This is a genomic window from Eggerthella sinensis, from assembly GCF_003339815.1.
GTDB classification, from domain to species: domain Bacteria; phylum Actinomycetota; class Coriobacteriia; order Coriobacteriales; family Eggerthellaceae; genus Eggerthella; species Eggerthella sinensis.
The window spans coordinates 1-115,343 of sequence record NZ_PPTT01000007.1 but is presented as its reverse complement, the minus strand read 5'-3'; the positions used below and the strand labels follow the sequence as shown (position 1 = coordinate 115,343).

Sequence of the window (115,343 nt, the reverse complement as noted above, 5' to 3'; positions counted from 1 at the left end):
CGCGGCCGTGCAGGCCGTCGAAGGCGCCCGCCTCCTGCTCGCACGGGATGGGCACGTCGCCGGTTTGCGCGGCGTTCACGCCGTTCATCACCGTTTCCTGCAGCTTGCTCTTGTCGACGATCCAGCCGTACACGCCGCCCGATACGGTGACGTTCTTGCCGTCGTCGCGCGTGAACGTGCGGCGCGCCTGGTACGTGTTGCATTCGGACGCGATGTCCTGCACCCACGCGGCCACGAGGTCGCTGTCGATGGCCACCGACGCATCGTCCTGCAGGCGCATCCAGTCGGCAATCTGGTCGGCGTTCACCTCGGCCACCACCGTATCGGCCAGCTTGAGGTTGAAGTCGGCCTTGAGCAGCGCGTTCGCATCGCTCGCAGCCTTCGTCAGGCGCTCGTCACTCGAGAACAGGGTGGGCTGCTGCAGCGCGTCCTCGGTGATGACGGCCGTTGCGCTCAGCTCGGCCACGGCGGCGTTCACCGTTTCCACCACCTTGTCCGCGTCGAGCGTCTGACCGGTGGTTTCCTCGCGCACCACGAACTGATGCGCGCCGCCGTCGTAGTCGAGGCCGGCGTTGCGCGGCGGGGTGGCGTTCGCGTTGAAGGCCTCGACGGCCGCGCGCACGGCATCGTCCAGCTTGCCGTTCGAAGTTGCCAGTTTGTCGGTTTCGTCGTGGGCGGCGAACAGCTCGACCGGCCACGCCCACGGGTTCATGTCGGCGTGCATGGCGTCGGTGATGCGCTCGCTGTTGATGCCGGTGCCCATGTCGGACGACGTCAGCTTGAGCGAGAAGTCCTGGCCGGACACGTCGAGCGTGTAGTTCTTCGCCACGTCGGTGAGCAGGTCCTGCACCTCAGCGGAGGTTTTGAGCGACACGTCCTTGCCCATGATGGTGGTGTTCGGCATGAAGCGGTCCATGAAGGTGAACGCGCCCGCGAGGTACACGATGACGAGCAGGGCCGCCACCGCGCCGCCGAAGATGAGACCCACCTTCTTGTTGAGCTGCGGCTTTCCGGGCTTGCGTGCGTCGCCGGAGCCATGGCGCGCGCTCCGCGCCGCCGGCACGAACGAGGCGAACTCGTCGGACGGCGCGGCGAACTCGTTGGCGTCGTCGAAAGGATCGGCCCCGCGCTCGCCGTGTTCGCCCTGCGTGTCGTGCGTGCCCTGCGTGTCGTGGGTTGGCGTCATAGCGTCTCCTCGTCTCTCCCCTGGCGCGTTTCACTCCAACTTACCGAGTTTGGGGACCCTTTTCAATGGTTTCGCCCGAGATACACGACGAACGGCCTACCCCCCCCCAGCGGCAAAATGCACGCGCGCGTCAGCGCGGCGCGTCTTCGGGAGCTTGCGGCGCGGCGGGCTTGTCCAGCTCGTCGAGCATGCTGCGCGCCTCCTTGAACTGCTTCGCCAGCTCCTCCATGGGGTTGACGCGCTCCTCTTGCGCGCGCACCGAATCCTCGGTGATGGCAAGCGCGCAGGCAACGGCGTCGGTGTGCGTGTACGACAGCGACAGCGGCAGCTCGCGCACGCCCTGCTCGGCCGCGATCTCCTTCGCGCGCCCGTGCAGCACCACGAAGGGACGGCCCTTCGCGTTGCGGCGCACCTCCACGTCGTGGTTCGCGATGCCGCGCGAGAATCCGGTGCCGAGCGCCTTGAGCACGGCTTCCTTCGCCGCGAAGCGCGTGGCGTAATGAACGTCCGGCATGGCCGTGGCGTCGCAGTAGGCGCGCTCCTCCTCGGAGAACACCTTCTCGCGGAAGCTCGGCGTGCGCTCGAGGATACGGCGCATGCGCGCGATTTCCACGATGTCCACGCCCAGGCCTACGGCGCCCTCGACGCCTTCGAAGGCCGAGGACGCGGCTTCGGCAGCGCTTGAGGTTGCGGCCCGCTCGGCCGCCGCTTCCCTACTCAACGGTGACCGACTTCGCCAGGTTGCGGGGCTGGTCCACGTCGCAGCCGCGCTCGACCGCGATGGCGCGGGCGAACAGCTGCAGCGGCACGCTTGCCGTGATGGCGCTGAACGCGTCGCGCACCTTCGGGATGTAGATGACGTGGTCGGCGTGGTGCTTGATGTCGTTGTCGCCCTCGGTGGCGATGGCCACCACCATGGCGCCGCGCGCCTTCGCCTCCTGCAGGTTCGACACGAGCTTGTCGTACACGGGGCTCTTCGTGGCCACCGCGATGACGGGGAAACCCTCGTCGATGAGCGCGATGGGGCCGTGCTTCATCTCGCCGGCCGGGTAGGCCTCGGCGTGCAGGTAGCTGATCTCCTTGAGCTTGAGCGCGCCCTCGTACGAGATGGCGGCGCCCATGCCGCGTCCGACGAACAGCGCGCTCGAGGCGTCCTTGCATGCGCGCGCCGCCTCATCGATGGCGGTCGAGTCGGCCAGGATGCGCTCCACCTGCTCGGCCGTGTCGGCCAGCTCGTGGAACAACAGGCGCACCTGGTTCGTCTTGAGCTTGCCCTTCACCTGGGCAAGCAGCATGGCCAGCAGCGTGAGGCTCACCACCTGGCCCAGGAACGATTTGGTGGACGCCACCGCAATTTCCTTGTTCGCCTTCGTGTAGATCACGCCGTCGCTCTCGCGCGCCACCGGAGAGCCCACCACGTTCGTGATGCCGAACACCTTCGCGCCCTTCACGCGCGCGTCGCGGATGGCGGCCAGCGTGTCGGCCGTCTCGCCCGACTGCGACACGGCCACCACCAGCGTCGACGGCGTGATGATGGGGTTGCGGTAGCGGAATTCGCTCGCTACCTCCACCTCGGTGGGGATGCGCGCCCAGCCTTCGATGAGGTTCTTCGCGATGAGGCCGGCGTGGTAGCTCGTGCCGCACGCGATGACGTACACGCGGTCGATGAGGTTGAGCTCCTCGAGCGTGAGGTCCAGCTCGTCGATGGACAGCGCGCCGTTCACGAGGCGGCCGGCCAGCGTGTCGCGGATGACGCGCGGCTGCTCGTGGATCTCCTTGAGCATGAAGTCGGGATAGCCGCCCTTCTCAGCCACGTCGAGGTCCCAATCGACGTGCGTCACCTCGGGCTCGTACGCTTCGCCGCGCACGTTGTAGAACGTCGCCGCGTCCGGCGTGAGCTTCGCCATGTCGCCGTCGGCCAGCACCACCACGTCGCGCGTGTCGTCGATCATGGCGATGATGTCGGAGGCCACGTAGGCGCCGTCGTCCGCAAGGCCCACCACGAGCGGCGAGTCCTTGCGCGTGACCACGAGCGTGCCGGGAGCTTCTTCGCTGATCACCGCGATGGCGTACGCGCCGATGAGGCGCTCGGCCGCGTCGCGCACAGCCTGCAGCAGGTCGTGGCTCTCGGCGAGATTCTCCTCCACGAGGTGCGCGATGACCTCGGTGTCGGTCCGGCTCGTGAACGTGTGGCCGCGGCCCTCCAGCTCTTCGCGCAGCTCGGCGAAGTTCTCGATGATGCCGTTGTGCACGACGGCCACGCGGCCGTCGCAGGAGGTATGGGGATGCGCGTTCGCCTCGCTCGGGCGGCCGTGCGTGGCCCAGCGCGTGTGGCCGATGCCGCAGGTGCCGGTGAGGTCGAGGGGCTCGACGAGCCGCGCGAGGCCGCTCACCTTCCCCTTGCAGTGCACGACTTCAAGCTTGCCGTCCTGCTCGACGGCGATGCCCGCCGAGTCGTATCCGCGGTACTCGAGCCGCGACAGGCCTTCGATGAGGATGTTCTGCACGGGACGCGACCCCGTATAGCCAACGATTCCACACATGCGAGCTGCTCCTAACGCGCGGGGCTTGCCGCGGAATGCGTCGCGTGCGCGAGTGCGCCACGCGACGCGCAACGCGGAAGCGGTGTTTGACGTGCGCTATTCTAATGGATAAGCCCCGGGCGGGCGTTCGCGTGCCGTACGAAGTCGCAAATTCGCTCAATAAATGCATCTTTCCCGTCACTCGGGCGGGCGGCTCCGCGCGAGCGCGACGGAGCCGGGGTGCCGGTGAGCGGCCCCTCGTCGCCCATGTAGAACAGCGTCGTGGTCAGCACCATGCCGATGAGCGCCACCGCCTCGAACGCGGGGTCGATCTCGGGGCGGATGATGCCCTCCTGCTGCCCGCGGGCAAGCTGCCCTTCCAGCACGTCGAGCAGGCGCCCCTCGTAGTTGCGCATGGAATCCGACCACACGCGCCCCTCGCGCCACAGCTCGGACACGAAGAAGCGCCCGAACGCCTTGTTCTCGAAGATGCGCGTGGCGAACAGCTCGATCATGCCGGTGAGCGCGTCGGGCGCGTTGGAGGCTTCTTCGGCGCAGCGCTCGAAGCCCTCGATGAGCTCGCCGAGGCCGGCTTCGAGGATGCTCTCGGCCATGGCCGCCTTGCTTTTGAAGTGGTAGTACGCCACGCCCTTCGACACGCCCGCCGCCTCAACGATCTCGTCCACCGTCGCCGCCGAGTACCCCTTCTCGCCGATGACCGTCAACGCCGCGTCGAGCAGCTGCCGCCGCGTCGCGTCGGCCTTGTCGCTGCGCCTTTTTCCCGTCATGGAATCACCCCCGCGGCCCGGCGGGAAGCGCCGGGCCGTACGTTGTCGTTATCCCCCAGTGTACCAGCTTGCGCTAGCCCAGTTGCAGCACCGGATGCAAGTCCTCCATGCGCACCGTGCGGCGCCGCCACGCCACGAGGCACGTGAGCGCGAAGCACACCGCGCCGATGGCGAACAGCACGAAGCAGTCGAAGCCCACGATGCTGTAATCCAAGCCCGTCATGATCTGGCGCATGCCCTGCACCACGTACGTCATGGGCATGAACGGGTTGATGGCCTGGAAGAAGTCGGGCGTCGTCTGGATGGGGAACGTGCCGGCGCAGGCCGTGAGCTGCAGCATGAGCAGGATGATGGCCACGAACTTGCCGGGGAACCCGAACGCCGCCATGAGCATCTGCATGATGGCCGCGAACACGAGCGCCGTGAGGTAGCCCATCGCGTAGAACGCGGGTACGTTGTCGATTTGCAGCTGCAGGCCGAACTGCAGCACCACCATGAGCAGCGTCGCCTGGATGAGCGAGAAGAACGCCACCGGCAGGTAGTTGGCGAACGCCACCATGGCGGGGTTGCCGCCCGACATGATGAGGCGGTTGTTGAGCGGCTTGAACACGAAGCCCGCCACGAGGCCGCCCACCCACAGGCCGAGCGCCATGAAGTACGGGGCGAAGCCGGTGCCGTAGTTCTTCACCGTGGTGTAATACTCGTTCACCAGCTCGATGGGGTCGCTCATGACCTCGGATTTGCCCGAGATGTTCGTCGTCTGCTCGGCCGCCGTCTTCGCGCCGTCGGACAGCGCCGTGGCCAGCGTGCCCGAGCCGTCAACCGCGTCGGCGAGGCCCGAGGTGAGCGTGGCGCTGCCGTCCTCAAGCTGCGTCGCCCCGTCGGCGATCTGCGCGGAGCCGTCCTTGGCCGAGCGCGCGCCCGTGGCCAGCTGCCCCGCGCCGTCCTTGGCGGACTGCGCGCCGCTCACCAGCTGCGTCGCGCCGTCGTTGAGCTGGTTCGCCCCGGAAACGGCCGAAGAAGCCCCGTCGTCCACCTGGGATGCGCCGGAAGCCAGGTCGTTGGCCCCCGAAACAAGCGTCGACATATTGGCGTTCACCTCGCTAGCACCGGAGCTGAGCTGCGAGATGGCCGCGCGAAGCTGCGGCGATTGCTGCACGAGCGGAAGCAGCTGCGAAGACAGGTTGTCGTAGCCGGCGGCAAGGTTGTTGAGGCCGCCGAAAAGCGTCTTGTTCGAGTCGTCCGTCGAGGTGCCGATGCCGCCCGCGAGCAGGTTCGCACCGCCGTACAGCGTTTCGGCCGTCGAGTCGCTCGGCGTGCCGATGCCGGCCTGCACCTGCTGCGCGCCCGCAACCAGGTCGCCCGCGCCCGTTTCGAGTTGCGCCGCGCCAGCGGACAGCTGGCCCGCGGCTCCTTGGGCGGCGCCGATGAGTTGCGCGGCCGATGCCGTGTCGCCGCCCGCGAGAGCCGCCTGGGCACTGTTCAGCAAGCCGTACAGCGTTTGGTTCGCCGCAGTCTGATCAGACGTGCCGATGCCGCTCTTCAAAGCGGTCGCACCCGCCTGCGCGTTGCCCGCGCCCGCCTCCAACGCGCTCACGCCGCCGGATACCTGGTCCAGGCCGCCCTTGAGCGCGCCCGCGCCCGCGGCGAGCTGGCCCGCCGCATCCTGGAGGCTCGCGATGCCGCCGGAAATCTGCTGCGACCCCGCCTCGGCTTCCGCCACCTTCGCTTCGTCTGGCAGGCCGCTTGTTGCTTGGGCGAGCTGGCTTGCGCCGGCGGCCACCTGGCTCGTGCCTTCGTTCTGCAGCTTCGTCGCGCCGCTCGACACGGTGCTCGCCCCGCCGGCTACCTGGCTCGTGCCGTCTTTCAGCTGGTTCGCGCCGGACACGAGGGACTGGGTGCCGTCCTTGAGCGTGAACGTGCCGCCGGCCAGGGTTCCCAGACCGGAATCGAGGGCCGAGGCGCCGCTCGCGAGTGTGCCCAAGCCGGTGTCGAGCGTGAGCGCGCCGTCCTTGAGCGTGCCCAGGTTCGACGTGATGGTTTTGCTGCCGTCCTGCGCCGTGGTCAGGCCGTCCTCGAGGTCGCCCGCGCCGTCGGCGGCGGTCTGGATGTCCTTGCCCGAGTCGGCCACGCGGCTGAGCACCGTCGTCCAATACTCGGTGGCCACGGTGTCGCTCACGCGCGTGCGCACCTCTTTCCACACCGTCTCGCCGATTTGCGACGCCAGCATGTTCTCGCTCTGGTTGTACTCGATCTTGAGCTGCGCCTTCTCGGGTGCGCTGCCGTCGACCGACGCCACGCTCTCCGAGAAGTCGGCGGGAATCGTGCACGTCATGAAGTATTCGCCGTTCTCGAGGCCCTTCTGCGCCTCGTCGGCCGACACGAAGTGCCATTGCAGCCCGTCGGTGGTGCCCTTGAGCTCGTCCACCACGTCGTCGCCGAGGTTGCGATTCTCGGTGGAGATGACCGCGCCCTTGTCCTCGTTCACCACCGCAACCGGCACGGTGTTGAGACGCGCGTACGGGTCCTGGAACGCCGCCAGGTACAGGGCGCCGTACAGCAGCGGCATGATGGCGATGGCCGCGATGACCACCCACATCACCTTCGACGCCGTGATGTTCTTCCATTCGAGGCCGGCGAACCTCAGTCCCTTGAACGACATGGGCTACTCACCTTCCTTCGACAGGTACACCGTGGCGTCGGCCATGGCGGCCAGGTCGCGCTCCACCACGCCCACCACGATGGCCGCGTTGCGCGTGCGCGCCGCGTCCAGCAGCAGCTGCACGAGCCCTTCGGATTGCGACATGGTGAGCTGGCTCTCCACGTCGTCCACCACCACGGCGTCCGGCTCGCCCACGAACGCGAGCGCAATGCCCAGCTGCACGAGCTTCTCCGACGTGAGGTCCTTCACGCGCACGTTCGCCACGTCCTCCAGCTCCCACGCGCGCAGGTAGCCCGTCACCGACTCGCGCCGCGGCTTGCGGCCGTACAGCTCGAACTCGGCGCCCAAGGCGTACAGCACGGTCAGGCTCTCCTGCAGGTCGTTCAGGCCGCTGAACAGGGCCAGACCCACATGGCGCTCCACCTTCGAGCGCTGGCGCGGCAGCTCGAAGCCGCCCACCGTGAGCGTGCCCGTCGTGGGCTTCATGCGGCCGGCAAGCGTGAGCAAAAGCGCCGTCTTGCCGCTGCCGTTGCGCCCGCGCACGGCCACGAGCTCGCCCTTGTGCACGTCAACGTCCACATCGCGATAGGCGAAGCCGGCGAACGTCTTCAATCCCAAGCCGCGCGCGCTGATGTAGGGGCTGCCCGCGAACGCGGCGCCCTCGCGCAGATACGTGCCCGACTCGGGACGCGCCTGCGCTTCCTGCGACGCGGGACGCTCCTGCGTCTCCCGTTGGTCCATCATCACGTCCTTCTCTCCGGTCGTCAGTCCCTATTTTTGACTGACTAGTCAGTTTTCAGTCGTGAGTATAGCACCCTGAGCAAACGACGCAAGTAGTCATCGGCGATCTGCGCACGATCTGCCTCGATTCCGCGCAACGGCAGACGACGCCAAGAAGCGAACGAATGTTTCACGTGAAACATTCGGGAAAACCGGCGACGAGGGAGCACGGGCAGCGCCGTTGTTTTATACTGCGGATATGAACGACTACGCATCGCTTGACGAATTGCTTGACGCCGCGGGCGATCACAGCATCCATATCGAATGCAGCCGCGACGTGTCCGCCACCCTGCTCAAGGCGGTGCGGGCGCGTGCGCGCAACCGCCGCTGCGCCTTTCTGGTGGAAACCGACCGCGGCTACGATCGCGAAACCGTGCGCTCGTACCTCGCCCTGTTCGCGCGCATCGCGGGCGGCTCCATCACGCCCGACGAGGCCATCGCCCACTTCGGGCTGAAAGACGTCGCGCGCACCAAGATGATCGAGCTCACCCACGAACAGCTCATGCTGGCCAACTTCGCCCGCCTCAGCCTGTTCGAACCCGAGGTGTGCTTCTGCGAGCGCCCCATCGCCGACCTCGGCCCCGAGGCGCGCCATCTCGTGCTCACCTGGATCGCCGAGCGCACCGAAGCGGGCTGCACGTTCTACACCACGCTCGAGCCGCTGCGCGAGGCGCTGCTGCTGCCCGGCACCGCATTCTGGGTGGAGGACGGGCGCTTCATCGCCGCCGAGCGCGACGACGATGACGACGCCTCCGATGCCGACGAGCCGACGTTCTCCGGCGACGAGGTGCGCGTGTGCAAGATTCCCGCGAAGGCCGACACGGCCACGCTGCTGTTCGACCCGCGCGAAATCGACTTCATCGAGAGCATGAACAAGGCGAACTACGTCTCGGCGCGCGGCACGCTCTACCCCACCCCGCTCACTATGGACGAGCTGGAAAACCAGCTCGTGCGGTTCGGCTTCTTCCGCTGCCACCGCTCCTACATCGTGAACGTGCAGAAGGTGGCGAAGGTGGAGCGCTACACGCGCAACAGCTTCAACCTCACGCTGAGCGACGCCGTGCACTCCTCCATCCCGCTTGCGAAGGGACGCGCCGAGGAGATGCGCGAGCGCTACAACTGGTAACCCCGGCGCGTCCGGCCCCTCCCCGATCTCACCCCACGCGAAAGGAACGACCATGCAGGCAAAGATGGTTCACGAATGCATCCACGTGCTCGACCTCGAGAAGTCGCTCGCGTTCTACGAGCGCGCGCTCGGCCTCGAGGTGCAGCGGCGCATGGGGCCCGACGACGGCTCGTGGGAGAACGTCTTCATCGGCAACGACGCCGCGCCCTTCCAGCTCGAGCTCACGTGGAACGCCGGGCGCACCGAGCCCTACGACAACGGCGGGCGCGACACGCACCTCGCCTTCGAAGTGGACGATCTCGACGCCGCGCGCGCCCTGCACGAGGAGATAGGATGCGTCTGCTTCGTGAACGAGCGCATGGGCATCTACTTCATCGAAGACCCCGACGGCTGCTGGCTGGAAATCCTCCCGTCGCGCTAGCATTCCCGAACGCGCGGGGATGCTCCTGTCGTCCCCTCCTGTGCTCCCCTCGTCGCCCTCGACACTCGACCCGTCGCGTTTCCCTTGTTCAGAGGCCTGTCGCATGAAAAACTGCATCTCGTCGAAACCGCGGAGCGCCGCAGACGCGCCCCGCCGCCGAACACGAGAGAGCAGAACAGGAGCACTTCCCATGAACGAGAAAACCATTCGCGAACACGCCGCATCGCTCGGCTACGATCTCAAGCCCAACGGCTGCATCGTCGTGAAGCGCGCGCCCGAGACGGTGCCGCTCGCGCTCATCGAGTTCGCAACCCAGGACATCCGCTGGCAGGTGCTGTGCCTGTGCGAGCACGAGATCGTGCTGCTGACGCTCAGCCCGTACACGCTCGGCCTCAAGCGCGGCTCCTTCCGCGTCATCTCCTACGACGACGTGCGCGCCGCATCGGTGGAGTCCGCCGACCAGGGCATGAACCGCCGCATCGTCATCACGCTCGACGACGAGGAGCTGGTGTTGAACGCGCAGCGCGAGGAGACGAGCGCCCTGCGCACGAGCGGCATGTTCGGCGCATGGCACGCCGAGAACCTGCCGACGGTCACGAAGCTCATCGGGTCGCTCGGCACCCCGGCCGAGGAGGGGAGTCGATGATGACCACGCCCCTGCTGTCCATGGACGACGTGTCCCTCAGCTTCAAGTCGAAGAACGTGCTGAACCATCTGTCGTTCGCCATCGAAAGCGGCTCGTGCTTCGGCTTCTTAGGCCCCTCGGGCGCCGGCAAGACCACCACCATCAAGCTGCTCACGCGCCAACTGGTGAAGGACGCGGGCCGCATCGCGCTGTTCGGGCGTCCCATCGAGCACGCCACGCCGAACGACTACAACCGCATCGGCATCCTCTCGGACACGAGCGCGCTGTACGAGCGCATGACCATCGAGGACAACCTGCGCTTCTACGCGAAGGTGCGCGGCGTGACGGGCAACAACATCCCCACCCTGCTCGAGCGCATGAACCTCGCCGACGACCGCAAGACGCTCATCAAGAACTGCTCGAAGGGCATGCGGCAGCGCGCGGCGTTGCTCGCCACGCTCGTGCACGGCCCCGAGCTGCTGTTCCTCGACGAGCCCACGAGCGGCCTCGACCCCGCGGCGCGCGCCGAAGTGCACCGCATGCTGCGCGAGATGAACGACGCCGGCACCACCGTGTTCCTGACCACGCACGACATGTCCGAGGCCGAGATATTGTGCGACCGCGTGGGCATTTTGGATCAGGGACACCTCATCGCCTGCGACGCGCCAGAATCGCTTAAACTGAGGTTCGCCCGCAACGAGGTGGTCATGCGCATGGCCGACGGGCGCATCGTGCGCACCACGAAGGATGCCACCGGCGCCACCGTCATCGCCGAGGCGCTTACGACGGGCGCATGCCAGTCCGTCCACTCAGTCGAACCGAACCTCGAGGAAGTGTTCCTCGACCTCACCGGAAGGGAGTTCTAACATGGAGGCCACCATGCGCAAAACCGGCGCGCTTTTGACGAAAGACCTGCGGGACCTCGTGAAGAACCCGTCCACGCTCGTCTGCTGCCTCATGCCCGTCGCGTTCATCGCCTTCTTCACCTACATGATGAGCGACAACGTGAACGGCAATCCCGAGGCGCAAGCCGAATTTCTCTCGTTCATACTGTCGTTCGGCTTTTGCATGAGCACCGGTATGGCCTCCATGATGACGGCCACCTCGGCCATCGCCGAGGAGCGCGAGAAGCACACGCTGCGCACCCTCATGCTGGCGAACGTGAGCTCCGGCGAAATCCTCCTTTCGCGCGGCATCGTGTCCATCGTCGCCATCGCCGTCATCAACCTCCTGTGCTACCTCGTGGTGGGCGGGCCGATGGAAAGCCTCGCCATGGCCATGATCATCGGCACGGCGGGCTCCATCCCCTTCGTGCTCATCGGGCTGCTCGTGGGCCTCGTGGCGCGCGACCAGATGACGGCCGGCGTGTACAGCGTGCCCATCCTGATCGTCGCGCTCGCTCCCGCGTTCGGCATGTACAGCGAGGGGCTTGCGCAGGTGGTGCGCTTCTTCCCCATCGGCGGCATGTACGAGCTGGTGAACCTGTTGCTGGCAGGCGATCTGTATACAACCGAGGCCATCGTGCCCATCGTGGTCACCCTCGCGTGGATCGCGGTGACCGCCGTCGCGTTTGTCCTGCTGTTCAAGCGCCTCACGCGCGACAACTAAGCACACGCTTCCCACCTGCGTTCTCAGCGGCGCCCGGAGTCCGGGCGCCGCTTGCGTTTGATGCGCGCTGGATGCGGGGGCGCGACACGCTGGAATTCCGCTGGAAACGGGGGCGCGGTGCGCTGGAAGCGCGTTCGATGCGCGCGAGAAACGAGCAAGGACGAGCAGGTTGCACGCTGGATGCACGCCATCGATGCGCTGGATGGGCTCGGTATCATGGAAGCACGGCACACGCAGCGACGCCGCCGTCGACCAGCACAGCGCGGCCACGGTCGGCATCGCGCGCCAGCCTTCGCCGGCAGCAGGGGCAAGCACCCAAACTCGGTCCCCTGCCGCCGGCACACAACGAAGAACGCGTCATGGTCTGCTTTACAAAATTAGCAATAGTATTTATAATAATCAGAGTTGGAGTAATCGTCATGGTCAAACGAAGAGAGGTCATAAGGTTTCTCAAGAATCATGGCTTCGTGAACGAAGGGGGCACGATGATTCACGTATATGAATTCGAGATATTCGAAGATGAAGGTTGGCTTCTCGTTTCACCTTTCGACCTCGAAGGATCAACGTCAGGAAAAACACCGCAAGAGGCGGCCGAAATGGCCGTCGACTGGCTCAAGCTCACGGTTGAGCATTGCGCCATGCACGACATCGCTCTGCCCAAGCCCACCTTCGGCAACGAGCCGCGCTACGGCGGGCGTGTCATGCTCGTGGCCGTCGACGCGGGCATCCATACCGTCCCGCGGATGTCGGCGGCCGAAGCGGCGCGCACGCTCGGGGTGTCGCCGTCACGCGTGAGCCATATGATTCGCGACGGCCTGCTCGAAGCGTTCAAGGACGGCCCGCGCACCTGGGTGACCGCCTACAGCGTGGAGGCGCGCCTGCGCGACCGGCGCGGGGCCGGCCGACCCCGCCGCAGCGGCGAGGCCGGCGCAAAACCAGAACCGCAGGCGCTCGAGGCATGACGCCGCGGCCTGCTCATCAGGCGCCAATGGTGGATTGAAGGTGTCAACTTACAGAGAAACCATGAGTACCCCCCCCCCATCCACGTTTCGGTTTCGTGGTATCATCTTCGCCGACGAGTTGATTGCGCAGTTCGAGAGGCCACCGGGCTTGAAACCGAAGATGTTCGCCACGATAGCGGTTTGGATCATTTGCGTGAGTGCCCTCGCGTTCGCATTGGTGCAGATGCAATCGTATGCGGCGGTCATCAACAACGCGGGCGTCATCCGGGGCGGCACGCAGCAATCGGTCAAGCTCGCCCTCGCCGATCAGCCGAACGATACTATCGTCGCGCGCGTCAACGGTCTGCTCGACAAGCTGCAGAGCGAAGAGAACGCGCGATTCATCAAAGACCCCGCCTCGCAGGACTTCCTCGACGATATCGGAATCGTCGAGGGCACCTGGAAGCTCATCAACCAGGAGTTCGTCGACCTCGCGAACGGCACGGGCTCGAAGGAGCACCTGCTCGCCCTCAGCGAAGACCACTTCAAGCAGGCCGACGCCATGGTGCTGTCGGCGCAGCGCCGCGCCGAACGCGACCTCATGTGGACCATCGTCGGCTGTCTCATCCTCGTCGTCGCCGTGACCTCCACCATGGCCATCCGCGAGCATCGCTACCAACGCGCACGCCAGGCGGCCATGGAAACCGACCCGCTCACCGGCGGCTACAACCTCACCGGATTCGAGCGCCACGCGCACGACCTCGTGCAGATGACGAAACCGCGCACCTATCTCATCGCCTACAGCAACGTCGAGAATTTCCGCGTCATCAACGAGTCGTTCGGGCGACCTGCCGGCGACGAGGCCATCCGCACCATCAACACGCTCATGGAGCGCGCCTGCAAGCGGGGCGAGCTCGTGGGCCACGCGAACGCCGACCACTTCGCATTGCTGCTGCGCAACACCGAGGGACGCGCCGAGCAGATGGCAGCGCAGATGCAGGCGTGCCTGAAAGCCGACGACGACCTTCCGTTCTCCGACCGCATCACCTGCGGCTACGGCATCTACGAGCTATCGGAACGCGCCGAAGACATCGCGGTGGCGGTCAGCAACGCCGGCGCCGTGCTCAAAGAGGGCGTCGGCACCGACCTGCTCGCGCGGTACAACGACGCGTTCCGCTCCAAGCTCGCGTTCGAGCAGAGCGTCGTACGGCATATGGCCGACGCCATCGAGCGCGAGGAGTTCGTCCCGTACCTGCAATCGCAAACCTCGCTCATCGACGGCACCATCGTGGGCGCCGAGCTGCTGTGCCGATGGGACTCGCCCGAGCTGGGCTTCCTCTCCCCCGATCGCTTCATCCCTCAATTCGAGCGCAACGGCTTCATCAACGAGCTGGACTTCTACATGCTCGAACAGGCCTGCCGTCGCTATCAGGACCTCGACGTCGAAGGACAGAAGCCCATCCACCTCGCCGTGAACATCTCGCGCGTGTCCATGCTGCAAAACGATTTCGAGGAGCGCTTCGTGAGCCTCGTCGAACGCTACGGCATGCCGCCCGAGCGCCTGCACGTCGAAGTGACCGAAGGCGTGTTCTCCGTCGACGAAGATACCGTGCTCAACATCCTCGAAGATTTGCAGCAGCGCGGCTTCCCCATCGCCATGGACGACTTCGGCACGGGCTACTCCTCGCTGTCGTTGCTGCGGAAAATGCCCATCGACGTGCTGAAAATCGACCGCGGGTTCCTGTCTGCCAGCGAGGACGACGAGCGCTCGCGCCAGGTCCTCGAAAGCGTCATCAACCTGGCAAAGAGCCTCGGCATCTCCACCGTATGCGAAGGCCTCGAGACGCAGGAGCAGGTCATGCTCCTGCACAACCTGGGCTGCGAGATCGCGCAGGGCTTCTTCTTCGCGCGCCCCATCCCCTTCGACGAGCTCGTCGAGCAGCTGCACGCCCGGTAACCCGCATTAACGGAAAGGGGCCGCGCATCGCACGGCCCCTTTCCTTCTCTCTCACCGCCCTCCGACGGGCGGCATCTGCACCGCGCTAGTTCCCCGCAGCGCGCGCAGCTTGGTAGGCTTCAACCAGCTTCTTCGTCACGTCCATGGGAGCCTGCTCGTAGCCTTCGAGCTCGAGCGAATACGAGCCCGAACCGCGCGTGATGGCGCGCAGGTCCTTCGTGTACGTGACCACCTCGGCGTACGGCACGCGCACCATGATGACGGTTTCGCCCGCGTCGTTGGAGTCGGTGCCCACGATGCGGCCGCGACGCGTGGAGATGTCACCCATCACGGCGCCGGCGTACTCTTCGCCCACCGTCACATCGAGGTTCGCCATGGGCTCGAGCAGGATGGGATCGGCCTTCTCGCACGCGGCGCGGAAGCCGATGCGCGCCGCCGTCTTGAACGCCATTTCGTTCGAGTCGACGGCGTGGTAGCTGCCGTCGTACACGGCGCACTTGATGTCCTCCATGGGGTATCCCGCCAAGAAGCCCTCGCGCATGGCGTCCTGCACGCCCTTATCGATGGCCGGCAGGTAGCCGCGCGGAATCTTGCCGCCCACGATTTCGTCGAGGAACTCGTAGCCGCCGCCCGGATTCGGCTCGATGCGCAGCCAGCAATCGCCGAACTGCCCGGCGCCACCCGTCTGCTTCTTGTGGCGGCCCTGCGCCTCGGCGGTTTTGCGGATGGTCTCGCGATACGGGATGCGCACGTCGATGAGCTTGGCCTCGACGCCCGTCTGCTCCTTCAAGCGCGCGAGCAGCGTCTCGATCTGCGCCTCGCCCATAGCCGTGATGATGGTCTGGTGCGTCTCCTCGCTGCGGCTCACGCGCAGCGTGGGATCGTTCTCCACGGCACGCGCCAAGAACGTGCCCAGCTTGTCCTCGTCCTTCTTGTTCACGGCCTCGATGGCAACGGGGTACTGCGGCAGCGGCAGCGGCAACGGGTCGATGGCAACCTCGCCCGTCTTCGAAATGGTGTCGCCCGCGCGCGTGTCGGTGAGTTTCGGCACGACGATGATGTCGCCGGCCTTCGCGCTCTTCACGTCGACGGATTCCTTGCCCATCATCACGTACAGGTGGCCGAGGCGATCCTTCTTGCCCGTGCGGGCGTTGATCAACTCCATACCCGGCTCGAGCACGCCCGAGATGACCTTGAGGAAGCTCAGGCGGCCGACGAACGGGTCGGACACCGTCTTGAAGATGAACGCCGCCGGTTCGCCCGTCTCGTCGACCACCGTCTCTTCGCCGTTGGCAAGGCGGAAGCGGCCGTGATGGCGCGGATGCGGGAAGTAGGTGGCGATGTCTTCCATGACGCCCTGGATGCCCTGCTCGATGATCGTGGAGCCCACGAACACGGGGATGAACAACTCCTGCGCGATGGCCTTGTCCAGCAGATGCTCAAGCTCGTCCTGCGTGAGCTGTTCTTCGCCGTCGAGGTACTTCATCATGAGCTCGTCGTCGGCTTCGGCCACGAGGTCGCACAGCTTGTCGCGCGCGGCCTGGGCGGCGTCGGCGTACGCGGGCGGGATATCCTCCACGCGCTCGGCGTCGCTGCCCTGGTCGAAGTAGCGGGCCTTCATACGGATGATGTCGATGACGCCCTGGAAGTCTTTGTCGACGCCGATGGGAATGGTCACCGGGCCCAGACGCGATCCGAAGCGCGCGTGCAGCAGCGCCATGGCGGTGTCGAAGTCGGCGTTCTCGCGATCGATGTGGTTGATGAATACGGCGCGCGACAGGCGCATGCTCTCGGCCTCGCGCCACAGCTTGGTGGTCATGACCTGCGGGCCCGCCACGGCGTCCACCACGAACAGCGCCATCTCGGCCGCCTGCATGGTGGCCAGCGTGTCGCCGATGAAGTCGGGGTGACCGGATGTGTCAAGCAGGTTGATCTTGTAGTCTTTGTACGGGATGGGAGCGATGGAGGTGCCGATCGTGAATTTGCGCCGGATTTCCTCTTCGTCGTAATCGAGGTAGGATTTCCCGTCGTGCGTCGTGCCCATGCGGGGCGTTCGGCCGGAGACGTGCAGCATCGCCTCGGCGAGCGATGTCTTGCCGGCGCCGTCTTGGCCGACCAGCACAATGTTTCGCACGTGTTCGGTAGCAGGAGCTGCCATGTTGACCACCAACTTTCCTGTTGCGTGGCCCACGCCGTTGCTGTGGAGCATCAGGCGCGAACCACAGTCGAGCCTTACCAACACACTCATAAAAGCAAACAGAAACCTCGTGCCTCCCAGTGTATCGCAAATGGTCAGCGGGAGCATCCACAACAGGGAATTCAGACCGTCGATATCGAGGCGGCGCGGTCCATGTTACTCGGCCTTTGGAGAAGACGCGGACAACACGTTACCGAACGGTGACGAACCCGTCGCCGAGAGCGGGCGCCAGGGGCGCGGGGACATCGTTGCCCGTATAATCGGGGAAACCGTGCGGCGACGAGCCGCCACCACCTGAGCGAGGAGACCATGAACGACCACAGCCCCATCATCGACGTCAACCCCGTTGCGAGCACGAGCGACGCCGCGCACACCGCGCAGCCGTCGGGCGCCGACAGCTTCCGCGCGCCGTCGTTCGGCAAGAACGTCGAGCCCGCTGCCGCCGGTGCTCGTGCCAACACCGGCACCGGCACCGTGGTCAACGCCACCATCATCGGCGAGGGCCGCTCCGCCGAGAAGAAGCCGAGCCGCCTCGGCGGCGTCGTGCAGACGGCCGTCGGCGGCGCCATCATGCTCGTGGGCGTGCCCATGCTCATCCTGCCCGGCCCCGGCCTGCTCGCCATCGGCGGCGGCGCCGTGGTTGCCACCCGCGGCATCAAAAAGGTGCTCGGCAAGTAGGAGCGACGCGCGCCACCCCCACCCCCGCAAAACACGACGGGCCCATCATCGATGGGCCCGTCGCCGTTGAAGTGGCTTCGCGCTAGAACGACAGCGTTTGAGCCGCTTCGGCGTCTTCCTGGAAGTAGCCGAACATCGAGCCATAGTGGTAGTTCGTCAGGCCGCGCAGCTCGTCGTCCGAGGCCGCGTAGTACGAATCCATCTGCACGAGGTCGCCCGTGAGATAATCGTACTTCTCGTAGCGGATGGCAGAGTGGTAGCCGGTGCCCGTCTCGCCCGTCTCCGGGTCGGTCCACTCGTCGGCCAGGAGCGTCACGTTATCGTCCGGAATGAGCTCGAACATGCCGTACAGGCCGGAGGGATCCCATCCGTAGGGCGCGAGCTTGATGGTGACCGTGCTGTTCTCCACCGTCCAGTCGGCCACGGTGTAGCCGCCGTACTCGCTCGTGGGCAGCTGCGCGCCGATCTGCGAGACGTCCGCCTGCTGCTCGTTCTGCGCGTTCAGCGCCTTGCGCGCCTCGACGGTGGCCTCGTCGTTGCCGGGCACGTTGCCGGCCTTCGCCGCGTCGGTTTCCAGCATGGGCGTGAACGTGACGCTGGTCGCATCGCTCGCCAAACCCGCAAGCTCGACCACAACCGGCCCATCGGGGTTGTAGCCCCCGCCGTCGCCCGGGTTCACGAAGCGCAGCACGTTGCCCTGGTCGTCCGTCATCTTCACCATGGTGGGCGACAGCACGTTGTCGGGGATGCTCGACGACATGCCGTCGTCGCCCATCACCCACTCGTTCTTCGTCACGAGCACCGTGCCCAGCTCGGAGGCCGTCAGGCGCGCGACATGAAGCGCCTTCTGCCCGTCGCTCGTATCGAACACGATATCCTGCGCGCCCAGATCGCGCGGCTGCGCAACCGTGCTCAAATCGAGGCCGACGTCGAAGGTGAGCCCCTCGCCGCCCTCGTCGGGAAGGACGCTCGAGTACGCGTTCGTCAGCTTCACGATCACCTGGTCGGGAAGCACGGCCTCCGGCACGATGCGCTCCATGCACTTGAGCGCGCCGTCCTCGAGGTAAGCGTCGAGCTTGCTCACCGTGCCGGTGCCAAGCGACTGCCCGTCCGTCGTCAACAGCTCGTAGCGGAACATCGGGGCGATGTTCTGCAAGCGCACCCACTCGTTCTCGTTCGACCCCTCGTAGATGGACTGGGCGTCCAAATCGAAGCCGCCGTCCTTCTCCATGGTGAAGTAGAGGTTCGCCACGTTGCGGTCGCTCGACACGGAATCGAGCGTGACGCGCACGCCGTCCACCTCCACCGTCTGCCCCACCTCGGCGCTCAAGCTCGACACGCCGTCCTGCATGCTGTTGAACACGGACAGGTTGCGCCCGCTCTCGAAGAACCCGGCGCCGCCGGGCCCCATCTGCAGCAGCGAGGTGGCGGCGTAGGCCGCGCCGCTCAGCAGCACCACCATGACGGCGGCCACGGCCACCACCATGCCGCGCCGTGCGACGCGCGCCCGTCCGGGTGCGGCATGCTGTGCCGCGCCCGCGGCGCGCTGCTGCGGCGCCGGTGCGCCGGGCGCCGCCGGGCGATCCTGGGGAATGGACCCCAGGGATGCGTACACGTTGTTCAGCCTGGCCTGCGCGCCCGCGGGCAGCGGACCGGCGTCCAGCTCGTCGCGCACTGCGCGCCGCAGCTCGTCTTCGTTGTCGAACGTTTCATGGCTCATCGCGCCACCTCCGCTTTCTCATGCGATCCTGGGTTGCCGTAGATGATTTTGAACCGATCCCGCGCCCGTGCGAGCCGCGTGCGCACCGCGCCCTCCGAGAGGTTCATGATGAGGGAGACATGCCGCACGGGGAAATCGTTCACGTAGAACAGCACGAGCACGAGGCGATCGTCGGCCGACAGCTTGCCGAGGGCGGCGCGCACGTCAAGCGCCTCATCGCGGTCGGGCGCCCGCCGCACCCCGGCTCCCGCCAGCATGGCCTCGGCCGCCGGTTCCCACGACACGCCCGAGCCGTCCACGTCCGCGTCGAAGAACCCCATGGCGCAGGGCGTTTCGCGCTGCCGCCGACGGCGATAGTCGTAGCAGGTGCGCAGCAGGATGCGCATGAACCACGTGCCCACGGCGCACCGTCCGCCGAACCGCGGCATGGCGCGCCACGCCTTCACGGTTGTTTCCTGCAGCACGTCGGCGGCATCGTCGACGTTGCCGAGCACCGCCATGGCCGCACGCCATAACGCCTGCTTGCTATGCTCGAACAGCGTGACGAACGCCTCGCTGTCTCCGTTTCGCGCTCGTTGTATGAGATCGTCCACGCACGAACCCCTTCCCGGTCGGTTGCTTATTAGACGAACCGGGAAGGGAAAAGGTTACAGGGTTTTTGAAAAAACAGAGGGAAGCCGCACCGCCGTGCCGGGCGGCTAGCGCTTCTCGCCCGTCTCGCTGTCGATGCCCGCGGCGGTGAGCAGCTGCTCGAGCGTGTACTCGTCGAAGCCCTCGTAGCGGTAGAACGTGCGGTAGAAGTCGATGGTTTCGGTGCGCATGTTGATGTCGCCCGCATATGCGGGGTACAGCACCTTGAGCAGCCACAGGCAGCCGAGGATGCGCGCGGCCGACGGCGGGCGGCCGAACCACGAGAACGGCGACTGGGGAATGCGGTAGATCTCCCCCGCCTTCACGCACGGCACGTTGTTCCAGTGCGCGTCGGCCTTGATGGCGCCGTGGATGTCCGAGCTTTCCGAGTCGCTCATGTTGAACTCGGCCACGAGCACCGCATCGGGATTCCACGTGATGATCTGCTCGAGGTTGACGCTGGGCATGCCCATGCCCTGTCCCTCGGTTCCGGGCATGTCGGCCACGTTGCCCGTGTTGACGAGTTCGAGCGCATCGCTCACGTGCATGCTGCCCACCGGGTCGGTGGTCAGGCCGTCGTTACCCTGAGCGAGGAAGATGGACTTGCGCTCGTTCTCGGGAATGCTCGCGGCAACGCGCTCGATAAGCGACAGCTTCTGCGCGCAGAACGAGGCCAGCTCCTCGCCGCGCTCGTCGCAGCCGATGAGCGACCCCACGTAGCGGAACATCTCGGGCGCATGGCGCACGTCGTAGTCGACGACCACCACCGGCAGCCCCGTCTGATCGCGGATGTCGTCGGCCATCGCGGCGCCCACCTCGTCGGCCGTCCAGTAGCACAGCAGCACGTCGGGGTCCTGCGCGGCAATCTCCTCGGCGTTCGGCACCGACCCCGCGCCCATCCACACGCCGAGCGACGGCAGCGCGAAGTACTCGTCGGGGATGTACTTCTTGTTGTCGCCCGCCGGACGGAAGTTCCAGCCGGCAAGCTTCTCGGGGGCGAGCGCGAACAGGTCCACCGTGCCGATGGGGTTCGTGCAGAACACGCGGTCGATGAGCTCGGGCACCATGACGCTGCGCTCGGCCATGTCGGTCACCGTGCGCAGGTTGCCCTGCGCGAACCCGTTTCCGGCGCAGCCCGCAAGCGTCCCTCCCGTTGCGACGCAGGCGGCCGCGCACGCTGCGAAGCGCGCGAAGTCCCTGCGGGTCATGGTTCGTTCGATGCGCATGTCACGCCATCCTTTCGCCATCGAGAAACGGCACGCACGCCCACCCCGATTGTCCCCGGGAGCCCTCGATGAGCCCCACTCCCACATCCACGCCGTAGAGCGCCGCCAGCACCTCGGGCGTCAGCACGGCGCGCGCCGCCCCGCTGCGCACGCCCCCGCGACGATGCATGCAGGCCACGTCGTCGTCCAACAGAAACGCATGGTTCGGGTCGTGCGAGGTGATCACCACGGCCAGCCCCTTGTCCACCAGCTCGCGCACGCGGCGCAGCACGACCACCTGATTGCCCAGATCGAGGTTCGCGCAGGGCTCGTCCATCACCAGCAGGCGCGGCTGCTGCGCGAGTGCCCGCGCCACGAGCACCATCTGCCGCTCGCCGCCCGAAAGCGTCGTGCAATCGCGGTCGGCGAGCGCGCCCAGGCCCAGCTCGTCGATGACCGCGCACGCAATGCGCTCGTCGTCGCGGCTCGGCGCCGTGAACCCGCCGAGCGTCGGCGTGCGGCCCATGAGCACCATCTCGCGCACGGTGAATCCGAAGGCCGCGTCGTGGCTTTGCGGCACGTAGGCCACCGACTGCGCGTAGCGCTTGCGCGTCCAGTCGCGCACGTCCTCGCCCTCCACGAGCACCGCGCCCGCCAGGCGCGGCAGGAACCCCAGCATCGTCTTGAACAGCGTGGTCTTGCCCACCCCGTTCGGCCCGAGCAGCACGATGGCGCGCCCCGGCTCAAGCGAGAACGACACGTTCTCCACCACCGCATGGCCCTGATACCCGCAGCTCAGAGCACGCACTTCAAGCGCGTTCACGACGACCTCCTCTGACGGCAGATAAGGTACACGAACAGCGGCGCGCCCAGGATGGCCGTGAGGATGGACAGCGGTATCTCGGTGGTGTAGATGCTGCGGCACACGTCGTCGACGAGCATGAGGAACGCCCCGCCCAGCAGCATGGACGCCGGCACGAGCGCGCGATGGTCCGACCCCACGAGGAAGCGCGCGAGGTGCGGCACGATGAGCCCCACCCAACCCACCATGCCCGCCACCGCCACCGACGCGGACGTGAGCAGCGTGGCGAACCCGATGACGGCAAGCCGCGTACGCTTCACATCCACGCCGAGCGAGCGCGCCTCGTCGTCGCCGAGAGCCATGACGTTGATGCGCCACCGCAGCACCATGATGCCCACCGTGCCCACGACGAACGCGGCGGCCAGGCCGAACAGATCGCCCTCCCGCACATTCGACAAGCCTCCCATGAGCCAAAACGTGATTTCGGGTAGCTGGGAGTTCGGGTCGGCGAGAAACTTCACGGCCGACGTGAACGCCTGGAAGAGGTTGCCCACCACGAGCCCCGACAGCACGAGCACGAGCACGCCGCCCATGCGCCGCCCGATGACGCTCGACAGCGCATAGCTCACGAACACGGCCAGCACGCCCATGGCGAACGCGGCGATCTCGATCCCGAAGCTGCCGAACGACAGCAGGATGCCGGCCGCCGCACCGAAGCAGGCGCCGGCCGAGGCGCCCAGCAGGTCGGGCGACACCATGGGGTTCTTGAAGATGCCCTGGAAGGCGCAGCCGGCGCCCGAGAGCGCGGCGCCCACGATGAGGGCCGCCAGCACGCGCGGCAAGCGGATGGTGAAGAACACGTTGGCATCGGCGCCCTGCAGCGCGTCAACGCCCGTGAAGGGAGCAGCGACAAGGGCGAACAGCTGGCCGAAGTCCATGTCGTAGCGTCCGAGCGTGAGCGAGAACGCCAGCACGGCAGCCACGACGACGGTCAGCGCCACCAGCACGAGCGCCTTGCGGCGGCGCGCGGCGCCGGCCCCGACGGCCGCGCTCGGAGCGGCGGCGCTCAAGCCCTCGTCGGATGCGGCGGTCGATACGGCCATCAGCCCTCCTCCCCCGTGCCGAGCGAGGCATCGTACGCGCCGCCCTCGACGCCCACGCCCTCGACGATGACGGGGTCGAGGGTCTGCCCGTCGCGCACGTCGGCGGCCGTGATGGTGAGCTCGTCGCCGCTTGCCCGGGCCGACAGGCCAAGGCCCGCCGCCTCGTTGACCACCTTCGCCAAGTCGGCCGCGCAGGCCGCGGCGTCGGCGTCGGCGAACGTGTGGTTGTGCTTGAGCAGCACGGTGCTGCCCCCGTCGGGCGAGAACCACGTGATGGCGCGCACGAGCGCCGGCGACGTCACGCGCACGGTGGTCTGAGCCGCCACGCCCCCGTCCGACGAGCCCGCACGCGCCTCCATCGTCTCGAGGGCGAGGCCGCTCGGCAGCGTGCCCGTCACGGGCGCGTCGAGCACGGCGCACGAGCCCGTCGCACCGGTGACCGAGGGCAGCGCCCCGTCTTCGCGCGCCGCGGCGATGGAGAACGCGCATTGGTACAGGGCGAAGAACGAGCCCGTCGCGCCGCCGGCAGACGCCGTCGACGACGGATGCAGCACGAACGTCACCGCCTGCGCGCTCGGGCGCACGTCGAGCGCCACGGCACCGCCCTCGAGCTCCTTGCCGTTCAGGAGCACCTCGAAGTCGTCGGCCACCGCGCCCGCCGCCGAGATGGGCTGGTCGAACGTCAGCTTGATCTCCACGCTCTGCGATGCTTCGGACTGCGCGCCCGCCGCCGTCAGCTGTACGTCGCTCAGGCGCGGCGACGCGTCGTCCACGCGCGCCTGCGCGCAGCCCGCGCACGCGAGCGCGCCCGCGATCAGCGCGCACGCCGCCGCGGCCCGCAGTGCGGCGCGTGCGCGTCCGAGCGCGCCGCGCGCCCGGACGCTTCCCCGTTTCGTCTCGTCCCTCATCACTCCCCCTTTGCGGCGCCGTCCGCACCGTCAACCGTATGCTTCTGCTCCTGATTCCTCTTCCGCTTCCGCACGAGCGCCCGCACGCCGAACCCTGCGGCAACCGCCACGGCAACCGCTGCCGCCGCGCTGCCCATCAGCGCCGCATCCGTCAGCGTCGGACCGCCCACGCGCATGGTGACCTGCGCGACGGCGTCGTCGAAGTGCCGCAGCGACGCCGTGCACGTGAGCGTGGCCGTCCCCGGCCCGACGGGCACGAGCCACATCCGGCCCGCCGCCTCCACCACGCGCACGACGCCCTCGTCCGACGAAGCGTACGTCGCAGTGGGCGCCAGCGTCTCAAGGCCGTTGCACGAGCACCCGCCCCACGCGTCGGCCGAGCCGCACAAGCACGGCTCGATGCCGCACATCCAGTCCATGCCGCAGTCGATGCCCGCCTCGATGGCTGCCGGATCGCAGGTTGCCTCGAGCGCCACCGGGCAGAAGCGCGGCACGGTGAGCTCATCGGCGCCGTCGACGACAGCCTCCGACGCGATGCCGAACGCGGCCGCCCCCACCGACACGATGCACACCGGCTCAACCTCGCGGTCGGCGAGCGATGCCGCGGCATGCGCCGACGCGGGCAGAAGCGCGAGCGCGCACACCGCTGCGAGCACCGCGGCACGCACCCGGAGGTTACGCGAACACGCCATCGATATCCTCCACCCTGTTGCCGCCCTCCGACAGAAAGATCTCCTCGAGCGACGATCCCGGATACTGCTCGTGCACCGCCGCCACGCTGTCGTCGAACGTGAGGCGGCAGCCCTTGATCATACCGAGATGGTCGGCCGCATCTTCCAGCTCGCGCAGGTTGTGCGAGCTCAGGATGACCGACGCGCCTTTCTCGTGCGCGTACGTTTTCAACAACCGCTTCAGCAGGTTGCGCTTGCCGAGGTCCAGCCCGTCGAAGCTCTCGTCGAGCAGCATCGTCTTCACCCCGGTGGCGAACCCCAAGAGGATGCCCAGCTGACGCTGCATGCCCTTCGAGAACCCGGCCACCTTCGCCGTAGGGTCGAGGTTGAACAACGCCAGCATGCGCTCGTACACGTCGTCGGACCACTGCGGGTAGTAGCCGCGGTAGAACGAGCGCATGGTTTCGGGCGTGGCCTGCGGCAGGAAGTACGGCTCGTCGGCCACGATGAACAGCGAATCGTGGCTCACCCGGTCGTCGTGCATGGGCGTGCCGTCGATGTGCACGGTGCCCGCGTCGGGCTTGTACACGCCCGCGATGATTTTCAGCAGCGTCGTCTTGCCCGCGCCGTTGTAGCCCACCAGGCCGTACACCATGCCGTCTTCGACGCGAAGCGTGATGTCTTCGAGCGCCGTAAAGGAGCCGAAGCGCTTCGATATGCCTGCAACTTCAATCATGGACAGCCTCCTTTACAGATACGACGGCGCGAGCTCGGCCGGCAGGTAGAAGTACACGTACGCCTCGATGCCGCGCAGCTTCGCCTGCACGAGGTAGCCGCCCGTCATGTAGCAGCCCGTGCGCAGGTTCGGCACGATGTCCGCGATCTTGTCCTGCTCGTCCACCACCTTGAGCGCGCCGAAGTCCTGCGTGATCCAGTACTGCCCCGCCGTCGAAGAGCGATACGCCATGAAGTAACGGCTCACCGGCTGCGTCACCTTGTTGATGGACGCGTACGGGTCGTCCAGTTGGAACGTCAGCTGCTCGATGACGCGGGAGTCGAGCGCGGTGCCGAGCGCTTCCACGAGGCCCTTGCCTTCGAGCCAGGCCATCGTGCGCGTCCAGTCGTCGGTCACGTACGACACCGCGTTGCTGAACGAGTAGCCGAAGGAGGCCACGTCGAGTTCGGGCGACAGCGTGAACATGAGCGCGACGCGCGTCGGCTTCGAGGGCAGGTAGCGCTCGTTGGCGTTCAGGTCGGCGAGGTCGGCCGCAAGCGCTTGCAGCAAGGCGGCGCGTTCCTCGTCGGTGCATTCCACGGCCATGATGCGGTTGAGCGCGCCGTCGCCCACGTAGATCGAACCGGCGCGGTAGGCGTTGTACGACGGCGACTCGCTCAGCGCGGCGCGCTCGTCGTCGGACAGCCCCGACGTCTCGCCCGTCACCACGGCGTTCTCCAGCTCGTGCGTGTGCGCGTCGTTGTCGAGCGCCAGCATGGCCGACAGCTCGCCGATGGACGCCTGACGGTAGTAGCGCACCACCTCGCCGCCGTCCTTCATCCGATAGCGCAGCACCACGTCGTAGGGAACCACCGAGCTTTGGAAGTCGGTGTAGTTCGTCTCGCGCACCGCACGGGCCAAGCCGATGAGCTGGTCGTGCAGCGAACGCACGATGTCGATGGACGACTCCTGCGCGTAGCTGCGGTACGACGTGTAGTAATAGGATGCGCCGCCCGCCACGCCCGAGAAGCCCTGCGTGAGGTAGCTCGGCGAGCCGTTGTACGACACTTCCACGCTTTCCACCTGGTCGGTTTCGGGGATGTAGCTCGCATAGCCAAACGCGCCCGTAGCCACGGCGCCCACGACGGCCGCCATCACCACGAGCTCGCCGCCCACGCAGCCGAGCGTCGTGCGGCGCGGCGTGCGGCCGCGCAAGGGGCCGAACAGCAGCACGAGCGACACGAGCACGAACAGCGCCGCGCCCACCACGAGCGCCACGTTCACGTCCACCGATCCCAGCAGCGCCACGGCCGCCGAGAACGCCGCCAACCCGAACACCGCGACGGCGAAGAGCGAGAACACGGGCGACTTTCCCGCCATCTCGGCCTGCTCGCCGCGGCGGCGGCACAGCGCGAGCAACCCGAACGCCGACAGCGCCAGATAGGCCGCGAACCAGCCCACCACGAGACGCCACGAGCCGAGCTCGGGGAAGTACACGGGGTGCAGCGCCATGAAGAACTGATGCTGCCCGCCGGCATCCGCGAAGAACAGCAGCGGGTTGAGCCACGAGAGGTCGCTGAGGAACGACGGCGCCACCTCGACGGCCTGGCCGTACAGCAGCGCACCGGCCGCGTTGCCCACCAGCAGGTAGTCGGCCAGCATGCCCACGCCCCATAGCACCACGCTCACGCCCGCCAGCAGCGCCACGGCGAACGAGCACGTCTCGAACAGCGTGCCCGCGCAGATGACCGCAATGCCCGCCAGCGAGAACGACACGAGCGCGACCGTCACGTAACCGCAGGTCACGAAGAAGAACTCGTGCACTTCGCCCTCGTACAGGCCAAGCGCCAGGTAGTTGAGCACGAGCGAGATGGCGAACGGCACGGCGATGCCCGCCACGATGCACAGCGCACCGGCCGCGTAGCGCGAGAAGAACAGCTTCATGCGCGAGAGTCCCACCGAGAAGAACGCCGTGGTGGCGCGCTTCACCAGCAGGAAGCGGAACAGCACGATGGCCAGCACCGCGCCGAACAGCACGCAGGCCGCGTTGACCACGGGCGCGAGGTCCTGCGCGAAGAACTGGTATTTCAGCTGCTCGTGCGTGTAGTTCACGTTGAACACCGAGATATCGTTCACCACCGAGGTGGACACGGGCACGAGCACGACGAACAGCGCGAGACCCGCCAGCAGCACCGGCAACGCCTGACGCAGCGAGAACAGCAGATCGTGCGCGAACGGGCGGCGGTGGCCCGCACGGCGGCGACGGCCGCGACGCGTGCGTGCGTACTGCTCGGACGTGAGCTTCGCGCGCCAGGTGAGCGGGAACTCCCGCTTCAGCTCCTCGCCGCGGGCCTTCCACTGCCGACGTTCGGCCAGCTTGCGGCGCGCGATGCGCACGACGAGGCGCACGAGGAAGAACAGCCCGGCGAAGACGCCCGCCACCAGCAGCAAGGCCGCCACGATGAGCAGCGCGTCCACGATGCCGAACGGCGCCACCTCCACGTTGAAGGCGTAGCTGGCGCTTTGGTAGTGGATGAGGTCGGCCGCAATGGTGATGGTGGCCGTACCCGGCGATACCGGCAAAATCCATGTCTGGCCGAACGCTTCCACCACGGTGGCCACGTTCGCATCGCTCGTGGAGATGGACACCGTGGGCACGGTCTCCTCGAAGCCGCCGCAGGCGCAGTGGCCCCAGGCGTCGGGCTTGCCGCACGTGCAGGGGTCGTAGCCGCACACCTCGTCCATGTGACATTGGATGCCCGTGCTGATGGACTGCGGCGTGGTGGCCACGGACAGCAGGTTCGGGAAGAGGGCGCCCACGCTCTCGGTGGGCAGCGCGCCCTCGCCTTCGGCAGCGCGGCTCTCGCCGGTGAGGCGCAGCAGGTGCGGCATGAGGCCGAGGGGTTCGGCGTTCTCGTCGACGGCGGCGGTCGCCGTCGACTCGGCGGAGGCGGCCGGGTCGTCCGAGCCGCCCATGTTCATGCCGGCAGCCCACGCCGCGACGGGCGCGCCGCACGCGAGCGCCGCGGCCAGCACAAGGGCCGCGGCGGCACGCGCGAGGCTACTCCGCCTGGTCGGCATCGCCCTCACCAACCTCGGCGGCGGGGGTCTCGGGGGCGGGAGCGTCTTCGGCAGGGGCGTCCTCGGCAGGGGCATCTTCAGCTGCCGCCGACTCCTCGGCAGGGGCATCTTCGGCTGCCGCCGGCTCCTCCTCGGCTGCCGCCTCCCCTTCGGCACGCTTCTTCCTGCGCACGACGAGCACCACGACCGCACCCACCACGGCCACCGCCACGACGGCCGCAGCCGCCGGCACGAGCCAGGAGCCCACGCCCGCATCGGAGCCGATCGTCTCGGCATCTGCGCCGGTCGTTGATTGCTTCACGGCACCCGGCGTGTTCGTCTCCTGCAGCTGGTAGCTCGACAGATCGTCGGTGGACAGCGCCCACGTGGAGCAATGCGTCAGCTTGAACGAGGCGTACCCCGCCTCCACCGTCGTCTCGGCTTCGGCCTCGCCGAAGGCGACGGCCTCAGGGTCGAAGCAGTACAGCTTGAGCGTCGTGCCGTCCTCGAAGGCGGCATCCACGTTCACGTAGATCGACGCCTCGCCCGGCAGGTCGCCCGAGTGCGCGAAGTCCAGCACGAGGCCGTCCTTCGCCTGCTTCATGATGTTCGCCACGTTGCCCGTGCCCAGCTTCGACACCTCGATGGTGGGGTCGAACGGCTTGTCGGCCGCGTCCTCCGACAGGTCGTCGCCCACGAACGTCCACGAGTAGTCGGGGCGCTCAGACGACGAGCCCGACCAGAAGATCACCTGGTCGGACGTGCCGATGATCTTCGCGAGCGTCGCGGGCGCGTCGAGGTGGCTGTTGCACTCGGACAGGATGACCTTGCCGCCATCGGTCTCCATCTCCTTCTCGTTCACCTCGTCGTCGCGCGATTCCACCGCTTCGGCCGCCTCGGGAACGCCCGAGCTGCTCGGCGCCGCAGACGGCAAGGGGGCCGCTGCCTCGCCCGACGAGCCGCCCGACGGCGCCTCGGTCGCCGCCCCGCCGCCCGACGAGCCGCCGCTCGAGCCGCCCGAGGACCCGCCCGACGAGCCGCCGCCCGACGGCGGCTCCACCGCCGCCGGCGCGCTCACGTCAACCTGGATGTAGGCGGCCCCGTCGCTATACTGACGCAGCGAAGCGCCCACCGTGATGGTGGCCGACCCCGCGCCGTTCGCGGAGATGACCAGCGTCGAACCGCTCATGTAGGCCGATGCCACGCCCGCGTTGCTCGACGAGGCGTAGGTTTGCGGGTAGTACGTGGAGTAGCCTTTGCCGTTGCACGTGCACTGGCCGTTCGCGTCGAAGCACGAGTACCCGGCGGCTATCGACTCCTTCGTATCGCACACCTGCGGGCACTTCGCCATGCCGCATCCCTGCGTCTGGTCGGACGCCGAGGGGTTCACCGACACGCTCACGTTCGTGGACGACCCCGCCTGCAGGCTCACGTACGTCGAACCCACCGACACGCCCACCGTGCCGAAGTTGAAGTACGCGGCCGCCTGCGAAAGCGGTATGAAGCTTGCGACGAGCGCCACCACCAGGGCCAGCGCCAGCATCGCGACAGGCGCGCTCCACGCCCGCATCGTCGTAGCCGCCGCGCCCGCTTCGCGTCCGCGGCCCCCGTCACGCAATCTCTTCCCCATCCCTACTCGTCCTTTCCATCCGACGCGTCGGCGGTCTCAGCCTTCTTCTTGCGACGCATCATCACCACCACGACAACCGCCGCAGCCACCGCAGCTGCGGCCACCACGCCGCCCGCAACGTACACGAAGGGAGGAACCGCGTTCGCATTCGCGGTATCGCAGCACGAGGGCATCGTCTCCGCCGCGGCCGCCGGAGCGGGGTCGCAGCAGCTGCCGCCCTGCTGCATGGACGGCGTGCCGCCCGTGACCACCGTTTTCGCCTCGGTGGTCAGATCGCGCGACGACACCACGTACGTCTTGCCCTGCTGCGCGGTGAACACGGCGTAGCCGCCCGACACCGACGCGGGGGCCTCTTCCTTCACGAACGCCTTCGCCGCATCGTCGTACGAGAACAGCGCCACGGCGTCTCCGTCGTTCAGCGCGCCTTCGGCCAAGGCGTACACCGTTGCCGGCGCGAACAGGTCGCCCTTCTGCGCGAAGTCGACCACCACGAAGTTCGACACGCCGGTAAGCGGCTGGTTCAGCGTCCCCTGCGCCTCCGTGGTCACGTCCAGACGCACGTCGAACGACGACGCGGGCGGCGCGTCGTACGTCGTGCCGTTGAACGTGAGCGAGTAGGCGGGGTGGTAGTACGTGTCGCCCTGCCAGAAGATAACGTCGCCGTCGACGCCGGCCATCTGCGCGAGGCGACCGGTCACGTCGCAGGCGTCGCCGATGCGCACGTTGTGCACGGGACGGCCCATGACGGTCTTCTCCACCACGTCGGCCTTGTCCGCCTGCTGCGCAGCCGCCGTCTCGGGCACGTCGACGAATTCCGCAGAGCCTGCCGCAGCGCCGTCAGCCTTGCCCGACACCGTCACCTTGAGCGTCGCTTCGGCATCCGTGAACTGGCGCAGCGAGGCGCGCACCGTGATGGTGGCCTCGCCCTCGGACTTGCCGTACACGGTGAGCGCGCCGCCAACGCATGTGGCCACCGCCACGCTCGCGTTGCTCGATGCGGCAACGGCCGTGGGATAGTAGGTGGTGTAGTCGGAGCCCGAGCACTGGCACTGCCCGTTCTCGTCCGCGCACGACGCCGAGCATCCCTGCGGGCACTTCGGCATGCCGCAGCCTTCCGTCTGATCATCCGATGCCGGCGTGATGGAAACGGTTGCGCTCGCCGTCGCCCCCGCCTGCACCTCGACCGCCGTGGTTCCCAAAGCAACCGACACGCTTCCACGGTTGTAGTACGCGAACGCCTGCGTCGGCAGCATGCAAAGCGCCAACGCGAGCGCGAGCAGCACCCCGAACAGGGCGCCGCTCGCCGTGGAGCCCGCCTTCATGACAGCTGGTTTTGAAACCACGTGAATCCCCCTTGGTAGATAGTCCATCAACTCCAAGGAGGCGGGGCCGTTGAACGCCCCGCCTCCGTCATACTCGGTCGTGCCCAGGCACGCTCACCGTTTAACGCTGAGCGTTCTTCCTGCGCATCATGATCAGGCACGCCGCCGCAAGCAGAATGCCCGCGCCCGCGAGACCGGCGATGGGAGCAACCGGAATGCCGTCGCCCGTCTTCGTCAACGTCTTCGCGGCGGTAGGCGTTGCCGCCGCCTGCGTCGTGTCGTCGTTCACCATCACGACGAACTCGGAGAAGTTCTTGACGCCCGTGATGGTGAGCATGCCGTCGACCACCTTCTGGCCGTCGGCGCTGCGCTGCTCGGTCACCGTGCCATCGGCATTCTTATGCAGATGGATGACGGTGCCCGGCTTGCCGTTGTACTGAGCGCCCACCGGGAAGGAGATGCTCAGGCCGTCGGCCCCCAGATCGGTGATCACCGCGCCGTTCGCATCCTGCAACGTCACGTCGAACACCTTGGTGAGCAGATTGTTCGCGGGAGCGTAGGTCTTCTTGAGCTCCTTGTAGCGATCGCTCGTGGTGGCAAGCTCGCTCACCTTCAGCTGAGCGTCCTTCGCGGCACCGTCCGTGCCGAGCACCGTGCCGGATGCCGTCACGCCCGTGGCAGCATCGGTCTTGGTACCCGCCGTGGGCTGCTCGGGCTCAGGATCGGTTCCACCCTGCGAACCGTTCTCGATCCACTTCGCGTACAGCGTCACGTTCGTGTCGCCGTCCTCGGCAACGTCGGCCGAAACAGGGCTCGAGAAATCGAACTCGTGACCGGCGGTGCACGCCTCGTCGGTGTACCAACCGCCGAAGGTGTATCCCTCGCGCGTCGGGTTCTCGGGCTGCGATACGGTGTTCGTGCGCTGCACGCCCGCCTCGTGCGTATCCTTCACGATGTCGATGCCCATCGCCCAATACACCGAGTTCATGGTGGTGTTCTCATCTTCCGGCAGAATGGTCATGAGGTTGCCGTTCACGTTCTGCGATGCAACGCTCGTGCCGTCGCCCGTATCGAAGGACACCGTCATGGGGTCGCCCACCATGCGCAGGCCGAAGATGAAGCGGTACATGTTCTCCTTGCCCACGAGCTTGTCAATGTTCACGCTCGAAGCGGTAGGAGCGGAGGTGATCGAGGCGATGTTCTCGCTGTCGAGCATGGTCTCCTGATACCCCGTCGAAAGCATGGCATCGATCGTGGTGCCCGCCTTCACCGTGGCTTCAGCGGCCGCACGCCTGAACGCCGTGTTCTCGGGGGCGTCGGAGGCCTCCTGGGAAGCGGCATCGATGAACGCCTGCTTCACCGCGGCATCGGTGTACACGGAATCGAGGAAGTAGCGCTCGCAGAACAGCTCCTCGTAATCCCACACCTTGTTCCAACGGCTGTAGTAGTCCGGCGGCGTACCGTCAGTCACGCGGAACTTCACGGAGTCGCCCGCGCCCACCTCGGTGCTCAGCTGCGAGACGAGGCTGGAAAGGGATACGCCGTAGCCGGAGAACGTACGCACGCCGGTATGGCCGCACGAAGAGCTGCCGTTCTGGAACACGAGCCCGTCCTGCATGGCCTGCGCATCGAACGTCTTGGCTTCGAGCACCTTCCCGTTCTCGTCGAGCACGCGCAAAACGAACGAACCGTCGGCAACATGCTGCGTGTAGGCTTCGATCGTCTTCTGCACATCGGCGTAGCCCTCAGCCGAGACCGTCACCTGATAGGTGCGGATCAGCTTGTTCGGGTTCGTCGCGTCAACCTTCACGGAGCCGTCGGAAGCATCCGTCGTGAAAACGGGCTTCTCGGACGTGCGCGTGAAGTCGATGGAGTAATAGGTGCTGCCCCGCCATTCGTAGGAGTCGTACGCGTACTGGCTCTTGTCGAGCGATTCGGGAGTACCCGCAACCCCGTCCTTGACCACGGCCACCTTCACGCCGGTAATCTTATCGCCCCATCCCTCCGGAACGCTCTCGAGGTCGAGCGACACCGTTGACGAGCTCGAGGAAGCGCGAAGGCTGATCGAGTCATCCGAAATGGTCGGACCGGCCGGCAGCGTGTCGGCCACCGGAGCCGCAGCGGAACGGACGTCGCCCTCGTTGGTCGCCTCGGGCTCGGGCGTTGTCGCAACCTCTTCCGCCTCGGGCGCGACAGCCGTTTCGTCAACGACGCCGTCGGTTGCCTCGTTGTCCACCGGCACCGTGATCTCGCTGTCGGTTCCTTCGGCGAATGCCTTGGCGGAGGGTGAGAACGTCGGCAGCATGAGGCCGCAGCACAGCAGCACCGCTACTGCAATGCGGAACGCTGACGCCTTGAAATCCCTATGAATGAGATGAGCACCCCCCCCCTCGGCAAATCGTGGCCTGCTTTGCAATGATTCATCCCGTGCTCCTTTCCTATCGACTAATCGGCATGGGAGCGCACGCCGCAAACGCGCCCTCGGGAAGAATAATAGTTGGAAGAGTATAGTTCGTGCCCTGTACTTTAGGTACAGGTTTTGAATTATTCGGGCAAAAGGATAATATTGTCGCTCATGCAATGAACGCACGTGTGGAAGGGGAGCTATACTGTGCCCGTGCGTACGACGATACTGACATTCCTCGGGTTTTCCGGTCTGCTCGCTTGGCTTCAAACCAGCGAGCAGTTGTGTCTTGCCCGCGATGCGACCGTGCACAACGGCAGCTTCGCCGCCGGGGCAACCTTCGTCGTGGCGCTGCTGCTGTACGGGTTGTTCAACCGCCTCGTCGCGTTCGAGCCGCACGCGCGCTTCATCGCCGGGACGTCCGTTGCCGCGGCCGCGTTCGGCATCGGGTACGCCTTCGGCGGCAGCGACGGCGTGCGCCTGCTGTGCTTCTGCCTGCAAACGGCGTGCTGCGCCGTGCTCGTCGTGTCGTGGGGCGAGCGCCTCACGCTCTTCGCCTACCGCACGCTCGTCCCCCTCGCGTGCGCCGCCGGCGCGTGCGCGAGCCTCGTGCTCCTGACGTGTCTGTTCGCGCCCGCACCGGTCGTCCTGCTCGTGCAGGCGGCGCTGCCGGCGTGCGCGGGGCTCTGCCTGCTCGCCTCCGCACAGCACGATGCGGCCGACGTGCGCACCGCGAACAGCGGGCCGCTCACATTCGGGCCCATCGAGATGGCAGCGCTGCGCGCCACGCCGTGGATGCTCATCACGGTGATCAGCGCGTGCACGTTCGCGGCGGGACTCTTCGGAGGGCTCGCCACGAACCCCTACCTCGCCAACTCGCATGTGGTGACGTCGAACATGCTCGTCACCACGCTCGGCGGGCTCGCGCTTGCGGGCGGAAGCGGCTGGGCGTTCTTCCGGTGGCGCTCGGCGCACGATGACGAAGATGCAACCGCCCCGTCCGCCGACAACGCCGAGACGCACCGGGCGGCGCAGTTCTTGCACGTGAGCTCAAGCGCCGCGTTCATCCTGCTGATCGCCGGACTGCTGCTGTTCTCGACGAAGCTGCCGGGCACCATGACTACGGCGCTCGGACTCGTGCTCGGCGCGAAGAACTGCCTCGTCGTGCTCTGCTGGATTCTGTTCTCCCGCGCCATCGCGGATGCGAAGCTGCCGTTCGTCCCCTGCTTCGCCCTGTTGGTATTGGGAAGCGGCACGCTGTACGCGGCGTTTCTGGGAGCGTGGGTGAACAAGAGCCTGGCCATCGGATTCGATGCGCTCACCAGCACGGCGACGGTGCTCATCGCGCTCATCGCCGTGCTCGTCATTCTGTACATGGCCGCCCGCGTGCGACAGATGAGCGCCCTGCAACGAATGCAGGCGGAAGCCGCCCCCGCCGAACCGCTGACGCTCGAGGACATCCGCAACGCCCTCAAGGCGCATCAGCAGCACATGATGGAGCCCTACGGCCTCACCGAACGCGAACAGCAGATCGTGACGATGATCATCGACGGCCAGACGATGGGCGGCATTGCGGAAGAGCTGTTCATCACCGAGCGCACCGTGAAGTTCCACAGCAAGAACGCCTACGACAAGCTCGGCGTGCACAGCAAGAAAGAGCTCATGCAGATGTTCGCGGACCTATAGGACCTCGAATTCCTCGCCGATGATGGCGGCTTTTGCGGCGGCGAGCGTCTCGGGGGCACCGTCGTACGTCAGCTCCACCGTGTCGGCCTCGTGGTCGGCGGTCACCGATTCCACGCCGTCGAGCGCGCCCACGGCCTTCTCCACACGGGCCGTGCACTTCGGGCAGTGCATGCCCGTCACCTTCAGCGTCTCCTGGATCATGCTTCGTTCCTTCCTCTCGTGGTCATATCGTATATCGAACATATGTTTCACGTGAAACATCGCTATGCGCGGCGCATGCGCACGCTCATGTCGAGGGGCTTCGCGGCGAAGGGCGCCGTCGTGGCCAGGCCGTCCACGCCCGTCGCAGCGTACGCGCCCGCGTTCTGCGGGTTCACGCCGCCGGCAGCGATGAGCGTGAGGTGCGGGTCGATCTCCCGCAGCTTGCGCACGAGCGGCGCCAGCTCGTCGACCGGTACCTTGTCCACCTGAATGCCGTCCACCCCGGCGCGCGCGAGCACGCGGGCGCGCTCGGCATCGGCTTCCACGAACAGCTTCTTCTCGATGCAGCGCGCCTTGACGGCGGGCAGCTGCTCGACGAACGCGTCGAAGCCGCCGAAGAACGTGAGGTGATGGTCGAACACGAGCACCGTCTCGGACAGCCCCAACCGGTGCGGGAACGCGCCTCCGGCCATGACGGCCTCGGTGAGCAGGTCCTTCGCGCCGGGCATGCTCTTGCGCGTGGTCAGCACCTCGCAGCGCGGGTTCACCGCATGCGCGGCGTCCACCATCGCGCGCGTTTTCGTGGCCACGGCCGACAGGTGGTCGAACACGTTGAGACACACCTTCCAAGCTGCATGCAGATCGCCCGAGCGGCCTGCCACGCGGAAGAACGTCTCCCCCGCCTCCACGCGCTCGCCGTCGCAACGCGCCTCCACCACGTCGCAGCCCAGCTTGCCCATGATGCGCGCCGCCACGGCGGTGCCGGCCAGCACGCAGCCCTCGCGCGTGAAGTAGTCCATCTGCCCCGGCTCGTCGCCGATGCCCAGCACCGCGCACGTCAAGTCGACGTACGGGACGTCTTCGCCAATGAACTCGTCGATACGCGCATCGGATATCCTCAGCATGCCGCTCCCTCTTCCCTGTTCCGCTGTCCCGCCGGAGGCCAGCCCCTCATTATTGCCATCCAAGAATAGACCGAAACGCACGAAGAGGGAAGCTGTACTTTCGGTACAGCCTCCCTCTTCGTCAGGATACCGGAGCTGCTACAGCTCGCCGATGATGCGCTTGGTGCGGGCGTCCACCTCGGCTTTGGCGCGCTCGACGTCGAGCGTCGGGTAGGAGCCGTCGCGGTACACCACGCGCCCGTCGCACATGGTGAGGCACACGTCCGCGCCGTGACCCGCGTACACGACGTTCACCAGCGGGTTCGTCATGGGCGCCCACGAGGGGCCCGACGTGTCCACCACGCACAGGTCGGCCTTCGCGCCCACGGCCACGTACCCGCAGTCTGCGCGGCCCTGCGACAGCGCGCCCATGCGGGTGGCCGCGGCCAGCGCCTGCTTCGGCGTGACCACGGCGGGGTCGTGCGTGGCGCCCTTGTACAGCAGCGCCAGCAGGTAGAGGTCCTGCATCATGTCGTGGTTGTTGTTCGACGCCATACCGTCGGTGCCCAGACACACGTTCACGCCGCGCTCGAGCATCTTGGGGATGGGCGCGAAGCCGCTGCCCAGCTTCATGTTGGACGCGGGGTTCGCGGCCACGAACACGCCGCGACGGACCAGCACGTCGATGTCCTCGTCGTCCACCCACACGCAGTGCGCCGCCGTCACGGGCACGTCGAGCACGCCGAGGCTCTCGAAGTAGCGGATGGGCGTGAGGCCGTCGTGGCGCTGCTTGCATTCCTCGTGCTCGAGCGCGGTCTCGGAGGCATGGAGCTGGATGCGCAGGCCGTTCGCCTTCGCGTAGGCGGCCATGTCGGCCACGGCGCGCGGGTTCGACGTGTACTCGGCGTGGATGTTGCAGTCCACGACGATGCGCCCGTCGGCAGCGCCGTGCAGCTCGCTCACCAGGCGATCATCCTGCGCGCGCAGCGGTAGCTCGTCCAGCCCCACGTCACCGAACGCGATGAGCGTGTCGCTCACGTTCATCTTGAGGCCCGCGTCGATGGCCGCGCGGGCGCCCTCCTGCATGTGGTAGTACATATCGGAGAAGCTCACCACGCCGTAGCGCGCCATCTCGGCGCACGACAGCAGCGTGCCCCAGTAGCAATCCTCGGGCGTGATCTTCGCCTCGAAAGGAAATACCCGGTCGTTGAGCCACGACTGCAGCGGCAGGTTCTCGGCGTACCCGCGCAGCAGCGTCATGGGCGCATGCGCGTGCGCGTTGTAGAACGCGGGCATGAGCAGTTTGCCGCGCCCGTCGTACACCTCGCCGTACGCCGCGGCGTCCGCGCCCTCCGGCGCCGCGTCGCCGAGGTAGGCGATGCGGCCATCGGACACGCCCACCCATTGATGGGTGCGGTAGTCAAGATTTTCGTCAAGCAGGTCGATATCCGCGAACAGCATGCGCATCTCCATCCCCTCCGCACGCTTGTCCGCCTGCGGATCGATTCCTTCTAGCCAAGTATAAAGCTTATGCTATCATCCCGATAAGACGAGTGGCGCGTCCGCCGCGGGGCGGACGCTGAAAACCCAGAAAGAAGGAATCATGGCAGAAGAATGCACGCACGAGTGCAGCAGCTGCGGCGAGTCCGGCTGCGGTGACCGCACCGCGCAGGGCCCGACCACCATCGACACCAACTCGCGTTCGAACATCAAGCACGTCATCGGCGTGGTGTCGGGCAAGGGCGGCGTGGGCAAGTCCCTCGTGACCAGCCTGCTGGCCAGCGAGATGCAGAAGCGCGGCAAGAAGGTGGCCATCCTCGACGCCGACGTCACCGGCCCGTCCATCCCCAAGACGTTCGGCATCACGAACCCGCTGACCGCCGACGCCGACGGCATCCTACCCGCGCAGACGCAAAGCGGCATCAAGGTGATGTCCACCAACCTCATGCTGCCGAAGGACGACATCCCCGTGGCCTGGCGCGGGCCCGTGGTGTCCAACGCCATCAAGCAGTTCTACAGCGAGACGAACTGGGGCGAGATCGACTACATGTTCGTCGACATGCCTCCGGGAACCTCCGACGTGCTGCTCACCGTGTTCCAGTCGCTGCCCATCGACGGCATCGTCACCGTGTCGGCGCCGCAGGAGCTCGTGGCCATGATCGTGGGCAAGGCCGTGAACCTCGCGCACGACATGGACGTCGCGCTTCTGGGCCTCGTGGAGAACATGGCCTACTTCAAGTGCGAGGACTGCGGCAAAGAGCATCACATCTTCGGCGAGCCCCAGGGCGCGGCCGTGGCCGAGCGCTACCGCATCCCCGCCTACGCCACGCTGCCCATCGACCCGAGCTTCGCGCGCCTGTGCGACGCCGGCAAGGTGGAGGACTACGACGTGGCCGGCGCGCTCGACCCCATCGTAGCGCAGATCGAAGCCGTGGACGACAAGCAGGCCGAATAGGCCGCCCGGCACCGCACATGCAAAGGCCCCCGATGCGTCGGGGGCCTTTTTGCGTGACGGAAGCGCGCCCCCACGTTTTGCGCGGCGGATTGCGTTTCCCCTGGTCGGAGATTTCGCCGCCGCGCAAAACGTGGGGGTGCGGGTTCGCAGATGTACCATAGCCGCCGTCATTTGGCCATATGTTACGGATGGACGTCGAAATACCCCGTCAGGCCGCGCACTTGCCAGGCGCATACGGCCAGCGCGATCACGAACAGGCCGCTCACGAGCGACGTGAGGTCGAGCGATCCCGTGGACACGCTGCTGGCAAGCGCCCAGGCCGTCAGCATGGCGTCGATGAACGTGATCCAGAAGAACAGCGTGATCTTGCACGGGTTCTTCGCGCCGCGGATGCCCAACAGCCCGATGACCAGGTTGAGGCACGCCCCCACCATGGCCATGGCGCCCACGACGGGCTCGGCCAGCACGGACGGCTCGACGCCCAGCACCGAGCGGCCGAACAGGTAGCCGCCCCACAGCGCCGCGCCCAGCAGCAGCTCGGCGATGGCCCACACCACCACGAACAGGCACAGACGACGCAGCCACACCTGCCATGTCGTCATCGGCGCTCCAACGGCGCACACCTCCGGCGTCTCCTCGTGGCTGTTCGTTCCATCGGACATGGTGGTCACCTCGCTTGCAAGCATCGACGCGCGGCACGCGCAGAATACAAAACGAGCCGGATCAAATGATCCGGCTCGAAAACATGTGGTGGAGCCTAGGGGGATCGAACCCCTGACCTCATGGCTGCCAGCCATGCGCTCTCCCAGCTGAGCTAAGGCCCCGAAAAAGTGCGAGACTTAGTATACCCGAAGCGGGAACACGGTCAAGCACTTTTTTGAAAAAAGTTATGCAGACGCTCAAGGTCGCACTCGACAGCCGGGCGAATCTCGACCCTTTTACTTGCCATCGCGCCACGTCACCGCACGAATAAGCACGGCATCGCGCATCGGATTCCCCTCCTGCGACCACCAAGAATATGGTAAGGTTGTACGCAGCTTGCGGCATGCAACTTTACGAGACGAATCCGTCGATCGGAGCGACCCATAGCACCGACAGAAACACCCAGCGCATCGCACCGTCGATCGCTCGCATCTGCTTGGGGATGCCTCATCGCGCTCGCATGCGCGCTGTTGCTGCTGAGCTTCGCCGCGCCGACTCCCGCATTCGCCGACGAATCCGCACCCTCCGAGAAGCGCGTCGTGCGCGTGGCGAGCTACGCCGACGGCGACTACATGTCCATCGACAAGAACGGCGAGCACACCGGCTACGAGGTTGACTACTTCAACGAGATCGCCCGCTACGCGAATTGGACGTACGAGTACGTCGACTATACCAGCTGGGCCGATGCCCAAGCGGCCCTCGAAGCCGGCGAGGTCGACGTCCTCTCCTTCGTCTACCGCACCGCCGAGCGCGAAGAGCGCATGCTGTTCTCGCAGGCCTCGCTCTGCGAGATATACACCACCATCAGCGTGCGCCCCGACGACACGCGGTTCGCCTTCGAAGACTTCGAGGCGTTTTCGGGCATGCGCGTGGGCATGGTTGCAGGCGGCGAAGACGCGGAGGCGTACCTCCGCTACAGCGAGGAAAACCATTTCGAAACCGAGAACGTGCTGTACGACACCACCGAGGACATGCTCGAGGCGCTTGCGAACGGCGAGCTCGACGCGGTGGCGAACACGCACCTCGGACGCAACTCGCAGTTCCGCACCATCGCCCAATTCTCGCCGCAGCCCCTGTACGTGGTCCTGCCGCTCGACCGCACGGAAATCGCCGCGGAGCTCGACGACGCCATGAACCGGCTCAAGCTGCGCGATCCCGAATTCCCCAGCCTGCTGTACGACCGCTACTTCGGCATCAACACCGATCAAGACCCCGTGTTCACCGAAGACGAGTACGCCTACCTCGCAACGGCCCCCACCCTGCGCGTGGTGTACGACTCCTTCCGCGCGCCCATCTCGAGCACCGATCCCGAAACCGGCGCCTTCTCCGGCGCGGTGGCATCGCTGTTCGAAGACATCACGCGCATCACCGGGCTGCAGTTCGAGTTCATCCCGGCCGACAGCCACGATGAGGCCGTCCGCTATGCCGAAAACGGTTACGCCGACATCATCTACGGCGTCGACCGCGATGCCGACCAGGAGTCGAGCGGCGAGCTGGTCACCACCGGGCCGTACCTGCGCGATCCCATGGCGCTCGTGGTGGGGTCGAATCCGTCGGGCGACCGCATCGCCCTCGCGCGCGGCCTCGTGTCGCTGAGCGATCTGGAACGCACGTCGCATGCAGAGGGCACCGTCACCTACTACGACACGCCGAAAGCCTGTCTCGACGCCCTCGTCAGTGGCGAGGCCGACGTGGCCTACCTTGACACGCACGTGGCGAACTACCTGCTCACCGAGTCGCAGTACACGTCGCTCAACGCCACAGTGGTCACGAATTTCTCGAACGACATGAGCATCGGCGTGTCGAGCAGCGTCGACCCGCGCCTCGCGAGCATCCTCGACCGTTGCGTGCAGTACACGGCCGACAGCAAGATAACCACCTGGCTGTCGCAAAGCGGCCTGAGCGTGCACTCCGCGAGCCCCGTCGACATCCTGCGGCAGTACCCCATCCAGATCATCGCCGGCGTCGTCATCCTGTTTGGCTGCATCCTGGCCGTCGCGCTGTACGTGGGCCGCGTGAAGCTGCGGGCCGCACGACGCATCGAGAAGTTCTCGTTCACCGACCCGCTCACCGGCGGCTGGAGCCTCGCGCGCTTCCGCTCCGAAGTGGGCGAGCAGCTGGCAAGCGCGCCGGACGGCGCGTACGCGGCCGTGTACCTGGACGTCAAGCGCTTCAAGAGCTTCAACGCCGCGTTCGGCTACGCCACCGGCGACCGGGTGCTGCTGGCGCTCAACGAGGTCATGGCGGGCATGGGGGCGAAGGACGAACGCTACGCGCACGTCATCGCCGACGAGTTCGTGCTGCTCATCCGCTGGGAAGGGTGGGACGTGTTCCTCGAGCGGTTCGAAGAGCTCGACCGCCGCTTCAACAACACCGACGTGCTGGTGGAGCTGTCGCATCGCCTCATGCTGCAGGCCGGCGTGTGCGTCATCGAACGCAGCGACGAGACGCCGCGCATCGACGCGCAGTCCATCATCGAGTTCGTGGACAGCGCCCGCTACGCCCGCGACAGCATCGGCGAGACCTCGCGCAGCGTCGCCGCGCAGTACTCGGCCGGCATGAAGGACCGCGACATCGCCGAGCGCGCACTCGTGGCCGTGGCGCACGACGCCCTCGATCGCGGCGAGTTCGTGGCGTTCTACCAGCCGAAGGTGGAAATCGCCACCAATCGCCTCATCGGCTTCGAGGCCCTCGCCCGCTGGCAATCGCCCGAGCGCGGACTCGTGCCGCCCGACGAGTTCATCCCGCTGTTCGAGCGCACCGGCCTCGTCATGGACCTCGATCTGCAAATCTTCCGCATGGCGTGCGCACGCATTCGCGAGCAGCTCGATGCCGGCGCCGACGCGCTGGTCATCGCGTGCAACTTCTCGCGCCTGCACCTCCAAAACGACGCGTTCCCCGAAACGCTGAAGGCTATCGTGGACGAGTACCGCGTGCCCATCGAGCTGCTGGAGCTCGAGCTGACGGAGAACATCGTCATGGAAGATCTCGAGCGCGCCGAGCGTTTGTGCCATCGCCTGAAGGATCTCGGTTTCCGCATCGCCATCGACGACTTCGGCAGCGGCTACTCGTCGCTTGGCACGCTGCAGAACCTGCCTATCGACGTGCTCAAGCTCGACCGCAGCTTCCTCATGAGCAGCGAGAGCGGCGAGCGCTGCAAGGCCATCCTCGACGGCGTGGTGTCCATCGCCGACCGGCTCGACGTGGATGTGGTGGTGGAGGGCGTGGAAACGCGCGATCAGGCATCCATGCTCGTGCGCATGGACAACCGCATCATCGCGCAGGGCTTCCTCTACTCGCGCCCCGTCCCGCGCGACGCGTCCGACCAGCAGTTCAACGCCGGCTCGCTCAAGCCGCACGAAGCATCCTGACGCCGTTTATCCGACGCCGGCTTGCAGTCTCGCAAAAGAGAAAGGGCGGTCGTTCGCACGACCGCCCTTGTTTTGTTGGCTACGCTTTCTCGGATGCGTAGAAGACCGCTTGATCGAAGACGTCGGCGATGGCCTTGCCGTCGATGAAGGGAAGCGTCAAGAACTCGCTCACCGTCGGCACCAGCTCGCTCGCGTCCACGTAGTGGCCCTTGTCGTTGAGCTTCGCCGTGTCCTGCGCGCGCCAGTAGCGATCGTTGACGTCGGTCAGGTAGTACGTTTCGCTGCCGATCTCCATGTACACGGAGTGCTTCGCGTGCAGATAGGTCGGCAGCTCGTCGAAGGATACGTCGAGCGCCTCCGCTGCTTTCGTTCCCATAACGGCCCCTTTCATCCGAAAAACACCTTGGCGTTATCATAGCAAGAAGTATCAGCGGATGCATCGGAAATAGCAGATTCGCTCAGCTCGTTTTGCCGACGGCGAGCGCGCTCAGGCGCTCGATATGCGCAGGGCCGGTGCCGCAGCAACCGCCCACCATGGTGGCCCCGGCCGCCATGAGCGGCTCCATGGCGCGGGCGAAGGCGTCGGGCCCCAGCTCGTACACGAGGCCGTCGGCCCCCTCGCGCGGCAACCCGGCGTTGGGCTGCACGAGCAGCGGACAGGCCACCCGACGCGCGGCGGCCCGCACTGCGTCCGCCATGAGATCGGGGCCGAACGAGCAGTTGAACCCCACCGCATGGGCGCCCAGCGAAGCGAGCGCCACCGCCGCCATCTCGGGCGGCGTGCCGAGGTACGTGCGCCCGTCTGCGGCCAGCGTCATGGTGACCAGCACGGGAAGGTCGCAGCGCTCGCGTGCGGCACGCAGGGCCGCCTGCGCCTCGCCCAGGTCGAGCATCGTCTCGATGAGCACGAGATCGCAACCGGCGGCGCGCACGGCGTCCACCTGCTCGGCGAACAGGTCGTACGCTTCCTCGTAGGCGAGCGGGCCCGCGGGATCGAAGAGCGCGCCAAGGGGGCCGATGTCGCCGGCGACGTAGCGGGCGCCCGCCTCGCGCGCGCAGGAGACGGCCGCGCGGTACACGTCGGCCACCGACGCGCGGCCTTCGAGGGCGCGCCGGTTCGCGCCGAAGGTGTTCGTGGTGGCCACGTCGGCGCCAGCGGCGACGTAGGCCGCATGGATTGCGGTGACGGCGGCAGGATGCGTGAGGTTGAGCAGTTCGAACGGCGCGTCGTCCCGCGCGAAGCCGCGCGCCATGAGCTGCGTGCCCATCGCGCCGTCGAACACGAGCGCGTCCTCGCCGCGCAAAGCACGCGCCAGATGCTCGTCGGTCACGATGCCCGGTATGTCGATGTCTTCAGCCATGCCGCCATTATACGCACCAAGCGGCCCGACGGGGCGCTCTGCCCTGCCAAGCCGCTTGGTTTCCGCCATACGGGAACGCGTGCGCGGAGTGCGCTAGCTGCGCACGAGCTTCCGTATCGAGCCGAGGGGCGCGAAGGTGACGATGGCGCCCACGACGCACAGCAGGAACACGATGGCCGCCGTGAACTCGGACGCCGCAGCCACGTTCACGCCGACGCCGACGAGCGCCCACAAGAACACGAGCTGGAACGCCATGTCGTCGTACACCTTCTTCATGACGTAGCCGAACGCCAGCACGCCCGCGGTGAGCAGGATGGTGAACAGCCCGTTGAAGAACGGGATGCCGCCGTCCAGCATGCGCGTGGCAAGGATGGTCAGGTTCGACAGCGTGGCGACGGTGACCCAGGCCGTGTAGATGGAGATGGGCACCCAGCCGGAGGGCGTCTTCGCCGTGCGGCGCACGTTGAGGTACAGCGCGCCCAGCACGAACCACATGGCCAGGATGACGATGAACGACACGCCGATCATCTCGAAGTGCCATAGCGCCAGCCACAGCACGTTCGTGACGCAGCTTGCGATGAACAGGACGGACGCGAACGAGAAGCGATCGGGACGCGTGGGAGCCGCGCGCGTGTAGGCCACGAGCCACACGATGAGCGCGATGTAGATGAGCGTCCAGATGGCGAACACGTAGCCGGCCGGCGTGAACCACGTGAACACGCCGTAAGCGACCGATGCCGACGTGTTCCCGCCCACCTGGCCGCCCTCTATGATGGCATTGCCGAGCAGCGTGACGGCGTAGACGATCCACATGGTGACCGTTTCGGCGGTCAGGTAACCGCCGCGTTCGAGCTTGCGGCCGGTGCGCGTGTTGCGGGCACGCTGCACGACGCCCGGCGCCGATGCGGCACGATACGCATGATTGGGCATGATGCACCTCGCTTTCTAAGGGGACGATGATACCGTTCCTTTTCGTAGGGTGCAGATCAGTGTACCGCCGTCATGCGGCGAGGCCGTTACGGCCGATTAGCAGTCCTTCATCGCTTTAGCGCAGATCAGATGCGCATCAGTCAACGTTGATGCGCATGCGCAGAAAATCGCCGGCCTCCACCGACTCGTCCGTTTCGAACGTGTAGCGCTCAGCCGAGCGGTTCGCCACCGCCGCGGGCACGCGGTCGGGCTGCACGCCGTCGTCGTCGGGAGCGGGGAGCCACGCGAGGTTGCGCACCGGCACGCGCCCGATGCGGGGCCGCGGCGACAGCGCTTCGAGCACGTCGCCTTCGCAGAAGCGGTTGTAGCAGCGGGCCACGATGCGGAAGGCGCCCTCGCCCGCCGGCTCGCACGACTCCACCGTGGCCGCATGCAGGCATTCCGTGGTGTAGCCGTCCACGTCGGGCGACTGCTGCGCGTCGCCGAAGTAGAAGCCGGTGTTGTAGGGACGATGCGAGACGGCCAGCAGCTCGTCGGCCACCTCGCGGGCCGGCATGCCGTCGAGCACGAGCCGATAGGCCCGCACCACCGAGGCCACGTAGAACGCCTTCTTGTTGCGGCCCTCGATCTTGAACGAGTCGATACCGGCCGCAGCCAGCTCGTCGAGGTGCGCCAGCAGGTTGAGGTCCTGCGCGTTCATGACGTAGGAGCCGCGCACGTCCTCCTCAACCGGGAAGAACTCGCCGGGACGCTGCTCCTCCACCAGCGCGTAGCTCCAGCGGCACGGCTGCGTGCAGTGGCCCTTGTTGCCGGAGCGGCCCGTGAGCGCCGCGCTGATCAGGCAGCGGCCCGACACAGCCATGCACATGGCACCGTGCACGAAGGCCTCGAGCTCCAGCTCGCGCGGGATGTCGGCGCGCATGCGGGCGATGTCCTCCACGCTCATCTCCCGCGCGCACACGATGCGGCTCGCCCCCAGCTCGTGCCACACGCGCGCGGCCTCGGCGTTGCACACGCTCGCCTGCGTGCTCACGTGCAGCTCCACCTGCGGCGCGTGCCGCTGCGCAAGGCGCAGCGCGCCCAGGTCGCTCACGATGAACGCGTCCGCGCCGGCCGCGGCAAGGGATTCCAGGTAGGCGGGAAGCGTTTGCAGGTCGTCGGCACCCATGAGCGCGTTGAGCGTCACGTACACCCGCGCGCCGGCCGCATGGGCGTGCGCCACCGCTGCGGGCACCTCGTCGAGTGCGAAGTTCGCGGCGCGCTGCCGCAGCCCGAAGCGGTCGGCCGCCAGGTACACGGCGTCCGCGCCGAAGCGCACCGCCGCCTCCAGCTGCGCCCGCCCGCCGGCCGGCGCAAGAAGCTCAGGAGTTGTCGTCAGTGAAGTTTGCATGCGCCGTATTGTAACGCACGAGCCCGCCCTCGCCAGCGACAAGCCCCACCCGTCTTGGCGCGAGTCTGCCCATCCTTGGCGCGAGTCCGCCCTTCCCCTGGCGCGGGGTGGGACATGCGGGCGATTGCGCGCGTGCCGCGCCGGTTCGCGATGGACGCGGCATGCGATCGGCGCGACGCAAGACGCCCGACCCCAAAGCAACACGCCGCGCCAAAAGGGGACGACCGGCGTCGAACACCCGTCTTGGCAAGAGCTCGCCCATCCTTGGCGCGAGTCTGCCTTTCCCCTGGCGCGGGGCGGGACATGCGGGCGATTGCGCGCGTGCCGCGCCGATTCGCGACGGGCGCGGCATGCGATCGGCGCGGCGCAAGACGCCCAACCCCAAAGCAATACGCCGCGCCAAAAAAAGGCTCAATCGCACCCGAAAAGAGCTACCCCTCGTAGCTTACGCGGGCTCCTTGCGGGGTGTCCTCGATGGTGAAGCCGAGGCCGGTCAGGCCGTCGCGGACGGCGTCGGCTTTGCCCCAGTCCTTCGCGGCGCGCGCGTCGGCGCGGGCTGCCAGCAACGCGTCCACAGCCTCGACGGCGTCAGAGCCCTCGTAGCCGGCGATCTCGGCCGCCAGCGACACGACCTCAACCGGATACGCCGTGACGGCGCACGCATCGGCTGCGGCCTCCACGTTGATGCCGAACACGCCCATGAGCTCCACGATGGCGGTGCGCGCCTCGCGCACGGCCGGCACGTCGGTGATGGAGATGGTCTTGTCGGCCGTCTGCCCGTTCACCTCGGCTACGAAGTCGAACACTTCGCCAAGCGCCTTGCACGTGTTGAAGTCGTCGTCCATGGCCAGGATGAAGGCCACCTTCGTCTCCTTCGCGCGCTTCATGAGCTCGCGCGTGTCGAGCGGCGACGGGATGTCCTGGGCGTTCTCCACCAGCCAGTCGAGGTTCTTCACCGTGTTCTCGATGCGGCAGAGCGCCGCGCCGGCCTCGGCCAGACGCTCGTCGGAAAAGTCGAGCGGCGAGCGGTAGTGCGTCTGCAGCATGAGGAAGCGCAGCACCTCGGGGCGCACGACGGCCAGCACGTCGCGCAGCAGCTTGAAGTTGCCCAGCGACTTGCTCATCTTCTCGGCGTTGATCTGCAACATGCCGCCGTGAATCCAGTAGTTCGCGAACGTGCAGCCGCACGCGGCCTCGCTTTGCGCGCGCTCGTTCTCGTGATGCGGGAACACGAGGTCGGCGCCACCGCCGTGGATATCGAACGGCAGGCCCAGGTACTTGCGCGACATGGCCGAGCACTCGATGTGCCAGCCGGGACGACCCATGCCCCAAGGCGACTCCCAGGCGGGCTCGCCGGGCTTCGCGGCCTTCCATAGCGCGAAGTCGAGCGGGTCGCGCTTGCGGTCGCTCACGCCTTTGTCGTCGGCGCGCAGCTCGCGGTGGCCGCTCTCCATCTCGTCCACGTTGCGACCCGACAGCTCGCCGTACGCGGGGAACGAGCGCACGCTGAAGTACACGTCGCCGTCCACGTCGTAGGCGTTCCCGCCGTCGATGAGCTCCTGGATGAGCTCGATCATCGCGGGAATCTCCTCGGTGGCCTTCGGGCGGATGTCGGGGTCGAGCACGCCGGCGGCGCGCATGTCGGCGATGAACGCCTCGGTGTATTCGGCGGCCACCTCGGCGGCGCTGCGGCCTTCCTCGAGCGACTTGCCGATGATCTTATCGTCCACGTCGGTGACGTTCTGCACGAACGTCACGTCGAAGCCGCGCCACATGAGGTAGCGGCGGATCACGTCGAAGCTGATGAACGTGCGCGCGTTGCCGATGTGGATGTAGTTGTACACGGTCGGGCCGCACACGTACATGCCCACCTTGCCGCGCTCGCGCGTCTCGAAGTCCACTTTCTCGCGCGTCTTCGTGTTGTAAAGCCTGATCATAGAAGTATCCTCGCATCCTGCCTGTTCAAACGTCGCCTCCACGCGGCGCGCGTCGGCCCTAGATTCTAGCACAGCATCAAACGCGCGAACGCGCGTGCCCCCGCCCGCCGATCAGCGGCGGAACAGTAGACAGACGGCGGTCGCAGAGATGCCCTCCTCGCGGCCCTCGAATCCCAAATGCTCGGTGGTGGTTGCCTTCACGCCCACGTTCTCCACCGCGATGCCCATGGCGGCGGCCAGGTTCTCGCGCATGGCCTCGCGAAACGGCGAAAGCTTCGGCGCCTGCGCGGCAACGACGGAGTCCACGTCGAGGATGTCGTAGCCCTCGGCGCGCACCTTGTCGGCCACGGCGGCCAGCAGCTTGAGCGAGTCGGCGTCCTTGAACGCGGGGTCGGTGTCGGGGAACAGCTTGCCGATGTCGCCGCCGCGGATGCCGCCCAACAGCGCGTCGGAGATGGCATGCGCCAGCACGTCGGCGTCCGAATGGCCCAAGAGCCCCCGCGTGTGCGGGATGTCCACGCCGCCCAAGATGAGCTTGCGCCCCTCGGCGAACGCGTGCACGTCGTAGCCCTGCCCGATGCGCAAGGACGCAGGATTGAACGGCTGATGCTCGGGATCCTTCGACTCCGCGCTGCGCGCTCCGCTCAGGATGACAGGTTCCGCCATTACTCCTCGACCCCCTTCATGTACATCGTGCGCACGGCGGCGGCCAGCATGAGGTAGTCCTCCGGCACGGTCAGCTTGATGTTGTCGCGCTTGCCCTCCACCACGAGCACGCGGCCGCCCAACCGCTCGATGAGCGACGAGTCGTCGGTGCCCATGAAGCCGTCGGACAGCGCGGAGGCGTGCGCGCGGCGGTAGATGCCGGCGCGGAACACCTGCGGCGTCTGCGCGTTCCAGAACACGCGACGGTCGGGCGTGCCCACGATCACGCCGTTCTCCACCACCTTGAGCGTGTCGACGGCCGGATGCGCCACCACGGCGCCGTCGCAGTCGATGTTGCCCTTGAGCGTGGCGATGGTGTGCGCGATGAGGTCGGGCGAGATGAGCGGGCGGGCGCCGTCGTGCAGGATGACGTACTCGTAGTCGTCCGGCACGTATTCCAGGCCCGAGAACGCGGATTCCTGACGGCTCGGCCCCGCCGGCGCCACCACGATGGGCGTCACGAACGGGAACGGGTCGATGGCGCGCTTGAGATACTCGCTGCAGCGGTCCTCGGGGCACACGATGACGATGAGCCCGATATCGCCCACGGCGTCGAACGCCTCGGCCGACCAGGTGAGGATGGGCTTGCCGGCGATCTCGACCAGCTGCTTGCCGCCCTCTTTGCCGAAGCGGTCGCCCGTGCCTCCGGCCAGGATGATGGCCGCCGTCTGCGGGTTCTTGTCCACCGCGCCCTTGAGGCCTCCCATCGCCTGCGTCAGCGCGTCGAAGTCCAGATCGTTCAGCGCAAGCTCGGGCGCGCCGAGCACCGCGGACGAGAACACCGGGTCGATTGTCTGCGTCATAGGGTCTTCCTCTCCGCCATGGGTTGTTAGTCCCGCTCGCCCGGCTGGCGCACGGTGATCTCCTGCGCCTTCAGCGACACGCGCGAATTGGGGGGAACCGACGAGGTGACGAACGTGGAACCGGCGATGACCGACCCCGCCCCCACCACCGTTTCCCCGCCGAGCACCGAGGCGTTGGAGTAGATGGTCACGTCGTCTTCGATGGTGGGATGGCGCCGCACCCCGGCAAGGCGCTGCCCGCCGCGCGTGGACAGCGCGCCCAGCGTCACGCCCTGGTACAGCTTCACGTGATCGCCGATGACGGTGGTCTCGCCGATCACCACGCCCGTGCCGTGGTCGATGAAGAAGTACTCGCCGATCTCGGCACCGGCGCCGATGTCGATGCCCGTGCCGCTGTGCGCCAGCTCGGTCATGATGCGCGGGATGATGGGCACGTTCTGCTGGTACAGCACGTGGGCGATGCGGTAGACGTAGATGGCGTACAGGCCCGGGTACGAGAAGATGACCTCCTCCTTCGACCCCGCGGCCGGATCGCCGTCGTAGAGCGCCTGCACGTCGGTGAGCAGCACCCGCTGGATGCTGGGCAGCTCGTCGAAGAACACCGTGCACACCTCGGAGGCGCGCTCGCAGATATGCTCGGGCGTGGTGCCGCCGCACAGGTGGCGCGCCGGATCGACCACCGCGTCGTCGCGGTCGTCGGACGTGTACGTGAGGGCGAGCACGATCTGCTCGCGCAGCACGCGCTCGATCTGGATGAGCGTCTCGCCGATGAAATACTCCGGGCTGGTGGACGGCGTGAGCATCTCCTCGCCGAAGTAGCCCGGGAACAGCACCCGACGCAAGTCTTTGAGCACGCCCTTCACGGCCATGCGGCTGGGAAACCGCCGTCCGGGCTTCGTGAAGAATATCTCGTCGGCTTCGTAGTTCTTCTCGATGGCTTTCACGATGCGATCGAGGTTGTCTCCGAACATGGAACCTCCTGAAATCGGGTCGTTCGCTGCGCTTCCCCCGATACCGATTCGGTAGGCTTGCGATGTTCCTAGTATACGACAAATGCGGGCGCAGGACACAAGAAACCCCTGCTCCTCGGGCTTCGGATTCCAACCCAAGGAACAGGGGCACACGGAACGGCGCTGCTAGTCGGCCGCGCCGCCCGACATCGAGCCGCCGGTGTTCACGCCGGCATGGCCCAGGTCGTAGTTCGTCAGCAGCAACTCGGCTTCGCGAGCGATGCTGTCGCGCTTGCGAGGCGCGGGAATCGAGCCCGAACCCGTGGTGAACACAAGCTCGCCGTCCACCGCATCCACCTCGATGATGGAGCCACTCGTCCACTTGCCTTCGAGGATTTCCTCAGACAGCGGGTCCTCCAGCAAACGCTGGATGGCGCGGCGCAGCGGGCGGGCGCCGTACGCGGCGTCGGTGCCTTCCTTGGCGATGAGCTTGCACGCCCCCTCGGTGAGGTTGATGGACATGTTCTGCTCGATCAAGCGCTCGCGCAGGTCGGCCACCATGAGCTTGACGATTTTGGAGATCTGGTCGTCGTTCAAGGACTTGAACACGATCATCTCGTCGATGCGGTTCAGGAACTCAGGCCTGAACAGCTTCTTCATCTCGGCCATGACGCGGCTCTTGATCTCCTTGTCGGACAGCCCCGCGTGCTCCTCGGTGGAGAAGCCCAGCGTGGTGGGCTGGGCGATTTCGCGCGCGCCCACGTTCGAGGTCATGATGATGACCGCGTTGCGGAAGTCCACCGTGCGACCCTGCGCGTCCGTCAAGCGACCCTCTTCCAAAATCTGGAGCAGGATGTTGAACACGTCGGGGTGCGCTTTCTCGATCTCGTCGAACAGCACCACCGAGTAGGGGCGCTGGCGCACGGCCTTCGTCAGCTGGCCGCCCTCGTCGAAGCCCACGTAGCCCGGAGGCGAACCCACGAGACGGCTCACGCTGTGCTTCTCCATGTACTCGGACATGTCGAAGGACAACAGCGCGTCCTCGGAGTTGAACAGGAACTCGGCCAACGCCTTCGACAGCTCCGTCTTGCCCACGCCCGAGGGGCCCAGGAAGATGAACGAGCCGGCGGGGCGCTTCGGGTCCTTGAGGCCGGAACGCGAGCGGCGGATGGCCTTCGACAGCGCCGTGACGGCCTCTTCCTGGCCGATGACACGCTCGTGCAGCGCGCTTTCCATGCGCAGCAGCTTCTCGGTCTCGGCTTCGGTGAGGTTCGACACGGGCACGCCCGTGCTCATGGACACCACGTCGGCGATGTCCTCCACGGTAACCTGATGGACGGACTTCTGCGCGTCCTCTTCCCACTTCTTCTCGGCTTCGACGCGCTTGGCCTTGAGCTCGGACTCCTGGTCGCGCAGCTGGGCGGCGCGCTCGAAGTCCTGGGCGGCAATGGCCGAATCCTTCTCGCCGCGGATCGTGCGCAGCTCTTCATCGAGCTCGCGCAGCTCCTTGGGCAGCGTCATGTTCCGGATGCGCATGCGCGCGCCCGCCTCGTCCAGCACGTCGATGGCCTTGTCGGGCAGGAAGCGGTCCTGAATGTAGCGGCTGGACAGCGACACGGCGGCTTGCAGCGCCTCGTCGGTGAAGTGCACCTGGTGGTGCGCCTCGTAGCGGTCGCGCAGACCCTCCATGATGCGCAGCGCCTGCTCCTCGTTCGGCTCGCCCACGGTGATGGGCTGGAAGCGACGCTCGAGCGCGGAGTCCTTCTCGAAGTGCTTGCGGTACTCGTCGATGGTGGTGGCGCCCACCACCTGGATCTCGCCGCGGGACAGCGGCGGCTTCAGGATGGCGGCCGCGTCGATGGAGCCCTCGGCCGAGCCCGCGCCGATGAGCGTGTGGATCTCGTCGATGAACAGGATGATGTCGCCCGCGTCCATCACTTCCTTGATGCACTTCTTCAGGCGTTCCTCGAACTCGCCGCGGTACTTGGAACCGGCCACGAGCGCGCTCACGTCGAGCGTGAACAGGCGCTTGCCGCGCAGGATGTCGGGCACCTGGTTCGACACGATGAGCTGGGCCAGGCCTTCGGCCACGGCGGTTTTGCCCACGCCCGGCTCGCCGATGAGCAGCGGGTTGTTCTTCTGGCGGCGGCTGAGCACCTGCATGACGCGCTCGATTTCGCCCGCGCGGCCGATGACCGGGTCGAGCTTGCCGTCGCGCGCCTTCTGCGTGAGGTCGGTGCCGAACTCCTTGAGCACGCTGTCCGACGACCCGGCGTTCGGGTCGAAGGGGTTGCGCCCGGCGTAGACGGGGCTCTGCCCCACCAGGTCGTTGAGCGCGCTGCGCACGTCGTCGCCCGACACGCCGAGGCGCGTGAGCACCTCGAGCGCGGTGCCGTCGCCCTCGCGCACGATGCCGAGCAGCAGGTGCTCGGTGGAGATGTAGGATTGTCCCATCTGCATGGCCTCGCGCAGGCTGTTCTCCAGCACGCGCTTGACGCGCGGCGTGAAGGACAGGTGGCCCGACACGTCCGTGTCCTCGTCGATGGTGACCACCTGGCGGATGGCCTGCACGACGGCGTCGTACTTCACGTTGAGGCGCTCGAGCGCCTGGGCGGCCAAGCCGTCCTTCTCTTGGATGAGGCCGAGCAGGATGTGCTCGGTGCCCACGTAGGGTTGATGGAGGGAGCGCGCTTCGTCCTGAGCCAGGACGAGCACTTTGCGCGCCTTGTCCGTAAACTTCTCAAATGACATGTAAGCCTCGTTTCTTGAGGATGCTTCCGTGTATCGCGTACTATGTTAGCACTCTCCTTGAAAGAGTGCTAACGCGACGCATCCCGCACACGCCTGCTCCATAACTTGCGGCGATGCGGCGACCCGTTCATCCTACCACGACCTCTCCCGCTGCTCGTCCAAGCCTCGGGACGCTTCCGAACGTGATCGCATCCGACAAGGATTCGTAACGTGCGACGCCGCGGGGGTCCGCTCCGTCCCGCATGCACGAGGGCCGCCCGCGTTGTGCGGACGGCCCTCGGGAAGCATGACGGTGCAGGGAGCGGTTAGTACAGCTTCGCTCCGGCGGGGATGCGGTCGTCAACCATGAGCAGGTTGAGGCGTTCCTCGCCCTCCTCCTCGTGAATGGCCGACAGCAGCATGCCGCACGAATCGACGCCCATCATCTTGCGCGGCGGCAGGTTGGTGATGGCGATGAGCGTGCGACCCACCAGCTCCTCCGGCTCGTAGTACGCGTGGATGCCGGACAGGATGACGCGATCGGCGTCCGTGCCGTCGTCGAGCGTGAACTGCAGCAGCTTCTTGCTCTTCGGAACGGCGATGCACTCCTTCACCTTCACGGCGCGGAAGTCCGACTTGCTGAACGTGTCGAAGTCCACCTCGTCGGCGAACAGCGGCTCGACGACCGCCTTCGAGAAGTCGATGGGAGCCGCAGCGGCCGCCGTCGCGGCGACCGGCGCCTCGGCCGCGGCAGCGCGCGGACGCCCGCCCGCCGGAGCCTCGTCGCGCATGTGCGGGAACAGCAGCACGTCGCGGATGGACGGGGCGTCGGCCAGCAGCATGACCAGGCGGTCGATGCCGATGCCGCAGCCGCCCGCCGGGGGCATGCCGTACTCGAGCGCGCGCACGTAGTCGTCGTCGTAGCCCATGGCCTCGTCGTCGCCGAGGTCCTTCGCCTCAACCTGCGCGCGGAAGCGCTCGGCCTGGTCGACCGGGTCGTTCAGCTCGCCGAAGGCGTTGGCGTACTCGTGACCGCAGATGAACAGCTCGAAGCGCTCGGTGAGGTTCGGGTCGCCGGCCTTCTTCTTGGCCAGCGGCGACACCTCGATGGGGTGCTCGGTGACGAAGGTGGGCTGGATGAGCTTCTCCTCGGCCACGGCCTCGAAGATCTCGGCGATGAGCTTGCCCTTGCCCCATGCGGCCTCGGCGTGGCCGCCGTTGCGCTCGAGGATTTCCACGAGCTCGTCGCGCGTGCGCTCGAAGCTCACGTCCTCGCCCGCGCCGGCGCTGGCCAGCTCGATCATGGTGGCGCGACGCCACGAGCCGCTCAGGTCGACGGTCTGGCCCTGGTACTCCACCTGCATCGTGCCGCATGCGGCGAGCGCCGCAGCCTGCACGACGCCCTGCGTGAGCTCCATCATGCCCTCGAGGTCGCTGAACGCCTGGTAGAACTCCATCGTGGTGAACTCGGGGTTGTGGTACGGGTCCATGCCCTCGTTGCGGAACTGGCGCCCGATCTCGAACACCTTCTCGAAGCCGCCCACGATCAGGCGCTTGAGATGCAGCTCGGTGGCGATGCGCAGGTAGAAGTCCTTGTCGAGCGCGTTGTGATGCGTGACGAAGGGACGCGCGTTCGCGCCGCCGAGGATGGGGTGCAGGATGGGCGTCTCAACCTCGTAGAAGCCCTCGCCCTCCATGTAGCGGCGAATGGCGGAAACCACCTTGAAGCGCTTCTCGAACGTGTCGCGCACCTCGCGGTTCATGACGAGGTCCACGTAGCGCTGACGGTAGCGCGTCTCCTTGTCGGCCAGGCCGTGGAACTTCTCGGGAAGCGGGCGCAGGCTCTTGCTGAGCAGCTCGAACGACGTCACCGACACGGACAGCTGCCCGCGCTTCGTACGCATCATGGTGCCCTCGACGCCAATCCAGTCGCCCACGTCGAGATCCTTGAGCTCGGCGAACATATCCTCGCCCAGCGCGTTGATGCGGCAGAACAGCTGCATGTCGCCCGAGGAGTCGCGCAGTTCGAGGAACGCGAGCTTGCCCTGGTCGCGCTTGGCCATGACGCGGCCCGCCACCTTCACCTCGTCCTCGGTGGACGCGCCGTCCTCGAGGTTGGCGTAGCGCTCGGCCAGCTCGGCCAGATGGTGCGAGTACTTGAACGCGTGGCCGTACGGGTCCTTGCCCGCCGCAAGCAGCGCCTCGCGCTTCGCGCGCCGCACCGCGATAGGATCGTCTTCGATAATCTGCGTTTCGATGGTTTCGCTCATAGGTTGTCCTTGAAAATACCGGTTGGCGTGATACGTCGGCGAGCCGGCGGCCGTCGGGCCGCCGGAACGTTCTTAGTGCTCGAGCTTCTCGATCGTCATGACGATCTTGCGGCCGGTCGGGCCCGTGGTTTCCACCACGTCGCCCTTCTTGTGGCCCAGCAGCACCGAGCCCACCGGCGACTCGTTGGAAATCCTGCCCGCAGCGGAATCGCTCTCCGCGCCGCCCACGATGGTGAACACGCGCTCGCGGCCGCCCATGTTGACGGTCACCGTCGAGCCGATGTGCACGCTGTTCGAGCGCTTCGGCGCGTTGACCACCGTCGCCTCGCTCAGGATGCGGCTGATCTCGGCGATGCGCGCCTCCATCATGCCCTGCTCGTTCTTGGCGTCGTCGTACTCGGAGTTCTCCGAGATGTCGCCGAACTCGCGCGCCACCTTGATGCGCTCGCCGATTTCGGCGCGCTTCTCGGTTTCGAGGAAATGGAGCTCTTCCTCGAGCTTGTCCTTGCCCTCCTGCGTGAGGATGAAGTTGCTGTCTGCCATGTTGGTTCACCTGTCCAATTACAAAAACATGCACGCTCATTCCTACAAGCGTGCGTACCGATACCTATTACTGTGGGAAACATGAATCGGCGAACACCCGCCGATATGAAAAAAGCGGTATGTGCAAGGCGACGAGGCGTCTACACATACCGCGAACCAGACCTAATCGTGTGCTACTCGGCCTTTTTCTTAGCCGCGGTCGTCGTCTTCTTGGCCGTGGTGGTCTTCTTGACCGGCTCCTCGACCTCTTCGACTTCTTCCTCGTCGTCGGCTTCTTCGATGTTCTTATCGCCGCCGCCCATACCTTCACGCAGGTTCTTGACGGTCTTGCCGATAGCGCCACCGAGCTTCGGGAGGTTCTTCGGCCCGAAGATGAGCAGGATTACCGCGAGAATGATGAGAAGCTCAGGCATTCCCATTCCCAGGATTTTCATACGTTCCTCCAAGTTGCTCGTGCGAAGCGCGCCTCTCGCAGCTTCGCCCACTCTGACCATGTCAGAATAGCCTACCTATGCAAAAAAGGGATGCTCTTTATCGAAAGTACATCCCCTTCAGCTCCATGGTTAGATTGACGGGCTTTGCACCAACCCGCAACCTTCGATGACTCCCCACAAGGAGCGCTAACAAAAATAGCATTGAACCGGGCGAAAAACAACCCTCAACCGAGCGAAATGACAAGGTCTGTCGAAATTGCACGGACGATTCGCGCAGGTGGCCCGCTCCCCTATTCGCCCGCCGCTAGAGCGGGCGCGATGTCGCGCGCGAGGGCGGCGCAGGTAGGAACGAGCGTCGCCGCAAGGACCAGCGCGAATCCCGCGAGGGAGACGACGAATCCCTCGCCGAAGGAGAGGCCGCCGAAGGGCGGCAGGCCCACCGCGGACGCGACGATGCCGTTCGACGCCGCCACGACGGCCGCGCCCACGAGCGTCGCGGTGGACACGTGGATGAACGCCTCGCACGCGGCCGCGGCAACGAGCGTGCGGGGATGCGCGCCGCTCGCCACGAGCAGGGCCACGTCGCGTGCGCGCGACTTCGACGTCATCACCACGCTCACCGCCGCCCCGACAGCGCACAGCAGAATGGGACCGCCCAGCAGCAGCACGGCCGACGTCCAGTCGAGGGTGGCGCTGTAGCCGGCCAACCCGTGCTGGCGAATGTAGCCCTCCAACAGCGTGCCGAGCGAGAAGATGCCCGCTACCAGGCTGAACCCCACCACCACGGGCATCTCGACCGATGTCGAGGCGGCAAGGCCGTAGCGGGCGGTGTGCCGCGCGAGGTACCAGGCGTTCCACCGCCGCTGCGGCACGAGCCGCGTCCAGGCGGCCAGCAGCGCGGAAAGCACGGCCGACGCCACCGGCACGAGCGTCGCCACCAAGAGAAGCGGCAGGTACAGCGACTTCCCCAGATCGCGCAGATCGGCCCCGAACAGGGAAGCGGCCAGTTGCACCGTGCCGAACGCGAGGGCGGCGAACAGCAGCAGGCGCAGCGCCGTGACCCCCTTGCGCACGGGCTCCGGCTCACACAGGGCGGTCATGGGCGACGTCCTCCCCGCGCTGCGCGCGCCCCTCAGGCCTCCGAGCGCGAACACCGCCGCCACCACGAGCCACACGAGCGGCAGCAGCGACGCGCCCACCTGACATACCACCTGGTCGATCGGCTGGTAGTCGGGCGAGCTGAACACCCAGGGAAACAGCGGCTCGAACGTGGCCGCCTCCAGCAGCGTGCCGCAGGCCGCCCCCAGCACCGCCACCGTCGCCAGCTGCGCGAGCACCACGCGGCTCACCTGGCGCGGCGACACGTTCGCCAGCTGCCAGAGGGCGTAGGAGCGTCGCTGCGCCGACACGGTCAGGTTCGCGGTGGTCATGAGCACGGCGATGGCGGCCACCGAGGAGAAGAGCAGGATCGCCCAGCCGAGATCCCGCAGGTTCGGGTACGGCTCCGCAGTCACCGCAAGCGACACCACCCACCCGCCGATGTAGCCGCAGGCCACGGCCACGGCGAACGCGCCGATCCACGTGGCGGCGTGATCGCGCAGGTCGAGGAACACGAGCCGGATCATCGCTGCACCTCCATCGCCTCGAGGATGGCGGGCGCCGTCGCCCGTCCCAGCTCCTTGATGATGCGGCCGTCCTTGAGCACGAGCACGCGGTCGGCGAGGGACGCCGCTTCCAGGTCGTGCGTCACCATCACCACCGAGCGGTGCGGGTCGTCGCCGATGGCGCGCAGCATGCGCAGCACCTCGCGCCCGTTCGCGGAGTCGAGCGAACCCGTGGGCTCGTCGGCGAACACCACGTCGGCGCCGCCAGCGAGGGCGCGGGCGATGGCCACGCGCTGCTGCTCGCCGCCCGACATATCGGCGGGACGGTCCTTCTCGCGGCCGCTCAGCCCGACGTTTTCCAGCACGGCGCCCGTCTGCCCCTTTGCAAGCGGGCGGCCCGCCAGGCGCGCGGGCAGCGCCACGTTGTCGCCCGCATTGAGCGAGGGGATGAGGTTGTACGACTGGAAGATGAAGCCCACGTGATCGCGGCGCGTCTTCGCAAGCGAGGCGCGGTTCGCCTTGACCACCTGCGCGCCCATGACCTCGATGGAGCCCGCGTCCGCCACCTCGAGTCCCGAGAGGCAGTACAGCAGCGTCGACTTGCCCGAGCCGCTCGGACCGACGATGCTCACCATTTCGCCCGCCTCGACCGAAAGCGACACGTCCTTCAGCACGTCGACCGTTCGCCGCTCGCGCTTCTTCCCCGTGCAGAACGACTTGTGAATATGGCGCGCAACAACCGTGGCACTCATATGCCCTCCTCAGATTCGTTTGATTATTGGTTTGTATACGGTGGTGCTTGCGGAAGTTAGCGGCCGCTTCGCGCGGTGCGGACCGCCTTGATGATGGCGCACACGATGCCGCCGACCGCCCATGCCAGCAGGAACATCCGATTCGCCGGCGTGAACAGCAGCGCCAGGCCCGCCACCGTGGCGGCGCCCATGACCGCGGCGTACACGCTGCGCTCGCGCTTGGCGCGCCGGGCGCGCTCGCGCAGCTGCCCATCGTCCAGGGAGTCGATCTGCTCCTCGTCCATGACGTGCAGCGACGTGCGGTTGTACTTCGCCAGATTGCAGCGCGACCCCAGCAGGCTGCCGCGTATGATGACGAACACGCCCGCCGCAACGAGCAGCAGGCAGGCCGCGCTTGCCAGCCACACGTCCGCCTGCAGCACGACGGCCGCCACCGCCCCTGCCATGATCAGGCCGACGCCGCAGGTGAGGCCCTTCGTCAGCGACGAGCGCGCCCGGCTCTTCTCCTCGGCCGTGTAGAAGTCCTCCACGAAGGGGTGCGCCTTGCGGAACGCGCTGCGCTGCAACGCCGCGGGCAGCATGAGCGCAAGACCTGCCGCCGCGCCGATGAACAGGAGCGCGTAGGCGTAGTTGCGCGCATCGGCGCCCGGCACGATCGCCGGATCGGAGAACAGCACGGTCAGCGCGACGCCCGCGATGATGGCGGCCACGCCGAGCGGCAGCCTCAACGCGAAGGCGCGCATGGCCTGATCGTAGCCCGTCACATCCTGCGGCACGGCGCTTGCGGGCATGGCGACGGCCGCGGGGGCCGCGCGCCCGGTGAGATCGCCCGTTACGAGTTCGTCGAGCGTGCACTCGAACAGGGCGCACAGCCGAAGCAGCTTGTCCATCTCGGGGTAGGCGCGCTCCGCCTCCCATTTGGACACGGATTGGCGGCTCACGCCGAGCAGCATGGCAAGCTGCTCTTGCGTCATGTTGCGCGTCGCCCGAAGATGCTGCAGATTGTCGCGAAAGCTCATGGGGTCATCCTTCTCACTGCGCCGAAATGTCCAGCGCGTTGGCTACGTCCCCCATTGTGCCGTTGCGCGCGCCGCCGATCCACCAACTTGCGGCTTCTTTTTCGCCGAACGCCCGACAACCCCCGGTAGCGAACCCCAGGTCAGGTATTGTTCGCACGAGGCAGCATCATGAAAACCGACGAAGCAGGAGGAGTCGTATGAGGTTTTACCAACATACCACGTCTCGGTCCCTAGAGGTAACGGGGCGCATGCAGACATTGAAGTGACGGAAACCGTCTTTGAGGCACTCATCGACTTGCAGAGAGAATACTGGCGGCTCGAACGCAGAGAGTCCCGCCACATGCAGCAGCTTCGCGCGCAATCCTGAGCAGGCGCTCGTAGAGCGTCTTGAAACAGGAGAAATCTACCGGGCGCTGCGCGGTCTCTCCGATGTTCAACAAAGACGTTTTCTCATGAGACACCTTGAGGAACGTTCCGTCAAGCAGATCGCCCAATCAGAAGGATGCTCGGAACGAGCAGTAAAATACAGCCTGAACCACGCCCGAAAGAACCTCCGAGAGATGCTATCGGAGCATGCGGCACAGGAAGTGTTGCAGGTGTATATGCAGAAGCGCTTGCTCGAACAAGTTCGTTGTCCTCTACTTCGGCCCCATCACAGCTGTATGCGTGTGAAGTTGTCAAGGAGGGCCCCGGCGGCAAGGTAGACGCCGCACTCCCCACGTTCGATCTGTCCGCTTTTTCTACCGAGACGACAAGCCCGGCTCTGTATTCCTCATCGAACAAGTCGGCGGAGAGGGCAACGCCGCCGCACCATCCATGAATAGCAACAGATCTTGTGTCTTAGTCATAGCACCGCTTTTATGGAAAAGACGCTACAATTCCATCATAAAAGCAGTATGAATCTCTATAAGACGTCGGCGTGCATTTGTCTATCAAGCTACACCTTTCAAACAGACCTACATACGCGTTCTTCAACAGCGCACGGAACGTCGAGTAACCTGCTGGACTCCATGCCGACATCCACCATGCTATCCAACTCAGAGTTCGTCGCGATGCTCAGCCAAGCCGCCTCCGACCGCTGGAAGCTCGGCGACCTCCTCGGCATCAGCCCCGAGCAGATGGGCTACATCACCAATGCCAACGAGAGTTGCGGCCTGCTTCGATACGGCAGCACGCTCGTCCCCTTCGTGAACAAATTCCCGAAGGGCCGTCAAAGCAGATCAGCAACTTGGCTTGTCCCTCCGTTTGACCGATAAATGACACCCCTTAGTTTGCCCCAGGCTTATTAAACGCTTGCTATTTTGGTCACTTTACTATTGGAAGTGTAAAATTGATTTATATTAGAGAGCGAAGTCGATAATCTGACTATCGGTCTGAACCCAATCCTGCCGTGTCCCCGTACTTCCGGCTTTTTGCTGGGAGTATGCTTTCATTCGTAGTTTCTGCTCTGATATTGTTACACTTGGCTAGTATGGAATCGTGAAGTTCCGAGGCAACAGTTATAGCTCGCATCATTTCCTTATATGCTTTTATGTATTCCATTTCTTTCATCTGTTCTTGCCTCCTTCGAGTTAATATCCTTTCTACAAACACTTTGATAGTTATCAAAATGCTCATATATATTACTTTTAAGCACATGAAATACATGTATTGGCAGATTTATAGCGAGACCAAGTCAGACGGACAAACTTCCATACTGAATGTAATGGTGAGGTTGCTGGGACTATGTTGTCCGTTTTTCAACAGCATTACCTCTGGTGCGACGTCTGCTTTCAACTTGAGGAATTGGTTTTACCTGGGGTATGGTGCGCAGTGATTGATATGTATCATTTAGTTTCCTCTGCACTTCTTCAGGGATGGCCGATTCTAAGCCTCCGCGTTGCAGACCGGAATCTTCATTAGACGGCTTTCTTAACATGAAGAGTCTCCCATCGTTTCCATTATCCACCACCCTGCCGATTCAAATAGTCTCGCCATTAATCGCTGAGGCTCACGTCTATCACCTTGCGCACAGGCGCGTTCGAGACGATGAATTCGAACGAGGCGTCCGTAATCGGCTGCTTGTACTCGATCTGATTCTCTTCGTCGTTGATGTTCACTTTATAAGGGATGAAAGTCGTGTACTCACTGTCTTTTGCAAGGCGTAAGTGAAACGCGTCCTTGGCATTGGGTTCGCTTTCTTCCCAAAGGTGGCGCGCGTACATGAAATAGTCGTTCTTTCTTTTGGGGATGAGCTTGCAATCGAAGATGAAAATTGCCCCGTCTTCATTACCGACGTTCTTAGCCTCGACTTCGAGGCAAACGACGCTTTGTCCGTCCAGTCCTTCGACCGTGTTTCCCTCATCCTGCCCATACTCTTCGATGTACTCGTTGTAGGACATCAACCGAGCGCTGTTTACCTTTATGGAATAACCCTGTGTGTTCTCAATATCCCTCTTGTAGATGAAGGCACCATCGAGGTCGACCCACTCACCCATGCCATAATGCTCCACTTCGATGGCAGTCGCATTGGCGTTGACAAAGTATATCCTCACACCCACGGCGCATACCAACGCCAAAATAGAGGCTACGATTATGGCACGTTTTCTACTCAACGCCGCCCACCTCCTCGCCGACATCCTCGTAGCCGACAATGCGTCCGCTTTCCATAAAGTACACTTTGTCGGCCAACTCGTGCAAGATAACCTGATCGTGACAGGTTATTACGACTGTAGCGCCTCGGGCCTTCTCTTCAAACACGATGTCTTTTAAAATGTCGACGCCTGCGGAATCAAGCGCATTCGTCGGCTCGTCGAGCAATACTATTTCGGGTTCTTCAAGAATTGCCGCAGCTATACCGAGGCGCTGCTTCATGCCGAGCGAATATTTCCGGTATTTCTTCTTGTCATCCGGATCTAGCCCTACTTTCCGGATAACCTCTCCGATCCGATCCTTACCCACCCTATTTCTTATAGAAGCTATCATTTCGAGGTTAGCGAATCCGGTGTAGGTGTCGAGGAACGCCGGGTTCTCGATAAGAACCCCTACGCTGTCAGGGAAAGCCATATCGCGCCACAACAGCTTGCCGTCTATCTCCACCATCCCATCGGACGGCTTGACCAAGGCGGCTATAACCCTCATGAGCATGGTCTTGCCCGACCCGTTGATACCACTTAAACCTGTGACCACGCCAGACTCAGCGGTCATGCTCACGTTCTCCAAGACCATCGACCCTTTAATGCTCTTCGTAACGCCTTCTATTTTAATCATCTTCATTGCTCCCAATCGAGAATGTCCAAACGTTTGAAAAGAACGCCGCCCATTACAACAACTGCAGCAATCAGTATGCAAGAGATAGCTGCTCCGATTTGCCAGCTCAATCCTCCATCCACGAAGCAAATGCTTCGCGCAGCCATCATATAGTTGCCTATCAGCCAGGGAGATTGAAAGTAAGCCGACAGAAAGAGCACTCCTATAGTGACGATATAGCTGAACATGGGTCTGATCAGAAGGGATAGCAAAAGCTGTACGCAACACAGTGCCACGGTCATGAAAGGAACCACTAGGAGCAGACCTGTCATATCCCACGGACGTGGCAGCAAAATCGTAGTATCGAATTGAAGGACAATGGGGACGATTTCGGAAACGTCAAACGAAAAGTCCCCGCCGGAAATCAACGTCCAAAGCGCCGAGCTGGCAAACCCAACGATGAAGAACGACAGTACACTCAGCGCGACCCATACGCATTTGGAAAGCCACCACAGCGTCCTGCTCCCCGAGACGATTATCAAATGCTTGCCCATCCCCATAAGATCATGGTAAGGATAGTTTAAGGTGATGTACGCCATGAAAAGAAATGCTAGCATCCAAGCAGCAGGAAAGCTAAACGGATTTGAGGGATCAAACATGTATTCTTTCATACCGCACATCATATTGACTAGATAATCGCCAAAGGTGAGAGACGAGCTCATTTCGTACAGTGGGGCAATCGGCTGCACCGATATAGTGAGAGATATAGAAAGTAAGCCGAAAATTATGAAAGCAACTAGGTACCTCCTCCACTCGCGCAGGATACCGTTTTTGACATCAAACCATATGAACCGTAATCTGTTCATAAGATATCCTTGCGGTAATTTGCCAAGGTGACCACTACCACGATCGCTATGAGCAATGCGAATTCAGCGAGTATCACGTAACCGTTTGAGAAAAACGCAGTTCCCGTGCCGCGCAGGTATGTGAATGGCGTCAATCCAGGATGGACGGTGACGACGCCGATCAGCTTTTCCTCGAAGAACTTGAGGAAGACGAGGAACAAGAACGGACCCACCATCAACGCGATGCGGTTCCTGATGAAAAAGGACAGCGACATAACAAAACTGGCCCAAAGCCCCGCGAACGTGAAATTCATACATACAAACATCAGACAATAGAGAACAGGAGCGTTGTAGTAGATCTCCGACCACAAGCTCTCTGCATATATCCCCACGTAGATAACCGCGTAGATATCCGGCATATAGGCGGGCATCAAACAAGCGCAAAGAACCAAATTCAATATGATCGGAGCCACAACAACCGCACCGCCAGAAATGAACGTCGCAAGATATTTGGCGGCATAATAACTCTTTCTCGATGTTCTCGTGACTGAGTTCTTGATAGCTCCGTTCTTACGCTCTGACAAGAACGACCACGCGTTCGGAAGCGTCGCGAGCAGAGGTAGTAGAACAAAGAAAAAATCCGTCGCTGGCTGCAAGTAGTCCGTCACTATCCAGTATTTGAAACAAGACAGCGGGGACAGCATCATATATGCTTGATCTATATATTTGAGTCCTATAGTCATGGAATCGTAATCTTGGATAGCGTTTGCTGCAAAACTTACAATAGCAAGGGTGCAGCCGATCCCCAGCGCTATGAAGAACCATTTGCTAGACAGGGATTTTCTGATTTCTGTCGTGTAAATGTTGAGCATCTCATCACCTTAAAACTCTATTTAATCAACTTTCAGCGACAACGATTTGGAATTTTTCGTTGTTGTTAATTCCTATCATGAAGACTAAGGTTTCTCCGGCTTCTTTTTCAGTTAGCAGATACCCTAGTTCGAAGGTTTTTTCCTCGCCCTTTTCCAGCGTGTAGTGGTATATCTGCGTCGGAAGAGCATCTTCCTTCGTTCCGTTGAAATAAACCGGTTCGAAAGGGTAGCTGAACCCTCGGTCGGGTAAATCAGGTGCACAAAGTTTGAATTGACCGATGTTGAAACTATTGTCCTCAGATGTCGAAAGAGGCTCGGCATCGATATTCTTCAACTTGATTTTGCACTGGAGGTACTTTGAACCAGGCGTCACGTCCCCAACCGCTTCCAGAGCGTTTTCGGGAAGGCTCGCCTCTTCGACCGAATCATAGAGGACAGCCTCCTCCAAGATTATCCGCATCGTCCCCGACCAGTCCAGCACTGTATCGAAGCCATACTGCTCCCCCTCGGAGGCGTCTTCGGAAGACAGATCAAAAACCTCGCCTGTTTGGCGCATAACAACGTTTTCCTGCCTATACGCCTTGTCCTCTGCAGCCTTTTTCGCCGCTTGATCGATCGTGTAAGCGAAGTAGCCGCCAACACATCCCATGACGAGAAGGGCAGCCACAATGGATAGTATGACTATGTTTCTCTTTTTCAAGTATCCGCTCCTCCAATAGCAAGGAACGGTGCAGGAGAGTAACCCTTGCACCGTTCCCCAGTCAAATCCTAGTAGCCTGCGTTGATAATCGGGTAGGAACCCCAGCTGTCAGGGCTCCAGACACCGGAAGCAATGGTGCCGCTTCCCGAGCGCCATCCGGAGAGGCGCGCAGAGCGGTAGCCGCTCTCGTACACCGTCTGATAGATCTGGAACTCACCCCTGTAGTTCAGGTAAGCACGACCATTCGTGGTGCAATTGACCCCACCAGGTCCGTCCACGAAGAGCTGACAAGGGCTACCGAGGCTCTGCGCATGCACATACGTGGAAGAGGAATCGTCCTTCGCACGATATTCAGTCGCAGATGTCGTGCTCGAGTTGAGATTAAAGTAGAAGGGCGTGTCGGCCGTGTTGTAAGTGGAAATGCCTTCGTCGGCAAATGCAGGCACGGCGACGGCGAGCGAGCACATTGCAGCCACTACCCCCATGGCCAAGAACTTTTTCATACCGATGTGTGCAATCTTCATACATCCTCCTTTAAGAGAATTCTGATATTGCGTTCATGTCGACGTAGAACGATGGATCAATAATATCATCATTAAGGGCAAATTTGACGTTTATCGCTAAATTTTGACTAATTATTATGCCTACGGAGCAACGATGCCGGATTTCTACTGTAAATCGCCTGTTTACGTTAATCTAATTTTTACTTCTTTGCGCAAAACACCTTTTTCCTATTCGCACTAGAAATTTCAGCGTGAAACTTTCGGGTTTTGTAAGTGTCATGCCAAGCACACACGTAGGACGTACCCTTTTTCAAGTTGCCCAATGATCAACTCTGAAAGGGGCCGTCGGGAAGTGATTGACATAGAAAGAATCATCTAGATCAAAAGCTTATTCCGAAAGGGCAAGAGCATTGCCGCCATTGCAAGAGAGATTGGCATGTCAGAACCGACTGTGCGGAAGTACGCGAGGATGGAGGACTTCTCACCCGTCATGAGGGTGAAGGAGAAGCGGTCATCGAAGCTCGATAAATACGAGCCTTTGATCCGGCAATGGATGGAGGAAGACAGGAGGGTTTACCGCAAGCAACGACACACCATCACGCGCATCCGCGATAGGTTTAACGAGGAGTGCGATGCCGACGTTGGCTACACGACGGTGCGCAACTTCGTAAACGCCATCAGAGCAGAGGAGGCCCCTAAACCGAGCGGCCAGTACCTGCACTTGGTCTGGTACCCGGGCGAAGCCCAGATCGACTTCGGAGAGGCCGACTGCCTCATCAAAGGCAAGCTCGTCCGCATGCACTACCTCGTCGCGGTCTTCCCGTTCAGCAACGTGGGTTTCACTCAGCTTTTCCATGGGGAGACCGCCGAATGCGTCTGCCAGGGCCTCAAGGACGTGTTCGAGTATATGAAGGGCATCCCGAAGCGTTGCATTTTCGACAACGCGACCGGCGTGGGGCGCAGGATCTGCGACGAGACCCACCTGACGGACCTGTTCGGCCGCTTCTGCGTCCATTACGGGTTCGACGCCGATTTCTGCAACCCGTACTCGGGCAACGAAAAGGGCTGCGTTGAGAACAGGGTGGCTGCCTTCCGCAACAACCTTCTCGTCCCCGCGCCCGACTTCGACGATATCACCAGCTAAGCTCGCACGGGCGGCGATCGACCGAATCATCCATCGCGGGCATATGATGAAGCTCGAGGGGCCTGACAGGCGCATGCGCGACTCGCCGATGTATAACAGCAAGGACAAATCCCATCGGGAGCTGGAGAACCTCGGATCCGATGAGGCTGCATCTTCTAGCTATTCTGCTATCAGTTCGTTGTCGATGGCCTTTGCCTCAGACGGAGGTGACGCCCTCAGCCAATAGATGTTTTCAAAGGATACCGGGAGGACATGTCATTTTGCGAAACCCGAAAGTTTTTGTTTGCGAAAACCGTAAATGAGAAACGGTAAATCCCTTAGAAAAGTTGCGAAACACAAATCGCCTCCAAGAATCCTCGACGGAAATCATTCTGAGTAGTTGAAATCATCGTCAATCAGTTCGATGCCGTCCATCTCATCATCATCGATATAATCGATGATATCCCCAGGCTTGCAATTGAGCTCCTTGCAAAGCGCCGCAAGAGTCGAAAAGCGAATTGCCTTGACCTTGCCCGTCCTGATCTTTGATAAATTCGAAACCGCTATTCCGATTTTTTCCGCAACGTCGTTTACGGACCTACCGCGCTCTTTCATCACCTGCGTAAGATTCAGAACTATCGGCATGAGGCACCTCAAACCGTTTCATCTGTCATTTTCTGGAGCAGAGACCCATATTCGAAAACAAGGGAGAGACAAAGCATCAATACCCCCATGAAAAGCGCACCTAAGTCGACGCTTAGAGATAGACCGTTCACTCCGCCCGAATCAATATACGTAATATTATACGTGCCAACTTGAGCAATCATTGAAGTTCCTACAGAGAGAACCGCCTCGAGCACAACCTTCACGAACAAAAGGTAAGCGAGCAATCTTACCCTTCTTGCCTGCCTCTCATTGAAGGGTGCCAATCCTCCAACGATCTCTTTGAAAATGTCTGCAACCACCTTCAAGAAGGATATGGCCAGCAAGCAGGTCGGTATCCCATATATAAGCATCTTCACGCTGATCGAATACTGGAAAGGGTGGCCTAAAGCTATTTGTAAAAGAAATAGCGCAACCATCGACACAAGAACAAAAGCCACAAGAACAAGCAAAACCCGGCAAGTGGCAGCAACAACAGAACTTGCTTTCTCGACGCGGGAAAGAGAACGCTCGATTATGACAGTTTCATGATTCTCATCCACTCGGAATATCGCCACCAATCAGTCAAATTCCCAATTAATTGTTCAATTCTACAGGATTGTGAGAGATATGGCGATGAAAGCGAGTATTGGCTTTCACGCCATGAAAGCCAATACTGGAATAGAAAAAATCTTTCCGTTCGTAAGTAATCGAATCTACGCACCAAGCGTTACGCACCATCCGCCAGCGCTGGGACCGATTTTGAAACACATGCTCATAACCCCCGCATCCTCAGAATAGAACAACATATACTCAACACCCCCTTTCAGCGAAACGTGATTCTCATGCCATAGAAGTGCACTATTTGAATCCTATGCCATTTAAATAGAAACGGACATAGTTAATTATTGAATTGGTCATATTTTTAGAAGAGTCTCACGAAGTATGGAAGATATTTATGCAAAGAACGAATCGAAGGATCTGCGATCTACTTTCGTTCATCTAACACAAAGTGCTCTCAACTGTCATGATTCTCATTCACAGTACGCGGGGGACAAGCCGCTGCACGACGACCGTATGGAAGTCTACCGACCAAGAATTGTTTACCCGATCGTTAATCATTGCATTTTACTCCCAGAATGATGGAGACCGAAAGCTAGTCGAGAGGACCGCTTTAGACACTAAAAACCGGGGTCATATCCCTGAATGATTCACTGATGCCTCAATATGCGATCTTAGAAATCACACAGAGCGAGTTGCAAAAGCCTTTGTATTATTTTTCAACTATTAAGTAGTGATATTGCATTTGCAAATTTATTTATATTTATATCCGCAAAAAATATAAGTAATCGTATAAAGTTTTCTTGAGATCATTTCCTCGATAACACTTCGCCTATTGGCGTAGTGTCCGACACGCTTTTTCAACGACCTGTCTGTCGATCTGAAGGGAGCGCATTATATCAAGATTTTACGATAAGCCTGTCGCCATCCCTGAAACAGTGCCGATCGTTTGATCGCGGTTGAAACCCCCAGCACCAAACCTATGCAGATCAAGGCGTAGTTCGCCAAAGGCCTCGCTGACCGCGTCGGATCGAGAGAGGCGAGCGTGGCACGGACCAATGCTCTATCCCGATTTATAGAAGACCGGACCACGAGCAAGGAGGACGCAGCCTTAGCTGAGAAACTGGGAGTGCCGAACCTACCCTGCTACGACGACCTCCCAACAATCGGCGAGATTTGATCCCGTCGTACCGGCTCAACCGCCTGACCACTGAGCTTGCGGTCGCAGGACTAGCATTCGACGGCCTCCTCTCGCCGGCAGGTGCCGGAGCACCGTAGATCGCGCTCCTCGGCATGATCGCCGCCGCGTGCGCTCCGTGATCGAGATTGCGGATCAAAGCTGCCAGATCATCCCCGACAGCGCCGTCGAGCTGCTGTGCCTTCTTGCCCTATGCCTGAGAATCGCCTGCGGGCAGCGCGAGGTGCTCGCACCTCTCGCCTTGGCCGCAGCGGTTAACCGGAGCCAATTGAACCCTGATTGAACCCTTTTTTTCTGATTGAACCCTGGCGGAAAACAGAAAAGGCCAGCCGCAAACGGCTGACCTTTGATTTCGTGGTCGGGTTGACAGGATTTGAACCTGCGGCCTCTGCGTCCCGAACGCAGCGCTCTACCAAGCTGAGCCACAACCCGAAGTACTGCTTCAAGCAGCGACGGATATGATAGCACAACGAATTGAAAAGCAAAAGAAATATGCTCGACAATTTCGCATTTTCACCGTCGCTGCATCGGCATGCGGGACGCACGGCGCGCCCCGCATGCCCTGCCCTACTCCGTGCGCAGCGCCTCGATGGGGTTCTTGCGCGACGCGCGGTAGGCCGGGAAGATGCCGAACGCCAGGCCAATGGCCGTGCTGGCCGCCACGGCCACCCACACCACGTTCCACGACACGACGAACGTCATGCCCACCGTGTTCGCCAGCAGGCCGAACGCGATGCCCGCGCCGATGCCCAGCGCGCCGCCGATGACGCTCATGATGAGCGCTTCCAGCAAGAACTGCACGAGGATGTCCGAACGTCGGGCGCCGAGCGCCTTCTTGATGCCGATCTCGCGCGTGCGCTCCGTCACCGACACGAGCATGACGTTCATCACGCCGATGCCCGCCACCACGAGCGAGATGCCCGCGATACCCGCCAACAGCAGCGTCATCGTGTCGTCGATGTCGTCGCCGGCGCGCAGCATCTCGTCCTGCGAGACGACGTCGAACATGCCGGGGGCGATATTCGCCTCGCCCACGAGAAACGACCCGATGGCCGCCTTCGCCTCGTCGATGCGCTCCTGGCCGCGCGCCTTCGCGTAGAACGAGTCGATGGTGGCACCCTCCCCCATGCCCACCGCGGTGGAGAAGGGGATGAGGGCCACGTTGCCTGTGGTGAGGCCCATCGACTGGCCCTGGTCTTCCAGCACGCCTACCACGGTGAACTCGTCGCCGTCGAGCTTGACCTTCTGGCCCACCGGGTCGGCGGTGCCGAACAGCTCGGCCGCCACGTCGGAGCCGACGACGATCACCTTGCTGCGGTTCTCGCGGTCGACGGCGTTGAGGTTGCGGCCGCTGAGCAGCTTGAGGTTGCGCACGCGAAGGTAGTGCTCGTCGGTTGCCTCGACGAACGCCTTGTTCGACACGGTGGAGCCCACCGAAAGCTTCTTGGCCAGCGTTTTGGAGGGCGCGGCGCCGTCGAGGGACTCCAGCTCGCCGATGCGCGCCAGGTCGTCGTAGCCGAGGTCGCCCTGGTACACGTAGGTGGACAGCGCGTCGCCGCCCAGCTCCTTCATCTTGTTCTGCACCTGCTGGTTCGAACCGTCGCCGATGCCCACGAGGATGATCACCGACGAGATGCCGATGATGAGCCCCAGCATGGTGAGCGCCGTCCGCAGGCCGTTTTGGAACACGGCCCGCACGGCCGTGCGGGCGAGATGGCTATACCGCATGACGCCCCCTTTCCATTTCCTGAATGAGGCCGTCGGCGATGCGCACGACGCGGTCGGCCTCTTCGGCGAGTTCCGGATTGTGCGTGATGAGCACGATGGTTTGACCTTCGGCGTGCAGGCGCTTGAAGACGTCCATGATTTCCACGCCCGTGCGCGAATCGAGGGCTCCGGTGGGCTCGTCGGCCAGGATGATCTCGGGCTTGCACACGAGCGCGCGGGCGATGGCCACGCGCTGCTGCTGCCCGCCCGACAGCTGGCTGGGCAGGTGGTGCTCGCGGCCCGCAAGGCCCACCTGGGCAAGCTGCATGCGCGCCCGGGCGTCGGCTTCCTTCGCGCGCACGCCCGTGTAGCTGAGCGGCAGCTTCACGTTCTCGAGCGCGGTGAGCTTGCCCAACAGGTTGAAGCTCTGGAAAATGAAGCCGATTTTCTCGTTGCGGATGGCGGCCAGGCGGTTGTCGGACAGCGACCCCACGTCGATGCCGTCGAGCTGGTACGTTCCCACGTCGGGCACGTCGAGCAGCCCGAGGATGTTCATGAGCGTGGATTTGCCCGACCCCGACGGACCCACGATGGCGATGAAGTCGCCCTTGCGAATTTCGAAGTTGACCCGGTCGAGGGCGCGGATAGTCTCGCCGCCCATCTCGTAGGTCTTGCCTACGCGTTTCAGACGAATCATGCGTGCATCTCCCGTCCTAGGATGCGACAACGGACACGGCCGCCACGCCGTCGGCCGCAGCCGCCATGTCGCCGTCGCCGCCGCCCGCCTCGTTGAGCACCACGCTGTCGCCCTCACGCAGGCCTTCGCCGGACACCTCGACGGTGATGCCGTCGGTGATGCCGGTGGTAACGGGCACCGGCGCGGTTTCGCCGGTCTCGGCATCGTACACGTTGACGAACTTGTCGTCGCCCGCGCCGTTGACGGCGCTCACCGGCACGGTGAGGACGTCGGAGGCCTCGGCCACGGTGATGGAGAGGTTGGCGGACATGCCCAGCTTGATGCTGCCGTCGTTGGGCACCCGCACGGTGACGGTGAACTTGGAGCCGGTCGCGCCGTACGTGCCCACCTCGTTGATGTTGGAGATGACGCCGTCGTAGACGCGCTCCTCGTCGGCGCCGAGCTTCACCTTCACCGTCTGGCCCTCGGCGAGCGAGGCGAGGTCGGTTTCGGACACGGGCAGCACGATGGACACGTCGTCGATGCGTTGCACCTCGATGAAGTGGTCGTCCTTCGTCACGGCGCCCTTGTTCTTCTCGGGCAGCGAGGATGAGGTGACCACGAGGTCGTAGGGCGCCGTCCACGTTTCGCCGTTGGCGTACGTCACGAGCGTATCGCCGGCGGCGACGCGCTTGTTGAGCGGGGCGTCGAACGACTCGAGCCAGTGCCAGCTGTCGGCGGGCTTGAGCTTCTCGGTGGCGAGCGGCTTCACCTCGCCGACGCCGGTGACGGTTCGCTCGAGCGAGCCGCGCAGGACGGGCATGGTGGCGGGCGGCGTGCTTTGCGGCTCTCCCGCCAGCGACGGGGCGATGTCGTCGCCGAACAGGAGCCAGGCGGCCATGCCGCCCACGACGGCAAGCAGCAGCACGATGACGAGGGCTTTTCCAACGGTGCTTTTCACGATGGTCTTCCTTTCGCGTTCTCGGGGAGGAGGTTAGGCTTCGTTGTTGTCTTTGGGAACCACGGTGATGATCTCGCCGTTTTTGCCCTCGGTTGGCAACGGGAGGCTGGGGTCGTCCGCGACGGCGCCCTCGGGAATCACCTTGCCGTCCTGGGTGGTGGCATTCGCACCGCCCGCCAGGCCCATGGTTTTCACGACAAGCAAACCTCCCAGCACGACGATGATGGCCACCAGCACGCCAACGATGATTTTGAACCCCTTGGATTTCATGGTTCGTCTCCTTCTTGCGCAATTGATGCGCATCGCTTCGATCACTTCACGGCGGCCAGTCTAGCGAAGGACGGCTTAAAACTTCCTGAAATGGAGGAAAGAGGGAGAGGGGGACCGGGGAGGCCCCCTGTTGCGCCTGGTGGGGCGTGGGTGGACAAGGATGGGGATACTCAGGCGCAAGGGGAGATGGGGGACCCCCTGTTGCGCCTGGTGGGGCGTTGGTGGACAGGATGGAGCTTTCCCAGGCGCAAAGGGAGAGATGGCTTTCCCGGGCGCAAGGGCTTCCGTTTCAGGAAGGGTTCAGGGAGGGGGTGGTAGAATGGGCGCACGAAGGAGGAGGCTTATGAAACTGCTGATCGTGGAGGATGATCGCCTCCTTTCCCAGGCGCTTGCCCGCAGCTTGGCCGACGCGTACGACATCGACCAGGCGTTCGACGGCGAAGAGGGGTTGTTCTACGCCGCGCAGGACGTGTACGACCTCGTCGTGCTCGACGTCATGCTGCCCGAGCGCGACGGCTTCTCCGTGCTCGAGGCGCTGCGCGAGCGCGACGTGCGCACCCCCGTGCTCATGCTCACCGCGAAGGGCACGACGGCCGATAAGCTGCGCGGCCTGCGCTCGGGGGCCGACGACTACCTCACCAAGCCCTTCGACCGCGACGAACTGCTCGCGCGCATCGAGGCCATCCTGCGGCGCAGCACGGGCCGCCCCGACGTCACCACCATCACGTTCAAGGACCTCGTGCTGCACACGCAAACCAAGCAGGCCGCCCTTGCCGGCGAGCCGCTGGCGCTCAAGGGCAAGCAATACGACATCCTCGAGTACCTGGTGAGCCATCGGGGCAGCCTCATCTCGAAGGATCGTCTGTTCGACAAGATCTGGGGGTTCATGTCCGACACGTCGTCGAACGTGGTGGAGGTGTACGTGAGCGCGCTGCGCAAGGCGCTCGCGCCCTCGGGCTACGACCGCTACATCACCACCATCCGCGGGGCCGGCTACCTGTTCACCGAGGAGGACCATGACTGAGCGCACCCTCATGCGCCGCGAGCTCCTCAAGCAGACGGTGCTGCTGTTCTTCGTGTTCACCCTGCTGTTCGCCCTGTTGGGCGTGGGCATCTACTCCATGGTGAGCGCGAGCATCTACCAGACGGCCGACAACGACCTGGAGGACCTCAAGGCCGACCGCAACATCATGACCGTCGACACGTCCCTCAGCAGGTCCGCCGCCGTCGCAGCCGACGAGGCGAGCGACGCCGCGGAAACGGAGGTCGACGACCTGTCGTATTCCATCCAGCAGAATATCGTGGACGTGAATCCGCAGTTCATCACGCTGCTGCGCGACGAGAACGGTGCCCTGCTCGACACGGTGGGCCTCTACGCCACCTACCCCGCCTTCCTGGCCGACATCCCCTTCGACGCGCGCGACCTCGACCGCATCTACGACACCTCGGCCGGCGGGCACGCCTACCGCGGCATCTCTTACGAGCTGAACGACGGCGAGACCGTCGCGTACATGCAGGTGCTCGTCAACGTGGATTCCGAGCTGGCTATCCTGGACAGCTTCACGCGCACGCTTGCCATCTACCTGGCGGCCGCCGTGGTGGTGTCGGCCGCCGCAAGCTACCTGCTGTCGCGGCGCATGCTCAAGCCCATCGTGGAGAACTGGCGCGCGCAGACGGAATTCGTGCAGAATGCCTCGCACGAGCTGCGCACCCCGCTCGCCATCATCCAGACAACCGGCGAGCTGCTGCTCGACCATCCGGACAAGCGCATCGTCGACCGCTTCGAGGACGTGAACACCATCACGTCCGAGACGAAGCGCCTCAGCAGGCTCGTGGACGACCTCATGGCGCTCTCGCTCGACGACGCCGGGCGCACCACCCTCGTGCCGAGCGTCGTGGACGTCGACGCGCTCGTGCGCGACGTGGCCACAGCCTACGAGGACTTCGCCACGCTGCAGGACAAGCAGCTGCGCGTGGACGCATCGTTCGGCGGCACGGTGAACGCCGATGCCGACAAGCTGCGGCAGCTGCTGGGCATCCTGCTGGACAACGCCCTCAAGTACACGGCAGCCGGCGACGAGATCGTGGTGAGCACGCGGGCCGACGCGCGCTCGGCGGGGTCGAAGTGCGTCATCGCCGTGGCCGACACGGGTTGCGGGATCGACCCCGAGGATCGCGAGCACGCCTTCGAGCGGTTCTACCGCGCCGACAAGGCCCGCTCGCGCGAGACGGGCGGCTACGGCCTGGGGCTGTCGCTGGCGCAGCGCATCGTCGAGGCGCACGGCGGCACCATCGCCCTCGAGGCGAACGAGCCGCGCGGCACCGTGGCGCTCATCACGCTGCCGCGCTAGCGCGGCATCCGCCAGCGCACCTTCCGCCCGCACTCCGCGGCGTTAGCGTGCGGCGGCGCGCTCCTGCTCTTTCTGGTCGAGATAGGCCAGCGACACGATCTTCGTCATGATCGTGCCGTCGGACACCACGTCGCCCGCGTCGTCGAGGGCCACGACGTTCCAGTACTGCTTGACGGCGCCCGTGCGCTCGGAGGTCTCCTCGCGCTCGAGCTCAGCCACGCCACGCAGGGCGCCCGCCTTCCCGCTCTTGCGATGGCGCACGTGCACGTCGATGCCGAAGGGGCGCTCCTTGTCGAAGTCGGTGTTCTGCTCGGTGCCGATGCTCGCCGCCGTTTCCAGCAACGCGATAGTGGCGCCGCCGTGCAGGTAGCCGTGCGGCTGGAACAGGTCGGGCGTGATGGGCATCACGCACTCGACGCGGCGCTTGTCGGCCGAAACGGTTTCGATGTGCAGCAAATCGGTCAATGCCATGGAAGGGCCTCCTTCGTCAAAGCCGCCGCAGGCGGCTTGCGCGCTCGTTTTTCGTCAAGTATACCCGTCCCGCCGAAGGGCGGCACCGGGCAGTCCGGCGCAGCCGTCCCTAGCGGCGCGTGCCCAGGCTGCGGATGAGGTGCTTGACGTCGTCGTCGATGTCGCGCGGCTCAGGCGCGGGACGCCCGGTCAAAAAGCCCTGCGCGTAGTCGGCGCCCAGCTCGTGCAGCGCGCGCAGCTCGGCTTCGGTCTCGATGCCCTCCGCGATGATGCGGATGCCGCGATCGTGCGCGTAGGTGATGAGGTTGCGCGCGATGTCCTGATGGTCCCGCATGATGTCGATGTCGCGCACGATGTCCATGTCGATTTTCACGAAGTCCACGTGGTAATCGAGCAGCGCCGTCTCGCCGTTGAAGCCGCTGCCGAAGTCGTCGATGGCCAGGCGCGCGCCGAACCGCCGCGCGAGCGCCTCCTTGTACAGGGCCATCTCGCGGCTGTAGTCGCTCTCGGTGATCTCGATGACGAGGTGCTTGAGCAGCTCGGGGTAGCGTTCGAACAGCACGAGCTCGTCGTCGGACGACAGCCGTTGCGTGGCGATGCTGTTCACGAACAGCGTGGCATCGTGCGCGTCGGGATAGCGCGAGAACGCGTCGAGCGCGCCGAAGAACGTGAGGTGCTCCACCCGGTAGAGCTTCGACTGCGAGCGCGCCAGCTCGAGCACCCGGTCGGGCGTGGGAATGGACTCCATGCGCGAGCGCATGAGCGCCTCGTAGGCCACCACTTCGCCCACGCGCATGTCCACGATGGGCTGGAAATGATAGTCGACGAGCTCTTCCTCGAGCAGGCGGTTGAGGTCCTCCTTGCCGTTCACGATGAACGACTTCTCCTCGTAGCTCGCGCGATCGAACGCGTACAGATCGCCCTTGCGGCTGCTCTTCGCCAGGTACATGGCGAAGTCGGCGTATTCGCGCAGGTGAGCGTAGTCGGTGGCGTCCTGCGGGTAGAACGACATGCCCATGGACGCGCGCACCTTGAGCGTCTTGCCGTCGGGTGCCGCCATCATGGTGGCGTCGAGCGCCGCGCGGAACTGCTCGAACAGCGCCTCGACCGCCGCGCGATCGGGGCACACGTCCACGAACACGAGGAACTCGTCGCCGGAGATGCGCGAATAGTAGCCCTTGCCCTTGAACGACTCGTCCACCACGCGGCTGGCTTCCTTGATGTACAGGTCGCCCCAGTCGTGGCCGTAGATGTCGTTGATGAACTTGAGGTTGTCCAGGTCGAGCATGAGCATGGCGGCGAACGCGGGCGGGCGCTCCTGCAGCAGCTCGGTGACGTCCTGCTCGAACGCGCGACGGTTGAACAGCCCCGTGAGGATGTCGTGGTCGCGCTCGTGCTCGATGCGGCGACGCGTCTCGATCTCGTGCGTCACGTCCTCTACGAGGCCCAGCACGCGGTCGTGCTCGCTGCTGAGCACCACCACGAGGCGCACCCACGAGGTGCGGTGCGGGCCCGAGATGAGGTAGCGTCCCTCCCCCTCCACTTCGGCATAGGGTTTGTACCACTGCATGAGACGATTGAACTCCTGCGGCGACAGCGTGCCCGAGGCGATGCGCGCAGGATCGAAGTATCCGTCCTCGGGCGCCTCGAGCACCGCGAGCGTGGCGAAGAACCCGTCGGTGAAGGTGATGGTGTCGGTGCCTTCGGTGTACTCGAACGCGCCGATGCCGCGATCGGACAGGCGCAGGATACGCGACAGGCGCGATGCGGCCGACGCCACCTCGGTGCCCATCGATTCGATGGCCTCGGACAGCTCGTCGACCTCCACGATGCCCGTCGGCGTGAACGCGATGGGCTGCTCCGGCTTCGCCGCGCGCACTTCGGCCATGAGATGGCGCAGGCGCGACGACGACACCCAGGCGGTGATGACGGCTATCAACAGGCCCACCACGAGCGACGCGACGAACACCGCCGTCAGGTTCCGCGCCAGGGCGTTCGACGCCGAGAACAGCTCGTCCTCGCGCTCGAGGCCCACGAGGGCCCAATGCTCGCTGGCGAACGGCGACGTGCTGTCGTACAGCTTGATTTCCGTTGCGCCGGCGATGGCGCGCTCCTCCGAAGACGAGGCTTCGGCGGGGTCCACCACCATGGACCCGTTGTCGCCAACCGATGCGGTGAACGAACCATCCTCCAGGTAGAGGCTCTGCGTCGCGCCCGTCGTGGCGAGCGCTTCGTAGCTGCGCTCGACGCCGGGCAGTGGCGTGACGCCGCCGTCGCGGGCGAACCCGCCGTCTTCCCCCGTGACGGCCAGCACGTAGGAGCCGTTGCCGCTCTCGTTGAGGTCGCGGTACGGGAAGAACGACGCGATGCGGTCCACCCGCACTTCCACGCCGATGATGCCCACGATGCCGCCCTGCGCATCGCGGATGGGCTTGCTGTACGTGATGGACGAGGTACCGGCCCAGCCGAGATCCACGGGACGTCCCCAGTATCCCAGGTCGCTCGCGTCGGCATCGGGATACTGCTCGGCGGCGCGCAGCGGTTCGTAGTAGAACGCGCTTTGCAGGTCGCCCTCGGCCGCGAGGGGGAACGTGGCGGACCACATGCTGTCGAGGGTGATGCCCAGCTGACGCCCGACGCTGATGGGGCAGGCTGCCAGCATGAGGTCGGAGCCGTTGCTCACGTCCACCTTCGGGTTCGAGTCGCGAATGTACAGCGCCGAGCGGCTGTCGGACGCTTCGTTCGCGCCGTCGGTCAGCACGAGATACGCGCCGTCCACTTCGGCGCGATGGGAGTACGATAAGAGGTCGTCAGATGCCGCCTCGATGATGGAGATGGCCAGATCGGAACCCGTCTCGACATCGGCTGCCGTCGCCCCGTTCGCCGCCAGCGTCGCGTTGATGTCGGCCGTCACGCTTTCGATGACGGGGTCGAAGTCCGACCAGCGGAAGATCATGTCGTTCTCGAGGTAGCCCGCCCGGCTTGCCACGCGCTCCGAGAACAGGTCGTAGGCGTCAGCCTCCATCTGCCCGAACATCTCGCTGCGCACGAGCACCGCGACGCAGACGAAGCCCTGAATGGCCAACGCCACGCAAAAGGGCAAAGCGACGAGGATTTTGAACGTCACTCCCCGCCGCTTGGCGCCCCGCTTCTTTCGTTTGACCGAAGTCAATCTTATGCAATCGCTCCCTTAAGCTGGGTGGTCAAATCGGCCAGCCATGCATCGAACACGGCATCTTCCAAATAGGGCGCCACTGCTTCTTCGGGCGAAGTGCCCGCGGCCACTGCTTCCGCCACGGCCGTGCGATCGGCCATGGCCTTGTCCGACAGCGAGCGCTCGAGCACGGCGCGCGCCTCGACGCCGCCCTTGAACGGCGGATTCGCGTACACGCCGGCCTCGATGGTGTCGAGGGTTGCCGGCAGGTTCACCAGGTAGTTTTCGGATGCGCCCTCAATCGACTTCGCCGCCGCCTCGAGATTCTCAAGCGTGAGCGCGTCCTTCGTGACGGGCACGTAGCCGGCGCTCACCGAGAAGTCGGTGTTCTGCTCCTTCGCGGTGAACCACTTGAGGAATTCGGCGCAGGCCGTTTCCTTCTTCTCGTCGGACTTCGTCACCACGAACCCGGCGCCCTGCTGCGGCGCGCACGGCTGGCCGCCCTCGAAGGACGGATCGGGCAGCGCGCCGAGCTCGATGGGATAGCTCGTCTCGTCGTCCACCGTCACGGTTTGCGGGAAGTACACCACCGAAGACGACGACCCGACGTAGCAGATGAGGTCGCCCGTCTTCACGGCGTCGGAGCGGAACTTGCCCTCGGCCGAGAACCATCCCTGCACCATGGGCACGTAGTAGTTGTCCCACAGCTTCTTCATCGTGGCGCGATCGAAATTGAGGGTGCAGGTGCCGCCCTCGATGTTCAGAATTTCATGACCGAGCTGCTTCGAGCCGGTGATCAGGTAGTTCGCCATCGCGTCGCGGCCGAAGAAGGGGCGTCCGTCGCCCACCACGTCGGGCGTCTGGGCGTCGGTCCACTCGTAGTAGCGCTGCGCCACCTTCGTGACGCCCTCGATGGTGCCCAACTCGTCGAGCGAGGTGCCGGTGGCGTCGGCGAACGTCTGGAAGTCGGTCATGTTGATTTGCAGCGTCTCGGTGGACTTGCCCACGGGGAACACCTTGAGGCCGCCGTTGCCGTTGAGGTCGCCCTCGGCGAGGAAGCTGTCCACGAAGCCGGCCTTCTCCTCATCGGTGAAGTAGCCCGACAGGTCGGCCACCATGCCCAGCTCGTCGATGACCGAAGCCGTGTCGGAGTACGACAGGAACGCGTCGGGCATCGAGGCGGAACCCACGAGGCCCTGCGCCGAATCGGTGACGGCGGAGGCGAGGTCGTTCACGCCGCCCTGGCTCGAACTGGTCACCACGATGCCGAGGTCTTTGCCCTGCGTGGCGTTGAAGTCCTTCACGAGGTCCTCGAAAGCCTGCTGCTGCGTGCCGTTGTAGTACGTCCACAGCTCGACCTGCACGGGATCGGACGGATCGAGCACCGACGCGACGGGCTCTTCCGCCGCTTCCGGCGCCCCCGCGCAACCGGCAAGCGCCAGCGCGCCCGCAAGCGCGAAGGTTGCACCGGCGCGCAGGACGTTCTTCTGTTTCATAGCTCCCCCACCCATTCGCGGACGGCCTTCGTGACCGTCCTTTGCATCCTGCCATTTTAGGACATAGGGGGACGAGGCGCAGTATCAACTTATGATTGAGGGTCGAACGCAGAGATTGCGCGTGCCGAGTGGGGCGTTGGAAGCCCTCAGCGGTCGACGGGGGCCTCGTCGGGCTTGGGAGCCTCGTCGGACGCGGGCGCGGACACCGGCTCGGATACGGGCGCTTGCGGCGCAGGAGACACGGGCACGGGCGCTTGCGGCGCGGGGGCCACTTCGTTGTCGAGGCGCTTCGCCATGACGGCGGCGCTTTGCAGCGAGCCCTTCCCTTTCCCCTTCCCCGCTCGGCTGACGCGCTTCGCGTCGTGCTTGAACGTCTTGGTGGTTTGGATGAGGATGGCGCCGATGAGGAACGGCATCCAGAACACGATGCCGCGGTACACGAGCGCGATGGACAGGCCCGCCGCGCCCGATACGCCGAACGACGTGAACGCCACCACCACGGCCGCTTCCACGACGCCCACGCCCTGCGGCGTGATGGAGATCATGGCGAACAGCGTTGCCACCACGTACCCGCAGATGAGCGCTTCAGGCGAGTACGCTCCGAACGCGACGCCCACGAGGCTGAAGCAGGCCAGCTCGCAGGCGCTTGCCGCGATGGAGCAGCCGAACGCCTTCGCCGTGGTTTTGGGGTTGTGGGCGATGAGGCCGGCCGCGTCGGAGAACGACCCCACCACGCGCTCGACCCACGGATCGAGCGGCTTCTTCTTGAAGCGCACGAGCACGCGATCGACGAGGCGCTCCACGGGGCGCAGCGCCTTGAGCACGAGCGCCGGGCGCTTGCGTCCCAGCACGAGGATAAGCACCATGACGCTGACCAGCAGAATAACCAGCAAGCCCAGCAAGAACCACACCGGCGACAACCCCACGCTGGCCGCCAAGATGACGAAGCCGATGAGCATGATGGTGGCGAAGCCCGAGTCCACGGTGATCTGCATGAGCAGCGCCGCGCTCGTGGCCCTGCCGGGCGCGATGCCGCGGCGTCGGGCGTCGTCCACCACGAGGGTGGTGCCGGCCAGGTTGAGCGACGGCGCGATGGTGTTCACGAAGAACGTGCCGAACACGAGCGGCAGCGTCTCGCGCGGGTTCATGTGCTCGTCGACGGCCTCGAAGCAGAAGGAGTACGAGAAACTCTGCGCGAAGTACTTGCCCAGCTGCGTGCACACCGCCGCGATGAGCGGGATGACCGCGCCCTTCTTGATGGTGTCGATAAGCTCCACCAGCTGATCGCCGCGCAGCAGCACCACGGCAAGCACGATGACGATGACCAGGCCTATCAGGAGGTTTCGGATATTGAGCTTCACCGCATGACCGCGCTTGCCGCTCCCCCGCCTAGCGGAGGAACTCCTTGAGGTCGGAGCGCATGAGGAAGTCCAGCTCGTCGGCCGAGGAGGCGTCCGTCTCGAGGAACAGGAAGCCGTAGTTGCCCACGCGCTTCACATCGAAGGGTCGCATGTCCAGCACGTGCGAGAAGCGGCTGAGGAACGCGTCGTAGTCGAACGTCTCGTCGCCCGTAGCGTCGGCCGGCGCGTTGAGCAGCGACATGGAGTACACCTTGTCGGCCTTGTCGGCGAACACGGCGTCGAAATCGGGCGCGTCGTCCTCGAGGAACGCCTGGTAGGTGCGGTACCCGTAGCCGTACCAGCTCACGTCGGTGCCGCCGAGGCCCGCGAAGCGCAGCGGGTTGAACTCGATGGGGCTCACGTGACCGTGCTCCTCGCGCACCTCCACGTGCACGGGGAAGTTGCGCACGCCGATGAGCGCGTTCACGCGGTCGAGCCACGAGGTGAACATCGTGGACGTGTCGCGCACGATGGCCGCACTCGTGCGGTACATGCGGTCGCTCGTGTCCTCGGGCGAGACGAAGTCGTGGCGCAGCACGTTGAGGATGTGCGCGCGGCCCGTCTCGTCGAAGTACGCGTCCAGCGCGTACTCGGTGCCGTCGATGTAGCCCTCGAGGATGAACGACCCGGCGCCGATGACGCTTTCAGGATACATGTCGTGCCAGGTGGAAGCGTTGTTCTGGATGTCGGCCAGGGCGCGCTCCCAGTCCTCGCGATTCTGGATGGCGTACACGCCCATGCTGCAGAAACCCACGGAGGGCTTGAGCACGAACGGCACGGGCAGCTGCGAGAAATCGAGCTTGAACAGCTCGTCCACCGAGCAGGTTTTGAAGAACAGGTCGGGATCGAGGCCCGCGAGCGCCGCGCGCATGGCCGCCTTGTCCTTGAACAGGGTGATGCCGCGCGTCAGGCTGTCGTTGTGCGTGTTCTCCACGATCCAGGCCAGGGCGTTTTCGGAGTTCGTGTACACGCGCTCGCCCGCGTCGATGCGGCGGGCCGCCTCTTCGGGCGTCACCAGATTGAGCGCATGCCCCTCGGCAATCGCACGCGTGAACGCGCTGTCCAGCACCGGGTGCTGCGACTCCTCGAGCCAGGCGATCAACGGTTCGGACACGTACGGCTCATCGAGCACTATCATTGCGACTCCTTTTTCTCTGGTGCGGATTCGGCGACGGACAGCCCCGCGACGCCCGCGGGCGACACGACGACATCTTCGCCAAAGGGAAGTATACCCTCCCGCTGAGCTTGTCGGCTGATTTCCGCGCCTTTTTCAGCACGCTGTTCCCAACCCGTTTTCCTCTTCGCGCGCCCCTGATCGCGCCGCTCGGCACGTCGCGCCGCAAGGGCGGCGCCCCTGCCGGTGCGCACGTCTTCGCCTTCGCCCGAAGCGGCGCGCTCCCTGCGCGCCTCGTTCCACGCATGGAACCGGTTCAGGTTCTCATGGAACTCGCTCACGAGGCGCGGGGCGTCGTCGCGCGGCACGATGGGCCGGTCGAACGCATCGCGCTTCCAGAACAGCAGGCACAGCAGCACGAGCGCCGCCACCGCCACCTGCACGGTGTTCACGTAGAGGAATTCAGCGCCCGCCAGCAGCACGAGCACGCCCAGCGTGAGCGCCCACGCCGTGCGGAAGCGCAGGATGAGCCCCACGGCCAGCACGATGAGCACGACGCTGCCCACGATAAGCGCCGGCCCGATGAGCAGGCCGCCCATGTTGATCCACTCGGTGAGCGCCATGAACGGCTCGAACGTCTGCGGGATGAGCGCGAGCCCCATGTTCACGAGGCCCACGATGAGCACGAGCGTGCCCAGCACCCAGGCGGTGTCCTTCGCGCGCTGCTCCTCGGTGGGGCTCTTCTTGTCCGCGAAGAAGCCCGACTGCGACAGCAGCAGCGCCCCGATGCAGAACGGCACCCAGAACATGATGCCGCGGTACACGAGCGCGATGGCCGTGGCCGTGGCAAGCGAGCACCCGTGTGCCGTGAGGATGGCCGCGATGGCGGCTTCCACCACGCCCACGCCCTGCGGCGTCGGGCTGAGGATCACCGAGATGGCCGCCACGGCGAACGCCGCCACGAGCGCGGCCACGTTGTCGAACCCGAAGGCGTAGCCGATGGCCACGAGGCACGCCATGTTGAGGATGGCCGAGAACGACGCGTACGCCACGGTGACCAGCGTGCCCTGCGGGTTCTTCGCCAGAATGCCCGCCGACGAGATGAACGAGCCCGCCATCTTGCGGCCCCACGCCGGCTTGAGGTGCTTCTTCGCGAGGCCGAGCATCTTGTTGACCAGCTTCTCGATGCCGATGAACAGGCGGAACAGCATGCGCGGCTTGCGGTAGCCCACCACGAACATGCTGGACAGCACGGCCAGCACGGCCGCGAGCGCCAACCCGCCGATGAGGAACAGCGTGTTCATGCTGCCGGACAGCAGCATGGTCAGAAAGCCGATGATGGAAATGACGAGGATGGCGGCGAAGTAGCCGATCTGCGAGAGGATGGCGCCGCTGGTGGACGTGCCGGCGTCGGCGCCCGTGCGGTGCGCGTCGTCGATGATGAAGGCGACGCCCGTCGCGCCCGAGAACAGGCAGAACGTGTTGATGAAGACGAGGGAGAAGATGAGCACGACGTTGTGCCAGAAGCCGGTTTTATGCCCGACGGCCTCGAACGCCGCATCGTAGGACGCCGCCTGCACGAGGTGGCGCGCCAGCATGAGCACGGTGGCCACGACAAGCGGCACGAGCGCCCCGGTTTTGAGCGTGGCGAGGAAGCTTGCCAGGTAGTCGGCGTTCGCGATGAGAAAGCACACTGCGACGATGCCGATGACAAGCAGCAGCGCTTTCTTCAACCAGCGACCCCCTTCGAGCCCTTCGACGAACCATGACGGAATGATTCAGTATAGCATGATGGCAACGTTCGCAACGGGTCGCCGGAACGACACCACGCGCTTGCCATCAGCCCGAAGCTGCCCGATGATACGCCGTTAGGACGCGGCGCGCTTCGCCACGCGGTAGAGACGCGCGAGGTTGCGCACGTTCACCACGTCGAACAGCACGGCGATGAGGAACGCCACCGCAAGCCCGATGGTGACGGCCCCCTGACGCGGCGCGATCATGAACACGAGGGGCGCGCCGAACAGGGCCAACGGGACGATGAGGCCGATGAGGCACGAGCCCACGCGCTTCCACAGCCCGTAGATGATGGAGATCATCACGTAGAGGAAGAGGCCCGTCGCAGCGGTTTCCAGCAGCATCGATGCCGCCAGCACGGCCACCTTGCCCGCGATCATGAGGCCCTCGCGCTGGAGGTCGCGCTTCACTTCGGCAAGGGCTTCCTGCGGCGTTTTCTGCGGTTGAGCCGCCGCGCGGAACGGCGCGAAGGGATCGAACGGGTCGAAGGGCTGCCCGGTGGGATTGCCCGTGCGCGGCTCGTCCCACGACGTCCACACGTACGTGGTTTGCCCGCGGGTACCCTGACCGGGCGCCGAGCCGGTACCGGCCCCCTGCGTGAACGGCCAGCCGGCGAACGGGTCCTGCCCCGCGCCGCTGTAGGGGTTCTGCGTCGGATGCGCGTAGGGGTTGCCCGCGTAGGGACGCGGGTCGCGGCGCGGGTCGAACTCGGGCGTCCACGAGCGGTTGAGCAGGACGTCGCGCGCCTCGTTGATGCGCTTGGTGAACTCCTCGGCCTCGGCGCGCTCGGGGGAATCGAGGGCGAACTTGTCGGGATGGTGCGCGATCACCAGTTTGCGATGGGCCTGTTTGACCTCGTCATCGGTCGCGCCGTCTGATAGCCCCAGGGTTTTGAGCGCTTCGGATTTCTTCATGCCCCCACTTTACGTTACGGCAACACCCCCGATGATCCCTACCCATTCGCCGTTGCCTTCCCGTCAAAGAACGTCCATAAAAGACCGTGCGCATGTCCGAGACTTATTATCGGTCGAAAAACACGCCTCAGCGCTGTTTTCCGTGTTTTTCGGGCGATGATTGGGGCAAAGCCAGGGGCGGCCTCCCGAAGGAGGCCGCCGGAACCTGGTGCTTAGTGGCGGAAGTGGCGGTGGCCGGTGAAGACGAGCGCGATGCCGTGCTCGTCGGCGGCGGCGATGACTTCCTCGTCGCGGATGGAGCCGCCCGGCTCGATGACGGCCGTCACGCCGGCTTCGGCCAGCGCATCAAGGCCGTCGCGGAACGGGAAGAACGCGTCGGAGGCCGCCACGGCGCCCTTCGCTTCCTCGCCGGCCTGCTCGACGGCGATGCGCGCGGAGTTCACGCGGTTCGGCTGGCCGCCGCCCACGCCGATGGTGGCGTGGCCCTTCGTGATGGAGATGGCGTTCGACTTGATGGACTTGCACACCTTCCACGCGAACAGCAGCTCGGCGAGCTCCTCCTCGCTGGGCTGGCGCTTCGTGGGCACGGTGAACGTCGCGGGGTCCTCGGCCACGGCGTCGGAGTCCTGGCACAAGAGGCCGCCCTCGACGGCGCGGTACTCCACTTCCCCGCCGGCCGGGTTCACGCCGCCCGTGGACAGGAGGCGCGCGTTCTTCTTGGCGCTGTACATGTCAAGCGCATCGCCCGCGAACTCGGGAGCGATGATGGCCTCGACGAACTGCTTGTTGTCGAAGATGGCCACCACCACGTCGGAGGTGACGGGGCGGTTGAACGCCATGACGCCGCCGTAGGCGCTCACCGGGTCGCACGCATGCGCGCGCTGATAGGCCTCGACGAGGTCGTCGTTCTGGCACACGCCGCAGGGCGTGAGGTGCTTGACGATGACGCACGCGGGCTCGTCGAACTCGCGCACGGCCGTCCAGGCGGCGTCGAGGTCGAGGTAGTTGTTGTAGGACAGCTCCTTGCCCTGGTGCTGCTTGGCGTGGGCCAGGCTGTGCGGGGCGTCCGCGTAATCGTCGCGACGGTAGAACGCGGCGCTCTGGTGCGGGTTTTCGCCGTAGCGCAGATCCTGCACCTTCGACAGATGCAGCGTGCGGTTCACGGGGAACTTCACGTCGCCCTCGTCCTTGAGCTGGGCGCCCATCCACGCGGCGATGGCACCGTCGTAGGCCGCCGTGGTCTCGAACACATCGAGGGCCAGCTTGGCGCGCGTGTCGCGCAAGGTGGCGCCGTCGTTGGCGCGCATCTCGGCCAGGATGGCGTCGTAGCTCTCGGGGCGCGTGACCACGGCCACGCTCTCGAAGTTCTTCGCCGCAGAACGCAGCATGGACGGACCGCCGATGTCGATGTTCTCGATGCAGGTGCCGAAGTCGGCGCCGCTCTCCACCGTCTTCTCGAAGGCGTAGAGGTTCACCACCACCATGTCGATCATCTCGATGCCGTGCTCGGCCGCCTGGGCCATGTGGGACTCGTTGTCGCGCTTGGCCAGCAGGCCGCCGTGCACGCGGGGGTGCAGCGTCTTCACGCGTCCGTCCATCATCTCGGGGAACTGCGTCACGTCGTCGATGGGCGTGACGGGCACGCCGGCGTCCTTGAGCGCGCGGGCCGTGCCGCCCGTCGAGATGATTTCCGCCCCGAACTCGTCGACGAGCGCGCGGGCGAAGTCCGCAACGCCGCTCTTGTCCGTGACGGACACGAGCACGCGCTTGACCTTAGGATTGCTCATATGGCCTTACATCCTTTCCACTTGTCTGCGGCTGAACGGCACCGTGCCCCCAGCCTCCTTCGACGCATGGTACCACCCGCGTGCGCCTGCGAGCATCCCGACGAGGGCATATCCCGCAAACGTGCACGAGGGGCGGTGTGCGAGGCGCGCAAGACCATGTGCGGCGACGATGCCTACACGAGGTCGTCGAGCGGGGCCACGTGCGCGTAGCGGCCGTCCCAGATGTCGTCTTCGAAGTAGGCGGTGAGGGCTTCGCCCGAGGCGAAGGCCGAGTCGAACGTGGTGACGCCTTCGCGCGGGACGGTGACGTCGTAGCCCAGCTCGAAGGCCACCTTCACCGACACGTCGAAGCAGAACTCGGTCTGCATGCCGCACATGACGAGGCGCTTCGCGCCGAAGGATTGCAGCATCTCGTGCAGGCCCGTGCGCCGAAACGCGCTGTTGAAGCGCTTGCTCACGCACGGCTCGCCGCCCTGCGGCGCGATGGCGGCATACGCCTGCCACCCGTCGGTGCCGCGTTCGAGCTCGTCGCCCGCTCCCCCATCGTGCAGCACGTACACCACGGGCACGCCGTTGCTGCGGCACGCGTCGATCAGCGCGCTCACCGCGGTGATGAAGCCTTCTTCGTTGGACGGGTGCTTCGCGACGAGCGCCGTCTGCACGTCGATGACGATCAGCGCGTCGTAGGCACCGTCCTGCACGCTAGCGGCCAAGGCTCTTCTCGTGACGCTCGCGGGCCTCTTCGCTGTACCGCTGCCGGTAGCGCACGTCCACGAGCTCGGCCACGATGGCGATGGCCAGCTCGGCGGGCGTCTTCGCCCCGAACTTCAGGCCGATGGGACGCTTGACGCGCTCCCAATCCTCCTCGGTGGCGCCGCTGCTCAGCACGAGCTCGTGCACGCGGTCGTTCTTGCCCGCGCAGCCCATCATGCCGACGTAATGCACGTGGTGTTTCGTGGCCCACACGCATCCTTCGGGGTCGAACATGTGGCCGCGCGTCAGCACGCACACGTAGTCGTCGGGCGCCGCGCTCAGCGTGTCGAGCGCGTCGAAGTTGCCGCCGGGCAGCACGATGCGCTTCGCCGCCGGGAAGCGCTGCTCGCTCACGTACGCCGGGTCGTAGTCCACCACCGTCACGGCGAAGCCCACATGGTCGGCCAGCGCCGCCACCTCGCTCGCGGCGTCGGACGCGCCGAGCAGCCACACGTGCACCTGGTCGAACAGGGGCACGCTGGCCCAGGTGAGGCCCTCGAACTGCTCGTTGTGCATCGAGGGGCCGCGCGTGACGTCCTTCATCTGGAACATGTCGCGCGGCGAGTACGGGCGCGACGCTGCAAGCTCCTTCGCATCGTTGCAGAAGAACACGAGCGGCTCGCCGTCGGCGGAACCCACGTCGCCGTACTTCTTCGTCACCTCGTTGTCGGTGTTGCGCTGCGCCTCGTCCGCATCGTAGACGATCTTGAAACCGAGCCATGCAAGGTCGCCTTCGTCCATCGCGCGCAGCGCACGCTCGAACGTGGGAATGTCGTCGGCCGTGAGGCCTGCCGCGATCACGTCGAGGTAGGACGGGTCGACATGGCTGTTGCCCTCGGTGGCCTGCGCCGAGAAGCACGGGAAGTCGGCCGGCGTGAGCGACGGGGTGCGACCCGCTTGGAGGTCGGCGATGATGCGAGCGAGGATGTCTTTGATCATGGAAACTCCTTGTTCGACAGGTAGGGGCGACGAGCTTACGCGCGGAGGGGGCGGTTGACCTGCGAGTCCGTCCGCGCGTTTACGGTTGGAGGGGGTGGAAGCGACTAGCTCAGGTGCACCTTGCGGTCCTCGCCGACGCTGACGCGGCCTTCGGCGAGCAGACGCAGCACTTCGGGGTACAGGACGTGTTCGGCCGCGTGGATGCGTTCCTCGAGGGTGTCGAGGGTGTCGTCCTCGCGCACTTCCACCGCGCGCTGCGCCACGATGGGGCCCTTGTCGTAGTCCTCGTTGGCGAAGTGCACGGTGATGCCGGTCACCTTCACGCCCGCATCGAAGGCCTCCTGAATGGCGTGCGCGCCCTTGAACGAAGGCAGCAGCGCGGGATGCAGGTTGAGCACGCGGTCGGGGAACGCGTCGAGCATGACGGGCGTCACCTTGCGCATGTACCCCGCCATCACCACATAGTCGGCGCCTGCGGCGCGCAGCTCGTCCACGATGCGCGCGTCGGCGGCCTCGACGTCGGCGTACACGTCGCGGTTGAGCGCCACGACGTCGATGCCGGCCGCCCGTGCGCGCTCGATGCCGTAGGCATCGGGGCGCGACGAGATCACCTTGACGATGTCGACGGGCAGCCCCTGCGCCGCCGCGTCGATGATAGCCTGCAAGTTCGTGCCGCTGCCGGACAGCAGCACACCGATTTTCAGCGGCTCGGTCATGGCCTTACGCCTCCGCGTCGGCGCCGAACCCGTACAGCGCGCCCTCGTTCGCGTAGCGCACGGCGCCCTCGCCGGCAACGATGCGGCCGACGCGGTACGTGGTCTCGCCCGCTGCGGCCAACGCCGCCTCGACCTCGTCCACGCGCGCGGGATCGACGATGAGCACCATGCCCAGGCCCATGTTGAACGTCTTGAGCGCCTCGGCCTCGTCGAGATGCGCCGCGTCGCACACGAACGACGCGATGGCAGGAATGGGCCACGTGCCCAAATCCACTTCGGCATCGCACGTCTTCGGCAGTGCGCGGTCGAGGTTCTCGGAGATGCCGCCGCCCGTGATGTGCGCGAGCGCGCGCACGGCGTCCGGGCAGGCGTCGAGCACGGCGCGCACGGGCTTCACGTAGATGCGCGTGGGTTCCAGCAGCGCGTCCTGCAGGCTGCGTCCGTCCAGCTCTTCGCGCTCGATGCGCAGCTCGTAGTGGGTCTTGCCCTCCACGCACACCTTGCGGGCGAGCGAGTAGCCGTTGGAATGCAGGCCGCTCGAAGCGAGGCCGATCAGCACGTCGCCCTCGCGCACGGCGGCCGGATCGAGCATCTTGGTGCGATCCACCACGCCCACGCAGAAGCCGGACAGGTCGTAGTCGTCGGGGTCCATGACGCCGGGGTGCTCGGCCATCTCGCCGCCGATGAGCGCGCAGCCGGCCTGCTTGCAGCCCTCGCCGATGCCCGCCACGATCTCGGCCACGTTCTCGGCCTTGAGCTTGCCGATGGCCACGTAGTCGAGAAAGAACAGCGGCTCGGCGCCGGTGGCCAGGATGTCGTTCGCGCACATGGCCACGAGGTCGATGCCCACCGTATCGTGCTTGCCGGCCAGCTGCGCAACCTTGAGCTTCGTGCCCACGCCGTCGGTGCCGCTCACCAGCAGCGGGTCGTCCATGTTCTTGGCCGCCGCGATGGAGAACAGGCCGCCGAAGCCGCCGATGTCGCCCACCACTTCGGGACGGTACGTGTCGTGCACGACGCTCTTGATAGCCTCGACGGCGCGCGCGCCCTCGGCCGTGTCCACGCCCGCCTGCGCGTAGGTCACCGCATCTTCGTCCATCCAGCTGGGCATATGCGGGCCGTCATCGGTCTGCGCTGCGTTTACGGTAATTCTCTCGGTCATCTCAGCTCCTTGTGCCGTATCGTCCATGTCGGGGCGATCCCCTGTGTTGCTTTACCGGTCGTGCTCGTACGTGATGCGCGGCGCCGCGTCTAGGATGGCGCGCCTGCGCCGTCGGGTTCGTCGAAATCCTTCTTCGTGAGAAAGCTCTTCTTGGCCACCGCGTCCGGGATGGCCACCGGGTAGTCTCCTGTGAAGCACGCGTCGCAGAACCCCTGATGACGGGCGTTCGGAACGGATGCGCGCAGGCCTTCGAGCGAAATGAAGGCGAGCGAGTCCGAGCCGATCCACGCGTTCATCTCGTCGTTCGTCATGTTCGCCGCGATCAGCTGGTCGCGCGTGTCGGTGTCGATGCCGTAGAAGCACGGCCACAGCACTTCGGGGCTCACGATGCGCAAGTGCACCTCGGCAGCTCCCGCGTCGCGCAGCATCTGCACGAGCTGCTTCGACGTGTTGCCGCGCACGATGCTGTCGTCGATGACCACGAGGCGCTTGCCCTCGATCACCGAGCGCAACGGATTGAGCTTGAGACGGATGCCCAGCTGACGCATGGCCTGCGTCGGTTGGATGAACGTGCGTCCCACGTAGCGGTTCTTCACGATGCCGTCGGCGTACGGGATGCCGCTCTGATACGCGTAGCCCATGGCCGAGGGCACGCCCGAGTCGGGCACGCCCAGCACGAGGTCGGCCTCGACGGGCGCTTCCTGCGCGAGGATGCGGCCCATGCTGCGGCGGGCCTGGTACACGCTCTGGCCGTCGATCACGCTGTCGGGCCGCGCGAAGTACACGTACTCGAAGATGCAGGCCGCGCTCTCGCCCGCCGGCACGCCCTGCTCGGCATGCATGCCCTCGCTGTTGAAACGCACGATCTCGCCCGGTTCGACGTCGCGCAGGTACGTGGCGCCCACGATGTCGAGGCCGCACGTCTCCGACGAGACCACCCAGCCGCGGCCGTCGGGCAGCTCGCCGATGCACAGCGGGCGGATGCCGTTCGGATCGCGGAACGCGTAGAGGGAATCGGGGCTGGCCAGCACCATGGCGTAGGCCCCCGACAGCTCCTCCATGGCGCGGCGGATGCCGTTGCGCAGGTGGTGCGTGGCCTGCGTCACCTGGCCGATGGCCTTCGCGGCCACCTCGCTGTCGGTGCCGGAGCGGAACTGCACGCCCTCGTCGATGAGGTGCGTGCGCAGGGCGTTCGTGTTGATGAGCGTGCCGTTGTGCGCAAGCGCGATGAGCACGTCGTCGATGGCCGAGATGTGCGGCTGCGCGGCTTCCCACGACGCGGCGCCGCCGCTCGTGGAGTACCGCGCATGGCCCACGGCCACGAAGCCTTCGAGCGCGGCCAAGCTGGCCTCGTCGAACACCTGCGTCACGAGGCCGAGATCCTTCGCCACCATGATGGTTTCGCCGTCGCCGACGGCGATGCCGGCGCTCTCCTGCCCGCGGTGCTGCAGCGCCTGCAGGCCGAAGCAGGTCATGCGCGCGACGTCTTCGCCGGGCGCGTACACGCCGAATACGGCGCACTCTTCTTCGAGGCGGTCGGGTCTGTCGCCCGGCAGGATCGAAGTGCTCATGAAGCGATCTCCTTTTCGGCAGAATCGATAGCGTCGGCAGCGTCGGGATCGACGACGTCGCCGGCAGAAGGATCGATTGCATCGCCCGATGCGCCCACGGTGCTGTTGGCCACGTAGGCGTACAGCACGTAGCGTCCGTCGGTGGGCAGGTTGTCGCAGGTGGCAAGCGCGAACGTGTGCGCGATATCGGCAGCTTCGGGAATGTCGGAAGCGGCCACCACCGAGCGGTCGATCTTGTCCTGCACGTAGGCCACGCGCTCGTCCCCGTCGGTGAACTGCGTTTGCGCAAGCGGGTCGTCGGCATTCACATGCACGAGCGCGAACGTGTTCAGCTGGAAGTTGCCCTCGGGCGTGAGGATGTACACGGTGCGATGATCGTTGAACTGCGCGGCGTCGCTGAAATCGGCGAGGCACGCGAACATGGAACCGTCGTTCAGATGGTGCCCGTACACGATGTTGTTCGGGTCCGAGAAGTCCGCGCTGTTATCGGCGGACAGGAAGATGGCGCCGAACGTGGCAATCCATCCCTCCGAGCCCTTGAAGTCGTGCGTGAGGTACTTCACGTCGTCGGTGGTTTGCACGATGGGATAGTTCACCACGGTGCCGGGGATGTAGATCCACCCCACCGTATCGGGGTTGATGGCCTTGAGAGCGTCCCAATCCACCGTGAAGTCGGCGAGCGAGGCGCCCGCCAGGTCATCGGGGGGCGTGAAGCCCTCCTGCGCGACGTCGTTGTAGGTTTGCTGCCCCTGCCAGTAGCTGTAGCCGATGACGCCAAGCGCCGCAAGCGCCACGACGAACACCACGAGCGCGATCCAGAACACGACGCGCCACGGGCCGCCCTTCTTCTTGTTCGGGCCCTGCTGCTGATACGGATTGCCGTACGGGGCGCCGTGCCTGCCGTGGCCGGCCTGCACGGGGCGATAGGCGGATTGCTGCGGGACGGCGGGACGGTAGGCGCCCGGCTGTGCGCCCGCGCGTCCGTGCGGCGCGGCGCCCCTCGGCGCCTGTTGCTGCGCAGGTCGCCCATGCGATCCGCGGTCAGGATACTGTCGGTACTCGGGCATGTCCACCTTTCGGATGATCATCGAACGGCGGATTCCGCCGTCGCCAGACCCCTATCATAATAAACAAACGCCCCCGAAATGGGGGCGCAATGTATGCGAAAACGCAATTTTCACGATCGAAAAGCGCTGCTCGTCTTGTCGTTACTTCTTCATCTCGTCGATGAAGCCCTTCGCGATGAACGCGATGATGACGATGACGATGATCGCGACGATCACCCAAATGGCCTCCATGGGCACGGTGATTCCGAACAGAGTCATGGTTGTTTACCCCTTTGTTGTTCAAGCGCGCGTATGCGCACGGTCGTTTTGAGTACTGCTGCCCATAGTAACGCGATCTCAGTTTTCGTGCAAGCGCGCTTCCAGAGCATCGTTGATTATTTTAAGGGCCTTGACGCGCGCGTAGCGCTTGTCGTCGCTCTCGAGGACGATCCACGGTGCGAACGGCGTGCTCGTCAGGCGGAAGATGTCCTCGACCGCAGCTTTGTACTGGGGGTACTTGTCGCGGTTGCGCCAATCCTCGTCGGTGATCTTCCACTGTTTCGCAGGGTCTTGCTCGCGGTCGTGGAAGCGGCGCAGCTGCTCTTCGGGGCTCACGTCCACCCAGAACTTCAGCAGGATGGCGCCCCACCGCACGAGCTCCTGCTCGAATTCGTTGATTTCGTCGTACGCCCGCGTCCATTCCGACACCGAGGCGAACCCTTCGACGCGCTCCACGAGCACGCGCCCGTACCAGCTGCGGTCGTAGATGCCCACGTGCCCCGCCTTCGGCAGGCGCGTCCAATAGCGCCACAGATGGGGGTGCAGCAGCTCGGGCTTCGTGGGGGCTGGGCTCGGGAACACGGTGTAGGCGCGGGCGTCGAGAGCCTGCGCCACGCGCTTGATGTTGCCGCCCTTGCCGGCCGCGTCCCAGCCTTCGTACATGACCATGAGCGGGATGCGCTTCTGGTACATCTCCATCTCAAGCTTGTTGAGGCGGTCCTGCTCGAACTTGAGCTGCTCCTTGTACGCAAGCGGGTCGAGCACGAGGGAATGGTCGACCTCGTCGATGCGCGGCGGGTTGTCCACCTGGCGGAATCGCGACACGCGCGGCGCGCGGATGCGGGCCTCGGCGGCGGCGCGCTCGGCTTCCTCGCGCACGCGGGCCTCTTCCTCTTCGGAGCGCCCGAACAGCGGGGCTTCCTCGAGGGCGCCCGCGGAGTTGGCCTGCGCCTTCGCGGCCGCCGCGGCGGCTTCGGCGTCGGGGGCCGCCTGCAGCGCGCCCGTGAGCGCCGACACGAGCGTCTCGGCGATCTGCAGGTTCGCGCGGCGCTTGTCCTCCCCGTTCACGAGGTGCCACGGGGCGAACGTGAAGTTGCTGCCCTTCAAGAGGTTGTCGTAGAGCCGGTACGCCTCCTCGTAGTTGCCGATGGTGGCGAGCTTGTCCTCGTTGACGCGCCACCGGGTGGCCGGGTCGTCGTGCAGGCGCGTGAGGCGCTTCTTCTGCGCCTCCTTCGTGACGTGCACGAAGAACTTCACCACGAGATAGCCGTCGTCGGCAAGCTGCTGTTCGAAATCGGACGCGGAGGTGAGGTAGCGGCGCAGCACGTCGATGTGGCGCTCGTCGCGCGCTTCGGCCATGGCGGCCGCGACGGCCTTCTGCCCCTTGCGCTTGCCGGAGCCGAGCGTCAGGCTGCCGAACTCGGTGTACAGCATGTGCTGCACGGCGGCGGTGTACCAGCCGCGGTCGAAGAACGAGATGGTGCCGCGCTGGCCGAGCCCCTTCCAGAACTCCTGCATGACCGGGTAGAAGCCCGTCACGCCGTGCTTGGCGCCCGGGAACGAGCGGGCGGCCTTCACGTCGAGGTTCTCGGTGACGTACACGCTGGTCGCGCGCGCGTCGAGGTGGTACATGAGGTCGGAGATGCGGCTGCCCTTGCCGGCGCCGTTCCACCCTTCGAACAGCACGACGAGCCCGACGCCCTGGGCGCGCGCCTGCTGCTGCAACACCACCAACTGCTCCATCAGCTCGTCGCGACGGGGTTTGTAGTCGTCTTTGGACAGCGGTTCGAGAGAGAAATCGACGGTTTCCAGCATGGGCGCATCCTTCCTCGGCGTATCCCGACATCATAGCACAGCGTTTGGCGCAGGTTTCAGTTTCCCCACCAGCCTGGTTTTCATCGCGTGGTGACCTAAAATGGAAGGGTACGCAAGCTCCGAGCGCAGAAGGATCATCGGTATGCCCAACTATGCGGTTGTCGACCTGGGGTCGAACACGATACGCCTCGTCGTGTACGAGGTGAAGCACGCCCACGAGCGCACGTTCACGAACAAGGATTTCAAGAGCCTCATCAACGATAAGGTGATGGCGGGATTGTCGGCCTACGTCGTGGACGGCGTGTTCACGCAGGACGGCATCGACCGCGCCATCAGCGTGCTGCGCGGCCATGCCAAACGCGCGCGGTACTTCAACTGCGAGAAGATGGAAGTGTTCGCCACCGCCGTCATCCGCAACGCGAAGAACTGCGACGAGGCCGTCATCGCCATCGAGGAGGGCGCGGGGCTGCCCATCTCGCTTCTGTCGGCGCAGGACGAGGCGCACCTCGGGTTCGTGGGCGCCACCTGCGACCGCACGGTGGTGCGCGGGACGCTCGTGGACATCGGCGGCGGCTCGACCGAGCTGACGCGGGTGGAACACGACCGCGACTTCGACAACGCGAGCCTCGGGCAGGGGTCGCTGTCGTCGTTTGCGCAGCATGTGCGCGGCATCCTGCCCACGGGCGACGAGATGGACGCCATCGCCGCCGCGCTGCGGACGCGCCTCGCCGCGCTGCCCCGGCCCGACGCCTACCGCACCGACACGCTGTTCGGCATCGGCGGAAGCGTGCGCGCCGCCGCCAAGATGCACGCGCAGGCCACCGGTGCGACGAGCCGTCCGAAAACCATGACGAAAAAGGAAATTCATGCGATACTGACATGGTGCCGCACCGATCCCGACGCGTTCGCGCACACCGCGCTCAAGGCGTCGGCAGAGCGCATCCACACGCTCGTGCCCGGGTGCGTCATTCTGCTGGAGCTCTTCGACGCGTTCGGAGCCGAGCGCCTCGACGTCTGCAAATACGGCGTGCGCGAAGGGTACCTGATCGAGCGCATGCTGCGCTAACGGCACGCAGGAAGCGAACGTTTACGGGAAGGGGACGTTCATGGACACAGCCAAGAAACCGACCGACACCACCGAGGCACCCGTCACCACCACCGCGCCCGAGCCCGCCGCCATGCGCGCGGACGAGATGCGCCAGACCGTCGACGACGTGGCCGGCGAGGCGCTGCCCTCCGAGGCCGAGACCGCGGCCCCGCGCAAGGCGCCGTACATGCAGAACCGCGAACTGTCGTGGCTCACGTTCAACGAGCGCGTGCTCGACCAGGGCGCCGACGAAACCGTGCCGCTGCTCGAGCGCCTCAACTTCATCTCCATCTTCTGGAGCAACCTGCAGGAGTTCTTCATGGTGCGCGTGGGCAGCCTCACCGACCTCGCGCTGGTGAAGAAGCAGATCATCGACTCGAAATCGGGCATGACGCCCGCCGAGCAGCTCGACGCCATCTACGCGCGCTGCCACGAGCTGTACCCCATCCAGGAGCGCACGTACGAAAGCGTGCGGCGCCTGCTGTGCGAGCAGGGCGTGTGCAGCCTGCGCCCCGAGGACCTCGACGACGAGCAGCGCGCGTTTCTGTCGGCCTACGTGCACAAGAACGTGATGCCCTTCCTATCGCCGCAGATCATCAACTCGCGCCACCCGTTCCCCCACCTGGAGAACGGCGCGCTGTACGTGGTGGTGCGCCTCAACGAGGAGGCGGGCGCCAAGAAGAAGACGTCGAAGAAGGGCATCGAGAAGGCCGCGAAGGACGACAAGGCCAGCAACCTGGGCGCCGAGGGCGTCACGCTCGGCCTCGTGCCCATGCCGCGCCAGTGCGAGCGCGTCATCGCGCTGCCGGGCGAGGGCATGCAGTTCATCCTGCTCGAGCACGCCATCGAGATGGTGGCGAGCGAGATTTTCTCCATGTACGCCATCAAGCACACCAACGTCATCTGCGTCACGCGCAACGCCGACCTCGACGCCACCGAAGGCACCGACGAGAACGACGAGGACTACCGCGAGCACATGAAGCGCATCCTGAAGAAGCGTTCGCGCTTGGCCCCCGTGCGCCTGGAAAGCGAGCGCCCGCTGTCCCCCACGCTCTCGAAGCTGCTGCTCAAGCGCCTGAACCTCAAGGCGCATCAGGCGTACGTCACCAAGGTGCCGCTCGACATGAGCTATTCGTTCGGCCTGGCCGGCCGTCTCGACGAGGCCAAGCGCGCCGCGCTCACAAACGCGCCCTTCACGCCGCAGTGGCCCGGCTGCCTCGACCGCAACCGCCGCATCATCGACCAGGTGACCGAGAAGGAAGTGCTGCTGAGCTACCCGTACGAGACGATGGACGCCTTCGTGCAGCTGCTGCGCGAAGCGGCGAACGACCCCTCCGTCATCTCCATCAAGATCACGCTGTACCGCCTGGCCAGCCAGTCGCACCTCGCCGAGGCGCTCATCGCCGCGGCCGAGAACGGCAAGGAGGTCACCGCGCTGTTCGAGCTGCGCGCCCGCTTCGACGAGAGCAACAACATCGAGTGGTCGCAGCGCTTCGAGCAGGCGGGATGCAACGTCATCTACGGCTTCCGCGACTTCAAGGTGCATTCGAAGATCTGCTGCATCACACGCCAGACCGAGCACGGCCTGCAGCACATCACGCAGCTGGGCACCGGCAACTACAACGAGAAGACGGCGAAGCTGTACACCGACCTGTCGTTCATCACCACCGACGAGACGTTCGGGCGCGATGCCGGTGAGTTCTTCCGCAACATGGGCCTGGAGAACACCTCCGACAACTACGACATCATGTGGGTGGCGCCGTTGCAGATCAAGCCGATGATCCTTGCGGGCATCGACCGCGAGATCGAGAAGGCGCGCGCCGGCGAGCCGTGCGGGCTGTTCTTCAAGACGAACTCCGTCACCGACAAGGACGTCATCGAGAAGATCGTGGAGGCGTCGCAGGCCGGCGTCGAGGTGACGCTGTTCGTGCGCGGTATCTCGTGCATCGTGCCGGGCCTCGAGGGCTGCACCGATCACGTGCGCGTCGTGTCCATCGTGGGGCGCTTGCTCGAGCACAGCCGCATCTACGGGTTCGGCACGCGCGAGAACATGAAGCTGTACCTGTCGAGCGCCGACCTCATGACGCGCAACATGGACAAGCGCATCGAGATCGCGTGGCCCATCTTGAACGACGACCTGCGCGAGCAGATTCTCGGGTACCTCGACGTGTCCATGAGCGACACGGCGAAGCTGCGCGAACTGCAGCCCGACAAGAGCTACACGCCGCTCGGCGCGTTCGCCAAGGAAGACGAGGACGGCGTGACCACGCTGTTCGAGTCGCAGGAGTTCTTCATCAAGCGGGCGCAGCAGCGCCGCCTCGAGGCCGCCGAGGAAGAGGCCGCCCGCGAGGCGAACCGCCGCAGGGCCGCCGAGCCCGAAGAGGACGAGGAAGCGGAGGACGTGCAGGTGGAGGAGGCCGCGAGCGCGCCCGAGCCGGAAGCCGCGGAAGCGCTTGAGGCTGACGCCATCGAGCCGCCGCTTGCCGCGAAGGCGCCGGCGGCAACGCCGCGGCCGGTCGATCGCGGGTTGGCAACCGCGCCGCCGATGCGCGTGCCCCCGCGCAAGAAGCCCAGCCTGCTCGTGCGCATCCTGGCCAAGTTCGTCCGCTAGACACGATAACGGCCCCCGGTTCCTCACGGAATCGGGGGCCGTTTGCATGCGATGATGCGGCAGAAGCGCAGTCCGGCGTCGTCGCGGTCGACCGGCGAGCGTGTCGTGGCCGCGTCCCTGTCGCACCCCTACGATCTCATGGAACCCCGCATGCGGCAACAGCGCTCCCCCATCCGTTGCCGTCCCCTTCGCCTTTGGTTACGCGTACGGCACGGCCCTGCGGAAAACCCGCGAATTCAGGGCGGAGCCGCACTTCCCTCTCCCCTTCAGCGCGGATATCGGATAGTATGTCGAGGGTAACAAAATGACTCCATCCGCCGCACCCCTAAGGGAGATCGCCATGAGCAACCCCACAGCACCGTCCACCACCGGCCTTGCGTTGTTTTGCGGGGCGGGGATGGTGACGTTCGGATGTTTGACGGCCATGCAGTTTCTCGAAAAGCCGTGGTTCTTCGTGGTGCTCGTTGCCATGCACGGCGGGATTGCGCTGTTCGTTGCGAGCAAGCGCACGCTGCGCGCACGCGGCTTCGACCTGAAACGCTACTTCATGATGGAATACGCGATGCTGCTGCCCTTCCTCGGCATCATGCTCTACACGCTCATCAGCAAGACGGGGGCGCTGCCGGCATGGGGCGGCGCAAAGGCGTCCATCACGCTCGTGTACGTGCTCATCTGCCTGGCGGCCACGTTCTGGAACGTTCGGCGCATGCACGACGCGGCCCGCATGCAAACGGCGGCCCCGCTGTCCGAAGACCTCGAGACCGCCGTTGGCAGTGCATCCGCGCTTGTCGCGGAGTAGGTGCTGAGTACCCGCTAGACCTCGCGCGCCACGACATCGGCGATGGCCTGCGCGTGACGATCGGCCTCGGCGGCGTCGGCGGCTTCCACCATGACGCGCACGACGGGCTCGGTGCCGCTCGGGCGCAGGAGCACGCGGCCGTCTTCGCCGAGCTCGGCCTCGGCCGCAGCGACGGCCGCCTCGACGGCGGCGTTGCCGTCCACGGCGTGCTTATCGTGCACCTTCACGTTGATGAGCGTCTGCGGGAAGCGCGTCATCACCGACGTTGCCTCCTCGATGGACGTTCCCACGCGCTGGCACGCGGCGAGGAACTGGAGCGCCGTCACCAGGCCGTCGCCCGTGGAGTTGTGCTCGAGGAAGATCATGTGGCCGCTCTGCTCGCCACCGAGGATGAAGCCCCCTTCGCGCATGGCCTCGAGCACGTAGCGGTCGCCCACCTTCGTCTGGATGAGCTCGATGCCCGCGTCGCGCATGGCATGGGCGAGCCCCAGGTTGCACATGACGGTGGACACGGCGGTGCCGCCGGACAGCTTACCGCGCTTGTGCAGGTCGATGGCGCACACGGCCTCCATCACGTCGCCGTCGATCTCGTTGCCGCGCGCATCCATGAGCATGACGCGGTCGGCATCGCCGTCGTGCGCGATGCCCACGTCGGCGCCGATCTCGGCCACGAGCTGGCGAAGCGGCTCGAGGTGGGTGGACCCGCACTTGACGTTGATGTCGGTGCCGTCGAAGTCCTCGTTCACCACGGTGACGTCGGCGCCCAGACGGCGCAGCGCCTCGGCGCTCGTCATGCACGATGCGCCGTGCCCCACGTCGAGGGCCACCTTGAGGCCCTTGAAGTCGATGCCCTCGTTCGCCACCGTGGACACGGCGTGCGCGATGTAGAGCTCGCAGGCGTCCTCCACCGGCAGCGCCACGCCCACCTCGTCGCCGTTGGGCAGGGCCTCGGCCGGCGGGCCGCCCGCGGCCACGAACGCCTCGATCTCGTCCTCGACGGCGTCGGGCAGCTTGAAGCCCCGGCCGTCGAACAGCTTGATGCCGTTGTACTCGGGCGGGTTGTGCGAAGCGGAGATGACGATGCCGCCGTCGCAGTGCAGCTCGCGCACGAGCAGTGCGATGGCGGGCGTCGGAATGATGCCGGCCTGCAGCGCCGTGCCGCCCATGGACATGATGCCGGCCGACACGGCGGCCTCCAGCATGTCGCCGGACAGGCGCGTGTCCTTGCCGATGAGGATGGTCTTCCCCTGGAACGCCACCGCGGCTTGGCCCAGCTTGAAGGCCGTCTCGCAGGTGAGCTCCTTGTTCGCGATCCCGCGAACCCCATCCGTCCCAAAAAGTCGTGCCATATTACTTACCCCGATTCACCTGGTTTTCGTGCAGGCGGACGGCGCCTTGCGGGCGCTCTTCGTCCGTCATTCTGTTGTTGAGCTCGGCGGCGAACTCGTCGAGACCCACTCCGTAGCGCTCGAGCACGACGAGCAGGTGGTACACCACGTCGGCCGCCTCGTAACGCAGATGGTCAACCGCTTCGGAATACTCGGGCGGCAGCTCCACGGCCAGCTCCTCGAGCTCGACGTCGTTGCCGCGGCCGTCCTCGAAGGCGAGCGCAGCCGCCAGCGACGACGTCGCCCATGACTCCACGTCCTTCGCCGCAAGCGCCACTTCGCCCGATTCCTCCATGAGCTTCTTCAGCACGTCGTCGGGCGACGCGGTGAGCAGGCGGTGCGTGTAGCTCTCCTCCCCCGCTTCGCGGCGGGCGGCGATGGTGCCCGCAAGCGCCTCGAGCGTGGCTCCGATCTGGGAGGCCGGAGGCGTTTCGCCTGCGGGAATGAAGGTTTTGTTCGACATGGGAGGCCTTTCTGCTGAGTCTCCCCCGTGCGACGGCAGAACGCCGTGCGAATCTCAGAGGTGCAACGTCGTCGCAGGATAAAGGGAGAAAGAGAAAAGGGGGCGCGCTCGGCGCGCCCCCTCGTGCTTCTACTCTTCGACGTCGTCGGCGGCGTTGGCCGCTTCTTCGTCTTCCTTCGTGGTCACGCCGAAGCCAAGCGAACCCACGGAGCCCAGCAGTGCGTCGAGCTCTTCGAGGTTGCGCTGGTAGGAGCGCGGCGGCAGGGCCTCGCCCAGCATGTCCTCGCCTTCGGTGTTGAAGGTGGCCGGCTCGTCGCCGCCGATGAGGATGGTGTCGTCAGGCGAGAACACCATGTCGAGCAGCTGGCTCATGTCGTCGCTCGTGGCGGCGAGGTCGTCCTCGATCACGTGCGTGAGCTCGTGAGCGTCGAGGCCTTCCTTAAGCTCTTCGATGGCCTTCACGCCGATGCCCTCGATGCGCAGCAGGTCCTCCTCGGTGTGACCCACGAGGTCGGCCACCGTCTCGATGCCCGCCTCGGAGAACTTGTTGGCCCAACGCTGCGACACGCCCAGATCATCGTAGATGTACAGGCGCGCGTCCTCGTCGGACAGCTGCGGACCGCGATGGCCCAGCGACAGGCCGCTGTAGTAGCTGCCGTAGTTCGTACCCATGTTGAGGTAGCCGTCGCCGTCGAGCGACCAATCCTGCGGCTGCGGCAGCAGCTCCTCGATGTCGCGGAGCGCTTCCGGAGCGAAGTCGGGCAGTTGCTCGCCCAACACCGGCGCAACCGGACGACCCTTGTAGGTGAGCCCCACCTCGCGGTAGCGCGGAAGACCCGTGCCCGCCGGGATGGGCTTGCCGATGATGACGTTCTCCTTGAGGCCGGCCAGACGGTCCACCTTGCCCTCGATCGCGGCATCGGTGAGCACCTTCGTGGTCTCCTGGAACGAAGCGGCCGACAGGAACGAGTCCGTGGCGAGCGACGCCTTCGTGATGCCGAGCAGCAGCGGCTGGCCCACGGGCGGCTCTTTGCCCTCGGCGATGAGTGCGTTCGCCGTATCCTCGAACTCGAAGCGGTTGACCTGGCGACCCGGCAGGTAGTCGGATTCGCCGGCGTCCATGACGGCCACCTTGCGCAGCATCTGGCGCGAAATGACCTCGATGTGCTTGTCGTTGATATCCACGCCCTGGGACACGTACACGCCCTGGACCTGGCTCACGATGTAGCGCAGCGTCGTGTTGGGGTCGGTGAGGCGCAGCAGGTCGTGAGGGTTCACGGAACCCTTGGTGAGCTGCTGGCCCACCTTCACTTCGCATCCGTCAACCACGCCGGGCAGCATCTGAGCACGCGCCGAAACGATGTACTCGCGGAAGTTGCCCTGCTGGTCGTGGATGGTGATGGTCTTGGACTGCTTGTCGCCCGAGATCTGCAGCGTGCCGGAGATTTCCGCGAGGATAGCAAGACCCTTCGGCTTGCGCGCCTCGAACAGCTCCTGAACACGGGGAAGACCGTGGGTGATGTCCTCGCCGGCGACGCCGCCGGTGTGGAACGTACGCATGGTGAGCTGGGTGCCCGGCTCGCCGATGGACTGGGCGGCGATGATGCCCACCGCCGTGCCGATGTTCACCGGACGCGACGTGGCAAGGTCCCAGCCGTAGCACTTCTGGCACACGCCCTGCTCGGCATGGCAGGTCATGACCGTGCGGATGACGAGCGTTTCCACGCCCGCGGCATCCATGGCCTTGAGCTGGTCCATATGGGTGATGTACTCGCCCGCAGACAGCAGCACGGTACCGTCGGTGCCCACCACGTCGTTGAGCAGGCAGCGGCCGATAAGGTTCTCGTCCACGTCGCCCTTCACGGTGTGCAGCGGATACGGCACGCCGTCGGAGGTACCGCAGTCGATCTCGCGGATGATGACGTCCTGGGCCACGTCCACGAGACGACGGGTCAGATAACCCGAGTCGGCGGTACGCAGCGCGGTGTCGGCCAGACCCTTACGGGCGCCGTGCGTGGAGATGAAGTACTCCAGAACGGACAGGCCCTCGCGGAAGTTCGCCTTGATCGGGCGGTCGATGATCTCGCCCTTCGGGTCGGACATGAGGCCTCGCATACCGGCCAGCTGGCGGATCTGCTTGATGTTGCCTCGAGCACCGGAGAACGCCATCATGTAGATGGGGTTGAACTTGTCGAAGTTCTCGGCCATGGCCTCGCCGACTTCTTCGTTCGCGGCGTTCCAGATGTCGACGACCTGCTTGTGACGCTCGTCGGGGCTCATGAGGCCCATCTCGTAGTCCTCGTCGATGGCGGCAACCTTCTCGTCCGCCGCAGCGAGGATCTCGCCCTTGTTCGGCGGCACGGTGGCGTCGTACACCGACACGGTGACGCCGGCGCGCGTGGCGTAGTGGAAGCCCGCGTCCTTGAGGCCATCGAGAATAGCCGGCACGCTGGACAGCTCGTAGCGGTTGCAGACGTCCTCGACGAGGCGGCTGATCTCCTTCTTATTCATTTCGTAGTTGAGGAACGGATAGTCCCCCGGCAGCACGTTGTTGAACGTGATGCGACCGATGGTGGTCTGGATGCGCTCGCCGGCCTTGTGCTCTTCGAACACGCCGAACGCCGTTGCCACCTGCGTGTCCTGGGAAAGGCGCACCCAGATCTTGGCCTGCAGGTCCAACTCGGCGCGGGCGTCGTAGGCGTTCATGGCGTCATCGAAGTCGATGAACGAACGGCCCTCGCCCTCGAAGCCGTCGCGGGCGGCCGTAAGGTAGTACAGACCGATGATCATGTCCTGCGTGGGCACGGTGAGCGGACGGCCATGCGCCGGCGACTTGATGTTGTTGGCGGACAGCATGAGCACGCGCGCCTCGGCCTGCGCCTCGGCACCCAGCGGCACGTGCACGGCCATCTGGTCGCCGTCGAAGTCGGCGTTGAAGGCGGTGCAGACGAGCGGGTGCAGCTTGATGGCCTTGCCCTCGACGAGCACCGGCTCGAAGGCCTGGATGCCCAGACGGTGCAGGGTAGGTGCGCGGTTCAGCAGCACGGGATGCTCGGTGATGACCTCTTCGAGCACGTCCCACACGTAGCTGGCGCCGCGGTCGACCGCGCGCTTCGCAGCCTTGATGTTGGCGGCGTACTCGAGCTCCACCAGGCGCTTCATGACGAACGGCTTGAACAGCTCGAGCGCCATCTGCGACGGCAGGCCGCACTGGTGCAGCTTGAGCTGCGGGCCGACGACGATGACCGAACGGCCGGAGTAGTCGACGCGCTTGCCCAGCAGGTTCTGACGGAAGCGGCCCTGCTTGCCCTTGAGCATGTCGGACAGCGACTTGAGCGGACGGTTGCCGGGGCCCGTGACGGGACGGCCGCGACGGCCGTTGTCGAACAGGCTGTCGACGGCTTCCTGCAGCATGCGCTTCTCGTTGTTGACGATGATCTCAGGCGCCCCGAGGTCGAGCAGGCGCTTGAGGCGGTTGTTGCGGTTGATGACGCGACGGTACAGGTCGTTGAGGTCCGACGTCGCGAAGCGGCCGCCGTCGAGCTGCACCATGGGGCGCAGGTCGGGCGGGATGACCGGGATGACGTCGAGGATCATGTCCGTCGGCTTGTTCTCGGACTTGAGGAACGCGTCGACCACCTTGAGACGCTTGATGGCCTTGGCGCGCTTCTGGCCCTTGCCGTTGGCGATGACGTCGCGCAGGTCGTCGGCCGTCGCGGCCAGGTCCATGGCGTCCAGCAGGTCGCGCACGGACTCGGCGCCCATGCCGCCCGTGAAGTAGTCGCGGTAGTTGAGGCGCATCTCGCGATAGAGGGCCTCGTCCGGCACGAGCTGCTTCGGCTCGATCTTCATGAAGGCGTCGAAGGCGTCCTGACGCAGCGCCTTGCGCTCGTTGAACTCCTCGAAGATGTCGGCGATTTCCTCGTCGACCTCCTCGGCCGTCATGCGCTCGTCCTCGTCGACGTCGTCGACGAAGTCGTCGTCCTCGGGCACGTAGTCCACGGACAGCTTGCGCGTGGCCTCGATGAGGCGGTCGCGCTCGGCGTCCAGCTCCTCGAGGTCGGCGGCCAGCTCGTCACGCAGCTCGTCGGCATCCTCCTCGCGGGCTTCCTTGTCCACCGACGTGATGATGGAGGAGGCGAAGTACAGCACCTTCTCCAGCTCCTTCGGAGCGATGTCCAAGAGGTAGCCCAGACGAGAGGGCGAGCCCTTGAAGTACCAGATGTGGCTGACCGGTGCGGCCAGCTCGATGTGACCCATGCGCTCGCGGCGAACCTTGCTGCGCGTCACCTCGACGCCGCAGCGCTCGCAGACGATGCCCTTGAAGCGCACGCGCTTGTACTTGCCGCAGGCGCACTCCCAGTCCTTCGTCGGGCCGAAGATCTTTTCGCAGAACAGGCCGTCCTTCTCAGGCTTGAGGGTACGGTAGTTGATCGTCTCGGGCTTCTTCACCTCGCCGCGCGACCAGCTGCGCACGTCCTCGGCGTTGGCGAGCGAGATGCGCAGGGCGTCGAAATTGCTCACGTCGAATTCCGTCGTCATTTATCGCTCCTCTCCCTCACCGATCAGGTCGTTCGTATCGTTGTTGCTATCGCCCATCAGCTCTCCCAGCTCGGCGGCAATGCTGTCGAGCGCATTGGCCGCGTCGTCTTCTTCAGTTTTGCGCGCGTCGGCGGCAAGCGCCTCGTACAGCGCGCGATCGCCGTCTTCCTGGCCTTGGCTGTCGATGTCGCGCGTGATGTCGATGGCCTGGTGCTCATGGCCTTCCAGCTCGACGTTCAGGCACAGCGACTTCATTTCCTTCACCAGAACCTTGAAGCTCTCGGGCACCTCGGGCGCCGGGATGTTCTCGCCCTTGACGATGGCCTCGTAGGACTTGACGCGGCCGGCGGTGTCGTCGGACTTCACCGTGAGGATTTCCTGCAGCACGTTCGACGCGCCGTAGGCGTAGAGCGCCCACACTTCCATCTCGCCGAAGCGCTGGCCGCCGAACTGCGCCTTACCGCCGAGCGGCTGCTGCGTGATCAGGCTGTAGGGGCCCGTCGAGCGAGCGTGGATCTTGTCGTCCACCATGTGGCCGAGTTTCAGGATGTAGCTCTGGCCGACCGTGATGGGCTCGCGGAACTTCTCGCCCGTACGGCCGTCGTACAGCCACGTCTTGCCCGTGCGCGACAGCTGCGGGACGAACTCGTCGCGCGCAAGGTCGCCGAACTTGGCGTGGTTCTTGTTGATGAGGTTGCGGTTCGACTTCTCGATGGCGTCCGAGATCTCCTTCTCGGTGGCACCGTCGAACACGGGGGTGGCCACGTGCATCGGGCCCTCCACCACGGCGTCGGTTTCCTCCGCGTCGTCCCAGCCCCACTTCGCGGCCCAGCCCAGGTGGTTCTCAAGCAGCTGGCCGACGTTCATTCGGGAAGGAACGCCCAGGGGGTTGAGGATGACGTCGATGGGGGTGCCGTCGGCGAGGTAGGGCATGTCCTCCACCGGCAGCACGCGGGAGATGACGCCCTTGTTGCCGTGGCGGCCGGACAGCTTGTCGCCCTGCTGCACCTTGCGCTTCTGAGCGACGTAGATGCGCACGAGCTCGTTGACGCCCGGAGCCAGCTCGTCGCCGGCATCGCGGCTGAAGCGGCTCATGCCGATGACGCGTCCGCCGGAGCCGTGGGGCACCTTGAGGGACGTGTCGCGCACCTCGCGGGCCTTCTCGCCGAAGATGGCGCGCAGCAGGCGTTCCTCGGCCGTGAGCTCCGTCTCGCCCTTCGGCGTGACCTTGCCCACCAGCACGTCGCCCGGGAACACCTCGGCGCCCACGCGGATGATGCCGTCGGCATCGAGGTCGGAGATCATGTCGTCGGAGATGTTCGGGATTTCGCGGGTGATCTCCTCGGGACCGAGCTTCGTGTCGCGCGCGTCGATCTCGTATTCGGAAATATGGATGGACGTGAGCAGGTCCTCGGCAACCACGCGCTCGGACACGATGATGGCGTCCTCGTAGTTGTAGCCTTCCCACGGCATGTAGGCCACCATGAGGTTCTGGCCGAGCGCAAGCTCGCCGCCGTCGCAGCTGGGGCCGTCGGCCAGCACGTCCCCCGCCTGCACCTCGTCGCCCTTGCGGACGATGGGGCGGTGGTTGATGCAGCCCGACTGGTTGGAGCGCTGGAACTTCGGCACGAGGTACTCGTCGTACTCGCCGTCGTTGTTCAGCACGATGATGGTCTGGCCGTCGACGTAGTCCACGACGCCCGGGTTCTGGGCGACGAGGATCTCGCCGGAGTCGACCGCAATGCGGTGCTCGATGCCGGTACCGACGAGCGGCGCGTGCGGCTTGAGCAGCGGCACGGCCTGACGCTGCATGTTCGAACCCATGAGGGCGCGGTTCGCGTCGTCGTGCTCGAGGAACGGGATGAGCGAGGTGGCCACCGATACCATCTGGCGCGGGGACACGTCCATGTACTCGACGAGCTCGGGCGGCACTTCGTCGGGCTCGCCGAACACGCCGGCGGCGTCCTTCGTGCGGCAGAGCACGCGGACGGCCTCGTGGAACACGCCCTGATCGTCAAACGTGCCGAACTTGCGCGTCTCGGGATCGAACAGGTCGTTGGCCTGCGCGATGGTGAAGTTCTCTTCCTCATCGGCCGTCAGGTAGTCCACGGTATCCGTGACCAGGCCCTTTTCGACGCGACGATACGGCGTCTCGATGAAGCCGTAGGGGTTGATGCGAGCGTAGGTGGCCAGCGAGCCGATGAGGCCGATGTTCGGGCCTTCAGGCGTCTCGATGGGGCACATGCGGCCGTAGTGGGACGTGTGGACGTCGCGCACCTCGAAGCCGGCGCGCTCGCGGGACAGACCGCCCGGGCCGAGGGCCGACAGACGGCGCTTGTGCGTGATGCCGGCGGCGGGGTTCGTCTGGTCCATGAACTGGGACAGCTGCGAGGAGCCGAAGAACTCCTTGATGGCCGCCACGATGGGGCGGATGTTCACGAGGCTCTGCGGCGTGATCTCGTCGGGCTCCTGCATGCTCATGCGCTCGCGCACCACGCGCTCCATACGGCTGAGGCCGATGCGGAACTGGTTCTGGATGAGCTCGCCCACCGTGCGGATGCGGCGGTTGCCGAAGTGGTCGATGTCGTCGGTCTGCACGCTCTCGTCGCCGGCATGGAGCGCCACGATGTACTGCATCGCGCGCAGGATGTCCTCGTTGGTGAGCGTGGAGGCCTCGTAGTCGGGATCGAAGCCGAGCTTCTTGTTGATCTTGTAGCGGCCGACCTTCGCCAGGTCGTAGCGCTGCGGGTTGAAGAACAGGCCCTCGAGCAGCGTGCGGGCGGAGTCGATGGTGGGCGGCTCGCCGGGACGGAAGCGCTTGTAGAGCTCGATGAGCGACTCTTCCTTCGTGGTGGCCGGGTCGCGGTCGAGCGTGCGCAGCACCATCTCGTCGTTGCCGAGGAGCTCGATGATCTCCTCGCGCGTCTCGGCGAGGCCGAGGGCGCGGACGAGCAGCGTGGCCGGCTGCTTGCGCTTGCGGTCGATGCGCACGGACAGGATGTCGCGCTTGTCGGTCTCGAACTCGAGCCACGCGCCGCGGCTCGGGATGACCTTCGCGTTGAACAGCGTCTTGTCGGACGCCTTGTCGCGCTCGGAGGCGAAGTACACGCCAGGCGAGCGGACGAGCTGGCTGACGACGACGCGCTCGGTACCGTTGATGATGAACGTGCCGCGCGGGGTCATGAGCGGGAAGTCGCCCATAAAGACGTCCTGCTCTTTGATCTCACCCGTCTCGCGGTTGATAAAGCGGATCTCCACGAAGAGCGGTGCCTGGTAGGAGACGTCCTTCTCCTTGCACTCGTCCACCGTGTACTTCGGCTCGCCGAACTCGTGCTTGCCGAACTCCACGCACATGTCCTTCGTGTTGTTCTCGATGGGGCTGATATCATGGAACGCTTGCGCCAGGCCCTCACCCTTGAAAAACTCGAAGCTATCCGTCTGGATAGCGATGAGGTTGGGGACGTCCATGACGTCCGGAATCTTAGCGAAGCTTCGCCGATCCCTATAAAGGCTGGTCTGATCAGTCGTTTTTCCTTGAGCCACGAGGCTTTTCCTCCTTCATGTGCACCCGCATTTCTGCGAAAAAGTCGCAAGTTCTAAAAGTAATGGTGGGGTCAAGCCGTGTCAAGAAAAATTTTTACGAACTGTGGAAATTCTTTGTTGATTACGGCATTTATCTGGGAGAATGCATCGGTGATTTTTTGGATTCACCGCTCAATCCGGAGCTGAATTGTCATAATTCCCAGCGATGGACTTTTGTTTTGTTCGTCATGACGCTGTGGAATTCCGCGCTTCTCAGCTGCGGGTGCGTGGACGGTGTGGAAAATAGAGTTCCTGCGCGCCTGCGGGCGGGCAAACACTCTACAAACGTATTTGAAACGCAGTATACTCGCAGAACAAGGAGGTCCTTATGGGACAGTCCACCACGCCGAAGGCGCTTGCCTTGGGCGTTTCGCTCTCGCTCGCGTGCGGCTTGTTGCCGGGCGCGGCCTTCGCCGAAGAATCCCCCGCCGACGACACGACGTCGAACACCGCCGACGCGGCGCCCTCGGGCGACGCGGCCAAACCGGACGGCTACGACAAGGCCGACTTCTACTCCGAGGCGGCAAGCCCGCTCATGGCGCGCTCGTTCGCTTCCCCGCTGTCGTCGTCGCTTCAGCCCGTGTCGCTGAGCGACGAGATGAAGTATTTCGCCCGGTACGAAAGCAACCAGAACTACGACCAGGGACTTTCGTGGGGCGACAGCTACCACGCCATGGGCTATTACCAGTTCGACAACCGCTACTCGCTCAAGAGCTTCATCGTGGCGTGCTACAACTACGACCCGGTGAAGTACTCGATGTTCGGATGGGTGGTCGACGCCGATATCTCGGGCGACCTGTACGATTGGGATGCCGGCAAGCTGACGAGCACCGGGCAGCAGCTCAACGACTCGTGGCATGCGGCGTACAACGCGGATTCCGAAGAGTTCTCCGCGCTGCAGGACAGCTACGCGTACAACTCTTATTACCTGCCCGCCGAGTCGTACCTGGCAAGCCGCGGCATCGACATCTCGAACCGCGCCGACTGCGTGAAGGGCCTCTGCTGGGGTCTGGCCAACCTGTTCGGCACGTCGGGATGGCACAAGTTCGTGGGCGGCTGGTCCGACGGTTACGTGGACGGGACGTACTACACCAGCTACGACTTCAAGGGCGCGGGCCTGACGAACGATATGACCGACGAGGAGTTCGTCACCACGCTGTGCGATTACGTGGTGGCCCATGTCGGCGAGTTTTACGCGGGGCAGCCTCTGTATCATGAGGGCTGGCAGAACCGCTACAAACAGGAGAAGGACACGTGCCTCGCCTATTTGGCGAACAAGCCCGCGGTGACGCCGCCGGCTGTTGACACGACCCCTCCGGCCGACGAGCCCGATGATTCGGGAGACGACGAGACCGAGGAGCCGACGGAGAAGCCCGTTGAGAAACCGACGGAGAAGCCCCAGGACCCCGAGGTGACGCCGCCGACGAACGGCACCGACGACCCGGATGACGGCACCGACAACGCCCTTCCGCCTGCGAGCAACGGCGGCCTTGACGGCTCGGATTCGGGCGACCAGAACGACGCGACCGAAACGCCGAAGCCGACCGAGCCCACGGAGACGCCCGACGACAACAAGAAGGACGAAACCGTGACGCCGCCCATCGATGGCACCATCGACACGTCCAACAAGACCGAAGAGCCCAAGAAGGAAGTGGTTGACGAGACGACCACCACCCTCGAGGAGCCCACGTCAACCACCACGCAGCAGCCGCGCGACCTGCCCACGCCGGAGAACACCACCGCTTCCGACAACGAGCAGCAGGGCACGTCCAAGACGTCGAGCCTCACCAAAACCGGCGACGACACCCTGCGTGGGCCGCTCGGCGTGGCCCTCACCGCAGCGGGCGTGGCCGTGATCGCCGGCGCCGCGCTGACCACCCGCCGCATCATCAAGTAGCGCGAGCGACCCTCCCGCTCCCCCTGCTTGACGCGAACGCCCCGGTTTTGCCGGGGCGTTCGCACGTTCAGGGCGGCTATCGCAGCCGCCCTTGGTACTTTTCCATGAGGGCGCAGGGTTGGTAGCTCATCTTGTTCTCGCGCAGGCCGGGCAGGCCGAGGTCCTCTTCGAGGTTGAGGTAGTCTGCCTTGCCCGTGCAGTATCGGGCCAGTTCGCGCAGCAATGCGCGCCATACGAAGCGATAGCTCAGGTTGCCCTTCAGCACCATGACGTCGAACGCGCCGCCGGGCAGCACGCTGCCGTACGCGTAGCCCTCGACGGCGTCGCCGATGCGCAGGAGGATGCCCTCGAGGTCGAGCTCCTGGAAGTGGTCCATGTCGAGCAGGATCTTGCGATGCTCGAGCTCGAGCGGATGCTCGTCCGTGCCGCGGCGACGGCTCGTCTCGAACCAAACCTGCTGGTAGGCGCGCAGTTCGTCCATCGCATCGAGCGTGATGGGCTCGAAGGCGGCGACGCGTCCGTACAGCTGGAAGAACTTGTTCGTCTCGCGGCGCTTCTTCGCCAAACCGGGGCCCTCGTAGGCGGCGATGGTTTTGGTAAGGTAGAGGTAGTCCGCGAAGTTGCGGTCCGACGAGAAGGCGAACACGCCGGGCAGCGCGGCGTCGAGACGCTCTTGCTCGTCGCTCGACAGGCCGACGAGGCGCAGCTCGTGTTCCGCAGCCTCCGCTTCGCGCATGAGCTTCCGCACGTCGCGGGCGATGTCCTGCGTGCCGAGCGGCGGGTAGTGCGCCACGGCGCCCGGGATGCGGTCGCGCTGCCGCACGAACAGCACGCCGTCCTCAAGGCAGATCTGCGTCCCGTACTTCTCCTCGAGCGAGTAGAGGTTGGCGAAGCCGAGCGCGGAATCGTTGCGGCCGAGCGGCAGCAAGATGTCGTTGATGGCGGCTTTGTCTTCGAGGTGCAGCGATCTGAATTCCATGGGGCTTTGGTCCGCTCGATAGGGTGCGTGTTTGAGCGTCGCGTGCGCGACAGCAGATGAGGATAGCACAAGTTGGCTACGCGGGCGCACGATGGGGAAACCGTCGCGTATCGGTACCGTGACGATGGGGTCTCGGGCGCGCGAGCGGCTGCGCGAGCGGCGGATACTCGATTGCCCTACGACCGTTCGGGAATAGACGAAAGCGAGGTTTCTCGATGGCGGATACGACACAGCGGCGCGTGCGCATCGGATCGTACACCGACGACGAGGCCCGCGCGGGCATCTTCACCGCCCTCTACGACGCGGCTGCGCGACGGCTGCATGTTGTGCGCGCGGACGGCTCGGTGCCGAACCCCTCGTTTCTCACCTGTGGAAACGGGCGTCTTTACGCCGCTCACGAGCTTGACGACCGCAGCTGCATGGCCGTGTACGCGGAAGGCGACGACGGAGCGCTCGTCTGCCGCGGCGTATGCGGGGAGCCGACCGAAGCCGGCACGTGCTTCGTGGAGGCGAGCGTCGACGGGCGGCGGCTGTACGGCGCGAACTACGAGAGCGGCTCCATTTCCTGTTGCACGCTCACGCAGGACGGGCGCCCAAGCGGCGGCCTGCCGGCGGTGCATCACGAGGGATCGAGCGCGCACCCCGAGCGGCAACGCTCGGCGCACGTGCATTCGATCCGCTTCGTGCCGGGGACGAACGTGCTGGCGGCCGTGGATTTGGGCATCGACGCGATTGCGCTGTACCGCGCGGACGCGTCGGGCGCGCTCGAGGTGCCGCCGGTTGCGTCGGTTGCCACGCCGCCCGGGTCGGGGCCGCGCATGCTGGCCTTCCATCCCCGCCTGCGCCTCGCGGCGCTCGTGGACGAGTTGGCGTGCGACGTGGCCTTTTACGAGTTCGACCGCACGGGCACGAGGTGGCGATGCGTCGACCGCCAGCTGCTGCCGGTTGCGGGCGCGACGGAAGAGGCGCTCGCCGCGCATCCGGCGTTCTCGCCGGATGGAAGACGCCTGTACGTGTCGGTGCGCGGAAGCGATCGCATCGCGCTGTTCGCGCTCGACGACGACGGACGCGTCGAAAGCCGCGTGGATTTCGGGAGCGGCGGACGCGGGCCGCGGCATATCGCGCTTGACCCCTCAGGCTCGCTGCTGGCGGTGGCGAATGTGGCGAGCGACGACGCGTGCGTGTTCGAGCTCGACCCGCTCACCGGGGAACCGCGCAGCGAAGCGCACGCGGACGTGCCGCGAACTGCGTGCGTCGTATGGGAGTGAGGGCTGCGCGCGATGGCGGGCATGAAGTGGCAAGAAATGACGCGATTGCGGGGTTCGCGGACCGATTTCAGCCATTTCCGCGCCCGAACGCGCAAGCCACGCCCGCATAACCCCAGGTCGTGTCACCCCGCATCGTGCCGGAACGCCGCGCAACCCCGCAATCGCGTCATTTTTTGCCATTTCGCATGCGGATGTGGGATCCGCGCCTCTCCCCCTTGCGTCCGCGTATCACCTTGCGGACGCATGCGCTACCGCGGACGCAATTGGGGGGGGTGCGGGACGCATGGGGGG

Annotated in this window: 92 protein-coding genes and 2 tRNA genes (1 of these 94 running past the window's edge); 21 read left to right on the top strand and 73 right to left on the bottom strand. The window is 65.0% G+C overall.

Annotation, left to right across the window (positions count from 1 at the left end; genetic code table 11):
- The 6 genes from C1876_RS05885 to C1876_RS05860 form a co-directional block, all read right to left on the bottom strand.
- Positions 1-1,186: the 5' portion of a L,D-transpeptidase family protein gene (locus C1876_RS05885; RefSeq protein ID WP_114545784.1), read on the bottom strand. It extends 410 nt beyond the left edge of the window; only the first 1,186 of its 1,596 coding nucleotides appear in the window; it begins with the start codon at positions 1,184-1,186; the stop codon falls past the left edge of the window.
- Between the two features lie 130 nt (positions 1,187-1,316).
- Complete coding sequence (acpS, locus tag C1876_RS05880; protein ID WP_114545783.1) at positions 1,317-1,907, bottom strand: holo-ACP synthase; 591 nt, start codon at positions 1,905-1,907, stop codon at positions 1,317-1,319.
- On the bottom strand, positions 1,900-3,729 hold the full coding sequence (glmS, locus tag C1876_RS05875) for a glutamine--fructose-6-phosphate transaminase (isomerizing) (RefSeq protein WP_114545782.1): 1,830 nt from the start codon (positions 3,727-3,729) through the stop codon (positions 1,900-1,902). The genes acpS and glmS overlap by 8 nt, the downstream gene beginning before the upstream one ends.
- A gap of 101 nt (positions 3,730-3,830) precedes the next feature.
- Positions 3,831-4,496 carry a TetR/AcrR family transcriptional regulator gene (locus C1876_RS05870; protein WP_114545781.1) on the bottom strand — a complete coding sequence of 222 codons (666 nt, stop codon included), beginning with the start codon at positions 4,494-4,496 and terminating at the stop codon, positions 3,831-3,833.
- A 73-nt stretch (positions 4,497-4,569) separates the two neighbouring features.
- Positions 4,570-7,158: a YhgE/Pip domain-containing protein gene (locus C1876_RS05865; protein ID WP_114545780.1), complete on the bottom strand. Its 2,589-nt coding sequence runs from the start codon at positions 7,156-7,158 to the stop codon at positions 4,570-4,572.
- A gap of 3 nt (positions 7,159-7,161) precedes the next feature.
- Positions 7,162-7,902: an ATP-binding cassette domain-containing protein gene (locus C1876_RS05860; RefSeq protein ID WP_114545779.1), complete on the bottom strand. Its 741-nt coding sequence runs from the start codon at positions 7,900-7,902 to the stop codon at positions 7,162-7,164.
- A gap of 235 nt (positions 7,903-8,137) precedes the next feature.
- On the opposite strand from C1876_RS05860, the gene C1876_RS05855 reads away from it, so the two are divergent.
- From C1876_RS05855 to C1876_RS05825, 7 genes are all read left to right on the top strand, one after another.
- Positions 8,138-9,064, top strand: coding sequence for a LytTR family DNA-binding domain-containing protein (locus C1876_RS05855; RefSeq protein ID WP_114545778.1), 927 nt, complete (start codon positions 8,138-8,140; stop codon positions 9,062-9,064).
- 52 nt (positions 9,065-9,116) lie between these two features.
- Positions 9,117-9,485: a VOC family protein gene (locus C1876_RS05850; protein ID WP_114545777.1), complete on the top strand. Its 369-nt coding sequence runs from the start codon at positions 9,117-9,119 to the stop codon at positions 9,483-9,485.
- 190 nt (positions 9,486-9,675) lie between these two features.
- Positions 9,676-10,131, top strand: coding sequence for a hypothetical protein (locus C1876_RS05845; RefSeq protein WP_114545776.1), 456 nt, complete (start codon positions 9,676-9,678; stop codon positions 10,129-10,131).
- On the top strand, positions 10,128-10,976 hold the full coding sequence (locus tag C1876_RS05840) for an ABC transporter ATP-binding protein (RefSeq protein WP_244910056.1): 849 nt from the start codon (positions 10,128-10,130) through the stop codon (positions 10,974-10,976). Before C1876_RS05845 ends, C1876_RS05840 begins: the two co-directional genes overlap by 4 nt.
- Before the next feature lies 1 nt (position 10,977).
- Positions 10,978-11,718: an ABC transporter permease gene (locus tag C1876_RS05835; RefSeq protein WP_114545775.1), complete on the top strand. Its 741-nt coding sequence runs from the start codon at positions 10,978-10,980 to the stop codon at positions 11,716-11,718.
- A gap of 596 nt (positions 11,719-12,314) precedes the next feature.
- Positions 12,315-12,680 (top strand): helix-turn-helix domain-containing protein, encoded by a 366-nt coding sequence (locus C1876_RS05830; RefSeq protein WP_244910055.1) that lies wholly within the window; start codon positions 12,315-12,317, stop codon positions 12,678-12,680.
- Between the two features lie 148 nt (positions 12,681-12,828).
- Positions 12,829-14,616: a putative bifunctional diguanylate cyclase/phosphodiesterase gene (locus C1876_RS05825; RefSeq protein WP_158544632.1), complete on the top strand. Its 1,788-nt coding sequence runs from the start codon at positions 12,829-12,831 to the stop codon at positions 14,614-14,616.
- Between the two features lie 85 nt (positions 14,617-14,701).
- Here C1876_RS05825 and C1876_RS05820 read toward each other — a convergent pair whose 3' ends face one another.
- The gene (locus tag C1876_RS05820) at positions 14,702-16,774 is read right to left on the bottom strand and encodes an elongation factor G (RefSeq protein ID WP_170139514.1); all 2,073 of its coding nucleotides are present in this window, start codon (positions 16,772-16,774) and stop codon (positions 14,702-14,704) included.
- Positions 16,775-17,122: 348 nt separating this feature from the next.
- On the opposite strand from C1876_RS05820, the gene C1876_RS05815 reads away from it, so the two are divergent.
- Positions 17,123-17,491, top strand: a complete 369-nt coding sequence (locus tag C1876_RS05815) for a hypothetical protein (protein WP_114545771.1) — start codon at positions 17,123-17,125, stop codon at positions 17,489-17,491.
- Positions 17,492-17,573: 82 nt separating this feature from the next.
- Here C1876_RS05815 and C1876_RS05810 read toward each other — a convergent pair whose 3' ends face one another.
- From C1876_RS05810 to C1876_RS05755, 12 genes are all read right to left on the bottom strand, one after another.
- A complete protein-coding gene (locus C1876_RS05810; protein WP_114545770.1) occupies positions 17,574-19,211 on the bottom strand; it encodes a DUF4179 domain-containing protein in 1,638 nt (545 codons plus the stop codon).
- On the bottom strand, positions 19,208-19,804 hold the full coding sequence (locus tag C1876_RS05805) for an RNA polymerase sigma factor (RefSeq protein WP_114545769.1): 597 nt from the start codon (positions 19,802-19,804) through the stop codon (positions 19,208-19,210). The genes C1876_RS05810 and C1876_RS05805 overlap by 4 nt, the downstream gene beginning before the upstream one ends.
- 105 nt (positions 19,805-19,909) lie before the next feature.
- Positions 19,910-21,067, bottom strand: a complete 1,158-nt coding sequence (locus C1876_RS05800) for an ABC transporter substrate-binding protein (protein ID WP_158544631.1) — start codon at positions 21,065-21,067, stop codon at positions 19,910-19,912.
- 1 nt (position 21,068) lies between these two features.
- Entirely contained in the window at positions 21,069-21,869 is an 801-nt protein-coding gene (locus tag C1876_RS05795) for an ABC transporter ATP-binding protein (protein WP_211309510.1), read from the bottom strand.
- Entirely contained in the window at positions 21,866-22,951 is a 1,086-nt protein-coding gene (locus tag C1876_RS05790; protein ID WP_114545767.1) for a FecCD family ABC transporter permease, read from the bottom strand. Before C1876_RS05790 ends, C1876_RS05795 begins: the two co-directional genes overlap by 4 nt.
- Positions 22,951-23,859 (bottom strand): hypothetical protein, encoded by a 909-nt coding sequence (locus C1876_RS05785; RefSeq protein WP_114545766.1) that lies wholly within the window; start codon positions 23,857-23,859, stop codon positions 22,951-22,953. Before C1876_RS05785 ends, C1876_RS05790 begins: the two co-directional genes overlap by 1 nt.
- Positions 23,859-24,551 carry a hypothetical protein gene (locus tag C1876_RS05780; RefSeq protein WP_123269807.1) on the bottom strand — a complete coding sequence of 231 codons (693 nt, stop codon included), beginning with the start codon at positions 24,549-24,551 and terminating at the stop codon, positions 23,859-23,861. Before C1876_RS05780 ends, C1876_RS05785 begins: the two co-directional genes overlap by 1 nt.
- Positions 24,535-25,266, bottom strand: coding sequence for an ABC transporter ATP-binding protein (locus C1876_RS05775; RefSeq protein WP_114545764.1), 732 nt, complete (start codon positions 25,264-25,266; stop codon positions 24,535-24,537). Before C1876_RS05775 ends, C1876_RS05780 begins: the two co-directional genes overlap by 17 nt.
- Before the next feature lie 12 nt (positions 25,267-25,278).
- A complete protein-coding gene (locus C1876_RS05770; protein WP_148707938.1) occupies positions 25,279-28,326 on the bottom strand; it encodes an ABC transporter permease in 3,048 nt (1,015 codons plus the stop codon).
- Positions 28,307-29,935 carry a hypothetical protein gene (locus C1876_RS17815; protein WP_211309509.1) on the bottom strand — a complete coding sequence of 543 codons (1,629 nt, stop codon included), beginning with the start codon at positions 29,933-29,935 and terminating at the stop codon, positions 28,307-28,309. Before C1876_RS17815 ends, C1876_RS05770 begins: the two co-directional genes overlap by 20 nt.
- Positions 29,936-29,937: 2 nt before the next feature.
- On the bottom strand, positions 29,938-31,278 hold the full coding sequence (locus C1876_RS05760) for a hypothetical protein (protein WP_148044504.1): 1,341 nt from the start codon (positions 31,276-31,278) through the stop codon (positions 29,938-29,940).
- Positions 31,279-31,378: 100 nt separating this feature from the next.
- The gene (locus C1876_RS05755; RefSeq protein ID WP_211309508.1) at positions 31,379-33,583 is read right to left on the bottom strand and encodes an InlB B-repeat-containing protein; all 2,205 of its coding nucleotides are present in this window, start codon (positions 33,581-33,583) and stop codon (positions 31,379-31,381) included.
- Positions 33,584-33,868: 285 nt separating this feature from the next.
- Between C1876_RS05755 and C1876_RS05750 the strand changes: the two genes are divergently transcribed.
- A complete protein-coding gene (locus C1876_RS05750) occupies positions 33,869-35,347 on the top strand; it encodes a helix-turn-helix transcriptional regulator (RefSeq protein ID WP_148044505.1) in 1,479 nt (492 codons plus the stop codon).
- Here the strand turns inward: C1876_RS05750 and C1876_RS05745 are convergent.
- The 3 genes from C1876_RS05745 to C1876_RS05735 all read right to left on the bottom strand — a co-directional run bounded on the left by C1876_RS05745 (position 35,342) and on the right by C1876_RS05735 (position 37,893).
- Positions 35,342-35,548, bottom strand: coding sequence for a heavy-metal-associated domain-containing protein (locus tag C1876_RS05745; protein ID WP_114545760.1), 207 nt, complete (start codon positions 35,546-35,548; stop codon positions 35,342-35,344). The two genes, C1876_RS05750 and C1876_RS05745, sit on opposite strands and share 6 nt — an antisense overlap.
- A gap of 62 nt (positions 35,549-35,610) precedes the next feature.
- Positions 35,611-36,453 (bottom strand): ModD protein, encoded by an 843-nt coding sequence (gene modD, locus C1876_RS05740; RefSeq protein ID WP_114545759.1) that lies wholly within the window; start codon positions 36,451-36,453, stop codon positions 35,611-35,613.
- Between the two features lie 138 nt (positions 36,454-36,591).
- On the bottom strand, positions 36,592-37,893 hold the full coding sequence (locus tag C1876_RS05735; protein WP_114545804.1) for an amidohydrolase family protein: 1,302 nt from the start codon (positions 37,891-37,893) through the stop codon (positions 36,592-36,594).
- A gap of 142 nt (positions 37,894-38,035) precedes the next feature.
- On the opposite strand from C1876_RS05735, the gene C1876_RS05730 reads away from it, so the two are divergent.
- Entirely contained in the window at positions 38,036-38,887 is an 852-nt protein-coding gene (locus tag C1876_RS05730; protein ID WP_114545758.1) for an Mrp/NBP35 family ATP-binding protein, read from the top strand.
- 182 nt (positions 38,888-39,069) lie between these two features.
- Here the strand turns inward: C1876_RS05730 and C1876_RS05725 are convergent, their stop codons facing one another.
- Both C1876_RS05725 and C1876_RS05720 read right to left on the bottom strand, forming a co-directional pair.
- Positions 39,070-39,549 carry a hypothetical protein gene (locus C1876_RS05725; RefSeq protein WP_148044506.1) on the bottom strand — a complete coding sequence of 160 codons (480 nt, stop codon included), beginning with the start codon at positions 39,547-39,549 and terminating at the stop codon, positions 39,070-39,072.
- An 86-nt stretch (positions 39,550-39,635) separates the two neighbouring features.
- Positions 39,636-39,711: transfer RNA gene (locus C1876_RS05720), tRNA-Ala, on the bottom strand.
- A 348-nt stretch (positions 39,712-40,059) separates the two neighbouring features.
- On the opposite strand from C1876_RS05720, the gene C1876_RS05715 reads away from it, so the two are divergent.
- Positions 40,060-42,960: an EAL domain-containing protein gene (locus C1876_RS05715; RefSeq protein WP_244910054.1), complete on the top strand. Its 2,901-nt coding sequence runs from the start codon at positions 40,060-40,062 to the stop codon at positions 42,958-42,960.
- 79 nt (positions 42,961-43,039) lie between these two features.
- On the opposite strand, the gene C1876_RS05710 is transcribed toward C1876_RS05715, so the two are convergent.
- From C1876_RS05710 to C1876_RS05640, 15 genes are all read right to left on the bottom strand, one after another.
- Positions 43,040-43,336: a CDP-alcohol phosphatidyltransferase gene (locus C1876_RS05710; RefSeq protein WP_114545756.1), complete on the bottom strand. Its 297-nt coding sequence runs from the start codon at positions 43,334-43,336 to the stop codon at positions 43,040-43,042.
- Between the two features lie 82 nt (positions 43,337-43,418).
- On the bottom strand, positions 43,419-44,321 hold the full coding sequence (locus tag C1876_RS05705) for a homocysteine S-methyltransferase family protein (protein WP_158544630.1): 903 nt from the start codon (positions 44,319-44,321) through the stop codon (positions 43,419-43,421).
- A 93-nt stretch (positions 44,322-44,414) separates the two neighbouring features.
- Positions 44,415-45,251: a TspO-related membrane protein gene (locus C1876_RS05700; RefSeq protein ID WP_114545754.1), complete on the bottom strand. Its 837-nt coding sequence runs from the start codon at positions 45,249-45,251 to the stop codon at positions 44,415-44,417.
- Positions 45,252-45,387: 136 nt separating this feature from the next.
- On the bottom strand, positions 45,388-46,641 hold the full coding sequence (locus tag C1876_RS05695) for a U32 family peptidase (protein WP_114545753.1): 1,254 nt from the start codon (positions 46,639-46,641) through the stop codon (positions 45,388-45,390).
- A 431-nt stretch (positions 46,642-47,072) separates the two neighbouring features.
- On the bottom strand, positions 47,073-48,578 hold the full coding sequence (gene cysS / locus C1876_RS05690) for a cysteine--tRNA ligase (RefSeq protein WP_114545752.1): 1,506 nt from the start codon (positions 48,576-48,578) through the stop codon (positions 47,073-47,075).
- Between the two features lie 111 nt (positions 48,579-48,689).
- Positions 48,690-49,244 (bottom strand): 2-C-methyl-D-erythritol 2,4-cyclodiphosphate synthase, encoded by a 555-nt coding sequence (gene ispF / locus C1876_RS05685; protein ID WP_114545751.1) that lies wholly within the window; start codon positions 49,242-49,244, stop codon positions 48,690-48,692.
- Positions 49,244-50,086 (bottom strand): 2-C-methyl-D-erythritol 4-phosphate cytidylyltransferase, encoded by an 843-nt coding sequence (gene ispD, locus C1876_RS05680; RefSeq protein WP_114545750.1) that lies wholly within the window; start codon positions 50,084-50,086, stop codon positions 49,244-49,246. Before ispD ends, ispF begins: the two co-directional genes overlap by 1 nt.
- A gap of 26 nt (positions 50,087-50,112) precedes the next feature.
- Positions 50,113-51,057: a serine O-acetyltransferase gene (locus C1876_RS05675; protein WP_114545749.1), complete on the bottom strand. Its 945-nt coding sequence runs from the start codon at positions 51,055-51,057 to the stop codon at positions 50,113-50,115.
- A gap of 165 nt (positions 51,058-51,222) precedes the next feature.
- Entirely contained in the window at positions 51,223-53,787 is a 2,565-nt protein-coding gene (locus tag C1876_RS05670; RefSeq protein WP_114545748.1) for an ATP-dependent Clp protease ATP-binding subunit, read from the bottom strand.
- A 305-nt stretch (positions 53,788-54,092) separates the two neighbouring features.
- Positions 54,093-56,036 carry a lysine--tRNA ligase gene (lysS, locus tag C1876_RS05665; RefSeq protein WP_114545747.1) on the bottom strand — a complete coding sequence of 648 codons (1,944 nt, stop codon included), beginning with the start codon at positions 56,034-56,036 and terminating at the stop codon, positions 54,093-54,095.
- Positions 56,037-56,108: 72 nt separating this feature from the next.
- Complete coding sequence (gene greA / locus C1876_RS05660) at positions 56,109-56,579, bottom strand: transcription elongation factor GreA (RefSeq protein WP_114545746.1); 471 nt, start codon at positions 56,577-56,579, stop codon at positions 56,109-56,111.
- Positions 56,580-56,752: 173 nt separating this feature from the next.
- The gene (gene tatA, locus C1876_RS05655; RefSeq protein ID WP_114545745.1) at positions 56,753-57,013 is read right to left on the bottom strand and encodes a twin-arginine translocase TatA/TatE family subunit; all 261 of its coding nucleotides are present in this window, start codon (positions 57,011-57,013) and stop codon (positions 56,753-56,755) included.
- A 290-nt stretch (positions 57,014-57,303) separates the two neighbouring features.
- Complete coding sequence (locus C1876_RS05650) at positions 57,304-58,638, bottom strand: ABC transporter permease family protein (protein WP_114545744.1); 1,335 nt, start codon at positions 58,636-58,638, stop codon at positions 57,304-57,306.
- Positions 58,635-59,369 (bottom strand): ABC transporter ATP-binding protein, encoded by a 735-nt coding sequence (locus C1876_RS05645; RefSeq protein ID WP_114545743.1) that lies wholly within the window; start codon positions 59,367-59,369, stop codon positions 58,635-58,637. The genes C1876_RS05650 and C1876_RS05645 overlap by 4 nt, the downstream gene beginning before the upstream one ends.
- A gap of 56 nt (positions 59,370-59,425) precedes the next feature.
- Entirely contained in the window at positions 59,426-60,388 is a 963-nt protein-coding gene (locus C1876_RS05640) for a helix-turn-helix transcriptional regulator (protein ID WP_114545742.1), read from the bottom strand.
- A gap of 278 nt (positions 60,389-60,666) precedes the next feature.
- On the opposite strand from C1876_RS05640, the gene C1876_RS18200 reads away from it, so the two are divergent.
- Together C1876_RS18200 and C1876_RS05630 are read left to right on the top strand one after the other, a co-directional pair.
- Positions 60,667-61,092 carry an RNA polymerase sigma factor gene (locus C1876_RS18200; protein ID WP_114545741.1) on the top strand — a complete coding sequence of 142 codons (426 nt, stop codon included), beginning with the start codon at positions 60,667-60,669 and terminating at the stop codon, positions 61,090-61,092.
- A gap of 156 nt (positions 61,093-61,248) precedes the next feature.
- On the top strand, positions 61,249-61,644 hold the full coding sequence (locus C1876_RS05630; RefSeq protein WP_211309507.1) for a hypothetical protein: 396 nt from the start codon (positions 61,249-61,251) through the stop codon (positions 61,642-61,644).
- Between the two features lie 109 nt (positions 61,645-61,753).
- Here C1876_RS05630 and C1876_RS17490 read toward each other — a convergent pair whose 3' ends face one another.
- The 7 genes from C1876_RS17490 to C1876_RS05600 all read right to left on the bottom strand — a co-directional run bounded on the left by C1876_RS17490 (position 61,754) and on the right by C1876_RS05600 (position 66,557).
- Positions 61,754-61,939, bottom strand: coding sequence for a hypothetical protein (locus tag C1876_RS17490; protein WP_148044507.1), 186 nt, complete (start codon positions 61,937-61,939; stop codon positions 61,754-61,756).
- A 425-nt stretch (positions 61,940-62,364) separates the two neighbouring features.
- The gene (locus C1876_RS05625; RefSeq protein WP_114545740.1) at positions 62,365-63,006 is read right to left on the bottom strand and encodes a DUF5028 domain-containing protein; all 642 of its coding nucleotides are present in this window, start codon (positions 63,004-63,006) and stop codon (positions 62,365-62,367) included.
- A complete protein-coding gene (locus C1876_RS05620; RefSeq protein ID WP_211309506.1) occupies positions 62,975-63,637 on the bottom strand; it encodes an ABC transporter ATP-binding protein in 663 nt (220 codons plus the stop codon). The genes C1876_RS05625 and C1876_RS05620 overlap by 32 nt, the downstream gene beginning before the upstream one ends.
- 2 nt (positions 63,638-63,639) lie before the next feature.
- On the bottom strand, positions 63,640-64,482 hold the full coding sequence (locus C1876_RS05615) for a DUF2705 family protein (protein WP_114545738.1): 843 nt from the start codon (positions 64,480-64,482) through the stop codon (positions 63,640-63,642).
- On the bottom strand, positions 64,479-65,333 hold the full coding sequence (locus C1876_RS05610) for a hypothetical protein (RefSeq protein WP_114545737.1): 855 nt from the start codon (positions 65,331-65,333) through the stop codon (positions 64,479-64,481). Before C1876_RS05610 ends, C1876_RS05615 begins: the two co-directional genes overlap by 4 nt.
- 25 nt (positions 65,334-65,358) lie before the next feature.
- Positions 65,359-66,033: a DUF5027 family lipoprotein gene (locus tag C1876_RS05605; protein ID WP_114545736.1), complete on the bottom strand. Its 675-nt coding sequence runs from the start codon at positions 66,031-66,033 to the stop codon at positions 65,359-65,361.
- A gap of 68 nt (positions 66,034-66,101) precedes the next feature.
- Positions 66,102-66,557 carry a DUF2712 domain-containing protein gene (locus C1876_RS05600; RefSeq protein WP_114545735.1) on the bottom strand — a complete coding sequence of 152 codons (456 nt, stop codon included), beginning with the start codon at positions 66,555-66,557 and terminating at the stop codon, positions 66,102-66,104.
- Between the two features lie 358 nt (positions 66,558-66,915).
- On the opposite strand from C1876_RS05600, the gene istA reads away from it, so the two are divergent.
- Complete coding sequence (gene istA / locus C1876_RS05595) at positions 66,916-67,680, top strand: IS21 family transposase (protein WP_114545734.1); 765 nt, start codon at positions 66,916-66,918, stop codon at positions 67,678-67,680.
- Between the two features lie 366 nt (positions 67,681-68,046).
- Here istA and C1876_RS05585 read toward each other — a convergent pair whose 3' ends face one another.
- From C1876_RS05585 to C1876_RS05555, 7 genes are all read right to left on the bottom strand, one after another.
- Positions 68,047-68,304, bottom strand: coding sequence for a helix-turn-helix domain-containing protein (locus tag C1876_RS05585; protein WP_114545732.1), 258 nt, complete (start codon positions 68,302-68,304; stop codon positions 68,047-68,049).
- A gap of 8 nt (positions 68,305-68,312) precedes the next feature.
- Positions 68,313-68,864: a DUF2975 domain-containing protein gene (locus C1876_RS05580; protein ID WP_148044509.1), complete on the bottom strand. Its 552-nt coding sequence runs from the start codon at positions 68,862-68,864 to the stop codon at positions 68,313-68,315.
- A 1,551-nt stretch (positions 68,865-70,415) separates the two neighbouring features.
- A tRNA-Pro gene (locus C1876_RS05575) sits at positions 70,416-70,492 on the bottom strand.
- Between the two features lie 135 nt (positions 70,493-70,627).
- Complete coding sequence (locus tag C1876_RS05570; RefSeq protein ID WP_114545730.1) at positions 70,628-71,788, bottom strand: ABC transporter permease; 1,161 nt, start codon at positions 71,786-71,788, stop codon at positions 70,628-70,630.
- Entirely contained in the window at positions 71,778-72,464 is a 687-nt protein-coding gene (locus C1876_RS05565; protein ID WP_114545729.1) for an ABC transporter ATP-binding protein, read from the bottom strand. The genes C1876_RS05570 and C1876_RS05565 overlap by 11 nt, the downstream gene beginning before the upstream one ends.
- 16 nt (positions 72,465-72,480) lie before the next feature.
- Positions 72,481-73,404: an efflux RND transporter periplasmic adaptor subunit gene (locus tag C1876_RS05560; protein WP_114545728.1), complete on the bottom strand. Its 924-nt coding sequence runs from the start codon at positions 73,402-73,404 to the stop codon at positions 72,481-72,483.
- Between the two features lie 33 nt (positions 73,405-73,437).
- Positions 73,438-73,674, bottom strand: a complete 237-nt coding sequence (locus C1876_RS05555; protein WP_114545727.1) for a hypothetical protein — start codon at positions 73,672-73,674, stop codon at positions 73,438-73,440.
- Positions 73,675-74,017: 343 nt separating this feature from the next.
- Between C1876_RS05555 and C1876_RS05550 the strand changes: the two genes are divergently transcribed.
- Positions 74,018-74,698, top strand: coding sequence for a response regulator transcription factor (locus tag C1876_RS05550; protein WP_114545726.1), 681 nt, complete (start codon positions 74,018-74,020; stop codon positions 74,696-74,698).
- Complete coding sequence (locus C1876_RS05545; protein ID WP_114545725.1) at positions 74,691-76,025, top strand: sensor histidine kinase; 1,335 nt, start codon at positions 74,691-74,693, stop codon at positions 76,023-76,025. The genes C1876_RS05550 and C1876_RS05545 overlap by 8 nt, the downstream gene beginning before the upstream one ends.
- 42 nt (positions 76,026-76,067) lie before the next feature.
- On the opposite strand, the gene C1876_RS05540 is transcribed toward C1876_RS05545, so the two are convergent.
- From C1876_RS05540 to C1876_RS05465, 15 genes are all read right to left on the bottom strand, one after another.
- Positions 76,068-76,496, bottom strand: a complete 429-nt coding sequence (locus C1876_RS05540) for a PaaI family thioesterase (RefSeq protein WP_114545724.1) — start codon at positions 76,494-76,496, stop codon at positions 76,068-76,070.
- A gap of 109 nt (positions 76,497-76,605) precedes the next feature.
- Entirely contained in the window at positions 76,606-79,623 is a 3,018-nt protein-coding gene (locus C1876_RS05535) for a bifunctional diguanylate cyclase/phosphodiesterase (protein WP_244910052.1), read from the bottom strand.
- A 47-nt stretch (positions 79,624-79,670) separates the two neighbouring features.
- Entirely contained in the window at positions 79,671-81,146 is a 1,476-nt protein-coding gene (locus C1876_RS05530) for an extracellular solute-binding protein (RefSeq protein ID WP_114545723.1), read from the bottom strand.
- Between the two features lie 146 nt (positions 81,147-81,292).
- On the bottom strand, positions 81,293-82,507 hold the full coding sequence (locus C1876_RS05520) for a flippase-like domain-containing protein (RefSeq protein WP_244910051.1): 1,215 nt from the start codon (positions 82,505-82,507) through the stop codon (positions 81,293-81,295).
- 28 nt (positions 82,508-82,535) lie between these two features.
- Positions 82,536-83,684, bottom strand: a complete 1,149-nt coding sequence (locus tag C1876_RS05515; RefSeq protein ID WP_114545722.1) for an ATP-grasp domain-containing protein — start codon at positions 83,682-83,684, stop codon at positions 82,536-82,538.
- On the bottom strand, positions 83,681-85,393 hold the full coding sequence (locus tag C1876_RS05510; protein ID WP_114545721.1) for a lysylphosphatidylglycerol synthase transmembrane domain-containing protein: 1,713 nt from the start codon (positions 85,391-85,393) through the stop codon (positions 83,681-83,683). The genes C1876_RS05515 and C1876_RS05510 overlap by 4 nt, the downstream gene beginning before the upstream one ends.
- Positions 85,394-85,528: 135 nt before the next feature.
- On the bottom strand, positions 85,529-86,368 hold the full coding sequence (locus tag C1876_RS05505) for a J domain-containing protein (protein ID WP_114545720.1): 840 nt from the start codon (positions 86,366-86,368) through the stop codon (positions 85,529-85,531).
- A 212-nt stretch (positions 86,369-86,580) separates the two neighbouring features.
- Positions 86,581-88,155 (bottom strand): bifunctional phosphoribosylaminoimidazolecarboxamide formyltransferase/IMP cyclohydrolase, encoded by a 1,575-nt coding sequence (purH, locus tag C1876_RS05500; RefSeq protein WP_114545719.1) that lies wholly within the window; start codon positions 88,153-88,155, stop codon positions 86,581-86,583.
- 173 nt (positions 88,156-88,328) lie between these two features.
- Complete coding sequence (locus C1876_RS05495) at positions 88,329-88,868, bottom strand: cysteine hydrolase family protein (RefSeq protein ID WP_211309505.1); 540 nt, start codon at positions 88,866-88,868, stop codon at positions 88,329-88,331.
- Entirely contained in the window at positions 88,858-89,847 is a 990-nt protein-coding gene (locus C1876_RS05490) for an XdhC family protein (protein ID WP_114545717.1), read from the bottom strand. The genes C1876_RS05495 and C1876_RS05490 overlap by 11 nt, the downstream gene beginning before the upstream one ends.
- Positions 89,848-89,951: 104 nt before the next feature.
- Entirely contained in the window at positions 89,952-90,563 is a 612-nt protein-coding gene (gene purN, locus C1876_RS05485) for a phosphoribosylglycinamide formyltransferase (protein ID WP_114545716.1), read from the bottom strand.
- Positions 90,564-90,567: 4 nt separating this feature from the next.
- Complete coding sequence (gene purM, locus C1876_RS05480; RefSeq protein ID WP_114545715.1) at positions 90,568-91,725, bottom strand: phosphoribosylformylglycinamidine cyclo-ligase; 1,158 nt, start codon at positions 91,723-91,725, stop codon at positions 90,568-90,570.
- Between the two features lie 89 nt (positions 91,726-91,814).
- Positions 91,815-93,296, bottom strand: coding sequence for an amidophosphoribosyltransferase (gene purF / locus C1876_RS05475; RefSeq protein WP_114545714.1), 1,482 nt, complete (start codon positions 93,294-93,296; stop codon positions 91,815-91,817).
- Positions 93,293-94,384 carry a class B sortase gene (srtB, locus tag C1876_RS05470; RefSeq protein ID WP_244910050.1) on the bottom strand — a complete coding sequence of 364 codons (1,092 nt, stop codon included), beginning with the start codon at positions 94,382-94,384 and terminating at the stop codon, positions 93,293-93,295. Before srtB ends, purF begins: the two co-directional genes overlap by 4 nt.
- A gap of 315 nt (positions 94,385-94,699) precedes the next feature.
- Positions 94,700-96,436, bottom strand: a complete 1,737-nt coding sequence (locus C1876_RS05465) for a polyphosphate--AMP phosphotransferase (protein WP_114545713.1) — start codon at positions 96,434-96,436, stop codon at positions 94,700-94,702.
- Positions 96,437-96,578: 142 nt separating this feature from the next.
- Here C1876_RS05465 and C1876_RS05460 point away from each other — a divergent pair, with 142 nt between their 5' ends.
- The 3 genes from C1876_RS05460 to C1876_RS05450 all read left to right on the top strand — a co-directional run bounded on the left by C1876_RS05460 (position 96,579) and on the right by C1876_RS05450 (position 100,933).
- On the top strand, positions 96,579-97,502 hold the full coding sequence (locus tag C1876_RS05460) for a Ppx/GppA phosphatase family protein (RefSeq protein WP_114545712.1): 924 nt from the start codon (positions 96,579-96,581) through the stop codon (positions 97,500-97,502).
- A 40-nt stretch (positions 97,503-97,542) separates the two neighbouring features.
- A complete protein-coding gene (gene ppk1 / locus C1876_RS05455; RefSeq protein WP_114545711.1) occupies positions 97,543-100,134 on the top strand; it encodes a polyphosphate kinase 1 in 2,592 nt (863 codons plus the stop codon).
- Positions 100,135-100,474: 340 nt separating this feature from the next.
- Entirely contained in the window at positions 100,475-100,933 is a 459-nt protein-coding gene (locus C1876_RS05450; RefSeq protein WP_114545710.1) for a hypothetical protein, read from the top strand.
- A 14-nt stretch (positions 100,934-100,947) separates the two neighbouring features.
- On the opposite strand, the gene glmM is transcribed toward C1876_RS05450, so the two are convergent.
- The 4 genes from glmM to rpoB all read right to left on the bottom strand — a co-directional run bounded on the left by glmM (position 100,948) and on the right by rpoB (position 110,869).
- The gene (gene glmM, locus C1876_RS05445) at positions 100,948-102,282 is read right to left on the bottom strand and encodes a phosphoglucosamine mutase (protein ID WP_114545709.1); all 1,335 of its coding nucleotides are present in this window, start codon (positions 102,280-102,282) and stop codon (positions 100,948-100,950) included.
- A 1-nt stretch (position 102,283) separates the two neighbouring features.
- Positions 102,284-102,784 carry a phosphoribosyl-ATP pyrophosphatase gene (locus tag C1876_RS05440; protein WP_114545708.1) on the bottom strand — a complete coding sequence of 167 codons (501 nt, stop codon included), beginning with the start codon at positions 102,782-102,784 and terminating at the stop codon, positions 102,284-102,286.
- Positions 102,785-102,913: 129 nt separating this feature from the next.
- Positions 102,914-107,326 (bottom strand): DNA-directed RNA polymerase subunit beta', encoded by a 4,413-nt coding sequence (locus tag C1876_RS05435; protein ID WP_114545707.1) that lies wholly within the window; start codon positions 107,324-107,326, stop codon positions 102,914-102,916.
- Positions 107,327-110,869, bottom strand: coding sequence for a DNA-directed RNA polymerase subunit beta (gene rpoB, locus C1876_RS05430; RefSeq protein ID WP_114545706.1), 3,543 nt, complete (start codon positions 110,867-110,869; stop codon positions 107,327-107,329).
- A gap of 367 nt (positions 110,870-111,236) precedes the next feature.
- Between rpoB and C1876_RS05425 the strand changes: the two genes are divergently transcribed.
- Positions 111,237-112,805 carry a VgrG-related protein gene (locus tag C1876_RS05425; RefSeq protein ID WP_114545705.1) on the top strand — a complete coding sequence of 523 codons (1,569 nt, stop codon included), beginning with the start codon at positions 111,237-111,239 and terminating at the stop codon, positions 112,803-112,805.
- Positions 112,806-112,881: 76 nt separating this feature from the next.
- Here the strand turns inward: C1876_RS05425 and C1876_RS05420 are convergent, their stop codons facing one another.
- Entirely contained in the window at positions 112,882-113,784 is a 903-nt protein-coding gene (locus C1876_RS05420) for a DUF2156 domain-containing protein (RefSeq protein WP_114545704.1), read from the bottom strand.
- Between the two features lie 215 nt (positions 113,785-113,999).
- Between C1876_RS05420 and C1876_RS05415 the strand changes: the two genes are divergently transcribed.
- Positions 114,000-115,052 (top strand): lactonase family protein, encoded by a 1,053-nt coding sequence (locus C1876_RS05415; RefSeq protein ID WP_114545703.1) that lies wholly within the window; start codon positions 114,000-114,002, stop codon positions 115,050-115,052.
- Positions 115,053-115,343: the final 291 nt, after the last annotated feature.

Bases quoted from the DNA above. Each gene is read 5' to 3' on its own strand.
- glmS (WP_114545782.1), bottom strand. From the start codon at position 3,729: ATGTGTGGAATCGTTGGCTATACGGGGTCGCGTCCCGTGCAGAACATC.
- C1876_RS05870 (WP_114545781.1), bottom strand. From the start codon at position 4,496: ATGACGGGAAAAAGGCGCAGCGACAAGGCCGACGCGACGCGGCGGCAG.
- C1876_RS05865 (WP_114545780.1), bottom strand. From the start codon at position 7,158: ATGTCGTTCAAGGGACTGAGGTTCGCCGGCCTCGAATGGAAGAACATC.
- C1876_RS05860 (WP_114545779.1), bottom strand. From the start codon at position 7,902: ATGATGGACCAACGGGAGACGCAGGAGCGTCCCGCGTCGCAGGAAGCG.
- C1876_RS05855 (WP_114545778.1), top strand. From the start codon at position 8,138: ATGAACGACTACGCATCGCTTGACGAATTGCTTGACGCCGCGGGCGAT.
- C1876_RS05850 (WP_114545777.1), top strand. From the start codon at position 9,117: ATGCAGGCAAAGATGGTTCACGAATGCATCCACGTGCTCGACCTCGAG.
- C1876_RS05845 (WP_114545776.1), top strand. From the start codon at position 9,676: ATGAACGAGAAAACCATTCGCGAACACGCCGCATCGCTCGGCTACGAT.
- C1876_RS05840 (WP_244910056.1), top strand. From the start codon at position 10,128: ATGATGACCACGCCCCTGCTGTCCATGGACGACGTGTCCCTCAGCTTC.
- C1876_RS05835 (WP_114545775.1), top strand. From the start codon at position 10,978: ATGGAGGCCACCATGCGCAAAACCGGCGCGCTTTTGACGAAAGACCTG.
- C1876_RS05830 (WP_244910055.1), top strand. From the start codon at position 12,315: ATGGCCGTCGACTGGCTCAAGCTCACGGTTGAGCATTGCGCCATGCAC.
- C1876_RS05820 (WP_170139514.1), bottom strand. From the start codon at position 16,774: ATGGCAGCTCCTGCTACCGAACACGTGCGAAACATTGTGCTGGTCGGC.
- C1876_RS05815 (WP_114545771.1), top strand. From the start codon at position 17,123: ATGAACGACCACAGCCCCATCATCGACGTCAACCCCGTTGCGAGCACG.
- C1876_RS05810 (WP_114545770.1), bottom strand. From the start codon at position 19,211: ATGAGCCATGAAACGTTCGACAACGAAGACGAGCTGCGGCGCGCAGTG.
- C1876_RS05800 (WP_158544631.1), bottom strand. From the start codon at position 21,067: ATGCGCATCGAACGAACCATGACCCGCAGGGACTTCGCGCGCTTCGCA.
- C1876_RS05790 (WP_114545767.1), bottom strand. From the start codon at position 22,951: ATGGCCGTATCGACCGCCGCATCCGACGAGGGCTTGAGCGCCGCCGCT.
- C1876_RS05785 (WP_114545766.1), bottom strand. From the start codon at position 23,859: ATGAGGGACGAGACGAAACGGGGAAGCGTCCGGGCGCGCGGCGCGCTC.
- C1876_RS05780 (WP_123269807.1), bottom strand. From the start codon at position 24,551: ATGGCGTGTTCGCGTAACCTCCGGGTGCGTGCCGCGGTGCTCGCAGCG.
- C1876_RS05775 (WP_114545764.1), bottom strand. From the start codon at position 25,266: ATGATTGAAGTTGCAGGCATATCGAAGCGCTTCGGCTCCTTTACGGCG.
- C1876_RS05770 (WP_148707938.1), bottom strand. From the start codon at position 28,326: ATGCCGACCAGGCGGAGTAGCCTCGCGCGTGCCGCCGCGGCCCTTGTG.
- C1876_RS17815 (WP_211309509.1), bottom strand. From the start codon at position 29,935: ATGGGGAAGAGATTGCGTGACGGGGGCCGCGGACGCGAAGCGGGCGCG.
- C1876_RS05745 (WP_114545760.1), bottom strand. From the start codon at position 35,548: ATGATCCAGGAGACGCTGAAGGTGACGGGCATGCACTGCCCGAAGTGC.
- modD (WP_114545759.1), bottom strand. From the start codon at position 36,453: ATGCTGAGGATATCCGATGCGCGTATCGACGAGTTCATTGGCGAAGAC.
- C1876_RS05735 (WP_114545804.1), bottom strand. From the start codon at position 37,893: ATGCTGTTCGCGGATATCGACCTGCTTGACGAAAATCTTGACTACCGC.
- C1876_RS05730 (WP_114545758.1), top strand. From the start codon at position 38,036: ATGGCAGAAGAATGCACGCACGAGTGCAGCAGCTGCGGCGAGTCCGGC.
- C1876_RS05725 (WP_148044506.1), bottom strand. From the start codon at position 39,549: ATGTCCGATGGAACGAACAGCCACGAGGAGACGCCGGAGGTGTGCGCC.
- C1876_RS05710 (WP_114545756.1), bottom strand. From the start codon at position 43,336: ATGGGAACGAAAGCAGCGGAGGCGCTCGACGTATCCTTCGACGAGCTG.
- C1876_RS05705 (WP_158544630.1), bottom strand. From the start codon at position 44,321: ATGGCTGAAGACATCGACATACCGGGCATCGTGACCGACGAGCATCTG.
- C1876_RS05700 (WP_114545754.1), bottom strand. From the start codon at position 45,251: ATGCCCAATCATGCGTATCGTGCCGCATCGGCGCCGGGCGTCGTGCAG.
- C1876_RS05695 (WP_114545753.1), bottom strand. From the start codon at position 46,641: ATGCAAACTTCACTGACGACAACTCCTGAGCTTCTTGCGCCGGCCGGC.
- cysS (WP_114545752.1), bottom strand. From the start codon at position 48,578: ATGATCAGGCTTTACAACACGAAGACGCGCGAGAAAGTGGACTTCGAG.
- ispF (WP_114545751.1), bottom strand. From the start codon at position 49,244: ATGGCGGAACCTGTCATCCTGAGCGGAGCGCGCAGCGCGGAGTCGAAG.
- ispD (WP_114545750.1), bottom strand. From the start codon at position 50,086: ATGACGCAGACAATCGACCCGGTGTTCTCGTCCGCGGTGCTCGGCGCG.
- C1876_RS05675 (WP_114545749.1), bottom strand. From the start codon at position 51,057: ATGTTCGGAGACAACCTCGATCGCATCGTGAAAGCCATCGAGAAGAAC.
- C1876_RS05670 (WP_114545748.1), bottom strand. From the start codon at position 53,787: ATGTCATTTGAGAAGTTTACGGACAAGGCGCGCAAAGTGCTCGTCCTG.
- lysS (WP_114545747.1), bottom strand. From the start codon at position 56,036: ATGAGCGAAACCATCGAAACGCAGATTATCGAAGACGATCCTATCGCG.
- greA (WP_114545746.1), bottom strand. From the start codon at position 56,579: ATGGCAGACAGCAACTTCATCCTCACGCAGGAGGGCAAGGACAAGCTC.
- tatA (WP_114545745.1), bottom strand. From the start codon at position 57,013: ATGAAAATCCTGGGAATGGGAATGCCTGAGCTTCTCATCATTCTCGCG.
- C1876_RS05650 (WP_114545744.1), bottom strand. From the start codon at position 58,638: ATGATCCGGCTCGTGTTCCTCGACCTGCGCGATCACGCCGCCACGTGG.
- C1876_RS05645 (WP_114545743.1), bottom strand. From the start codon at position 59,369: ATGAGTGCCACGGTTGTTGCGCGCCATATTCACAAGTCGTTCTGCACG.
- C1876_RS05640 (WP_114545742.1), bottom strand. From the start codon at position 60,388: ATGAGCTTTCGCGACAATCTGCAGCATCTTCGGGCGACGCGCAACATG.
- C1876_RS05630 (WP_211309507.1), top strand. From the start codon at position 61,249: ATGGAAAAGACGCTACAATTCCATCATAAAAGCAGTATGAATCTCTAT.
- C1876_RS17490 (WP_148044507.1), bottom strand. From the start codon at position 61,939: ATGAAAGAAATGGAATACATAAAAGCATATAAGGAAATGATGCGAGCT.
- C1876_RS05625 (WP_114545740.1), bottom strand. From the start codon at position 63,006: ATGTCGGCGAGGAGGTGGGCGGCGTTGAGTAGAAAACGTGCCATAATC.
- C1876_RS05620 (WP_211309506.1), bottom strand. From the start codon at position 63,637: ATGATTAAAATAGAAGGCGTTACGAAGAGCATTAAAGGGTCGATGGTC.
- C1876_RS05615 (WP_114545738.1), bottom strand. From the start codon at position 64,482: ATGAACAGATTACGGTTCATATGGTTTGATGTCAAAAACGGTATCCTG.
- C1876_RS05610 (WP_114545737.1), bottom strand. From the start codon at position 65,333: ATGCTCAACATTTACACGACAGAAATCAGAAAATCCCTGTCTAGCAAA.
- C1876_RS05600 (WP_114545735.1), bottom strand. From the start codon at position 66,557: ATGAAGATTGCACACATCGGTATGAAAAAGTTCTTGGCCATGGGGGTA.
- C1876_RS05585 (WP_114545732.1), bottom strand. From the start codon at position 68,304: ATGCCGATAGTTCTGAATCTTACGCAGGTGATGAAAGAGCGCGGTAGG.
- C1876_RS05570 (WP_114545730.1), bottom strand. From the start codon at position 71,788: ATGCGGTATAGCCATCTCGCCCGCACGGCCGTGCGGGCCGTGTTCCAA.
- C1876_RS05565 (WP_114545729.1), bottom strand. From the start codon at position 72,464: ATGATTCGTCTGAAACGCGTAGGCAAGACCTACGAGATGGGCGGCGAG.
- C1876_RS05555 (WP_114545727.1), bottom strand. From the start codon at position 73,674: ATGAAATCCAAGGGGTTCAAAATCATCGTTGGCGTGCTGGTGGCCATC.
- C1876_RS05550 (WP_114545726.1), top strand. From the start codon at position 74,018: ATGAAACTGCTGATCGTGGAGGATGATCGCCTCCTTTCCCAGGCGCTT.
- C1876_RS05545 (WP_114545725.1), top strand. From the start codon at position 74,691: ATGACTGAGCGCACCCTCATGCGCCGCGAGCTCCTCAAGCAGACGGTG.
- C1876_RS05540 (WP_114545724.1), bottom strand. From the start codon at position 76,496: ATGGCATTGACCGATTTGCTGCACATCGAAACCGTTTCGGCCGACAAG.
- C1876_RS05530 (WP_114545723.1), bottom strand. From the start codon at position 81,146: ATGAAACAGAAGAACGTCCTGCGCGCCGGTGCAACCTTCGCGCTTGCG.
- C1876_RS05515 (WP_114545722.1), bottom strand. From the start codon at position 83,684: ATGATAGTGCTCGATGAGCCGTACGTGTCCGAACCGTTGATCGCCTGG.
- C1876_RS05505 (WP_114545720.1), bottom strand. From the start codon at position 86,368: ATGAAGAAATCCGAAGCGCTCAAAACCCTGGGGCTATCAGACGGCGCG.
- purH (WP_114545719.1), bottom strand. From the start codon at position 88,155: ATGAGCAATCCTAAGGTCAAGCGCGTGCTCGTGTCCGTCACGGACAAG.
- C1876_RS05490 (WP_114545717.1), bottom strand. From the start codon at position 89,847: ATGATCAAAGACATCCTCGCTCGCATCATCGCCGACCTCCAAGCGGGT.
- purN (WP_114545716.1), bottom strand. From the start codon at position 90,563: ATGACCGAGCCGCTGAAAATCGGTGTGCTGCTGTCCGGCAGCGGCACG.
- purM (WP_114545715.1), bottom strand. From the start codon at position 91,725: ATGACCGAGAGAATTACCGTAAACGCAGCGCAGACCGATGACGGCCCG.
- purF (WP_114545714.1), bottom strand. From the start codon at position 93,296: ATGAGCACTTCGATCCTGCCGGGCGACAGACCCGACCGCCTCGAAGAA.
- srtB (WP_244910050.1), bottom strand. From the start codon at position 94,384: ATGATCATCCGAAAGGTGGACATGCCCGAGTACCGACAGTATCCTGAC.
- C1876_RS05465 (WP_114545713.1), bottom strand. From the start codon at position 96,436: ATGCTGGAAACCGTCGATTTCTCTCTCGAACCGCTGTCCAAAGACGAC.
- C1876_RS05460 (WP_114545712.1), top strand. From the start codon at position 96,579: ATGCCCAACTATGCGGTTGTCGACCTGGGGTCGAACACGATACGCCTC.
- ppk1 (WP_114545711.1), top strand. From the start codon at position 97,543: ATGGACACAGCCAAGAAACCGACCGACACCACCGAGGCACCCGTCACC.
- C1876_RS05450 (WP_114545710.1), top strand. From the start codon at position 100,475: ATGAGCAACCCCACAGCACCGTCCACCACCGGCCTTGCGTTGTTTTGC.
- glmM (WP_114545709.1), bottom strand. From the start codon at position 102,282: ATGGCACGACTTTTTGGGACGGATGGGGTTCGCGGGATCGCGAACAAG.
- C1876_RS05440 (WP_114545708.1), bottom strand. From the start codon at position 102,784: ATGTCGAACAAAACCTTCATTCCCGCAGGCGAAACGCCTCCGGCCTCC.
- C1876_RS05435 (WP_114545707.1), bottom strand. From the start codon at position 107,326: ATGACGACGGAATTCGACGTGAGCAATTTCGACGCCCTGCGCATCTCG.
- C1876_RS05425 (WP_114545705.1), top strand. From the start codon at position 111,237: ATGGGACAGTCCACCACGCCGAAGGCGCTTGCCTTGGGCGTTTCGCTC.
- C1876_RS05420 (WP_114545704.1), bottom strand. From the start codon at position 113,784: ATGGAATTCAGATCGCTGCACCTCGAAGACAAAGCCGCCATCAACGAC.
- C1876_RS05415 (WP_114545703.1), top strand. From the start codon at position 114,000: ATGGCGGATACGACACAGCGGCGCGTGCGCATCGGATCGTACACCGAC.